Source organism: Streptomyces viridiviolaceus (assembly GCF_014650995.1).
Taxonomy (GTDB): Bacteria; Actinomycetota; Actinomycetes; order Streptomycetales; family Streptomycetaceae; genus Streptomyces; species Streptomyces viridiviolaceus.
In genome coordinates this window covers 1-89,828 of record NZ_BMWA01000034.1, presented here as the reverse complement: position 1 = coordinate 89,828, position 89,828 = coordinate 1, and the positions used below count along the sequence as shown (strand labels likewise).

Sequence of the window (89,828 nt, the reverse complement as noted above, 5' to 3'; positions counted from 1 at the left end):
CGGCCCCGATACCCACGGTGCGGCCCACACCGGTGACCAGGGCGACCGGGCGGGTGGCGGGAGTCGTCCGGCCGGGGTCGGGGTGGTCTTGATCTTGATCGGCGCTCGTCGTCACGGTCTCGGATCTTCCCTGGCCGACGCTGAAGCGTCAAACGCTTTTGCCGTGACCAGCGAGGCCCGGCTCGGACGGTTCCGCCTTCGACGGCCTGCGCCTCATGCGGCCTGCCGGTGGGAGCCGCACGACCGGGCTCCCACCGCGATACCCCAGTGGCCGCGTGCACGAGACGACATCACCGACAGGCGACGTCCACGGCCACCGGCATCACCCGCCCAGGGTTCAGCGCACGGCGAGTACGGTCTTGGCCGGGGCCCTTCGCTGTTCCAGAGCGCGGTGCGCGTCGGCGGCCTGCTCCAGCGGCAGCACGGCCGGTGCCGGCTCCCGCAGGACGTCACGGTGCGTCAGGCCGACCACCGCCGACAGCGCCGCGGCGACGCGGTCGGGCACGAGGTGCGCCACTCCGCCCAAACTGAGGCCGAGCACTTGCCTGCTGCCCAGCCACGCCGAGTCGGTCGACACCGGGTGCTCGTGGCCGCTGGCGTTGCCGAGCACGACCAACCGGCCGAAGGGGGCGAGCAGTTCGTAGGCGCGCCTGCTCAGCTCACCGCCGACGGGGTCGACGACGACGTCCACCTCCCCACTTCCGATGCTGCCGAGGTCGTCGCTGCGGACGGTGTGCGTCCACGGGCCGGTGGCGGACGGCCGGCCCGGGGTGCGGCCGAAGACACCGGTCACGGTGCGTGCCGGGTGGCCGGCGGCGATGCGTCCGGCGATGCTGCCCAGACCGCCGCTGGCGCCGAGCACGAGGACGTTGTCGTGCACGCCGAGCCGGGCCAGGTCGTGCAGGGCGAGCCAGGCGGTGACGCCGTTGACCAGGACGGCGGCCATGCGCGCCAGGTCGGCGTCGTCGGGCAGGCGGGTCGCCATCGCGGCGTGCGCCACGGCGACCTCGGCGTAGCCGCCCGCCCGCATGCCCCGGCCGAAGTCGTTCAGCAGCGCGGCCACCGGCTGCCCGGGCCGGAAGCCGACCACATCGGGTCCGACCTCGCGTACGTGACCGGTGACCTCGATCCCCGGCGTGAACGGCGTCGGCACCCCGAAGGCACCCGAGCGGAACAGGGTGTCCACGAAGCCGACGCCCGCGTACGCGACGTCGATCGCCAACTCGCCCGGTCCCGGTGAGGGCTCCGGCACCTCCGCGAGTTGAAGGGATTCCACCGGTCCAGGGGTCTTGACGACCACAGCGCGCATCATGCTCCTCCCGCGTCGGCCCATCCGACAGCCGCATCAACAGGGGCAGTCCTGCCCGCATTCCGCTGCGGAACCGATACCCGGCATCCATGGCCGCTCCCAGTGGCCGACGGTGGGTCACGGAACGTGTGATGCACCGTGGTCCCGGCCTGGCCCCGACTCGGGCCGCGCTCCCGGGGCGTCCGGAACCGCGGCCCGAGCAAGGTCAGGACCGGTGCGAGCGGGCCCGGTCCGCGAGCACCTTGATGGAGGCCAGGGCGATGAGTGACAGCGCGACGATGTAGCCGGAGACGGCCATCGAGGTCCCCGTCGCCTCCAGGAGCAGCACCATCATGAAGGGCGCGAGCCCTCCGCCGCCGACGGCCGCGATCTGGTAGCCGAGGGAGGCACCGGTGTAGCGCATCTCGGGCGTGAACAGCTCGGCGAACAGGGCGGCCTGGGGCCCATACATGATGCTGAGGAAGCAGCTGGCGACGAAGGTGCCGACGGCCAGCCACAGCAGCGAGCCGGTGTCGATCAGAAGGAACAGCGGTACGGCCCACAGGGCGATGCCGACCGCGCCGAGCGCGTAGATCCGGATGCGGCCGATCCGGTCGGACAGCGCGGCGGAGGCCGGGATCAGCACGAGCTGGGTGAGGCTGACGCAGAGCGAGACGGCGAGCACCGGACCGCGTTCCATGTCCAGTTCGCGGGTGGTGTAGTCGAGTACTCCGGTGATGAGGATGTAGAAGGTCGCGGTGTTCACGGCGAAGGACCCACCGGCCAGCAGCACCGTACCGAGGTGGCCGCGCAGGATCGTGCGCAGCGGGGAGGTGCGCTCGGTGTGCTCCTTCTCGGCCAAGGCGCGTTCGGCCTCGCGGAACTCCGGGGTCTCCTCGACGCGGGTGTGGATGTACCACGCCAGGCCGAGGACGAGGAGGCCGACCAGGAACGGCACCCGCCAGCCCCAGGCTTCGAACGCCGATTCGGAGGTGAGCGCGCCGGCCAGCAGGAAGACGCTGTTGGCGGTCACCACGCCGATGGGGACGCCGAGCTGGACGACACTGCCGTACACACCGCGCTTGCCCTCGGGGGCGTACTCGGTGGCGAGCAGCATCGCCCCGCCCCACTGGGCGCCGACCGCGACGCCCTGGGCGATACGGAGGAGGACCAGCAGGACCGGGGCGGCGACGCCGATCGTGTCGTACGTCGGGAGCAGGCCGATGCCGGTGGTGGCCAGGCCCATCAGGGTGAGGGCGAGGACCAGCATCGGCTTGCGGCCCTTCTTGTCACCGAGCTGGCCGGCGACGATGCCGCCGAGGGGGCGGGCCAGGAAGCCGACGGCGAAGGTGGCGAAGGCCGCCATGACCCCGGCGGCGGGGCTGCCGGCCGGGAAGTACAGGTCGCCGAGGACGAGGGCGGCGGCGATGCCGAAGACGAAGTAGTCGTACCACTCCACGGCCGAGGCGAGGGCGGCGGCCGTGGCCACACGGCGGCGGTTGGGGGCGGAAGGGGCAGTGGTGGGGACGGGCTGAGCGGACGGGGCTGTGTCCATGCGTACACGCTCCGGTGGGTGCGAGGGGGGACGTTCCCCGGGAACGTACTGACCGGACGGTATGTGGTCAATGGTCGTGCACGAGGTTTGCCGGACGGGTGGGGTGCCAGGTGCCAGGACCCTGCCCGGCGCCTCGGAAATTGCCAGGGCCACCCTCTCCCCACCAGGACGGCACCAGCTACGCACGCTGTCGTAGTCCGCCGCGGCAACTGCCCGGCCGAATGCCCGACCTTCGGCGCCACGCTCGGAATGGATCGGTCCGGCTCGGTCGTTGATGTTGCACATGACTTCCGCACGCAAACTGGGCACGTCCGATCTCGAGGTCTTCCCGCTCGCCCTCGGCGGCAACGTCTTCGGCTGGACCGCCGACGAGGAGCAGTCCTTCGCCGTCCTGGACGCGTACACGGCCGCCGGCGGCAACTTCGTCGACACCGCCGACTCCTACTCGGCGTGGGTCGAGGGCAACCGGGGCGGCGAGTCCGAGACCGTCATCGGCAAGTGGATCAAGGAACGCGGCAACCGCTCCGACGTGGTCATCGCCACCAAGGTCAGCCAGCACCCCGAGTTCCAGGGCCTGACAGCCGCCAACATCAAGGCCGCTGCCGACGCATCACTGCGGCGCCTGGGCACCGACCACATCGACCTGTACTACACCCACTACGACAAGCCGGACGTGCCGGTGGAGGAGATCATCGGCGCGTTGGACGAGCTGGTGAAGGCGGGCAAGGTCCGCCACATCGGCGCTTCCAACATCTCCGCAGAGCGCCTGCAGGCCTCCCTGGACTTCTCCGAGCGCGAGGGACTGGCCCGCTACGTGGCGCTCCAGCCCCACTACAACCTGGTCTCCCGCGACACCTACGAGGGTGAGCTGCAGCGCGTCGCCGAGCGGTCCGGCCTCGCCGCGGTCCCGTACTATGCGCTGGCCTCCGGCTTCCTGACCGGCAAGTACCGGCCGGGCACGACGGTGGAGAGCCCGCGGGCGGGGGGCGCCGCCGCGCACCTGAGGTCCGAGCGGGGACAGAAGGTCCTTTCCGCCCTGGACCAGGTCGCGCGGGCGCATGACGCCGAGGTCGCCTCCGTGGCCCTCGCCTGGCTCGCGGCCCGACCGACGGTCGCCGCCCCGATCGCCTCCGCCAGGACGGTCGACCAGCTCCCGGCCCTGCTGAAGATGACGGAGCTGCGCCTCACGGACGACGAGCTCGACAGCCTCACCGAAGCCTCCGCCTGACGGCCGTCGCGTTCTCTCGTACGGCGGTGGCACGCCCACATGGCAAGGCCGGCCACCGCCGTGCCCGTCGGGCCTGCGCCGGCGGAGTTGTGGGGCACGTGTGCTCGGCCCTGGTGTCGCGGCGGTCGAGGAAGGGGTGCGTCCGGCTCGGGGTCTGGCCGCGGAGGGCGGGATCTCGCGCGAGCCCCGCTTGACCTTGACACGGTGACAAGGTCTTCACTGTGGCCGAGGAGGTGGTCCGACGACCATGCCGAAACAGGACACGGACACGGACACGATGCGGGTTCTCCAGGGGCTGGAGGACAGCCGCTCGTCAGTGCGGCTGCGGGCAGCGCTGGTGGTCGGCACGACACCTGACCCGCGGTTCGTCGGCAAGCTCGTGGAACGGTGCGCGATCGAACCCGAGTTCTACGTGCGCGAAATGCTGACGTGGGCACTCACCCGCCACGCACCGTCTTCGACGGTTCCGGAGCTTGTCGACGAAGTCCGCTCCGAGCGTGCGCAGGCACGAAGCCAGGCGTTGCACACGCTGTCCAAGATCGGGGACCGGCAGGCATGGTCGGCGATCACGCGGGCGCTGCTGACCGACTCCGACGACGAGGTGGCGAGAAGCGCCTGGCGAGCTGCGGTCGCACTCGTGCCGGAAGGTGAAGAAGCCGAGTTGGCCGCCGTGTTGGCGACACAGCTCGGGCGCGGCGAACGTGAGACACAGCTGAGCCTCAGCCGGGCGCTCGTCGCTCTCGGCGAGGTGGTCACGCCGACCCTGCGCGCCGCCATGACGGCTCTCGACCCTCGCGTGCGTCAGCACGCGCTCGCCACGGAGCGCCTGCTGCGCGATCCGGATGCCGGATTCGAGTTCGCGATCGAGGAGGCGAAGCGCATCGTAGCCCTCGGCAGGAACAGCGAGGAGGGGTGACCGGCCATGCTGATCGGTGATGTGGCACGACGGTCCGGGGTCAGCGCCCGCATGCTCAGGCATTACGACTCGCTCGGCCTGGTCCGGCCGACGGGTCGTACCGGCGCCGGCTATCGCGAGTACTCGAGCGAGGACATCCGGAGGATCTTCCATATCGAGAGCCTGCGGTCTCTGGGGCTGTCGCTGCGCGAAGTCGGGCGCGCACTCGACGACCCCGACTTCGCGCCCTCGGAGCTCGTCGACGACCTCATCCGCCAGACGCGAGAACGCATCGCAGCGGAAACGGAACTGCTGACGCGTCTGCGTCGGATCGGTGCCGCTGAACCCGCCGGCTGGCAGGAGGTCCTCCAGATCGTGGCGCTCCTCCACGCGTTGGGCTCGAAGAGTGCCGGGACGCGCCAGCGCGCGGCCTTGTCCTCGGTCGAGGAGGTTCCGGTGCCGGCGGAAGCACTGGCCGAGGCGGTGCTGAGCGAGGCGGACCCCAACGTTGCCGGTGCCCTTCGATGGGCTTTGGCGCAATCGGGCGGTGGCGGACTGGCACTGCTGGCGGAGGGCCTCGGCGCACCGGTGGCCGAGGTGCGGAGACGTGCCGTCCAGGCCATCGCCGAGATTCCTGAAGATGAGGCGACCGCAGTGCTGCATGACGCCCTGAGGAACCCCGACATCGTCGTCCGCAGGTATGCGGCTCTCGCGCTCGGACCGCGTGGGGCGGCCGACGCGATCCCCACCCTCATCGACATGATCGTCGAGGAGGCCAATGACGTCGATGCAGCCGATGCACTGAGCACGCTGGCAAGTCGTCCCGCGTTGGCCGATCAGATCGCCACCGGGCTCATCGACTGCCTCACCCACGGCGCCGTCGAACCGTCCGCACGGCGACGGCTGACACAGGCGCTCGCGGACATCCCGGGGACCACCCCGACCCGTGCGCTCGAAGATCTGTCGCGTGACGAGGACCGTGCCGTTGCGCTGACCGCCACGTACATTCTCGAACTGCGCAACGGGCGATGACGGATCTGTCCTGGGTGCTGTGTGCGTGAACGAGGAGATGCCTGATGGCAGAGACACGCCAACGCAGCACCGCCGGGTCCCCCCGGGAAGCACGGCGGCAGGTGGCCGACTCTGCGCTCGGCCACCTGCCGCTCGTCGTCCTCGTCTGCGCTGCCCGCGCCGACCGGGTTCGCCGGTGACCCGAGTGAACAGCCGCGCGGACCGAGGCGACAGGGGCTTCAGCAGCCGCCGCAGTTGTAGTACAGGACGTCCCAGTGGTTGCCCTCGTCGGCGTAGATGTTGCCGGAGCCGGACCGGTACTGGGCGGCGCCGTCCCCGCGCAGACCGATGTAGGTGAAGTTGTTCTTGATGTAGTTGCCGATGCAGGTGGTCTTGCTGTAGTCGAGCTTGTAGCCGTTCCAGTGCGAGTACGTTCCCGAGGCGTGCCCGGTCTCGGTCCCGCCGGTGATGTTCAGCGCGCAGCCGCTGGCCCGCTTGAGGGTCTGGGCGCCCTGTGCGGTGGCGAGGTTCAGCTGCTCGAACGACGTACAGGTGGCGTTGTTGCGGTCGGAGCAGCCGCCGGACGACGACCAGGTGATGCCGACCGAGCTGAACATCGAGGTGGCGGTGGCGTGGCTGATCTTGGTCACGGTGACGGCGGCGGACGCGGCACCGGAGCCACCCACGACGACGGCGCCGGGGGCCACGATCAGGGCGAGCGTGGCGAGGACCGAGCGGACCCTCGGTGCTCTTCGGGAAGAAGTGGAGGCACGGCGCCGGGACTTCAGGGCGTTCATGCAGACCCTCCATGGGGGGAAGTCACGATGAAGGTGGGGCGACTGTTCAGGAGGTGCCCACAGATAGTGCCCGAGTTCTACGCGTGTCCGCCAGAGGGCCCGCCATACGACGGCGCCTCCCTGCGGCCGGCCCGTTCTCAGCGGCATGTTCACAGTGGCATCACACGCCCTGGCCCGCTCATGCCGATCTTGTGCAGCTTTGCAGTCGACGGCATGGAACCCGGACGAGCCCACCCATCTCGCTGCGCAGCATCCTTCGGCTCCGTGATAACACGGAGTGACCAGACAGAGAGGGGCTACGACTTCATGGGTATCTTCAGCCGCCGCCAGACCGCCGTCATCGAGCCGACGTCGGCTGCCGGTACCCGCACCCCCGCCGCGGACGGCACGACCGCCGGGGCCGCGTTGGACCCGGCACTTCGAGCGCTGACCGGGCGATGGACTGTCGACCGCCCGCACAGCCGCATCGGATTCTCCGTCCGGCACGCGATGGTGACGACGGTTCGGGGTGCTTTCACCGACTACGACAGCACACTGTACTTCGACGGGGCGCGGCCCTCGGAGTCGCGGGCTGAACTCGTCATCAGGGTCGCCAGCGTCGACACGGGCGTGGAACAGCGGGACGCGCACCTCATCGGCGCCGACTTCTTCGACGTACGGCGCTACCCGGAGATGGTGTTCCGCAGCACATCCACCATCCATGAGGGCGGGGAGACCTTCCGCATGACGGGAGATCTGACCATCCGTGACGTCACCCGGCCCGTCGACCTGCAACTCGACTACCTCGGCTCGGTCATGGATCCGTTCGGCTACGAGCGAGCCGGCTTCGACGGCACCACCACCATCGACCGCACCGAGTGGGGCCTGGTCTACAACCAGCGCCTCAAGGCGGGCGGCACCATGGTGAGCGAAAAGGTCCGGCTGCAGTTCGACATCTCCGCGATCCGAGCCACGTCATAGCCGCCCCGGTCACTCCGCCACATGCCTCACGCCCCTGCCTGTCGCCGCGGGGGGCCACATCGTTCACCTGCTGTGCACGATGAATCACCCAGTGGGATCACGCGGCTTGCGGGATCGCGGCGCGCGAGCACCGGTCACTTCGCGCAGGCGCCATCTCATGATCTGCGGAACAATGGGGGTTTCTCCGCTGCTGCACGCCAAGCTTCCCCGGCAAGTGGCCAGACCGGAAGGAGCAGCATGAGGAAGAGCAGATGGGCCACCGTGGTCGCAGCGCTGTGCACCACCGCAACACTCGGCCTGGTGGTGCCGCATCCAGCCGTGGCCGCCCCCGATCCCTGTTCCTACGTGTCACCGACTCATCGGCCCCTCCTCACGTACGGTGACAACGGTGCGGCAGTCCAGCAGGCCCAGTGCCTGAGCAACGTCTGGGGAGGCGAGCCGCCCAAGCTGGCCGTCGACGGAGACTTCGACTCCGCCACCTTGGAGAAGATCCAGTGGATCCAGATCTGCCACGGCCTGCCGCCGAACGGCGTCATCGAGGGCCGCACATGGCAGGTGCTCGAGCACCCGGCACTGGATTGCTACCACCCCTATCCGCCCTGAGCACCCCTCGCCCGTTCGAGCGGCCGGGTCGGGACGGATCACCCAGGGGCGAGTGGGGACGGTGGCGGATCAAGCCACTGAGGCGGTGGTTCCGCCATGCCGACGACGTGCCCGTCCACGACCTGTATGTGTGCCGCCCACCCCAGCGCTGCGAGGGCGCCGGTGAGCGTCGGGGCGTCGTGGAACACTTTGACGATGCGGTACTGACTGCCGTCGTCGAGTCGGCGCAGCACCGTGGGAACGGGCTCCGCGGCGATGCCTTCCTCGCCTGCGGCCGCGGCGGGGCCGTCGTCGACGAAGACCGCCTTGCCGCCCGGTGCGAGCATGGCGGAGACGGCGTCCCAGAAGGCGGGCAACCGCGTCGGCGGGACATGGGAGAGCCAGAAAGCGAAGAACACCGTGTCGTAGCGCTGCGTCGGCCGCCAGTCGAACACGTCGGCCAGGAGGAACTGCACGTTGGAGGATGCGGTACGTGCACGCGCGATGGTCAGCGCCTCCAGGGACGCGTCGACAGCCGTCACCGCATGCGCTCGGGCGGCCAGCAGCGAGGTCCACTGGCCCGTTCCGCAGGCCAGTTCCAGTACGTCCCCGCCGACCGGGAGGTCATCGACCATGGCCAGCAACCGCTGCAGGTCGTCGCGTTGTGCGTAGGGCCGGTCGTACTCAGCCGCTCCTGCGCGGTAGTAGGCGATCTGTTGCGCCAACAGGGCATCGTCGTCACTGTTCATGACCAGAAGGGTCAGGTCTGCCCGTAGGGCAGGGTCAACCTCCGAAGCACTGAACGGGCTCGTCGTCCGATCCTCCGGGCACACCGGGTCGACGGCCAGCTCGGCACCTCCCCGTAACGCATCAGAGGCAGGGACTTGAACCCCCCGAAAGCCTCGCCGATCGCGTCGTACTGCTGCACGCTCATGTGCCGCCCCGGCAGGGAGTTCAAGCGGCGCGGCGCCGCGGATGTCCTCGGAGTCGACATCTCCGTCGAGATGATCGCCGCCGCACGGGAGAGCGAGCGGCGCGAGTCGCTGGGGGTGCTCTACGAGGTCGGTGACGTGGCCGAGCTGGGGCCTCTCGGCCGGCGCTTCGACATCGCGCTGGCAGTGCAGTGCCTCACTACGCGGAGGACATCGCGTCGATGGAGCGGATGTGCCGCAACGTGCACCGGAGCCTGGTGCCGGGCGGCGAGTTCTTCGTGCTCGCCCAGAGGCCCGACTACCGGTTCGACAACCGGTCCCTGGACACGTACGGGTTCCGCTGCGAGCCGACCGGCGAGGAGGTCGAGACGGGTCCCCGGGTGCGGGTCACGGCCCTGCTCGACCCGCAGCCGATCAGCATCGTCACCACGGCCCCGCGCCGCGAGGTCTACGAGAGGTGTCTGCGGGCGAGCGGGTTCAGCGAGGTGGAGTGGGTGCCGCTGCACGTGTCCGAGGCCGGCGTCCGTGAGTTCGGCGAGGACTTCTGGGCGGACCTCCTCGCGAACCCGCCGCTGGAGATGCTGCGCTGCCGCGCCTGACCGGCCGATCGGCCGGCCTCGAAGCAGGCTGGGGAGCGACCAAGTGCGCCGGCGCCGGGACGCCGGGGTGCTCCTCAGCCTGCCGGGCGGGGGCCCGTGTCTCGGGGAGGCGACTCACCCGGCGGTGCAGGCCGTACCCCGGAGCCGGCACCCCCTCGGTGGCCCGCCGGTCCGCCCGGACGCCCCAACTGGCGCACGACGACCACCGCGACCTCGGTCGGCGGCGTCGGCTGCGGTCGCTCTGGCCGGCGTCACCTCCGCTGGGCCCGGTCCGCTGCCTCGTGGTCCGCGGCACCGACCGCCATCACGATCCGGGACCGGCTGTGCAGGCGCAATGAGACGGTGACGAGGGCGATCGCGGCCAGGGTCATCGCCGCGCCCGCCCAGGCCGTGGCAGCGAAGCCCAGGCCCGCGTCGATCACCGTGCCGCCGAGCCAAGGACCGCCGGTGTTCCCCAGATTGAACGCGGCGGTCGTCGTCGCGCCCGCGAGCGTGGGAGCGGCGCCAGCCACGTTGAACATGCGCGCGTTGAGTGCCGGGGCCGTGTAGAACGCGGATACGCCGAGCAGGAACGACAGAGCGATCACGACGGCCGGGCTCGACGCGAAGACCGCCAGGGCCACCAGGAGCACGGTCGAGGCGGTGATGCCGGAGAGCAGCACGCCGAAGAGGTGCGCGTCGGCGATCCGGCCGCCGATGGTCGTACCGACCAGCGCTCCGATGCCGAACAGCGCAAGCACCATGGGCACCCAGCCGTCCTGGAGTCCCGCCACGTCCGTGAGGAGCGGCGCCAGGTACGAAAAGGCACAGAACACGCCGCCCGCCGCGAGTGCGGTCACCGTGATGGACAGCCACACCTGGCGGTCACGGTAGATCGACAGCTCGCTCTTCAACCTGGGCTGCCGCTCGGGCAGCGGGATGCGCGGGATCAGTGCCACCACCCCGACGAGCGCGATCGCGGACGCCGCACCCACGGCCCAGAACGCGGACCGCCAACCCAGGTGCTCGCCGAGGAACGCTCCCGCCGGGACACCGAGGACGTTGGCGATCGACAGTCCACCGATCATCACCGCCATCGCGCGGGCCCGCGCGTTCGTCGGCACCATGGCGATGGCGACCGCCGCACCGACCGCCCAGAACCCGGCGCACGCCAGCGCGCTGACGACGCGTGAGGCGAAGAGGATCTCGTACGTCGGTGCCAGTGCGCCCGCCACCTGACCCAGGCCGAACACCGAGATCAGCGTGACCAGCGTGGTCTTCCGCGGCAGCCGCAGCGTCGCGACCGCGAGCAGGGGCGCACCGACCACCATGCCGACCGCGAACGCCGAAATAAGCAACCCGGCCTGCGGGATCGACACCCCCACGTCCTCCGCGATGGGCGGAAGCAGCCCGGAGAGCATGAACTCACTGGTGCCGAGGGCGAACACGGACAGGCCGAGTATGTAGACGGCGACCGGCATACGGGGTGCCGACTGCACGGAAGGATTGGGCATGAACGGTGTCAACGACCCCCCTCTTCCTGCCATTCCCTCACCGGCCGACATCTCACGATGCGGGCGCCGGTCATCTGGCGGTGTCGGCTCTCCACGCCCGAGCGCTCACCGCCGGTGCCGATCTGTGGCCGCCCCCTAGCGGGCCGCGACGGGGGCCTGCGCGGAGCGGTGGTGCAGCCGGGCCGCCAGTACCGCGACGTCGTCCTCCGCGTGCCGGGCGTCGAGGCGGGTGAGCACCATGTCGAGGAGGTCCTCGACAGCCGAGGCGGCGCCGAGGTCGAGGTGGGCGAGTCGGTCCAGGGACTGGTCGATGTCCTCGCCGCGGCGCTCGACGAGCCCGTCGGTGAAGAGGAGCAGTGTCTGGTCGGAGTCGAGCCGGTAGGTGGCCCGCTCGTAGCCGCCCAGGCCGGTCCCCAGAGGTGGACCGACCGGCACCGGCAGCAATGAGGTACGGCCGTGCCTCTCGACCACTGCCGGCGGCAGGTGGCCGGCGCTGGCGCAGGTCACCTGGCCGCGATTGGGATCGATCTGCGCTATGAGGCAGGTGGCCGGCCTGCGCTCCGGCTCATTGGAGGCGAGGTCGTCGAGCTGACGCAGAATGCGGTGCGGTGGCAGGTCGGAGGAGGCGGTGTAGCGAAGGGAGGAGCGGTAGGCGTTCATGTCGACGGCGGCCTCCAGACCGTGTCCCATGACGTCGCCGACGACGAGCAGCGTACGGCCGAAGTGGAGCCGCACCGTCTCGCACCAGTCTCCGCCGATCAGGGTGTTCTGCCCGACGGGGAGATAGCGGATGGCCACGTCCAGATTGGGATGGGGCCGACCCGGCTCCGACAGCAGAGCACGCTGCAGCTTGCCCACCATGCCGCTCACCGCGTCGTACTCGCGGGCGTGCCGTACATGGGAGGCGGCCGTGGCGGCGAGAAGGGCCACGGCTTCGACCTCCGCCTGGGTGAAGGTCGCCTCCTCCCGGCCGCTCACCAGCACGCCGTAGCGCTGGCCGCTGGCGGTGATCAGCGGCACGCACAGTACGCGCCGGCCGTTCCCGAGCACCGGACGGGATCCGCCCTCGCCTCGGCCCGGGGCCTGGGCGGCGGCCCACCCGGGGGCGGGCAACTCCGCGGGGTTGCCGACGACGGCCTCGTACCGCGGGCCGGCTTCGCCGCCGATGTCCAGCACGGCCGCCGCACCCCCGACCAGCCTGGCGACCTCCCGGGTGAGCTCCGCGCACGTGGCGTCCTCGTCGAGCGTGGTGCCGATCCGCACCGCCGCGCGCAACGCGCTCAGCCGGGACGGTGCGTCGGCGTCCGCCGCAGCGTCGCCGCCGGGCTCAGCCGCACCTGCCAGCGCCGGTCCGGGATGCGACTCGTGCCATCTCGCCACACCCACCACCCTATGCATGCGGCAACGGGCATGGGTAACACAAACGTTTCACAGGGCCGAACAAGCAGGTCTGTACCCGCACCGAGGCACGGCACGGCCGACGGGCAGGGCCCCGGCGCTGCCGGACTGCTCCGGTCGGCGGCGGATGCGTCACCGAAGGCTTCGGCGCAGCAGTCTGCGCATCCGGCGGAGCGGACGCGCGGGCCCGCGGAGCCGGGTGCGGTCCGCTCCGCCCAGAGGGGAGTCCGGCATCGGATACCGGCGTCCGGCGATCTCCAGCACGCACGTGGCGGTGTGGCCGGCGGCATCGCCGATGCGGAGAGTCACGTCGAACGGCTGGGGCGGGTCACCGGGCAGCTCGGCGGCGAGCGCGACCGTGTGCCTGCGGTGTCCCGCCGGTGTGCGCTGGTAGCCGACCGTCTTGCCGTCCACGAGCAGCTCGGTCTCGCGCGTCGCATGGCGTGTCTGCACGGTCACTGAGTGACCGGCCACATCCAGGTGGAAGCGGTGGGCACGGGTCACGGCACACCTCCCAGGCGTGCGAGGGCGGCACTGTTATCAGCGTAAGCGGGACAGGGCACCGGAACGGCAGGTGCGAGGACGGCGCACTGCGTCCCATGCCGTCCGACCACTGGCCCTTCCCGGGCGTGCGGCCGACCGGTGACCCGTGTCGGCTGTCATGCCGTCAGGACGGGCGCGGCCGCTCGCCCACCCCGGCGTGTCGGATCTGCTCCGGCTCGCTGCCGCGCAGGGGCAGGGCAGAGCCGTCACATGGCTTCGTCGCTCCATTGCTCGAGCAGGGCCTCACCCAGGTCCCCGCCGGTATCCGCCGCCCTCTCGTGGAGTGCCTGTTCCGTCCAGATGACCTTGCCGCGGGCGGTGTAGCGAGTGCCCCAACGCTGTGCGGACCGGGCGATGAGGAACAGGCCCCGGCCGCCCTCGTCCGTCGTGGCCGCCCGCCGCAGGTGGGGTGAGGTACTGGAGCCGTCGGCGACCTCGCAGATCAGGGCCCGGTCGTACAGCAGACGGACGGTGATGGGCGGGGCACCGTAGCGGATGGCGTTGGTGATCAATTCGCTCAGGATCAGCTCGGTCGTGAAGGCGATCCCCTCCAGCCCCCAGGCATGGAGTCGCCGTCCGCACGCGGCGCGCACCGGTGCCACCGCCGCCGGGTCCGAGGGCACCTCCCAGTGGGCGATCCGAGCCGGGTCCAGCAGGCGGGTGCGGGCCACGAGCAGGGCGATGTCGTCCCTGGGCCGGGCGGGCACCAGGGCGTCGAAGACGGCCCGGCAGGTCTGATCCGGGCTGCGGTCCGGGTGGCCGGCCAGCGTGTCCCGGAGGAGACCGAGGCCGAGGTCGATGTCGCGGCCCCGGTCCTCGATGAGCCCGTCGGTGTGCAGGACCAGCAGGCTTCCCTCGGCCAGCCGCAGCTCGGCGGTCTCGAAGGGCTCCGCGCCGCCCAGGCCCAGGGGCGGGGAGGCGGGCACGTCCGGGAAGTCCACGGTGCCGTCGGGGCGGACCAGCGCGGGCCCGAGGTGACCGGCCCGCGCGAGGACTGCTCGGCCGGAGGCGGGATCGTAGATGGCATACAGGCAGGTGGCGCCGGTGACGCCCTGGCCGCCCTCCTCGCCCGCTTCGTCGGCGTCGATGTGGGTGACCAGCTCGTCGAGGCGGCTCAGCAGCTCGTCCGGCGCCAGGTCGAGCGAGGACAGATTGTGCACGGCGGTGCGCAGGCGGCCCATGGTGGCCGCCGCGTGCAGACCGTGGCCGACCACATCGCCCACGACCATGGCCACGCGGGTGCCGGGCAGCGGGATGACGTCGAACCAGTCGCCGCCCACTCCGCCCGCCTCGGCGGGCAGGTAGCGGTAGGCGGCGTCCACCGCGGACTGCTCCGGCAGGCCGCGGGGCAGCAGGCTGCGCTGCAGGGTGACGGCCGTGGCGTGCTCGCGGGTGAACCGGCGTGCGTTGTCGATGCACACCGCCGCCCGGGCCGCCAGCTCCTCGGCGAACGACAGATCTTCGTCCGTGAAGGGCTCGGGGGTCTCCGCCCGCCAGAAGTTCGCGATGCCGAGCACCACGCCCCGGGCCCGCAGCGGCACCGTGATCAGCGAATGGGCGCCGTGGTCCAGGATCCTCGCCGCGCGTTCGGGGCCGTGGGTCCACCGGCGCTGCTCGGCTGCCAGATCCGCGACGAGCACACCGCGGCCGGTGTCCATGGCCGAGCCCTGCAGCGTCATGGGCACGGACGTGGGCAACTCCCCCACCGGGTGGAGCGGCATGTCGCCCTTGGTCCCGCGACCGGCGACACGGCGCATCCGCGTGCTCGCCCCGGCCGGCTCCTCGCCGCGCAGAACGGGGTCCAGCAGGTCGACGGTGACGGCGTCGGCGAATCGTGGGACGGCCACCTCGGCCAGCTCCTGCGCGGTGCGCATCAGATCGAGGGTGGTGCCGATCCGCATTCCGGCCTGGTACAGCAGCCGCAGCCGGGTGCGCGCCCCCTCCGCCCGGCCGGCCAGCGCCCGCAACTCGGTGGTGTCCCGCAGCGTCACCACGCTGCCCCCGGGCCCGCCCTCGCGGTCCGTGTGCCGGACGTTGACCGCCAGCAGCCGGTCCCGGGCCAGGTGCACCTCATCGGTGGCCACCCGCCCCGAGGACAGCAGCTCGGCCAGGCTCGCGTCCAGGCCGAGGTCGCCGACGTGGCGTTCCTCCGCGTCCACCGGCAGCCGCAGCAGCCGCCGTGCCTCGTCGTTGACCAGCAGCAGCCGCCCGTCACCCGCGAGGACCAGCACGCCTTCCCGCACCACGTGCAGCACCGCGTCATGGTGCTCGTACATGCGCGTCATCTCCGCCGGCCCGAGGCCGCGGGTCTGCCGCAGCAGGCGCCGGCCCACCAGGGCAGAGCCGCCTGTGGCCAGGGCCAGCGCCCCGACGGCGGCGCCCAGCAGCAGCGAGAGCTGCCGGTTCACCACGTCGTGCACCTGCTCGACCGTGATCCCGACGCCCACCTGACCGACGTCCTTCCCGTCAGCCGCGATGACGGGGACCGTCGAGACCACGGAGAGCCCCTGGCTCGTCCTGAGGGTCCGCGTGTAGGTTGCACCGGGTTGTACCGGGCCGATGACGCGTTCGCCGATCAGCTCGGGGTCGGGGTGCGTGTAGCGGATCCCTTGCCGGTTGAACACCACGACGGCGTCGACGCCGGTTCCCTTCCGGATCGCTTCGGCACGCGGCTGCAGCACCGCGGCCGGGTCGGCACCGGTCATCGCCTCCGCCGTCCCAGGGGCGTGCGCGAAGGCCTCGGCCACGGCGAGCGCCCGGCGGCCGGCGTCGGTCGTGCTGTCCCGCTGAGCCTGCAGCACCAGCGTCACCACCGCCGCGGCGATCAGCAGCACCACGACCACGAACTGCAGGACGAACACCTGACCGGCAACGCTGCGCACGCTCAGCATCGAGCGCACACGTCTCCCCGGGTGCTGGTGCTGGATCTCGTGCTCGTGCTCGGACCTGGTGCGCTGATCGCCTCCCGAGTCCGAGGACCCGCGCCGGCGCCTGCCGGAGAGCGTACGGACGACCGGAGCCCGGAATCGACTGAAAAGCCCGGCCATGAGTCCATTCCTAGCATTCGTGCCCCATGGCGGCGACCGGTCGTCACCAGGCCGGGCGACCGCCCGGGGGTCACCGGGGCGGTCAGCGGCGTGGGCCGGGACGGCGTTCCTCGGCGAGGCGAAGCCGGCCGCCCACCCGGTCGGAGGGGTGCCTGACCCTGGTGTGCGTTCCGTGGCGCGGGGCGTCGTTCATCGGTGGTGGTCCCAGCGTCCGGGGTCGTCCTCGAGCGCGGCCCGGTCCCAGTCACCGTGCACGGCTGCCGCCTCGTAGGTGCACTGGAGGAATCCCATCAACACGCCGTCGGGGTCGTCGGCGGCGCGTACCGCCTCGTACGGCAGGAGGTACTGGCCGTTCTCACGGCTGTAGTAGGCGTCGGCCGGGCTGATGTCGTGTGCCGCGAAGCCGTCGGGCTCGGGGTAGGCGTACGCGTAGAAGGCTCCCTCGTCGCCGCCTCCGGGCCAGAAGCCGCAGCTGCTCAGTTCCTGGGAGTAGCCCTCGACCATGACCCAGTCGCCGCAGTTGGGCGCGCCGCCGGGGTGGGGCGGGGCGGGCCGGCCGGAGAAGCGGGTGCAGGCGAGGTCCATGGCGCCCCAGAAGAAGTGGACGGGGCTGACTTTGCCGACGAAGCGGGAGCGGAAGTCACCCATGACACGGTTGGCCTGCAGGAGCTGGCGCCAGAACAGGTGCACCGCGTCGGGATCGTAGGAGGCGTGCTGGTCGTCCTCCGCGAACGGGATCGCGGGCTCGACCTCGTTGGGGCGGGGCTTGATCGGCGCCTCGATGCCGAGCTCGCCCAGTGCGCGCATCGTCTCGTCGTGGAACCGTGCCACCGACTTGGGCTCCAGCTTCACGTGGCGGGTGGCGCCGTCACTGCTGCGGATGCCCAACCGGTGGTCGATGAAGTCGAATTCGATGTCGAACGCCCTGGTCCCGCAGGGGATGGCGGAGGTGGTCAGACCGCGAGGGCTGACGTAGAGGGTGACCTGCCACCAGTGGTTGACCATGGGAGCGTGGGCGAGCCGCACCTTGCCGACGATCTGGGTCCACATGTGCAACGTTTCCCGTGTGTCGGCCCAGTCGGCGACCCTCAGTCGCGGCCATGCTTCAGTGGTGAGTGCCATGTGTCACCGGTGTTCGGGGTTGGGGAAGTCGGGGCGGCAACCGGCGTCCCACTCGGTGCGTTGGTTGCCGTATGCAGGGATTCCTCCCGCGCGCCGCAGCATGGCGGCCACGTGCAGGAGGTTGTAGGTCATGAACGTGGTGTTGCGGTTGGTGAAGTCGTTGTCCGGGCCCCCGGAGCCGGGGTCGAGGTAGGAGGGGCCGGGCCCGGCTTCGCCGATCCACCCTGCGTCGGCCTGGGGGGGAATGGTGTAGCCGAGGTGCTGCAGGCTGTACAGGACGTTCATGGCGCAGTGCTTGATGCCGTCCTCGTTGCCGGTGATCAGGCAGCCCCCGACGCGTCCGTAGTAGGCGTACTGCCCTGCCTCGTTGAGCAGACTGGAGCAGCCGTAGAGCCGTTCGATGACCCGTTTCATCACCGAGCTGTTGTCCCCCAGCCAGATGGGGCCGCACAGCACCAGGATGTGCGCGGCCAGGACCCGTTCGAACAGCTTCGGCCACTCGTCGCTCGCCCAGCCGTGTTCGGTCATGTCGGGCCACACACCGGTCGCGATGTCGTGGTCGACCGCACGGACCACGTCCACCTCGACACCGTGCCCGCGCATGATGCCTGCGCTGAGGTCGATGAGTCCTTCCGTGTTACTGACCTCCGGTGACCGCTTCAGCGTCGCGTTGACGAACATCGCGCGGAGTCCCTCGAACCGCGGATCCGGCGTCGCGGGGCCGCTCATTCGGGCATCCACCCGTCCGGCCCGAAGGCTGCTGGTACCGCCATGTGGTCCTCCTGGCCTGGGTGTCCGGTGATTCTCGGTGCGCCGAGCGGGACGGTGTCTGCCAGCAGGTTCACCCCTGTACTCCGCGCGGGCAACCCGGCGCGCGTCCGGTCAGGTGCCGCCGGGGAACTGCCCCCACCGCGCCCACCGGGTGGCTGACGGTGACGTCTTCCCGCTGAGCGGGAGCAAGTCGTCCGACCCTTCCCACACCAGGGCATGCCTGATAGGAATATTTCGATCAGAAATACCTAGGAGGCATCCCGTGAAGTTCTCCATGATCTTCGAGGCACAGCTGACCGACCCGACGCCCGAGCGCGAGCGGCAGGTCATCCGTGACTGTGTCGAACAGGCCGTCTACGCCGAGGAGATGGGGTTCGACCGCATCTGGGCGGTCGAGCACCACTCGCTGACCCAGTACGCGCACATGAGCGCCTCCGAGGTCTTCCTCACCTGGGTCGCCGCCCGGACCTCCCGCATCCGCATCGGCCACGGCGTGGTCACCATGCCGTTCGGCTACCAGCACCCGGTGCGGGTGGCCGAGCGCGCCGCCATGCTGGACGTGCTGTCGGGCGGCCGCGTCGACATCGGTGCGGGGCGCGGCGCCACGAAGCAGGAGATGTCCATGTACGGCGTCCGGCCGGAGGACACCTACCCGCAGATGGAAGAGGCGCTGCAGATCTTCAGCAACGCATGGCGCAAGGAGCAGTTCGAGTGGCACGGGTCGATCGACATCGGCCCGGGCGCGATCCTGCCCCGTCCGGTACAGGACCCGCACCCACCGCTGTTCATGGCCTGCAGCAAGCACGACACCCTGAAGCTCGCCGCCGAACTGGGCATCGGCGCCCTGGTGCTGGGCTTCGCCGGCGCCGACGACGTACGCCGGATGCGCAGGGTCTACGACGAGGCCATCGCCGACCGCAGCGGCGACCGCTTCGTCTCCAGCGAGGTCAACGACCACTTCTCCGCGCTGTGCCCGACGATCGTGCTGGACGACGCCGAGGCGGCGTACCGGATCGGTACCCGCGGGCAGCGGTTCTTCGCCGAGTCCATCGCCCACTGGTACGGCAACGGGCCCGCGCCCACCGGTTACGACGAGAACGAGGACCACGTGGCCGCCATGGAGCGGGACCGCGAGATGCTGGTGGCCAAGCTGCACGAGGCGAAGATCCCCGTCCGGCCGAGCGACACCGGACAGTTCAACGCCGAGCACGCCTACGGAACCGCCGAGACCGCCATCGACTACGTCGAACAGCTGCGCCGGATCGGTGTCGACGAGGTCATGTGCCTGATCCAGATGGGCACCGTGCCGCAGGAAGCCTGCATGGAGACCATCCGCCAGTGGGGCGAGAAGGTGATCCCCCACTTCCGCACCCTGGCGGGGGAGGCCGAGTGATGGCACAGCGCCTGGACGGCAAGGTCGTCGTCATCACGGGAGCAGGGCGCGGCCAGGGGGCCGCGGAAGCACGGCTGTTCGCGGAGCACGGGGCGCGTGTCGTGCTCACGGACGTACGCAAGGACGAGGGCCGGGAGATCGCCAAGGGCCTCGGCGACCAAGGGCTGTTCGTCGTCCACGACGTGACCGACCCGGTCGGCTGGCGGCAGGTCGTCAGCGCGGGGCTCGACGCCTTCGGCCGGATCGACGCCCTCGTCAACAACGCGGCGCTGTGGCGTACCGCCCCCGTCGAGGAGGACACCGAGGAGAACCTCCAGCGGCTCCTCCAGGTGAATCTCGTCGGTCCGTTCCTCGGCATCCAGGCCGTCGTCCCGGCCCTGCGCGCGACGGGTGACGGCGGGTCGATCGTCAACATCTCCTCCACCGCCGGGCTGGTCGGCATCGTGGGCCACGCCTCCTACGGGGCGACGAAGTTCGGTCTGCGCGGGCTGACCAAGTCGGCCGCCCTGGACCTGGCCCGGCACCGCATCCGGGTCAACTCCGTCCACCCGGGCATGGTCGACACCCCGATGGTGGCCGGGGCCCTCGGCGCGGACGCGGGAGAGCGCGAGTGGCCGAACGTGCCGCTGCGCCGGATGGGCCGTCCGGAGGAGGTCGCGGAGATGGTGCTGTACCTGGTCTCGGACGCCTCCGCGTACGTCACCGGAGCCGAGTTCGCCGTCGACGGCGGGCTGACGGCCCAGTGAGCGACCCCCTCACCCCAGGTGCCCGGAGACTCGCCGACGCCATGTCGGCGGGATTCCCCGATCCCGCCCTCGGTCCGATCGAGCCGGCCGCGATCCGGCAGGCCGCACGGTCCGGCGCCCGGTCGCGCCCCGCACGGCCGCTCCCCCGCGTCACCGACCGGTACGTACCCGGGCCGGCGGGCGCGCCCGAGGTACGGGTTCGGATCTACGAGCCGGTCGCAGCCTCCGCTTCCCCGCTGCCCGCTGTGGTCTTCTTCCACGGCGGCGGCTGGGTGCTGTGCGATCTCGACACCCATGACGGCATCTGCCGGGAACTGGCCTACCGCGCCGGCGCGGTGGTGGTCTCGGTGGACTACCGCCGCGCGCCGGAGCACCGCTTCCCCTCGGCGGCCGAGGACGCCTACGCCGTCACCGCGTGGGTGTCCGGACAGGCGGCCGCGCTGGGCTGCGACCCCACCCGGCTGGCCGTCGCGGGTGACAGCAGCGGGGGGAACCTCGCGGCGGCCGTGACCCTGATGGCACGGGACCGCGGCGGCCCGGTCATCGCGGCGCAGCTGCTCGCCTACCCGGTCCTCGACCACCGTATGGAGACCCGCTCGTACGCGACGTACGGCACGGGCTTCTTCCATACGACGGCACACATGCGCTGGTACTGGGAGCAGTATCTGGGCGCGGACGGGGACGGCTCGGACCCGTACGCCTCCCCCGGGCTGGCCGCCGACCTGACCGGCCTGCCACCGGCGGTCGTGCTGCTGCCCGAGTGCGATCCGCTGCGCGACGACGGACTGCGCTACGCGCGGCGCCTCGAATCGGCCGGCGTCGCGACGGAGTTGTGCCTGTGGCCGGGTGTGTTCCATGGCTTCCTCGGCCTCGGCGGGCTGCTGCCGCAGGCCGACCAGGCGCTCACCGGAGCGGCGCGCGCGTTGTGCGCCGCACTGGCGTCAGCTGAGCGGGAGCAGTAACCGGCCCTTCGCCGAAGCCGGCGATGCTGTCGGCTCCTTGCCGTGAACAGGCGCACACCGCGGTACCGGAACCGGGCGTGCACGAGGTGCCGCCCGGCGTCCACCGCCTCCCGCTTGTCCCTGTCCGAACGACGGTCTGGTTGCGGTGGGCCTCGGTGCTGATGCGGTTCGGCGGTTCTTGCCGGTTCAGCGGGCCCCGGCTTCCGGGGGCACCTCACGGCGCCGGCCGGCGGTGAGCCGGGCGTCGGTGAGGACCGGCGCGTCGTCGCGGTCCGCGGCCGTGGCCGTCAGCCGGTAGCCGTCGCCGGTCTCCCAGATGCGCAGCCGCAGGGTCTCACCCGGGAAGAACACCCCGGCGAAGCGCGTACGGCACTCCGCGATGCGACTGGTGTCCCCGCCCAGCAGGCGGTCGGTGACGGCCTTGACCGCCATCCCGAAGGAGCACAGCCCGTGCAGGATGGGGCGGTCGTAGCCCGCTCGGCGGGCGGTGGCCGGGTCGGCGTGCAACGGGTTCCAGTCCCCGGTGAGCCGGTACAGCAGGGCCTGCTGACGGAGCGTCGGGATCTCCAGCACCAGGTCGGGCTCCCGGTCCGGCGCGGGGAGACGCTCGGAGGGTCCGCGGTCGCCGCCGAAGCCGCCCTCTCCGTGGACGAAGATCTGGTTGCGCTGGGTGATGAGCGGTTCGTCGTCCTCGCCGAGAAGGGTGGACTCCTGGACGATGACGGCGGCCTTGCCCTTGTCGTACACGGCCGGCACCCGGGTGACCGTGGTCGCCCGGGCGGCGGCGGGCAGCGGACGGTGCACGGTGATCTCCTGGCCGCCGTGCAGCACGGCGGCCAGGTCGATGTCCACTCCGGGCAGGTCGAAGACCTGGAACCCCACTCCTCCGCCGCCGCCGGCCACCACTCCGAAGGTGGGCAGCACCTGCATGCCCTGCTCATGTCCCTCGAAGAGGTAACGCAGTTCACCGGGGTCGGTCTCGGGGACGCCCGCGCCGAGCGCCAGGTGGTACAGCCGCACATCGCGGTCGTCCCAGACCGCCGCGGCGCGCACGGGCGGGGCGGAGGTCAGCTTCTCGACATCGATCGGCATGGGGGTGGGTTCCTTCGTGTCCGGTTCGGGGCTGTGCCGGGTTCGGGGCTCTGCTCAGTCGGAGAACGTGCCGGTGGCGAAACGGCTGCGGAAGTAGAGCAGCGGCCGTCCGTTCTCCCGGGCCGCGAGGTCGACCACCTCGCCCGTGACGATGTAGTGGTCACCGGCCTCGTGTACCGCCGCCAGGCGGCAGTCGACGGTGGCCAGGGCGCCGTCGATCACCACGGTGCCGTACGGCGAGGGACGCCACGGCACGGTGGCGAACTTCTGCCCGCCGCGGGCACCGAGCGCCGCGCAGACCTCCCTCTGGTCCTCTGCGAGGATGTTGACGCAGAAGCGGCCCGCCCGCTCGATCCTCGGCCAGCTGGTGGACGCCTTGCCGACGCTCAGCATGACCAGCGGTGGGTCGAGGGAGAGGGACGCGAAGGACTGGCAGGCGAACCCGACGGGCTCCGCGCCGTCGAGTGCCGCCACCACGGTGATGCCGCTGGCGAATCGGCCGAGAACGTCCCGGAAGACGACGGGATCCATCTGATGCATCGTCAGCCGTTCCACTGGTGGCCCCAGAAGCTGTCCGCGGTGATCTCCTTGGCGACCCAGGTGGCAGGGTCGACGACCAGGCCGTCCCAGCCGTACTCGACCTGGAAGCCGCCGGGCGCCTGGGCGTAGAAGGAGACCATGTGGTCGTTGGAGTGGCGGCCGAGGGAGGAGGCTATGGGAATGCCCGCGGCGTTCATCCGGTCCAGACAGAAACCGACGTCGTCCAGGGTCTCCAGCTCGACCATGAAGTGCACGATGCCGGGCGGCAGCGCGCCGGGGTACAAACCCAGGCTGTGGTGGCGGGCGTTGGGGCTGAGGAAGTGCATCCAGTGGAAGTCCCGCTGCTCGGCGGCCGTGGGGACGGCCTGCGGCGGCAGCTTCATCGAGTCGCGGAGCTGGAAGCCGAGCAGGTTCTCGTAGAAGTCCAGCGCGGCCTCGATGTCCGGCACCGGCAGCACGACGTGGCCCAGGCCCAGGTCGCCGGTGACGAAGCGGTTGCCGTACGGGGTGCCGAGCGCCGAGTGGTCCTGTGCCTGCCCCCAGTAGATCTCCAGCGGGTTGCCGCAGGGGTCCGTCACGTGGATCAGGCCCTGGACGCGGCGCTCGGAGAGTTCGGCGGCGTCCGCGGTCTTCACGGCGAAGCCGGCGGCCTCCAGCTCCTGGGCGGCCTGCGCGAGGGCGGCACGGTTCGCCACCTCCCAGCCGGCCGCCAGCAGCCGGTCGCTCTCGCCCGCCTGGATGGCGATGCGGTAGGACCGGTCGTCCATGCGCAGGTACAGGGTTTCCTCGGTGGTGCCGGAGGCCTCCACCATGCCGAGGACGTCGAGCGCGTACGTGCGCCACTCAGCCGGCTTGGTGGTCTCCAGGCGCAGGTAGCCGAGAGCACGGATGTCCATGGTGTGAGTACCTCTCCGTCAGGGGGCGACAGCGGTCGGGGCGGGGAGTCGGTCAGTGGGAGAAGAAGCCGATGGCGAGGCGGTTGAACTCGTCGGCCTGTTCGGTCTGGGCCCAGTGGCCGCAGTGCGGGAAGACGTGCAGCCGGGCGTCCGGAATGGTCTTGAGGGCGACCAGCGCGCCGTCGAGCGGGTTGACGCGGTCCTCGCGGCCCCAGGTGAGGAGCACCGGCTGGGTGATGCGGTGGGCTTCGCGCCACAGCATCCAGTCCTCGGCCCAGGCGGGGTTGGCGAAGGCGGCCGCCATCCGGGCGTTGCCGCGCCTGTTGTCGGGGTCGGTTGCCGAGGCCCAGCGTTCCTCGACCAGTTCGTCGGTGACGATGGACTGGTCGTACGCCATGACGCCGAGGAAGGCGCGCAGTTGCCCCTTCGTCGGTTCCGGGGCGGCGCTGAACTCGAACAGCCGCTTGATGCCCTCGGTCGGATCCGGGGCGAAGAGGTTGACCGAGACCCCGCCGGGGCCCATCAGCAGCAGCTTGGCGACCTTGTCCGGGTGGTTCAGGGCCATGCGCACGGAGGTTCCGCCGCCGAGTGAGTTGCCGCTGAAGTGAGCCTGGACAATGCCCAGTTCGTCCATCAGCGCGGCGACGGCGTCGGCGCTGTAGCTGAAGTAGTCCTTGTCGAGCTCGGGTTTGTCCGAGCGGCCGAAGCAGGGCTGGTCGACGAGCAGGGTGCGGAAGGACCCCGCGAAGACCGGGAGGTTGCGGCCGAAGTTGCTCCAGGCGGAGGCTCCGGGTCCGCCGCCGTGCAGCATGATCACCACGGGTGCGTCGGCCGGCCCGGCCTCGTGGTAGTGCAGGGTGAGGCCGCCCGCCTTGGCCGTGCGGGACGTCGATGCGTACGTGAGCTGTGCCATCCGGGTTCCTCTCAGAGCATGACGTCTTGGATCTCGAGGCCGAGCGCGCCCTGGCCGAACATGACCAGCGCCCGCTCCGGGTCGTTCGCGGCGTGACCGCGGCCGGTGTGGGCGTCTCGCCAGGCGCGCTGGACCGGGTTGGGGCCGGTGCGCATGGCGTTGCCGCCGGCGTTCTCCATCAGCAGGTCGAGCGCCGCGACCGCGCGTTCGGTGGCGATCACCTGGTCCCGGCGGGTGCGGGTGCGTATGTCGGTCGTGATCTCCTCGCCCCGCCGGGCGAGGGCGTACATCTCGCCGATGTTGCGGGTCAGCTGCAGCCAGCTCGCGTCGATGTCGCTCGCGGCGCGGGCGATGCGCACCTGTGCGAAGGGGTCCTCGGCGACCTTCTGGCCGTAGGAGACCCGGATCCGCTGCTTGGTGGCCTCGACGTAGGAGTCGAACGCGCCCTCGGCGATGCCGACGATGGGGGTGGAGATGGTGGTCGTGAACACGCCGGCGTACGGCAGTCGGTACAGCGGCTCCTGGTTGATCTCGTGACCGGGCACCTGCAGCGCGGTGACCGGGCCGAAGCTCAGGGTGCGGTGCTCGGGGACGAACACGTCCTCCACCACGACGTCGTTGCTGCCGGTGCCGCGCAGGCCGACGGTGTCCCACACGTCGTCGATGCGGTACTCGGTACGGGGGATCAGGAAGGTCCGCATGTCCACCGGGGCGCCCTCGGCGTCCGGGACGAGGCAGCCGAGCAGGGCCCACCGGGCGTGATCGCACCCGGAGGAGAAGTGCCAGCGGCCGGACAGCCGGAAGCCGCCGTCGGCCGGGGTCGCCCTGCCGGTGGGGGCGTACGAGGAGGCGATGCGGGTCTTGGGGTCCTGGCCCCACACCTCCTGCTGGGCCCGGGGGTCGTACAGGGCGACGTGCCAGGGGTGGACGCCGACCACCGAGGCGACCCAGCCCGTGGAGCCGCACGCCTTGGCGATCTCCTTGACGGCGGAGTAGAAGACCAGCGGGTCGGCCGCCCGGCCGCCGAAGGCAGTGGGCTGCAGCAGTTGGAAGAAGCCGGTGTCCTCCAGCTCCTTGATGGAGGTGTCGGGCACGCGGCGCAGCGTCTCGGCCTCGGCCGCGCGCTCGCGCAGCGCCGGGGCGAGGGCGCGGATCGCTGCCAGCACGTCTTCGGCCATGGAGCATCCCCTCTCGGGTCGTGGTGGCGAAGTGGCAGGACCGTACGCTGCAGCTGTTCCGGAACGAAATACGGTGCTCCCACTGAGCGGGAAGGAGCGGCGGCTTCGGCGCGGCGGGCCGGCCGGGAGGTGCACCACCGCCGTGCTGTCTCCGGGGGGATCCCGGGGCTGGCCGGTGTGTGGCCCGGCGTCAGCTCCGGTCCGTCCCCGTGACCAGCACTGCGTCGGACGTGGTGTCCTCTCGTGGCCTCTGCTCGGTACGCCGTGCCCGCGACATGGCGACGGTCGCGATGTGCGGGGCGAGAACGGCGAACGCGAGGACCGGAATGGATGGCGGGAGCCCAGCGGGCGGGAGCCGGACGCGCTCGACGGACCGAGCATTCGCTCGATGAGGGACCGTGGCTCGGCCACGGGCCGTCAATCCGTCTGGGAGCCCGTGCGGCACGTACCGCCGCACGGGCTCCCCGGCGGGGTCGGGCCGCACGGCGCCCAGGAGTCCGTGTTTCGCTCCGCGAGGGGCCTTTCCCGGCCACCGGGAACTCCGGCGTGTGTCGCGCGACACGGCCGCCCTACGCTCCTGCCCTCATTCCGCGAGGCGAGGGGACGACGACATGAGACCGTGTGCAGCGGCGGACATCGGCACCTGGGACGTCACCGCGGACGTGGTGGTCGCCGGATACGGAGTGGCCGGAGCCTCGGCCGCCGTCGAGGCCGCGCGGGCCGGGGCCGAGGTGCTGGTGCTGGAGCGGGCCGGCGGCTGGGGCGGGGCCGCCGCCCTGGCCGGCGGCTTCGTCTACCTGGGTGGGGGCACTGCCCTGCAGCGCACCTGCGGGTTCCACGACTCGCCGGAGGCGATGGCCACGTTCCTGATGGCCGCGATGGGGCCGGGAGCCGACGCGGCGAAGATCTCCGCCTACTGCGAGGGCAGCGTCGCGCACTTCGACTGGCTCGTCGGCTGCGGCGTGCCGTTCAAGCCGGTCTTCTACGGCGAGCCCGCATGGGAACCCGCCGCCGACGAAGGTCTGATGTACTCCGGCGGCGAGAACGCCCACCCGTTCGACGAGATCGTCGAGCCCGCGCCGCGCGGCCACCTGCCGCAGATGCACGACAAGCGCACCGGCGAGCGCGGCGGCGGATACATGCTCATGAAGCCCCTGGTGGAGACCGCCGAACAACTCGGCGTCAAGGCCCACTTCGGCGTGCGGATCGAGCGGTTGGTGGTCGAGCGGGACGGCAGGGTGTGCGGCGTGGTCGCCCGCAGCCACGGGGAGCGGGTCACCGTACGGGCCCGATGCGGCGTGGTGCTCGCCACCGGCAGCTTCACCTACGACGAGGCGATGCTGGCGGCGCACGCCCCGCTGCTGATGGGGCGTCCGGGCTCGGCGGTCGAGGAGCACGACGGCATCGCGGTGAAGCTGGCCCAGGCGCTGGGGGCGGGGGTCGCGCACATGGACGCCTGCGAGGTCGCCATCCACATGGACCCGCAGTACCTGATCCGCGGGATCGTGGTCAACGGCAGCGGCCAGCGGTTCATCAACGAGGACACCTACCCCGGACGGTTGGGTCAGGCCGCCCTCTTCCAGCAGGGCAACCAGACGTTCCTCGTCCTCGACGAGGAGGGGTTCGAGGAAGCCCGCCGAGTCTCCGCCGCGCCGGACGTCCTGCAGTTGCCGCCGACGTGGGTGTGCGAGTCCGCGACCGAGCTCGCCGAGGAGATGGGACTGCCGCCCGGAGCGCTGGAGGCGACGCTGGAGGTCTACAACCGACATGCCGAGGACGGCCGGGACCCGTTGCTGCGCAAGGCGGCGCGCTGGCTGCGGCCGCTGCGCGGCCCGCTGGGCGCCGTGGACCTCCGGGGCATGACCTCGGGCTTCGCCCTCGGTGGGCTGACCACCGGCACGGACTCCGAGGTGCTGCACGTGGACGGGGAGCCGATCCCCGGACTGTATGCGGCGGGCCGGGCCACGGCGGGCATCGCCGCCTGGGGATACGCGAGCGGCGCCTCGCTCGGCGACGGCAGCTTCTTCGGCCGCAGGGCGGGCCGCAGTGCTGCGCTGAACCGGTAGCGCAGCCGTGGGCGGGTCGCACGATGCGGCTCGCCCGCGTGGCCGGCGCAGCGGAGGGGCTGATCGGTGCAGCGGTGTTCGCCGGGCCGGGACCGCCCGGCGCCGCGAGGGTCCCGCCGTACACCCGCGAAGTCGTCCCGGCGATGAACCGGCGCTGCTCCGACAGCAGGAACACCACCGCGCCGCCGTGGTCGGCAGGGCGGCCGGGGACGCGCCGTCGAGGGTCACAGCATGGGGTCGTGGACCTCGATGCCGAGCGCGTCCTGGCCGAAGAGGACGAGCGCCCGCTCCACGTCGTTGGCCGCCTGCCCGCGGCCGGTGTGCAGATCCCGCCAGGCGCGCTGCAAGACGCTGCCGCCCTCGCGCATGGGGCTGCAGCCGGCGTTCTCCACCAGCAGGCCCACGGCGGTGACCGCGCGTTCGGTGGCGAGCACCTGGTCCCGGCGGGCCCGTGCGCGCAAGGACGTCGACGGCTTCTCGCCGCTCCGGGCGACCGCGTACAGGTCGGCCATGTTGCGGCTCAGCTGCAGCCTGGCCGCGTCGATGCCGCTGGCGGCGCGAGCGATGCGCACCTGCGCGAAGGGGTCCTCGGCGGCCCTCTGTCCGCGGGAGACGCGCAAGCGCTCCCGGGCCGCCGCGACGTAGTCCTCGTACGCGCCCTCGGCGATGCCGACGATCGAGGTCGAGATGGCGGTGGTGAAGACGGCGGCGTACGGCAGCCGGTACAGCAGCTCGGCGTTGACCTCGTGTCCCGGGCATGCCAGTGCGGCCACGGGGCCGTAGCCGAGGGTGCGGTGCTCGGGAACGAAGGCGTCGTCGACGAGGAGGTCGTTGCTGCCGGTGCCGCGCAGGCCGACGGTGTCCCACACGTCGTCCACGCGGTAGTCGGTGCACGGCACCAGGAAGGTCCGCATGTCCACCGGCCGGCCCTCGCCGTCCGTGACGAGACCGCCGAGCAGGGCCCACCGGGCGTGGTCGCAGGCGGTGGAGAAGTGCCACCGGCCGGACAACCGGTAGCCGCCGTCCACCGGGGTGACCGCGCCGGTGGGCGCGTAGGAGGAGCAGATCCGGGTGGAGTCGTCCTCTCCCCACACCTCTTCCTGCGCCCGCGGGTCGTAGAGGGCCACGTGCCAGGGGTGCACACCGATGACGGAGGCGGCCCAGCCGGTCGAGCCGCACGCTTTGGCGATCTCTTCCACCGCGGCGTAGAAGACGGCCGGGTCGGCGGCGAGTCCACCGTGGGCGCGGGGCTGGAGCAGCCGGAAGAAGCCGGTCTCCTCCAGTTCCTTCACGGAGCTGACGGGCACACGGCGCTGCGCCTCGGCCTCGACGGCACGCTCGCGCAGCGCGGGGGCGATTTCGCGGACCGCCGCGAGCACGTCGTCTTCGCGCATGCGCTTCCCTCTCGGCTCCTCGGTTCGTCCTGGGCGTCGGAAGGGAACCTATGCGTGTCGATCCCGAACGGAACACCTTCTGTCCGACAGGTGAGATCACCGGCGATCTCCACGCATACCGGAGATTACGGTCGCCCTGGGGTGCGGGCGGTCGGAGAAGCACTGTCGGACCGGTCTCAGGCGAAGCGCGCCCGCAGCGCGTCGAGGCCGGTGCCGTAGGTGCTGTCGCCGAAGAGCGACTCCACCTGCGGCACCACCTCGTCCGGGCCCTGGTACACGGCGGACCACCGGACCTCGGCACCGTCGGCGTGCGGGTGTACGGCGATCGTCGCCACATAGTCGCCGACCGGCAGTACCAACGGGTCGAGGAGGGTGTAGCGGTACCAGTGGGCTTCGGGGTCGCGGTCCAGCAGGCGTTCCCGGGCGACGACCTTGCCGTCGATCGCGAAGGCCCGTACGGCACCGGGGTCTTCGGGATCGGCGTCGTCCTCGATGGTGGACGGCGGCACGTGCGGGTGCCAGCGGGCGAGACCGCCGAAGTCGCCGATGGCCGCCCACACCTGGCCGGGGGTGGCCGCGAGCACGGTGGAACGCACGAGCGTCCGGGTGTTCATGGGCGTCTCCTCGATGTGTGTGGTCACCAGGTGCGGTCGCCGCGCAGGACCGCGTCGGCACCGCCGTCGACGAAGACGACCTGTCCGGTCACATGGGTGTTCTCGGGGGAGGTCAGCCAGACGATCAGCGGGGCGATCCGCTCGGGGCGGGCGTGGCCGTGCAGCGGCATCGGCACGCTCTGTTCGACGAGCTTCAGCATGTCCGGGTCGTCCAGCATGGGCCGGGTCATGGGTGTGACGACCACACCAGGGCCCACGGCGTTGAGCGGGATGCCCGCCCCGGCCCAGTCCTCGGTGACGGCGGAGCGGCGGATCCAGCGGGAGATCGCGGCCTTGGAGGAGGAGTAGACGAGGTGACCCTCACCGCGGTCGACGGCTGCCCGGGAAGCCGCCACCGCCGCCTCCTCGTCCCCGGCGAGCGCGGCGTCGACGATCGCGGGGTCGGTCGGGTGCACGGAGTCGATCGAGCTGACGACCAGGGCCCGGGGGTCGGTGCCGGCGGCCAGCAGGGTGCGCAGTCCCTCCAGGGTGGCGACGGCGCCGAAGTGGTTGACCTTGATGGTGAGCGGGTCGAACTGTGCGGTTCCCGCGCAGGAGATGACGGCGTCGAGGCGGCCGCCGGACAGCTCGCGGGCGCGGCTGACGAGTTCGGCCCGGCCTTCGGCGGTGGACAGGTCGGCGGAGATGTCGCTGTCCTTGAGGTCGGCCCCGATGACGGCGTGCCCCTGTGCGCGCAGGAGGTCCACGGTGGCCCTGCCTATGCCGGAGGCCGCTCCGGTGACCAGATGAGTACGGGTCATGGTCTGTTCCTTCGGGGGACAGGGGGTGTTACGCCCCTTGCGTGTCAGGAGTAGGTGATCTGGACCTGGTCGGTGAGGGGCACGGCCTGGCAGGCCAGGACGTATCCTTCGGCGATGTCCTGGTCGTCCAGGACGTCGTTGCGGAGCATCTTGACCTCGCCGGCCACCACCCTGCAGGTGCAGGCGCTGCAGGCGCCCTCACGGCAGGAGTAGGGGGCGTCCATCCCCGCGGCGAGGAGGACGTCGAGCAGGGGTGTCCCCGACGGCCAGGCGACCGTGCGGGTCTCGCCGTCGAGCTCCACGTCCGCCGTGCTGCCGCCCTCGGCCGGCGCACACTCCCCGACGGCCGGTGCTTCGAAGACGTCCGAGCCGAGGGAGAAGAACCGCTCCCGGTGGATCCGGTCGCCCGGCGCGCCGAGCGCGCGCAAGCACTGCTCGGCGGCGTCCATCATCGGCCCCGGGCCGCAGACGAACGCCTCACGGCCGGCGTACGGCGCGAGCACGGCGGCCAGCCGTTCCGCGGCAGGGAGCCCTTGGAGCGACTCCAGCCAGTGGATCACCAACAGCCGTTCCTGGTGGTCCTCGCTCAGTTTCCGCAGCTCGTCGCGGAAGACGACCGAGGACTCGTCGCGGTTGGCGTAGAGGAGCGCGACTCGGCCCTGCCCCGTCGCCAGAGCCGACTTGGCGATCGACAGCACCGGGGTGATGCCGCTTCCCCCGGCGACGAGCAGCAGATCCGCGTCGAGGGAGTCCGGCGTGAAGGTGCCGGCGGGCGGCAGCGACTCCAGTTCGTCCCCCGGCGCCACGTGGTCGCAGACCCAGTTGGAGCCGTACCCGCCGACCACCCGCTTGACGGTGACCTTCATGGGCTCGCCGGTGTGCGGTGAGCTGGCCAGGGAGTAGCAGCGGGCCACCGCCCCGCCGTCCGCCCCGGGCAGCTTGAGGGTGAGGAACTGGCCGGGGCGGTAGGCGAAGCGGTCCGCGCTCCCCGCCGGCGCCTGGAGCACCAGGGAGTACGCGTCGGCCGTCTCGGCGATCACCCCGGTGACACGCAGCCGGTGCGTGCGCGACCCGGTCGTCGGCTCAGACATCGGCGACCTCCAGGGTGCCGTCCTCGACCGCGCGGTCGATGCTCCTCCGCAGCGCCCGGCAGGTCCGGATCCGGGCGGTGGTCCCGCCCTCGGTCACCCGGCTGCTGAACTCCGCGCAGACGACGGCCGCGTCGGCGGTCCACTGCACCGAGGTGTGGGCCGGGCTGAACTTCTCGCACAGGACCTGGTTGCCGCAGGTCACGCACTCCACCGGCTGCATATCAGGCTCCGGACTCCGTGTTCTTCTCCGCCTCGGCGCGGGCGAGGTTCTCCTCGACCTCCGCACGCCAGGCCTTGTTGGCCCGCTCGGTGTCGACCTCGAACTCGAACCGCTGCACCATCTCGGCCTTGACGTCGGCGACGTCGACGTAGAACTGCTCGTACCAGCGCCGCATCTGGTAGACCGGACCGTCCTCCTCGGTCAGCAGCGGGTTGTCGATCCGGGTCTTGTTCTTCCAGATCTCCACGTCCTGCTCGAAGCCCACGGTCGCTCCCTGAGCGGTGAGCCGTGCGGCCTCGGCGGCCTGCTCGTCCGTCATCCCGGGGAGCCTTCTGACGATGGCCCCGTACTGGAGCATGAAGCTGTTCTCGTCGATCGGGTAGTGGCAGTTGATCAGGACGATCTCCATCTCCAGGCCGCCGCCGACGTCGCTGTAGAGGTAGTCGATCATGTACGAGGGGCCGTAGTACGAGGCGTCGGACCGCAGGCGGCCGGCGCTCAGCGTGCCCAGTTCCATGTCTCCGCGCGGGCTGCTCTCCATGTACTGGGTGGCCACGTGCCCCTCGAAGACGTTCTTGAAGTACTCCGGGAAGGCGTAGTGGACGTAGTAGAAGTGCGCCATGTCCACGATGTTGTCCACGATCTCGCGGCAGTTGGAGCCCTCGACCCGGAGGGTGTTCCAGGTCCAGTCGCTCCACTCGTCCGCGTCGGGGCCGTGGATGCCGGCGATCTCGGGGATGGTGACCTCGGGCGGCGGGGGGTTGCCCTGGGGGTCGTGCCAGACGAACAGCTGCTTGTTGCGCTCCAGGGTCGTCCATGCGCGGGTGCGGGCGCGCGGCGGTACCCGGCGCGCGTAGGGGATGCCGGCGCAGCGGCCGTTGCCCGACCAGCGCCAGTCGTGGAACGGACAGGCCACCGCATCGCCCTTGACGCTGCCGTGGGCGAGGTTGCCGCCCATGTGCGGGCAGTAGGCGTTCAGGACGTGCAGCTCACCGTCGTCCTGGCCCTGGAAGACCACCAGTTTGGTGCCGAATGCCTCGATCTCGTGCGGCTTGCCGTCCTTGAAGCCGTCGGCGAGGCCGAGGCAGTGCCAGCCCCGGGCGAAGCGGGCGGGCGGCTTGCCGGCGTCGATGACCCGGACCTCGTCGTTGAGAGCAGTCATCTTTGTCCCTCCAGTGTCGGCTGCCTTCGACAGGCGGCCTCAGTTCTGTGCCGCGAGTTCCACAGCGATGTCGATGAGCTGGTCCTCCTGGCCGCCGACGAGACGTCGCTCGCCCGCGCGCAGGAGGATTTCGGCGCCCGGGACGCCGTAGCGCTCGGCCTGCCGGTAGGCGTGCTTGAGGAAGCTGGAGTAGACCCCGGCGTGGCCCATCAGCAGGGCGAGCCGATCGAGTCGGCACTCGTCGTCCATCACCGGCCGGACCACGTCCTCGGCCGCGTCGATGATCTTCAGTACGTCGATGCCGGTGCGGATGCCCATCTTGGCGCAGACCGCGACCAGCGCCTCGACGGCGGTGTTGCCTGCGCCCGCGCCGAGGCGGCGGGTGGAGCCGTCGATCTGCAGCGCGCCGGCCTTGATGGCCGCGATGGAGTTGCCGGTGCCCAGGGCCAGGTTCTCGTGTCCGTGGAAGCCGACCTGGGCGTCGTCGCCGAGCTCGGCGACCAGGGCTTCGACCCGCGCGGTGACGTCGTCCATGACCATGGCGCCGGCCGAGTCGACGACGTACACGCACTGGCAGCCCGCGTCGGCCATGATGCGGCCCTGCCGCGCCAGGTTCTCCGGCGTGGTGGAGTGGGCCATCATCAGGAAGCCGACGGTCTCCAGGCCCATCTCACGGGCGAGCCCGAAGTGCTGGATCGCGATGTCGGCCTCGGTGCAGTGGGTGGCGATGCGGCAGATGCTCGCGCCGTTGCCGTGGGCGGCGCGGATGTCGTCCTTGACGCCGAGGCCGGGGAGCATCAGGAAGGCGATCCGCGCCTGCCGCGCGGTGTCCACCGCGATCTTGATGAGTTCCTGCTCGGGGGTTCTGGAGAAGCCGTAGTTGAAGGACGAGCCGCCGAGCCCGTCGCCGTGCGTCACCTCGATCACCGGCACTCCGGCGTCGTCGAGGGCGGCGACGACGGACCGTACGTCCTCGCCCGTGAACTGATGCCGCTTGGCGTGCGAGCCGTCGCGCAGCGAGGAGTCGGTGATCCGGATGTCGAGGGTTTCCGAGTAGGGCATGCGGGTGCTCCTTACGCGCCCGGGGCGAGGAGCGCCTTGGCGAGCTCCTCGCCGACCTTGGTGGCGGCGGCGGTCATGATGTCGAGGTTTCCGGCGTACGGCGGCAGGTAGTCGCCCGCGCCCTCGACCTCCAGGAAGATCGCGACGCGTGCCATCCCGCCGTTCTCGGGGCGCGGGTCGTCGAACTGCGGCTCTGTGCGCAGCCGGTAGCCGGGAACGTAGGCGGCGACCTGTTCGGCGATCTCCTTGACGGACTGGGTGATGGCGGCCCGGTCGGCGTCCTCGGGGATCGCGCAGAAGACGGTGTCGCGCATGATGACGGGTGGCTCGGCCGGGTTGAGGATGATGATCGCCTTGCCGCGCTCGGCACCGCCGATGGTCTCGATGCCGCGGGAGGTGGTGCGGGTGAACTCGTCGATGTTGGCGCGGGTTCCGGGTCCGGCGGAGACCGAGGCGACCGAGGCGACGATCTCCGCGTACGACACGGGGACCACCCGCGAGACCGCGTACACCATGGGGATGGTGGCCTGTCCGCCGCAGGTGATCATGTTGACGTTGGGCTTGTCGAGGTGTTCGCGCAGGTTGGCGGGGGGCACGACGGCGGGGCCGACGGCCGCCGGCGTCAGGTCGACCGCCTTGATGCCCAGCTCGGCGTAGCGCGGGGCGTTGGCCCGGTGGACGTAGGCGGAGGTCGCCTCGAAGACGATGTCGGGCAGCTCGCTCTGGGCGAGCAGCCAGTCGACGCCCTCGGGGCTGGCCTCCAGGCCGGCGTCGCGGGCGCGGGCGAGGCCCTCGCTGCCGGGGTCGACACCGATCATCCAGCGCGGTTCGACGAACTCGGAGCGGAGCAGCTTGTGGAGCAGATCGGTGCCGATGTTGCCGGATCCGACGATCGCGGCACTCGCCTTGGTCTTGGTGGTCATCATCACCTCAGGTGAACGAGAGGGACACCGGGCCCAGCCCGGTGAACTCGGCGGTGAAGGTCTGTCCCGCCGTCACGTCGACGGCCCGGGTGCACGAGCCGGGCAGCACCACGTGCCCCTTCCTCAGGGGCACGCCGAAGCGGGCCACGGTGCGGGCGAGCCAGGCGACGGAGACGGCCGGGTCGCCGAGCACGGCGTCGCTGCGGCCCTCGGCCAGCAGCTCACCGCCGCATGTGAGCCGCGCGTCGATCGACTTGAGGTCCAGCTCGCGGGGGTCGCGGCCCTCGCCGATGACGTATCCGGCGGAGGAGGCGTTGTCCGCGATGGTGTCGGCGATGGAGATTCTCCAGTCGCGGATCCTGCTGTCGATCAACTCCAGGGCGGGGACGACGCGTTCCGTCGCGGCGAGCACATCCGCCGTGGTGCACCCCTCGCCCGGCAGGTCGTCGCCGAGGACGAAGCCGACCTCGACCTCGATGCGGGGGCAGCAGTAGCGGGAGACGGGAACGGGGCGGTCCGCTCTCAGCTCCATGTCGTCGAGCAGGTGGCCGTAGTCCGGCTCGTCCACGCCCATCATCCGCTGCATGACCGGGGACGACAGGCCGACCTTGTGACCGCGCACCTCGGCCCCGGCTTCGACGCGGCGCCGGATGTTGATGAGCTGGATCTCGTACGCGTCCTCGGTGCCGATCTCCGGGAAAACCTCGGTCAGCGGGGCTACCGGCGTACGGCTGTGCTCGGCGGAGCGCAGGGTCTGAGCCGCGCGCTGCCTCTGGGGGTCCGTGAGCATGGGGTCCTCTGCGGGGCGTCGGGGTGTTCCGGGAGGCTAAGCGGGGTGCCCTCCGCGCCGGGAGCGTGAATTCCCGCTGACCGGGAAAGGTGCGGCGTGAAGACGCTCGACGGCCCCCAGGGGGTGTCCGCGAAGCCGCGCCTGCCGCGGGACGTCCGGCACGCTCCCTCACCGCCGCACCGGCGAACACCCGAGTACGACCGGTACGCGGGCGTCCGGCCGGCACTCCCCGGCTTCCGGCCGGGGTGAGGACCCCCAGAGGGACGCACGGGACACCGCGGGGCCAGCCCTCCGGGCGGACGACGCGACTCCGCGGACACCCCCCGGGGCCGCGGTCGGTGACTCCCGGGCCGTCGCAGGCGGCACCGCTGCAGCGGTGGTCGGCGGTTCGGTGGCTGCTACCGCGTCCCGTACACCGGCTGGGGTGTCTCGGCCGCGGCCAGCAGCTTGAGGGCGCTCTCGCCCGCCTCCGCCGGGGTCCAGCGGGCACCCTTGTCCGCGGAGGGACCCGGCCGCCAGCCCTCCATGACGGTGATCCGTCCGGCCTCGGCCTCGAAGACCCGGCCCGTCACCCCCGCGGAGGCGGAGGAGCCCAGCCAGACGACGAGGGGGGAGACGTTCTCCGGGGCCATGGCGTCGAAGGCGCCGTCCTCGGGGGCGGCCATGGTGTCGGCGAAGGTCTGCTCGGTCATCCGGGTGCGGGCGGCCGGCGCGATGGCGTTGACCTGGACGCCGTAGCGCGCCAACTCCGCCGAGGCGACGAGCGTCAGCCCGACGATCCCGGCCTTGGCGGCGGAGTAGTTGCCCTGGCCGACGCTGCCGAGCAGGCCGGCCCCGGAACTGGTGTTGACCACCCGCGCCTCGGGCGTGCGCCCGGCCTTCGCCTCGGCGCGCCAGTGCGCCGCGGCGTGCTTGAGCGGCAGGAAGTGGCCCTTGAGGTGGACGCGCATGACGGCGTCCCAGTCCTCCTCGTCGAGGTTGACGAGCATGCGGTCGCGCAGGAATCCGGCGTTGTTGACGAGGGTGTCGAGGCGGCCGAACGCCTCCAGGGCGGTGGCGACGAGCGAGGCGGCGCCCTCGGCGGTGGCGATGTCGCCGCCGTGGGCGACCGCTTCCCCGCCGAAGGCTCGGATCTCGTCGACGACCCGCTGGGCGGGCCCGGCGGCGCCTCCCGTGCCGTCGAGGCCGACGCCGAGGTCGTTGACGACGACTTGCGCGCCCTCGGCGGCGAAGGCGAGGGCGTGCGCGCGGCCGAGCCCGCGGCCCGCGCCGGTGACGACGGCGACGCGTCCGGTGCACAGTCCGGTCATGGGGTGTGGGTCCTTTCGGTGAGCGGATCGAGGTCTCCGGCAGGGACCGCGGCTTGGAACCGGGCCCTGCCCCTGGCGGAGGCGGTCAGTGGTTGGCGGTGGCGGCGTCGAGGAAGGCGGGGCGCTCGCCTCCGCCGTGGACGTGCAGGGCGGCGCCGCTGATGTACGCGGCCCGGTCGGAGGCGAGGAAGACACAGGCGTCACCGATGTCGGCGGGCTCGGCGAGCCGGCCGAGCGGCACGGTGCGGCCGACGGCGGCGATGCCGTCCTCGTCCCCGTAGTGCAGATGGGACAGCTCGGTGCGGACCATGCCGAGGACGAGCGTGTTGACCCGTACCCGGGGCGCCCATTCCACGGCCATGGACCGGGCGAGGTTCTCCAGGCCCGCCTTGGCGGCTCCGTAGGCCGCGGTGCCCGGTGACGGGCGGGTGCCGCTGACGCTGCCGATCATCACGATCGACCCGCCCCCGCGCTGCCGGCGCATCCCCTCGTACGCGGCGAGCGAGGCGGTCAGCGGCGCGACGAGGTTCAACTCGACCACCCGGGCGTGCTGTCCGGCTCCGCCCTCGCCGAGCATCCGGAAGGGCGTCCCCCCGGCGTTGTTGACCAGGGTGTCCAGCCGCCCGTACTCGCTCCGCACCTGCTCGAAGAATCCGCCGACCGCTTCCGGATCGCGCAGGTCGGCGGGGAGGAAGCGGGCCGTGCGCCCGGCCGCCTCGACGGGCTTGTCCGGGGGCCGGCGCGCACAGGTCACGACCTGTGCACCGGCCTCCAGCAGGGCACGGGTGATCCCCGCGCCGACACCCCGGGTTCCGCCGGTGACGACGGCGACTTTCCCGGACAGATCGATGATCGCTGCCAATTGACACCTCCCGCAGCGCGCGGACCGCTGCTATCTTCCGCCTAACAAATGTTTGGTCGAAAGGTAGCTGATCTGCTCATGGGTGTCTCCACCTCCGCCCCCGAAGAGGGCATCGCCGTCGTCACCGTGGACTTCCCCCCGGTCAACGCCCTCCCCGTGCGGGGCTGGTACGAGCTGGCCGCCGCGGTGCGCGCCGCCGGGGCCGACCCCAAGGTGCGCTGCGTGGTGCTCACCGCCGCGGGCCGCGGTTTCAACGCCGGCGTCGACATCAAGGAGATGCAGCGCTCGACCGGGCACGACGCTCTGATCGGCGCCAACCGCGGCTGCTACGAGGCGTTCGCCGCGGTCTACGACTGCGAGGTCCCGGTGGTCGCGGCCGTGCACGGCTTCTGCCTGGGCGGCGGGATCGGCCTGGTCGGCAACGCCGACGCCATCGTCGCCGCCAACGACGCGACCTTCGGCCTGCCCGAACTGGACCGGGGCGCGCTCGGCGCGGCCACCCACCTCGCCCGGCTGGTCCCCCAGCACCTGATGCGGGCGCTGTACTACACCTCGCGCACCGTCACCGCGCAGGAGCTGCGGCAGTACGGCTCCGTGTGGCGGGTCGTCCCGCGCGAGCGGCTGACGGACGCCGCGCTGGAACTGGCCCGGGAGATCGCCGCCAAGGACGGGTATCTGATCCGCCTCGCCAAGGCCGCGATCAACGGCATCGACCCGGTGGACGTCCGCCGCAGCTACCGCTTCGAGCAGGGCTTCACCTTCGAGGCGGGCCTCAGCGGCGTCGCCGACCGCGTACGCGACACCTTCGGAACCGTGCGGGAGCAGCAGTCATGAGCAGGGACAAGACAATGACCGCCGAGGAGGTGGTCGGCCGCCTCGAGAGCGGGATGACGATCGGCATCGGCGGCTGGGGCTCGCGGCGCAAGCCGATGGCGCTGGTGCGCGCGCTGCTGCGCTCGGACGTCACCGACCTGACCGTCGTCAGCTACGGCGGCCCGGACGTCGGGCTGCTCGCCGCCGCGGGGAAGATCCGCAAGCTGGTGGCGGCGTTCGCCACCCTCGACTCCATCCCCCTCGAACCGAACTTCGCGGCGGCACGGCAGCGCGGCGCGTTCGAGATGACGGAGCTGGACGAGGCCATGTTCATGTGGGGCCTGACCGCGGCCGCGCACCGGCTGCCCTTCATGCCGGTCCGGGCCGGTCTCGCCTCGGACGTGATGAGCGTCAACCCCTCGCTGCGGACGGTCACCTCCCCCTACGGCGACGGCGAGGAACTCGTGGCCGTCCCCGCCCTGCGCCTGGACGCCGCTCTCGTCCACCTCAACCGCGCCGACGCGCACGGCAACGCCCAGTACCTCGGCCCCGACCCGTACTTCGACGACCTGTTCTGCGAGGCCGCCGACCAGGCGTACGTCTCCTGCGAGCGGATCGTGGACACCGCGGATCTGCTCAAGGACTCCGGCCCGCAGACCCTGCTGGTCAAGCGGGCGTTCGTGAACGGCGTCGTCGAGACCCCGAACGGCGCGCACTTCACCTCCTGCGTCCCGGACCACGACCGCGACGAGACGTTCCAGCGCGCCTACGCCCGGGCCGCCCGCGACCCCGAGGCCTGGCGGGCCTTCACCGAGCGGTTCCTGTCCGGGGACGAGGACGCCTACCAGGCCGCGGTGGCGGCGTTCCACGAGGAGGAAGCATGAGCGGCAGCGGCACGACGACGGCGACGCGGGCCGAGTACTGCGTGGTCGCCTGCGCCGAGGTCTGGCGGGACGGGGGCGAGGTGCTGGCCACCCCGATGGGCACCGTCCCCACGATCGGAGCCCGGCTGGCGAAGCTGACCTTCTCCCCCGACCTGCTGCTCACCGACGGCGAGGCGCTGCTCATCGGCGACGTGCCGGCGGTCGGCGCCCGGGCTCAGGTGGTGGAGGGCTGGCTGCCGTACCGCGGGCACCTGGCCCTGGTCGCCACCGGGCGGCGACACGTGATGATGGGGGCCGCCCAGCTCGACCGGCACGGCAACCAGAACATCTCCTGCATCGGCGACTGGGCCCGGCCCGAGCGACAACTGCTGGGAGTGCGCGGCGCGCCGGTCAACACCCTGAACAACCCGACGAGTTACTGGGTGCCGCGGCACTCCACGCGGGTGTTCGTCGAGCGGGTCGACATGGTCTCCGGCGTCGGCTACGACCGCGCCGCCGCGGCCGGCCCCTCCGCGACCCGCTACCACCGCATCCCGGACGTCGTCAGCGATCTGGGCGTCTTCGACTTCGAGACCCCGGACCGCACGATGCGGCTGCGCTCGCTGCACCCCGGCGTCACGGTCGAGCAGGTCACGCAGGCCACCGGCTTCGCGCTCACCGTCCCCGACGAGGTCCCGTGCACCCGCGAGCCCAGCGCCGAGGAGCTGCGGCTGATCCGCGAGGTCATCGACCCGAAGGGGCTGCGCGAGCGCGAGGTGCCGACCGCATGACGGACGTCAGGATCGCCACTGCGCTGACGAAGCTCGTGGGCGTGCGGCACCCCGTCGTCCAGACCGGCATGGGCTGGGTGGCGGGCCCCCGTCTGGTCTCGGCCGCCGCCGAGGCGGGCGCGCTCGGGATCCTCGCCTCGGCCACCATGACGGTGGACCAGCTCCGCTCCGCCGTCCGTGAGGTCAAGTCCCGTACGGACGCGCCCTTCGGGGTCAACCTGCGGGCGGACGCGGGTGACGCGGCCGAGCGTGTACGGATCATCGTCGACGAGGGCGTGAAGGTCGCCTCGTTCGCCCTGGCGCCGTCCCGCGAGCTGATCGCACGGCTCAAGGACGCGGGCGTCGTCGTCATCCCGTCCATCGGCGCCAGGCGGCACGCGGAGAAGGTCGCCGCGTGGGGCGCCGACGCGGTCGTGGTGCAGGGCGGCGAGGGCGGCGGGCACACCGGCAACGTCGCCACCAGCGTCCTGCTCCCCCAGGTCGTGGACGCCGTCGACATCCCGGTCGTCGCGGCGGGCGGCTTCCACGACGGCCGCGGCCTGGTCGCCGCCCTGGCCTACGGCGCCGCCGGCATCGCCATGGGCACCCGCTTTCTGCTCACCTCCGACAGCACCGTCCCCGACCAGGTCAAGGCCAGGTACCTGGCCGCGACGGTCAAGGACGTCACGCTCACCACGAAGGTGGACGGCCTCCCGCACCGGATGCTGCGCACCGAACTGGTCGACGCGCTGGAGCGCTCGGGCCGGGCCGCCTCACTGCTGCGGGCGGTCCGCCACGCCGCGGCCTTCCGGCGTGACTCCGGCATGAGCTGGGCGCGGATGATCCGCGACGGTCTGGCGATGAAGCACGGCAAGGAGCTGACCTGGAGTCAGGTCCTGCTGGCCGCCAACACCCCCATGCTGCTGAAGGCCTCGATGGTCGAGGGCCGCGCCGATCTCGGAGTGATGGCCTCCGGCCAGGTCGCGGGGCTGATCGACGATCTGCCGTCCTGCGCCGAACTCGTCGACCGCGTCATGGCCGAAGCCCACGCCACCCTCCGCGGCCTGCCCGTCGCGGCCTGAAGGGCCGTGCTCCGCTCCACCCCGGGAAAGTTCCCTCCCAGTACTTGGAGTTGATCCCATGCGTGCCACCCACATCCGCCGTACGGCCGGCGCGGTGATCTCCGCCGTCGCGCTCGGCACCCTCCCCTCCGTCGCCGTGGCCGAGGCCACGGCACAGACCGCCGCCACGGCCCAGCGCGACGCCGCCACCGCCGCGGCCGACCGCCGTCCCGGCACCGGCACCGTCCGCCACATCGCGCTCCAGGGCGCGGTGAACGTCCGCGACCTGGGCGGCTACCGCACCGACCAGGGCCGTCAGATGCGCTACGGCCAGGTGTACCGGGCCGACTCGCTCAGCGAGCTCACCGACTCGGACGTCGCGACACTCGCCGCACTCGACCTGCGCACGGTGGTGGACTTCCGCGTCCCGCTGGAGGTCGAGCACGACGGCGCGGACCGCCTCCCCGCAGGTGTCACGGCGACCTCCCGGTCCGTGAACGACCTCGGGCTGTACGCACGGACCACGGAGGCTATCGGCTCCAAGGACCCCGTCAGGCAGCAGGAGATGCTGGGAGACGGGCGGGCGGAGGAGCTGATGCGCTCCATCTACCGCAGCTTCGTCACCAGTCCCGAGAGCCGGAGCCGGTTCGCCGCCGTCCTGCGGGACATCGCGCACCGCGAGCAGTCGCCGCTGCTCTACCACTGCACGTCGGGCAAGGACCGCACCGGCTGGATGAGTTACCTGCTGCTGCGTGCGGTCGGTGTCCCTTCCGACACCGCGGCCCGCGACTTCCTGCTCTCCAACGACTTCCGCCGGGAAGCCGACCGCAGGACCCGTGACGGGCTGCGGCGGGCCGGTCTGATGGAGAACCCGGACCTGCTGGTCCCCCTCCAGGAGGTCCGCATGGACTACCTCGACGCGGCGCTCGACCAGATGGACGACGACTACGGCAGTCTCCACGGCTACCTCCGCGAGGGCCTCGGCCTGGACACCGCGACGCTGGCGAAGCTCCGCGCCCGGCTGCTGAGGGGAGGGCGGGCCTGACATGCTCCGACTGGGAATGATGGCGCCGTTCAGCGACGGTCTGATCACCTCGGGCGGCTTCCTGCGCGACCTCGCCGGCACGCTGGAGGAGTGCGGCGTCGAATCGCTGTGGACGGTCGAGCACGTGGCCGTCGCGGACCGGTACGAACCGCTCTATCCGTACTCCGACGACGGCCGGATCCCGGGGAGTTCCGGGGTCGTTCCCATGCCCGACCCGCTGGAGAGCATCGCCTTCCTCGCCGGGGCGTCGGACACGCTGCGCTTCGGCACCGCGATGATCGTCGCCCCGCTGCACAGCCCGGTGGTCCTGGCCAAGCGCGCCGCGACGATCGACCGGCACTCCGGTGGCCGGCTGATGCTGGGCCTCGGCATCGGCTGGCAGAAGGAGGAGTACGCCGCCGTCGGCGTGCCCTACCGGGACCGGGGGCGGCGGCTGGAGGAGTGCGTGGGCGCCATGCGCGCGCTGTGGGCCGGCGGCCCCGCCTCGTACCGTGGGCGGCACGTCTCCTTCGACGGCCTGCACTCCCTGCCGCGGCCCGAGAGCGGGGCGGTGCCCGTCGTCCTCGGCGGGAACAGCGACCCGGCCGTCCGCCGCGCGGGCCGCATCGGCGACGGCTGGTTCCCGTACACGATCGGCCCGGAGGACTTCGCCCGGCAGGCCGGTCTGATGCGCCAGGCCGCACGTGAGGCGGGGCGGGACGAGGACGCCGTGGAGATCACGGTGTGGCCCGGCTCCCTCGACCGCGACCGCGAGTTCGATCCCTCGTGGGTACGCGGATTCACCGACGCGGGCGCGACCCGCCTCGTCGTCGCGCCCCGCATCCGGGGCGCGGACGGGCTCCTGGGGCCGCGCGGCCTGGGCGCAGTACGCGACCGGATCGACCGCTACCGCGCCCATGTCCTGGAGAAGCTGTGATGAGCGGGGTCCACATCATCGACACCGTCGTCCTCTCCGGCGACCAGGTCGCGGGATGGCTGCGGCGCTGGCGCGCCGACTACCTGCCGGGCGCCCGCGACCGCGGCATGCGCGCCGAGCGCGTCTGGCGCACCTGGACCGCTCCGGACACGGTGGCCGTCCGCGTCCTGTGGGCGCTGCCGGACAGCGGCTCGTTCTTCGCCGCACGCGCCGCGTCCGGCCGTGATCCGCGGGTCGCCGAGTTCTGGGCGCGCACGGACGAGATCGCGCTGGACCGTGACCGCCAGGTGCTGGAGCCGGTCGACTTCGATGCGGAAGGCGGGGCGGCATGACCCGCTGGGTCGCGCTGCTCCCGGCCGGCGAGAGCGCGGTGTACGACGCGGCGGTCGACATCGCCGGCGTGTCGGCGTCCTCGGCGGGGCCCGACCTGCCCGGCAGCTTCGGCGGTACCGGCATCACCTGGGACGTGACGGCGGATCGGTCGCCCGTCGGCATCGCTGCCGGGCTGGGCGTGCCGCAGCCGCTCGACACCGTTGCTCTCGCCCCCGTACGGAGCCGGGCCGTACCGCTGCCCGGCGCGCGCGTGAAGCGGACGCTGCTGCTCGCGGTCCGGCCAGGGACGCCGGACGGTCTCGTCGCCCGGCTGGAGGCGGATCTCCTCGCCATACCGGATCACGTCTCCACCATCCGGTCCTGGGCGCTGAGCCGCGTGGACCAGGCCCTCACGCCCTCCCGGTGGACGCACGTGTGGGAGCAGGAGTACCGGGACGTCGAGGGCCTGACCGGGGAGTACCTGAGCCATCCCTACCACTGGACCTGCGTGGACCGCTGGTTCGACGGCGAGGTGCCGGGCGCCGGGATCGTGGAGCCGCGGCTCGCCCACGTCTTCCGCTGGAGCGAGGACGCGGTGCTGGTGCCGCGCTGAGCGCGGGCTGCACGACCCGGCACGCAGGTGGCCGCCACCGAGCGTGTCCCCTTCCGAACCGATCACGAACGGAGTCTCGCCATGCCGATCCACCGGCTGAACCACGCCGTGCTCTTCGTCTCGGACCTGGAGCGCAGCACCGCCTTCTACCGTGACGTCCTCGGGTTCCGGCCGCTGCCACGGGCGTTTCCCTCAGCCGTCTTCCTCCAGGCGGCCGGCTCCGCCAACGACCACGACCTCGGCCTGTTCCAGTGCCCGCGGCCGGGCCCCGGGCCCCGCGCCGGCCAGGTCGGCCTGTACCACCTGGCCTGGGAGGTGGAGACCCTGGCCGATCTCCGTCGGATGCGGACCCGTCTGGCCGAGGCCGGTGCCCTGACCGGGGCGAGCGACCACGCCTCCACCAAGGCTGTGTACGCCCGCGATCCGGACGGCCTCGAATTCGAGGTGTGCTGGCTGGTTCCCGACCACGCCGTGGCCGGGGAACTCGCCGCCATGGCCTCGCCCACCCGGCCCCTCGACATCGACGCCGAGATCGCCACGTACGGTGCGGACACCCCGGGCGGCCCCCGCACCGATCACGGCGTCTGGCAAGAGGTCTTCGCCGGGGCACGGTCCGACGGGCCCCCACCCCGCTGACTGCCGCGTGCGGTCGGGGACGTCCCAGGAGCCGGAGCGCCACGACGCCGTCGTGGCGCTCCGGCTCCCCGTGCGTCAGAGGCGTTCGACGATGGTGACGTTGGCCTGGCCGCCGCCCTCGCACATGGTCTGCAGGCCGTAACGTCCGCCCGTGCGCTCCAGTTCGTGCAGCAGGGTGGTCATGAGCTTGGTGCCGGTGGCGCCCAGTGGGTGCCCGAGGGCGATCGCGCCGCCGTTGACGTTGACCTTCTCGGGGTCGGCACCGGTCTCCTTCAGCCACGCCAGCACCACGGGGGCGAATGCCTCGTTGATCTCCACCAGATCGATGTCGTCGAGCGTCATCCCGGACTTCTTCAGTGCGTACGCCGTCGCCGGGATCGGCGCGGACAGCATCCGGATCGGGTCCTCGCCCCGTACGGACAGGTGGTGGATGCGGGCCCGCGGGGTCAGCCCGTGTTCCCGGACGGCGCGTTCACTCGCGAGCAGCACGGCGGAGGCACCGTCGGACACCTGCGAGGAGACGGCGGCCGTCAGCCGGCCGCCCTCCACCAGCGGCCGCAGGCCCGCCATCTTCTCCAGGCCTGTGTCCCGTCGCGGGCCCTCGTCTGTGGTCACGTCCCCGTACGCGACGAGTTCGCGGTCGAAGCGGCCCTCGTCGATGGCGCGGATCGCCCGCTGGTGCGAGCGCAGCGCGAACTCCTCCATGTCGCGGCGGGAGATGTCCCACCTCTCGGCGATGAGTTCGGCGCCGTGGAACTGGTTGACCGGCTGGTCGCCGTAGCGGGCCCGCCAGCCCTCGGACCCGGCGTACGGGCCCTCGGTGAGCCCGAGCGGTTCGGCTGCCTGACGGCTGGCGAAGGCGATCGGCACCTGCGACATGTTCTGGGTGCCGCCCGCGACCACCAGGTCGCTGGTGCCGGACAGCACCGCCTGGGCGGCGAAGTGCACGGCCTGCTGGGAGGAGCCGCACTGGCGGTCCACCGTCACTCCCGGCACCTCCTCCGGCAGGCCCGCGGCCAGCCAGGAGGTGCGGGCTATGTCGCCGGCCTGCGGTCCGACAGTGTCCAGGCAGCCGAAGACGACGTCCTCGACGGCCGCCGGGTCGGCACCCGAGCGCTCCATGAGCGCCTTCAGCACGTGGGCGCCGAGGTCGGCCGGGTGGACGGCGGAGAGCCCGCCGTTCCGCCTGCCGACCGGGGTCCGTACCGCTTCGACGATGTATGCCTCGGCCATGGCCGCTCCTTTTCGATGTCTGCAGTGTCATTCGCGCAGAGCGATTCCCTCCAGCACCATCGACAGGTACTGGCGGGCGATCTCCTCCGGGCTGTGCTGTCCGCCCGGCCGGTACCAGGACGCGGCGACCCACACGGTGTCGCGCACGAAGCGGTAGGTGAGCCGGACGTCGAGATCGGCGCGGAAGACCTGGTCGGCCACTCCGCGCTCCAGCGTTCCCAGCCACGCCTTCTCGAACTGCTGCTGCGAGCCGGCGAGATGGGCGAAGCGCGGCTGGGTCTGGAGGTGTCTGGACTCCTTCTGGTAGATGGCGACCGCGGCACGGTGCCGGTCGATCTCCCGGAAGGACTCGGTGACGAGGGCCTCGATGGTCTCTCTGGGGCCGAGCCCGGCGGCGAGCACGGCGTCGTACCGGGCCCAGAGCTCGTCCAGGAAGGCGGAGAGGATCTCGTCGAGCATCGACTCCTTGGAGTCGAAGTGGTAGTAGAGGCTGCCCGCGAGCATGCCCGCCGCGTCGGCGATCTTGCGGACGGTGGTGGCGTTGTAGCCCTGTGCGGCGAACACCTCGGCGGCGGTGGCCAGGAGTTCCTCGCGCCGCTCGGGCGACGCGCTCATCGCGGTCTTCTCGCGGTCACTGCTGCTCGTGGACACCTGGCCGTTCTTGCTTCACGCATGCTGGCTGCTGACCGACAGGACCTCTCCGGTCATGTACGAGGAGTAGCCGCTGGCCAGGAAGACGATGGCGTTGGCGACCTCCCACGGCTCGGCGTGGCGGCCGAACGCCTCGCGTGAGGTCAGCTCCTGTAGCAGCTCGGGTGTGGTGACCTTGACCAGGTGCGGGTGCATGGCCAGGCTCGGTGAGACGGCGTTGACGCGCACGCCGTACTCGGCGGCCTCCAGCGCGGCGCAGCGGGTGAGCGCCATGACCCCGGCCTTGGCGGCGGCGTAGTGCGACTGGCCCTTTTGGGCGCGCCAGCCGATCACCGAGGCGTTGTTGACGACGACGCCCCCGCTGCCTGCCGCCTTCATCCGGCGCAGTGCGGCGCGCGTGCAGCGGAAGGTGCCGTTCAGGGTGACGTCGAGGACTTTGTCCCACTGCTCGTCGGCCATGTCGACGAGGTCGGTCGTGCCGCCGAGCCCGGCGTTGTTGACGACGATGTCGAGTCGGCCGTGCCGCTCCTCGGCGAGGTCGAAGAGCGCCGTGACCTGTGCCTCGTCGGTCACGTCGCAGGGCAGTGACGTCACGCGGTCGGCGCCGAACTCCGCGGCCAGTTCCGCCTCGGACTCCTTCAGCCTGCGGGCGTGTGCGTCGGAGACCACCACGCGCGCGCCTTCCTCGAGCAGCCGTCTGGCGGTCGCGCCGCCGATGCCGGCGCCCGCGGCGGCGGTGACGACCGCGGTGCGGCCGGCGAGCAGGCGGTGGCCGGGCACGTACGGCGGCGGGGCCGAGGTCATGGGCGAACCTCCTTGGGGAGACCGAGCACTCGCTCGGCGATGACGGTCCGCTGGATCTCGTTCGATCCGGCGTAGATGGTGTCGGAGCGGGAGAACAGGAACAGCCGCTGCCAGTCGGTGAGGTCGTACGGCTCACCGGCGGCCAGCATTCCGCCGGCGCCGCAGACGTCCATGGCGAGCTCGCCCAGCTCGCGGTGCCAGGTCGCCCAGAAGATCTTGCCGATGGACGCCTCGGGGCCGGGCGCCCCCGCCGCGACACCGTCGAGCATGCGCAGCGCGTTGCCGCGGATGATCTCCAGGCCGATCCAGGCCTGGGCGATCCGGTCGCGGATCAGCGGGTCCTCGGCCGCGCCGTTGCGCTTCGCCAGCTCGATGACGGACTCCAGCTCGCGCCGGAAACCGACCTGTTGGCCGAGGGTGGACACGCCGCGCTCGAAGCCGAGCGTGGCCATGGCGACCTTCCATCCCTCGCCCGGCGCTCCGACGATGTCCGACGCCTGTGTGCGGGCGCCGTCGAAGAAGACCTCGTTGAACTCGGAGGTGCCGGTCAGCTGGGTGATCGGCCGGACCTCCACACCGGGCTGGTCCAGCGGGACCAGCAGATAGGACAGGCCGCGGTGCCGGGTGGAACCGGGCTCGGTGCGGGCGACGACGAAACACCAGTCGGACTCGTGCGCGAGTGAGGTCCAGATCTTCTGCCCGGTGACCACCCACTCGTCGCCGTGGAGCTCGGCCCGGGTCCGCACGTTCGCCAGGTCCGATCCGGCGTCCGGCTCGCTGTAGCCCTGGCACCACAGTTCCTCCACGGCGACGATCCGGGGCAGGAAGCGGTCGCGCTGCTCGGGGGTGCCGAAGGCGATCAGGGTGGGGCCGAGCAGTTGCTCGCCGATGTGGCCCACGCGGGCGGGGGCGTCCGCGAGGGCGTACTCCTCGTGGAAGGCGACCTGCTGTTCGAGGGTGGCGCCGCGGCCGCCGTACTCCGCGGGCCAGCCGACGCAGGTCCAGCCGGCGGCGGCCATGTGCCGTTCCCAGGCCAGGCGTTCGGCGAAGGCTTCGTGCTCCCGGCCGGGGCCGCCTCGTCCGCGCAGGGCGGCGAACTCACCCGTGAGGTTGTCGTGCAGCCAGCTGCGGACCTCGGTGCGGAACTCCTCGACGCTGCTCATGGGCGGCTCCGGACGGCTCTCGGCGAATGGACGGCTCGACTTCTCGACGGTCGAGGACCCGTAAGCTAACCTACCAAACACTTGTTAGGGAAGGAGGGGCGCATGTCAGCTGCCCACACCGCGCCCACATCGCCTGTCCGCTACGAACGCCGCGGCCCCGTCGCCGTGGTCACCATGGACCGGCCCGACTACCGCAACGCCCAGAACTCCGCGATGACGTACGCCCTGGACCGGGCCTTCTACCGCGCGGCCGACGACGACGAGGTCAAGGTCGTCGTCCTCGCCGGAGCGGGGAAGCACTTCTCCGCCGGCCACGACATCGGCACCCCGGAGCGGGACGCCCACCTGCCGTTCGACCGCAAGGCAGGGCTCTGGTGGGACCACTCGGACAAGGAGGGGGCGGAGAGCCGCTTCGCCCGCGAGTCCGAGGTCTACCTGGGCATGTGCCGCCGCTGGCGCGGGCTGCCGAAGCCGGTGATCGCCTCGGTGCAGGGCGCCTGCGTCGCGGGCGGCCTGATGCTCGCCTGGGTCTGCGATCTGATCGTTGCCTCCGAGGACGCGTTCTTCGCGGACCCCGTGGTGCGCATGGGGATCCCGGGCGTGGAGTACTTCGCCCACCCGTGGGTGATGCCGCCTCGCGTGGCGAAGGAGTTCCTGTTCACCGGCGACCGGATGAGCGCCCAGCGCGCGTACGAGGTCGGCATGGTCAACCGGGTGGTGCCGCGAGCGGAACTGTCCGACCGGACGATGGAACTGGCCGCCCGGGTGGCCGAGATGCCCCGCCTGGGGCTGGCGCTGACCAAGCGTGCCGTCAACCAGGCCGAGGATCTGCAGGGCCTGCACACCGGGATGGACTCCGTCTTCGGACTGCACCACCTGGCGCACGCGCACAACGCGGAGACGGCGCGGGACTCGCTCGGCGGGATGGACATCCGCGCGATGAAGGAGGCGGGTGCCTGATGGATCTCGACTTCACGGCGGCGGAGGACGCGTTCCGCGCCGAGGCCCGCGAGTGGCTCGCCGCCCACGTCCCCGCCGCCCCCTTGCCCTCCCTGGAGACCGCCCGGGGCTTCGCCGCCCACCGCGACTGGGAGCGCACGCTGTTCGCGGACCGCTGGTCGGTGGTCTCCTGGCCCGAGGAGTACGGCGGCCGAGGGGTCTCGATCCTCCAGTGGCTGATCTTCGAGGAGGAGTACTACGCGGCCGGCGCGCCCGGCCGGGTCAGCCAGAACGGCATCAATCTCCTCGCCCCCACCCTCTTCGAGCACGGTACGCCGGAGCAACGCGCCCGCGTCCTCCCCCCCATGGCGAGCGGCGAGGTGATCTGGGCCCAGGCGTGGTCGGAGCCGGAGTCGGGCTCCGACCTGGCGTCGCTGCGCTCCACGGCCGTACGGACCGACGGCGGCTGGCGGTTGAGCGGCCAGAAGACCTGGTCGTCCCGGGCGGCCTTCGCCGACCGCGCGTTCGGCCTCTTCCGCAGCGACCCCGACGCCGACAGACCGCACCACGGCCTCACCTACCTCATGTTCCCGCTGCGCGCGGACGGTGTGACCGTACGGCCGATCGGCCGCCTCGACGGCAAGCCCGCGTTCGCGGAACTGTTCCTCGACGACGTCTTCGTACCCGACGAGGACGTGATCGGCGAGCCGGGCCAGGGCTGGCGGGTCGCGATGAGCACGGCGGGGAACGAGCGCGGGCTGACACTGCGCAGCCCGGGGCGCTTCACGGCGGCCGCCGACCGTCTGACCACGCTGTGGCGGTCCGGCGCGGATCCTGACGACACCGCCCTGCGCGACCGGGTCGCCGACGCGGTCATCGGCGCCCGCGCGTACCGGCTCTTCACCTACGCGGGCGCCTCGCGCATCGCCGCGGGAGGATCGATCGGCGCCGAGTCGAGCCTCAACAAGGTCTTCTGGTCCGAGCTGGACATCGCCCTCCACGAGACGGCCCTAGACCTGCTCGGCCCGTACGGCGAACTGTCCGACGAGGCCGAGGAGGCTCCCGCCCACGGGAGTTGGGCCGAGGGATACACCTTCTCGCTCGCCGGGCCCGTCTACGCCGGCACCAACGAGATCCAGCGCGACATCATCGCCGAGCGCCTGCTCGGTCTGCCGAAGGGACGTCGGTGATGCGGTTCCTCCTCGACGACGAACAGCGGGAGTTCGCCCGCTCGCTGGACGCAATGCTGGCGGCGGCCGACACCCCCGCGGTCGTCCGGGCGTGGGCCGCCGGGGACACCGCGCCCGGCCGCGCGCTCTGGTCCCGGCTCGCCGAGGCCGGGGTCTTCGCCCTCGCCGTACCGGAACGGCACGACGGGCTGGGTCCGCTGCCGGTCGAACTCGCCGTCGCCTTCACGGAACTGGGGCGCCACGCCGTACCGGGTCCGCTCGTGGAGACGGTGGCCGCGGCGGCCTTCCTCGACCGCGTGGGCGACGAGGCGGCCGCCGCCTGGTTGCCCGGCATCGCCTCCGGCAAGACCGTCGCCACCCTCTGCCCGCTCTCCCCCGACAGCCCCTACGCCCTGGACGCCGACGCCGCCGACGCGGTCTTCGTCGTGGACGACGACACCGTACGCCTGGCGGCGACGGCCGGTCCCCTCCAGCAGTCCGCCGACCCGGCACGCCGGCTGGCCCGGCCGCTCGGCGGAACCGTCCTGGCGCACGGGGCCGGTGTGACGGCCGCGGCCGCGCACGCCGCCGACGTCGCGGCGCTGGCCACAGCCGCCCAGGCCCTCGGGCTGGGCCGTACGCTGCTGGCGCGGACGGTCGAATACGTCGGACAACGCACCCAGTTCGGGGTGGCCATCGGATCGTTCCAGGCCGTCAAGCACCGCCTGGCCGACGTGTTGATCGCCCTGGAGTTCGCCCAGCCCCTGGTTCATGCCGCGGCCCTTGCGCTGGCGTCGGCGGATCCGGGCGCCGGCCGGGAGATCGCGGCCGCGAAGGTGTCCGCGTGCGAAGCCACGTACACCGCGGCCCGAACGGCCCTGCACCTCCACGGTGCCCTCGGCTACACCGACGAGTTCGACCTCTCCCTGTGGATCCGCAAGGCCCGCGCGCTGCGGTCCGCCTGGGGCACGCCGGCCGCCTGCCGCGCGCGCGTCCTCGCCGTCTGATCCCACCCCTCCCCACCGCCGCCCTCCCCGGGACCACCCCGCCCGGGAGAGCTGCCGTCGGGCACCCGCACGGCACATCACCGCTCGTTCCTCCCCAACGTCCCTACCGCTCGAGGGAGTCAGCCATGTCCGCCGCACCGTCCCCGCAGAAGCCCGGGAGACCGAAGAAGCCGGAGACGCCCCGGAGCGCCTCCACGGCCGCGAGCCCGGCCCTGCTGCGCAAGGTGGCACTGTCGAGCCTGCTCGGCACCGTCATCGAGTACTACGACTTCCTGCTCTACGGCACGATGGCCGCGCTCGTCTTCGGCCCCTTGTTCTTCCCCGAGTCGAATCCCACGGTCGGCACGATCGCCGCGTTCGGAACGCTGGCCGCCGGCTATGTCGCGCGGCCCGTCGGCGGGGCCGTCTTCGGCCACTTCGGAGACCGGCTCGGCCGTAAGAGGATGCTCGTCCTCACCATGGTCCTCATGGGGGCGGCGAGCTTCCTGATCGGGTTGCTGCCCACGTACGACACGATCGGCATCGCGGCCCCCGCCCTCCTGGTCCTCTTCCGCGTCGTCCAGGGCATCGCCATCGGCGGTGAGTGGGGCGGCGCGACGCTGATGGTCGTCGAGCACGCCGACGCGCGGCGCCGCGGCCTGTGGAACGGTGTCATGCAGATGGGATCGCCGATCGGTTTCCTCCTGTCCACGGTCGCGGTCACCGCGACCACGCTCCTGCCCCGGGAGCAGTTCATGGACTGGGGCTGGCGCATCCCGTTCCTGTTCAGCGCGCTGCTGCTGGGCATCGGCCTGTACGTGCGGATCAGCATCAGTGAGAGCCCGCTGTTCCAGCGGGCTCTCGCGGCACAGAAGGAGCGGGAGGCGGGCGGTCCGTCCCGCATTCCGCTCGCGCAGGTGCTGCGCAGGCCCCGGGCCCTGGTCCTCGCGTGCGCCGTCGGTATCGGGCCCTTCGCCCTGACCGGGATGATCAGCATCTTCATCCTCACCTACGCCACGGGCATCGGGTACGCCACCTCGGAAGTGATGAACGGCCTCATCGCCGCCTCGGTCCTGGGCCTGGTGACGATTCCGCTCTTCTCGGCGCTGTCCGACCGCGTCGGACGCCGGACGGTCGTGCTGAGCGGAGCCGTGGGCATCGTGCTGCTCGCCTTCCCCATGTTCGCCCTCATCGACGCGAAGTCGCCCACCCTGCTCATCCTCGGCATACTCCTCGGCCAGCTGCTGCAGTCCGCCATGTACGCGCCGCTGGGGCCGCTGCTGTCCGAGATGTTCGGCACCGAGGTCCGCTACACCGGGGCGTCCATGGGCTACCAGTTGGCCGCGCTGATCGGCAGCGGGTTCACCCCGCTGATCGCCAGCAGTCTGCTCTCCGCCTCGGGCGGCATGCGCAGCGCCCCCCTCTCGGGTCTGGTCATCGTCTGCGGGCTCGTGACCGCGCTGGCCATCTGGCGCATCACCGAAACACGCGGCCGGGATCTGACGGACGAAGGCTCCGCCGCACTCCCCGGCCGGTCGTCCCCGCTGAGCGGCGCCGCCTCCGACAGCGCCTGACGCATGGCAGAAGGAGCCTGACCCCCCAAGGGCGCACTGCGGCGCGCCGGACAGAAAGGAGCAGACGAGTGAGGCTGACGGAGGAACAGGAAGAACTGCGATCTGCCGTACGGTCGCTGCTCGGACGCCACGAGGGCGCGGGAGCCTGGCGGCCCCTGACCGAACAGATCGGCGTCGCGGGACTCGCCGTACCCGAGGAGTACGGCGGCGCGGGCTGCGGAGCCCGGGAAGTCCACGTCGTGATGGAGGAGTTGGGGCGGGAGCTGAGCCCGGTGCCCTGTCTCGGCTCCGCGGTGCTCACGGTGCAGGCGCTGCTCGCCTCGGGCGACAGGGCGGCGTGCGCGCGCCTGCTCCCGCAACTGGCCGAGGGCAGTGCGGTGGGGACCCTGGCGTGGGCCGAGCAGGGTTCCTGGGACCCGGCGGCGATCCGGGCCGAAGCCGCCCTGGGCCCGGGCGGGACCTGGCGGATCACCGGGACGAAGGAACACGTGCTGAACGGGGCCGAGGCCGACGTGCTGCTGGTGGCGGCCCGCACGGGAACCGGGGTCTCCCTCTTCCACGTGGCCGTGGAGGACTCGGGAGCGCGCCGCGAAGCGGCGGTCACGATGGACGTCACGCGGGCGCAGGCGCGGGTGGTGCTCTCGGGCGCCGAGGGCCGGCTCATCGGCGTGGAGGGCGACGGCGGCCGGGTACTGCGGCACGTGCTGGACCTGGCCTGCGCGGCGCTCGCCGCCGAGCAGGTCGGCGCGGCGGAGCGCTGCCTGGAGCTCACGGTCGCCTACGCCAAGGACCGCGTCCAGTTCGGCCGGGCCATCGGCTCCTTCCAGGCGGTGAAACACCGGCTCGCGGACGCGTACGTGCTGGTGGAGGCCGCGCGCTCGGCCGCGCTGGGCGCGGCCTTCGCCGCCGACGAGGGCTCACCGGAGCTGAGCCGCTCGGCGGCCGTCGCCAAGTCCGCCTGCTCGGAGGCCTTTTCGACGGTGGCGGGCGAGATGATCCAGCTGCACGGCGGCATCGGCATCACCTGGGAGCACGATGCCCACCGCTACTTCAAGCGCGCGCACGGCTCGGGCCGGCTCTTCGGCCCGCCGGCGTGGCACCGAAGCCGACTGGCCGCCGGCCTGGGCCTGATCGCGGCCTGATCGGGCGCAGCCCGGGGAGGAGCAGCAGCCCCTCCCGGGGCTGCCGCCGGCGGGGTGGGGCCCTTGACGTACGGGCCCGGCCGATCAGAGTATTCCTATTAGAAATATTCCTATCAGAAATATGGAGAGAGCATGTCCACCCTCACTCCCCGGACCGCTCCCCTGCGAGCCGCGCAGGTCGACGACGCGACCATGCGGGAGGTGCTCGGCAGCTTCTGCACCGGCGTCGCGGTCATCACCGCCATCCAGCCCGACGGACGGCCGGCGGGGATGGCCGTCCAGTCGTTCTCCTCGGTGTCCCTGGACCCGCCCCTGGTGTGCTTCTGCCCCGCGCACACCTCGACCACCTGGCCGAAGATCCGTGCGGCCGGACGCTTCGCCGTCAACCTCCTCGCGGCCGACCAGCAGCGGTTGTGCCGGCAGTTCGCCGTGACCGGCGGGGACAAGTTCGCCGGAGTCGACTGGCACCCCGGGACGAACGGCGCGCCCCTGCTCGACGGCGCGCTCGCGACGATCGAGTGCGACCCGGCGGGCACACTGCCCGGCGGCGACCACCTGATCGCCCTGGGCCGGGTCACCGCGCTCGCCGCGGCGGACCGCCCCCGCACGGCCGACCCGCTGCTCTACTTCCGCCGCACCTACGGCCGCCTGCGCTCCGGCTCGTCCAGGTCGGCCGGCATCGCGTCGGCCGGGTCCCGCTCCGAGGCGTAGTACCGCTCCGCCCACTTGACAGACGCCCACGCCTCCTCGGCAGGGGCACCCTCGGCGTCCACCGCCGCATCGCCGGCCGGCCCGGCATCTCGCGCCCCCGCTCCGGGCCCGGCGAACGCCCCAGCCACGGCCGCAGCATCACCCCGTACTTGAGAACCGGTGGCTCCACCGGCGCCTCACATCGGTGATCCGGTGGGCCCGCTCGTCGCGGCTGCCCGTCTCCTGCGCGACACGGGGCCGGTGCCGGCCGCCCCGCTCGGCAGCCCGGGCGGCCGGGTCTCCCACTGGGTGGGACATCCCCATGGTCACAGCGGGCGGCGGCGATGTGTCATACCGCCCACGGCAGCGCCGGTGCCGCGCCACACCGCAGAGTTCAGGAGGCTCGTGATCAGCATGAACAGCCACCAGTGGGGAGAGCCCGAACAGGCAGGTCCCGTCACCGTCGCCGAGTTGGTGGATTTCGCCGCCGACGCGTTCGGGGATGCGGAAGCTCTCGTCGACGGTGAGGTGCGGTGGAGCTTCGAGCGCATGCGGGACGAGGTGCACGCGTCCGCGCGGGCTGCCGTCGCCCACGGCTTGGGGCCCGGCGACCGAGTGGCCGTCTGGGCGCCGAACAGCCGGCAGTGGATCACCGCTGCGCTGGGCGCGGTCTCGGTGGGGGCGGTCCTGGTGCCGCTGAACACGCGCTACAAGGCGGCCGAAGCCGCGGACATCGTCCGACGCAGCGGTGCCCAGGTGCTGTTCACCGAACGGGGCTTCCTGGGCACCGACTACGTGGCGATGCTGACGGCTTCCGGTGAAGACCTCGGACAGTTGCGCAGCATCGTCGTCCTGCGCGGGGACGCGACCGAGGACGCCGTCTCGTGGGACGCCTACCTGGCGGCCGGCGAGGCCGTGCCCGACCGCCGGCGGTCCGCCCGCAGCGCCTCCGTGCGTCCGCAGGACCTGTCCGACATCCTCTACACCTCCGGCACCACGGGTCGGCCCAAGGGCGTGATGATCACGCACGGACAGACCCTGCGCGTGTTCGGCACCTGGTCGCGCACCGTCACCCTGCGGCCCGGAGACCGCTACCTGCTGGTCAACCCCTTCTTCCACACCTTCGGCTACAAGGCCGGCGTTCTCGCCTGCCTGTTGAGCGGCGCGACCATGCTCCCCGAGCCGGTCTACGACACCGACCGGGTCCTGAGCCGAGTGGCCGAGGAGAAGGTGAGCGTGCTCATGGGCCCGCCGACCGTCTTCCACGGCCTCATCCGCCATCCCCGGCGCGCCGAGTACGACCTGACGACACTGCGCCTGGCCGGCACGGGAGCGGCCATGATCCCCACCGAGCTGATCGAGGAGATCCGCCGAGCCCTCGGCGCGCAGGACGTCTTCACCGCCTACGGGCTGAGTGAGTCCTCAGGTGTGGTCTCCGTCTGCCCCGTCGACGCCGACGCCGGCACTCTCGCCCGCACCGTCGGCCCGGCACTGCCCGGCACCGAACTGCGGATCGTCGACGCGGACGGCCGCGCCCTCCCACCCGGGCAGCCCGGCGAGGTCGTCGTGCGCGGCTACCACGTCATGCTCGGCTACCTCGACGACCCCGAGGCCACCGCCCAGGCCATCGACGCCGACGGCTGGCTGCACACCGGCGACGTCGGCGTGCTCGACGAACGCGGCCATCTGTCGATCACGGACCGTCTCAAGGACATGTACGTCGTCGGAGGCTTCAACGCGTACCCGGCGGAGGTGGAGAACACGCTGCGCGGCCATCCGGACATCGCCGAGGCTGCCGTCGTGGGTGCCCCGGACGAACGGCTCGGTGAGGTCGGCGTGGCCTTCGTGGTCCCCGAGAAGGGCGCCCGCCCCACGCAGGCCGACCTCACCGCATGGACCAGGGAACGCCTGGCGAATTTCAAGGTGCCGCGGCACTTCCGCCTCGTACCGGAGCTGCCGCGCAACGCCGGGGGCAAGGTCCTCAAGGGTGAACTGCGGCGCGCGGCGCGGGAGAAGGACGGGCGGTGACGTCCGAGGCGGAGGGACGCCGAAGCGGTGCCGACGCTCGAGTCGCCCCTCTCCTTCCGGCTGCGGCCATGCCCACGGGCACAGCACCGATCCCCCACGAGGACACCCACGCGCGCAACGCCACCCTCCCGGCACACGACCCTCAGCGCATCCGCCCAGCCAACCGACCGCATCGGAGAGACGACATGGCGAACACCGATCAGACATGGGACCAGGAGTGCGACGTCCTGGTCGTGGGATCCGGCGGAGGCGCGCTCACCGGCGCGTACGGCACGGCGGCCCGTGGCCTGGACACCCTGGTCATCGAGAAGACCGGGCACTTCGGCGGCACCACCGCCTACGCCGGTGCCTGCCTGTGGCTGCCCGGCAACCAGGCCCAGGAACGTGACGGTGTGCCGGACTCCGCCGACCTCGGCCGTACCTACTTCCGTGCGGTGGTCGGGGACGCCACCCCGCACGAACTGCAGGACGCCTACATCGACGGCGCCTCGGCGACCGTCACCTTCCTCGAGGACAACCCGCACGTCCGTTTCGAGCACCGGCCGTTCCCCGACTACTACGCGGCGCCGGGCCGCTTCGAGGCCGGCCGCGGCGTCTTCCCCGTCGAGCTGCCCGCACCCGGCGGCCCGCACCCGCTGCTCGACGCGGTGCGCCCCCCGGCCTGGGCCGACCGGCTCGGCCTGCCGGCCCCCGACGGCCCGCTCACCGACGGCCGGGCCCTGATCGGACGCCTGCTGCTGGCGCTCGAGTCCACCGGCAACGGCCGCACCCTCCTGCACACCGCCCTCACCGGCCTGATCACCGAGGCCGGCCGTGTCGTCGGCGCCGAGGCCGCACACGACGGCGGCACCCTGCGGATCCGCGCCCGCCGCGGAGTGCTCCTCGCCGCCGGCGGCTTCGAGGCCAACGCCGAGTTGCGACGCGAGTGGCAGGACCTGCCCGGCGCCGACTGGACGATGGGCGCACCCGGCGGCAACACCGGGGACGCGCTGATCGCCGCCGCCCGGGCCGGAGCCGCCACCGGCCTGCTCGACCAGGCCTGGTGGTGCCCGTCCCTGCGCTTCCCCGACGGTTCGGCCGCCTTCACCCTCGGCCTGCGCGGCGGCATCTTCGTCGACGGCTCGGGGCGCCGCTTCGCCAACGAGTCGCTGCCGTACGACCGGATGGGCCGCCGGATGCTCGCGGCCAAGGCCGGGACCACCCCCGACAACCCGGTGTGGTGGGTCTTCGACGACCGGTTCGGCGGTGAACTGCCCGGCATCACCGTCGTCCCCGCGGACCGGCATGCCTTCACGGCGGCCGGGTTGTGGCGCACCGCCGAGACGCTGGACGGCCTCGCCCGGCAGATCGGCGTCGACGCCGAGGCGCTGGGGAGCACCGTGCGGACCTTCAACGGTTACGCGGCCGAGGGCGTGGACGCGGACTTCCACCGCGGCGAGGACCCGTACGACCGCTTCTTCGTCGCCGACGCCGCGACACGGGCGCCGGGCGCCGCGGACGCCAACCCCTGCCTGGTACCGATCGAGAGCGGCCCCTTCCACGCCGTGCAGATCGTCCTCGGCGACCTCGGCACCAAGGGCGGCGTACGGACCGACACCCGCGCCCGGGTGCTGCGGGAGGACGGCTTGCCGATCCCCGGCCTGTACGCGGCCGGCAACACCGCCGCCTCGGTGTCCGGCCCCCACTACCCGGGCCCGGGCGCACCGATCGGTTCCGCCATGGTCTTCGGCCACATAGCCGCCGCCGACATGGCGGGGCAGGAAGCCGACCGTTGATTCCGGACCTTCCGGATGACCGGTGGGACGGCGGTCGTCACCGGCGCCGCTCGCCGAACGGCGAGAGCGCGTACACCTTGCCGCTTCCCAGGACGGGGAGGCGGTGATGGCTCCGGAAGGAGTGACTCCGTGCCCGCGTCCTGGGACGTACGGACCGACCCGCGGCACACCGGCACGCGTTCCGGGGTCGGTCCGCCGTACCAGCAGCATCGACATGCTGCGGCCGGACGGCGTGCTCGGTGACCTCGTGCTGCGCGGCCGCGCCCGCGACCTGCGCACGGCTCACGACGGGTCGGGACACGTGCTGGGTGAGGCTTCCTTCGACATGCGCGTGGCGTTCCTCGACGGGCGCAGGATCACCCAGGTCACCACCGTCCCCGTGATCCCGGCCCTCGAAGCGCTGGTGGGCGCGACCGCCGGTCCCGGCTTCCGGGCTCGGCTGGACCAACTGGTCCCGCACGAGCGTGACGCGCGCTCGCTGCTGTACGCCCTGCTCGACGACGTGCCCGGCGCGACGCTGGTCTCCAACCACGTCCTCCAAGCGGCGGGGGCACGCGGCGCCGGGGGACGCCCGGACTACCGGCCCGTCCCGGACGTGTGCGCCGGCTTCCGGCGGGGCGGGACGGTCCTGTTCCAGATGGAGCACGGGGGACGCTTCCCTCTCGCCGCCGGCCCCGCCGCTCCCCTGCTGGAATCCGGGGACGACCCCCTGGCCTGGCATCGGCTCGATGCGCTGCCGCCGCACAGCATGCGGCGGCAGCGGCGCCTCGACGTGCTGCCGGGAGAGGTGATCACGGTGAAGTCGCTGTTCCGTGACAGCCATCTCGCCCCGGACGGGCGCGGGACCGTCATCCACGAGTACGAGATACGCGCCGGGGTCGCACCGGGAACGTGGCGCGTACTCGACGCCGTCGCCGTGCCACGCGTGCTGCCCTGGCCGGAGTGCCCCGTTGCCGCCGGCAGCGCGGGCCGGCTGGTGGGACGCGACCTGCGCGAGGCGTGCCGGAGGGTGCGGAGCGACTTCCGGGGGGCATCGACGTGCACCCACCTCAACGACCAGTTGCGGTCGCTCGGCGACGTCGTGGCACTCTGATCCTCTACGGTCCTGCCCGCGCCGGCACGCCGAGGGCGCGGACGCGACCGCGGCGAGCAGGTCGCGGACGAGGTCACGGGCAGGCGGAGGTCCGTGTGGTGCCGGTCCGTTCGGGGGCGGTCCCGCCGCCGCGGCGATTAGCAGACGGTACGAGGCGGCGCAACCCTTCCGTGTGCCCGTCGTGCCGGGCCGGCTGTGGCGCCCCCGACCATGACGTTGAGCCTTGAACCAGCTCTACGGTGCCGGGCACCGGACCTCTCCCCCACTTTTCCACGCCGACGGAGCGGTCCGGTCCCCCCAACAGCCGAGGGAGCCGCCGTGCAGTCGTCGCCGTCGCCAGGAGCCGTCAACCCGCCGCCCCACATCTCGTCCGCGCCGCCACCCGCCGTCCCGTCGCCGCGCCCGGCGGCACTCGCGTGGCGCGCTGTGCTGTCCCGTCTGGTGACCGTCGTGGCCCTCGTGCTCGGCGCGGCCCTGCTCGCCCCGGCGCCGGCCGCGCACGCCGCGGTCGGCCTGACCCCGGTCGGCGACTTCGGCGCCAATCCCGGCCGGCTGAACATGTACGTCTACCGGCCCGCTTCCCTGCCCCCGGCCCCGGCGGTGGTGTTCGCGCTGCACGGGTGCACGCAGAACGCCCAGGGCTACGCCGACAACTCCGGGCTGCCCGAACTCGCCGACCGGTACGGGTTCCTGGTGGTGTTCGCGGAGACGACGACCTCGAACAACCTCAACAAGTGCTTCAACTGGTTCCAGAGCAGTGACAACCGCAGAGGCCAGGGCGAGGCCGCCTCCATCCGGCAGATGGCCGCGCACACCGTCTCCGCCCTGGGCGCGGACCCCCGGCGGACCTACGTCACGGGACTGTCCGCCGGAGGCGCCATGACGTCGGTGATGCTCGCCGCCTACCCGGACGTCTTCCAGGCGGGCGCGGTGGTCGCCGGGCTGCCCTACGGCTGTGCCAATGACGTCGCCAGTGCGTACTCGTGCATGAGCCCCGGTACCGACCTCACCCCGGCGCAGTGGGCCGACCGGGTCCGCGGCGCCCACCCCTCATGGTCCGGCCCGTGGCCGCGCGTGGCCGTCTGGCACGGCGACAGGGACACCACCGTCGTCCCCCGTAACGCCGACGAACTCCGGGACCAGTGGACCGCGCTGCACGGGCTCCCCCAGACACCGTCGCGCACCTCGGCCATCGGCCCGAACTCCACCCGGCACGAGGAGTACCTCGCCGGGAACGGCTCGGTCGCCGTCGAGGTGAACCGCGTCCCGGGCATCGGGCACGGCACACCGGTCGATCCGGGCAGCGGCACCCAGCAGTGCGGCAGCACCGGCGCCGCCTACTTCCTGGACTCGATCTGCTCCAGCTACTGGATCACCCGGTTCTTCGGCCTGGCGGAATCCGACCCCCAGCCCGGCCCGCTGCCCGCCCCGGCGGGCCTGGCCGCGACCGGCACCACCGACACCACCGTCAGCCTGAGCTGGAACCCGGTCGACGGCGCCACCGGCTACGCCGTCCACCGCGACGGCACCCGGATCGCGACGCCCGACTCGGCCTCGTACACCGACACCGGGCTGACCCCGGGCTCCACCCACACCTACGCCGTGGCCGCCCGCGACGCCGACGGCAGGACGGGCCCGCTCTCCGCCACGGTCACCGCACGGACCACCGGTGCCACGGCCACCTGCTGGACCGCCACCAACTACGCCCACGTCCAGGCGGGACGCGCCACGACCAGCGGCGGCTACACCTACGCCGTGGGCTCCGGGCAGAACATGGGTCTGTACAACACCTTCGTCACCCACACACTGAAGGAATCGCCCGCCGGCCACTTCACCGTCGCGGACGGAAGCTGCCCCTGAGACGGGAACCCACGCGACCGGCCGGGCCGCAGGAGCCGCGCACAGCGCCTGCGGCCCGGCGCGCATCGCGGCGGAAGCCCGACGGACCGGATCGCGTGAATGCCGCACCTATGGACGGCCGGCCGGCTGGGAACGCAGCTCCACGGTGATGTGCGGGGACAGCGCACGGAGGAAGTCGGACGCGTCGAAGATCTCTCCCGCGGAGACGACACCGACCGCCTTGGTCCGTCCCGTGAGGATGCGGTCGACCGCTTCCACCACGAGTGGCGCCGTGACGGCGTAGATGTCCTGACCACGGGCCACGGCCCGCCGTTCGGCGCCGCCCGAGCGCACGACGACGTCGACGAGGAAGGTCTGCGCGGACCGCCCGCGCTCGTCGACCGCGGCCGGCGTCGGCGTGTCGGGGGCCACGACGTCCCGGGCCGCCTCGAGCGTCATGTAGGTACGCACTTCGGGAATGGACAGGTGGCTGGGCACGGTCACGACGTCGGCCATCGTGAACTCCCCGATGACGGGCCGCGGGCCCATCGGTTCGGGGAAGTGCCAGTTGAGGGTCGGCGGGGCGTCGTCACGGTGCTCCAGCCGACCGTTGGTGTAGCGGATGCGCCGGCCGCCCCGCCGCTCCCGGGAGACCACGCCGGACGTGCGCGTCCCGGCGGTGGGGTGCCAGTTGCTCAGTGCGTACGCGATGTGCGCCTCGTCGGCCGCCGTCCAGTCGCCCATCGCCGCGGTGGCCAGCAGGTCCCCGAAGCCGCCGAAGAAGGCCATCGCCGGGACGATCACCGCTCCCGCGTCGCGTGCCCGGTCGGCGAAGCGCGCGAAGGTGTCGACGTTGGCCTCGATCTCGGCTGCCACGTCCAGATACGGGATCCCGGCCCGCAGGGCCGCCTCGACGAGGGGTGCGGCCGTCGCGGCGAAGGGCCCGGCGCAGTTGATCACGGCCGCCGCGCCTGCCAGCGCGCGGTCGAGCGAGTCCGGGTCGTCGACCGAGGCCGGGCGGGCCTCCAACCCGGTCTCGTACGCCAGCGCCTTCAGCTTGTCGGCGTCGCGACCAGAGAGGGCCGGGAGGAACCCACGCTCCCTCAGCTCCGCCACCACGAACCGCCCGGTGTGCCCGTACGCGCCGAACACCACCACGGTCTGGCCCGATTCCATGGTTTCTCCCTGCACTCGAATGATCCGCTGCGATCCGTCACGGACATCCTGGCCGAGGCCGGCACAGCACCGCGACTGTCCGGAACGCCATGCCCCATACAATTCCGGACATGACCACTGTCGCCCTGGCCGTCACCGACGGCATGCTGCACTTCGAACTCGCCCTGGCGTGCGAGGTCTTCGGAGCCGACATGACCGGCGTGGCGGATTCCTGGTACCGCCTCTCGGTCTGCGGACCGAGCACCGTCCGGGCCGGCCTCTTCCGGCTGGAGCCCGACCACGGACTCGACGGCCTGCAGCGCGCCGACACCGTGATCGTCCCGGGCTGGGCCGACATCGACCAGGACCCGCCGGCCGAGCTCGTCGACGCGGTGCGCGCGGCCCACGAGGCGGGCGCACGCGTGGCCTCCCTCTGCACGGGCGCCTTCGTGCTGGCCGCCGCAGGCCTGCTGGAAGGCAAGCGCGCGACCACCCACTGGGCGCACACCCGGGAACTGGCCGAGCGTCACCCCCGGGTGCAGGTGGACCCGGACGTCCTCTACGTGGACAACGGCAGCGTGCTCACCTCCGCCGGCAAGGCCGCCGCCATGGACCTGTGCCTGCATCTCGTCCGTCTCGACCACGGCTCGTCGATCACCAACGCACTCGCCCGCCGTCTGGTCGTGCCGCCGCACCGGGACGGCGGCCAGGCCCAGTTCGTCACCACCCCCGTCCCCGCCCCGCACAACCACCCGCTCGCCGAACTCTTCCCGTGGGTGATCCAGCGGCTCGACCAGCCGCTCACCGTGGAGGACATGGCGCGGCGGGCGCGGATGAGCGCGCGCAACCTGGGCCGCCACTTCAGGTCCGTGACCGGCACCACCCCCTTGCAGTGGCTGCTCACCCAACGGATCCGCCACGCGCAGGAGTTGCTGGAGACCACCGACGACACGGTCGACAGCATCGCGGAGGCGACCGGCATGGGAACCGCCACGACGCTTCGCCGTCACTTCCACCGGACGGTCGGTGTGCCGCCGGACACCTACCGCCGCACCTTCCGCTCACGCACCCCACTCGGCTCGCCGGACCGGTGACGCGGCCGCCGACCCGGCGGCCCGGTCGGAAGCAGGTCAGTCCCGGGTGACGGCGGTGGGATCCGGCGCGGGACGCCCGTCCTCGGTGCGCTCGGTCGCGTCCTCCAGGACGATCCGGCCGATGATCTCGTACCGTTCGGGCCGCCTGGCCCTGAGGTAGAGACCGAGGCCGATTCCGCCGAAGAAGACGGCGCCGACGATCCACGGGATCGCCGCGAAGAAGACCGAGTCGGCGGCGAGTCCGGCCGCGGTCTCCATGTTGAGCACCAGCAGCACCACGACGGCGGTCATGCCGACACCGCCGAGCAGCGGTGCGGTGAAGGTCCGGAACCAGTGCCGGTCTTCGGGGTGGTGCCGCCGGAAGTAGCCGATCACGGCGAACGAGCACAGTGTCTGGACGATCAGGATCGCCATCGTGCCGAGGATCGCGAGCAGTGTGTAGAGGTGGATGTACGGGTCCTGGCCGGTGAGCCAGAAGGCGCAGACCAGCGCGACGGCGATGGCGCTCTGGACGTAGGAGGCGATGTACGGGGAGCCGTGCGAGCGGTGCGTACGGCCGAGGGCCGGATGCAGGAATCCTTCGCGTCCGATCGCGTACAGGTACCGCGAGGCGCACTGGTGGAAGGCCATGCCGCAGGCGAACGAGCCGGTGAGCAGCAGCCATTGGAAGGCGTCGACGGCCCAGGCGCCGATGAAGGCGGTGGTGGGGTCGAAGAAGAGGTCGAGCGGGGCGGCGGAGGAGGAGACCTCGACGACTCCGCGCAGGCCGTTTCCGGCGATGGTCATCCAGGAGACGTAGATGTAGAAGAGGCCGACGCCGATGACGGACACCAGCGTGGCGCGGGGGATGACGCGCTTGGGGTCGCGGGACTCCTCGCCGTACATGGCGGTCGACTCGAAACCGACCCACGACCAGAAGGCGAAGAAGAGACCGAGGCCGGCCGAGGCGCCGGTGAAGGCGTTCCTCGGGTCGACCGGTTCCAGCGGGATGCCGTCGGGGCCGCCGCCGGAGAGGAGTACGGCGGTGGCCACGGCGAACAGGACCGCGATCTCGGCGACGAGCATGACGCCGAGCGCCTTGGCGGTCAGGTTGATGTCGAAGTGGGCGAGGACGGCGGTCACGGCGAGCATCGCCGCCGCGTACACGATCCACGGCAGATCCACCCCGAGCTGGTCGGCGACGGTCGTCCGCGCGAAGTAGGCGAACACGCCGACGATCGACGCCTCGAAGACGATGTACGCGAGTACGGCGAGCATCCCCGAGGCCATGCCGGCGATCCGGCCCAGACCGTGGGAGATGTAGCCGTAGAAGGCCCCGGCCGCGGTGATCCGTTTCGCCATGGCCACGTAGCCGACGGAGAAGACGGTGAGGACGAGCGTCGCGAAGAGATAGCCGGCGGGCGCGCCGGTGCCGTTGCCGAAGCCGACGGCGATGGGAAGGTTCCCGGTCATCGCCGTGATGGGTGCGGCTGTCGCGACCGCCATGAAGACGACGCCGACGAGACCGACCGAGTTCGCTTTGAGCCGCTGCACCTCAGGGGTGCGGTTCTCTGCCATGGCGAGAGAGCTTCGTCCGGGGTGACCCACGCCACAATCGACAAGTGGTCGAACAATGGCCCGGCGTGGCAGACGAGTTGTCGTCCCTGACGGCGCCTCGAGTTGGGCGGCGAGGACCTGCGCGCCCGCGACGTCGGCGCCTGCGCCCGTCGGCTACGATCACCACCGTCGGCTGTGTCCGATATGTGTCACGTCCACGACCGTGTTCCGCCGGATTTCACCCCGCCGGAGTGCTTCCCGGCCGGCGGTGCGATCCGCTTTGTGGCACCGTCCGCCCGCCGGGCGGCACAGCAGACGGCCCGACTGCGCGCAGAGAACCATGAGGGAGACCGATGATCTTCATCACCGCCAAGTTCCGTATCCGTCCCGAGTACGCCGACCGGTGGCCGGAGATCGCCGCCGACTTCACCGCGGCCACGCGCGCGGAACCGGGCTGCCTGTGGTTCGACTGGTCGCGCAGCGTCGAGGACACCTCGGAGTACGTGCTGGTCGAGGCCTTCCGCGACGACGAGGCGGGGGCGGCGCACGTGCAGTCCGAGCACTTCAAGGCGGCGCAGCGGACCCTGCCGCCCCACCTGGCCGAGACACCCCGGATCGTCAACGCGACGGTACCCCAGGACGACTGGTCGCTGCTCGGCGAGATGAGCGTCTCCGAACAGGAGTGACGCACCGCCTCGCGAGGGACGCCCGTCGGGGCGCGGCGAGCTCCGAGGCGGGTGCCCACCGCCGGGGACGGCTCCTGCGGGGTGCCGTCCCCGGCGGCGAGCGATTCAGCGGCCGCGTCTGTGGAGCATCACGTCCGTGACCACGGGACGGTGGTCCGACGCGTCCGTCGCCACCGTTCGGGCACCGGCCACGGTGACATCGGGCGAGACGGTCACGAAGTCGATGCGCTTGACGGGGTCGATCGCCGGGTACGTGCCACCGCCGTCAGGGGCGGCGTCCCGCAGTTGCTGCCACAGCGGCGCCAGCTCGGGGGCCGTCGCCTCGGCGTTGAAGTCGCCGACCAGGATCTTCGGTCCCCGGTCGGCGGCCAGCACATCGAGCATGTCCGCCACCTGGGCCTCGCGAACCGACGGATCGGCCCGGTAGTCGAGGTGCGTGGCATAGACGTGCACGTGTGAGCCCTTGACGTTGACCACCACCTCGGCGAAGCCGGGCGCCGGCGCCGGTACCGGATCGGATGTCTGGGTGGAGAGCCTGGTGATCTCGTGGTTCTCGGCCTCCAGCACCGGGTAGCGGCTCAGCACCGCGACGCCGTACTGCCGGCGTTCACCGCCCTCGGCGGCCGGGTCCAGGTCGTAGATGGGGGCGAAGAACACCCGCATGTCCAACTCCTCGGCCAGCGCCCGGGCTTCGTCCACGAAAGCGCTGCGGGCACCCCAGTGGACATCGACCTCCTGGAGGCCGATCACGTCGGCACGCAGACCGCGTACGGCCTCGGCTGTGCGGTCGAGGTCGAAGATCCCGTCCTGGCCGGCCCCGGCGTGGATGTTGTAGGTCGCCACCCGCAGCGGCACCGGCGGGGCCTGTTCGCCGGGGACGCCGGTGTCCGCGGCTTGCGCCGGTACGGCCGTGGCGAGCACTGCTGCGGCGAGGACGGCGGCCGCATGGCCGCCGCTGAGGGGACGTCGGAAACTGGGCATCATGCCTTCTCCAGATCAGGTGGAAGCGAGACCTGCACCGAACGGGAACAGCGGCGCGACCGGGTGGACGGCATCGGGGTGACCGTCATGGAAAGGCCCACAGCGGGAGGAACACCGCGCGGCCACCGCCTCCCTGACTCCGACTCACGCACCCCTGCATTCTGCTCCGGCGGTGGCCCACCCACTCGCGATCCGCGCCGGAACGCGCCGCCGGCGCCCGGCCTGTCGTCTGCGCCGGCGGTTCTCGGTTCACGCCCGTCATCATGGAGAAGGACCGCGGTGCGGACGCCCCTCACACCCCCGAGGGTTCGCCGGCCCTCCGCTCGGGCACGTCCGGCGGCGACGCCGGGATCGCGTCGTCGTACGGGGCGTCGCTGCGCCCGTACGCCGGGTGGACCGCCATGTACAGCAGGCCCAGGGCGACCACGACGACGCCGGAGAGGAGCACGATGTAGTTGTCGTACCAGGGGGCGTCGATCGCCAACCGCACCGACTACGGCCTCGCGGCGGCGGTGTGGACCCGCGACCTGTCCACCGCGCCGGCGACGCTGACGCTCATCGTCTTCACGGCAGGACCGGGAACAGCTCGCTCCGGACGAGCTACATCGCACCGACGTCCCTGCCCAGAGCGGTGAGCAGCCGGTCCGCAGGGAGGGCCGGCATGGTGCGGCCGCCGAAGCCGGTGGTCGTCGTCGCGGCCAGGAGGGAGTTGAGCACTGCCTCCTCCACCGCGTCGAGGACGGCTTCGAACAGCGGACTCAGCTCGGCATCCGCCACGGGGACGCCGGCCGGCGGGCGGGTGCCGAAGGCCACGGCGTAGTCGCCGCTCCCGTGGCTGTAGGCGGCGCCCGTGCGGGCGAGGGCGAACACGGCACGCCGCGCCACACGGGTCAGCTGCCGGGCGTCGAGAGGGGCGTCCGTGGCCACGACGACCATGCAGGAGCCGGTCTCGGCGGCCGGCCCCGGAGCGCCGGTCAGGCCCAGCGACCGGGGGGTGACGGCGCGGCCGAGCACCCGCAGCGTGCCACCGAAGTTCGCCTGCACCAGGACGCCGACCGTGACGCGTCGGCCGCCCAGGTCCGGCGTTCGGGACGCGGTCCCGATGCCGGCCTTGAACCCCAGAGCGGTCGTGCCGGTCCCGGCGCCGACGCAGCCTTCGGCCACCGGGCCGCCGGACGCCCCGTCGAGTGCGGCCCGGACGTGTTCCTCGTGCACCGGCCGTGCGCGGATGTCGGACAGGAGACCGTCGTTGCACTCGCCCACCACCGGGTTGAGGCTCTGCACCTCTTCGCACCCGGGCCGTTCCAGCATCCAGCCGACCAGGGCATCGGCGACGCGGAAGGCCGACAGGGTGGAGGTGAGCAGCACCGGGGTCTCCAGCACGCCCAGTTCGCAGAGCTGGGTCGTGCCGATGATCTTGCCGTAGCCATTGCCGGCAAAGACACCGGCGGGCAGCGGTGTGCGGGGGCCGACGGCTTCGGGCACGATGGCGGTCACTCCGGTGCGTACCTCGGGATCCCGCCGGACGGTCGTGTGGCCGACGCGCACTCCCGGGACGTCGGTGATCGCGTCGAGCGGTCCGGTACCGAAGTGTCCGATGACGAGGCCGAGGTCGCGGGCGCGGGGCCGGCCGGTGGCCGCGGGCTGTACGCGAGGCATGGGTTCCATGTGACCGGAGGCTACGCGTGGCACCGTGACGGAGCGGCAGGGGTCCAGGTGGGCACCGACACGGCGCCGGACTCGGCGGCCCGCTCGGCCTGTTCCCGGCCGTACCGCAGCAGTGACCGAGCCCGGCCCGTGCAGTCGTGCGGGACGTGCACGGGCTCCGGCGCGGGGCGGTTCGTCAGTCCTTGTAGTCGGGGCAGGTCCGGTCGAGCATGCGGAGCAGCGCCGCCCAGGCGAGGTCGTAGGCGTCGAGGTCCTCGAAGTCGGCCTCCGCCTCGCCTGCGAGCTGCTGGGCGGTGTACTCGCAGACGTCGGCGGGCGGGACGATCAGCGGGCCACCGCCCGACTGGGCGGTCACCTGGATCTCGCAGGCCTTCTCCAGGTAGTACATGCGCAGGAAGGCGCGCGCGGCGCTCTCGCCGACCGTCAGCAGACCGTGGTTGCGCAGGATGAGGGCCGGGTGGTCGCCGATGTCGGCGACCAGCCGCTGCTGTTCGTCGAGGTTGAGCGCCACGCCCTCGTAGTCGTGGTAGCCGACCCGGTTGTGGAACTCCATCGACATCTGGTTGAGCGGCAGCAGCCCGTCGCGCTGCGCGGCGACGGCACAGCCGGCCTTGGTGTGGGTGTGCAGCACGCAGTGGGCGTCCGGGCGGGCGGCGTGGATGGCGCTGTGGATGACGAAGCCGGCGGGGTTGACCTGGTACGGGGTCGGGTCGACCGGGTTGCCGTCGAGGTCGATCTTGACCAGGTTCGATGCGGTGATCTCCTCGAAGAGCAGCCCGTAGGGGTTGATGAGGAAGTGATGGTCCGGGCCGGGAAGGCGCAGCGAGATGTGGGTGAAGATCAGATCGGTCATCCGGAAGTGCGCGACGAGCCGGTAGACGGCGGCGAGTTCGCGCCGGAGGCGGAGTTCCTGCTCGGCGAGGGGCTGCTCGGCGGTGGTGGGGACGCTCGTGGTCATGCGGTGTTCCTCAGGCGGTGGGATCGACGGCTGGGGTCAGGGGGCGGCCGGTGCGGTGCCAGGCGATGACGTTCTCGGCGGGCTTGCACACGTAGGCGCGGCGCGAGGCGTCGGTGAGGTAGGCGCTGTGCGGGGAGAGCCTGATGCGCGGGTGGTGGCGCAGCGGATCGTCCGCGGGCGGTGGTTCGACGGGGAACACGTCGAGGGCCGCTCCCGCGAGCCGGCCCGTGTCCACGGCGTCCACGAGGGCGTCGGGGGCGACGAGTTCGCCGCGCGCGACGTTGACGAGGAAGCTGCCGGGACGCATCCGGTCCAGCACCTTCGCGTCGACGAGGCCGTGCGTCGAGGGGGTCAGCGGGAGGTGGAGGGAGAGCACGTCGGTCGCCGCGGCGAGCGCGTCGAGGCTCTCGTACCGCTCCACGCCCTCGGGCCACAGGGCCGGGTCGGCGTACGGGTCGCAAGCGGCGACGCGGCCGAAGACCGGAGCGGCGAGGGTCGCGAGCTTCCGGGCGATGCGGCCGAGGCCGACCAGGCCCAGGGTGAGTTCGCTCGCACGGCGCGGCAACGGGGCGCCGTCTGCGGGGACGGCGAAGTCGGCGTTCCAGCCGCCGGTCCTGACCACGGAGTCGGCCCTCGGCAGGTCGCGGACCAGGGAGAGCGCGGAGGCCAGCGCGTGCACGGCGACGTCCTCGGTCGCGGCGTCCGGGAGGTTGGTGACCCAGAGCCCGCGTCGGCGGGCCGCCGCCGTGTCGATCATGTCGTGGCCCGCGGACATCGTGGCGAGGATGCGCAGGTGGGGCAGGCGGTCCAGGAGCGCGTCGTCGACGCGGGCGTACCCGACGATCAGGGCGACCGCATCCTCGGCGGTGGCCGCGAGGACGTCCGGGTCGCGGCTCCCGGCGACCCGGACCGCGAAACCGGCGTCGGCGAGCAGCCGTGCGCCGGGTTCCGGGTCGAGATCCTCGGTGTCGGTGAAAACGGCGACGGGCTGGTGCACCCGATCCCCTCTCGATCAGAACGACTGATTCGTTCGCGGCAGTCGAATGGAACTTACGATTCATCTGTCGTTTCGTCCAGGGGAAGTCGCGACGGAGGTCGGTGACCCACGTCACGGACCGACGGGAGGGAGTCGCCCCTTGGCCCACAATGAATCGGTCCCGAGGAGACGACTTCGGGGCCGCCGAACCGAGGGGATCACCAGGTGGACCTGGACCACATCGACCTTGCCGTCGTCCGTGAACTGCAGGCGGACGGCCGACTCACGTACGAGACGCTGGCCCAGCGGGTCGGCCTGTCCCGTCCGGCCACCCGGGCGCGGGTCCAGCGACTGCTCGATTCGGGAGCCGTCCGGGTCGTCGCCGTGGTCCACCCCGCCGTACGGGGCCTCACCGCGTCCGCCCACCTCTCCATCGACGTCGGCGGCGCCGCGGAGGCCGTGGCACGCGAGATCGCCGCGATGCCGCAGGCACCGTTCGTCACCCTCACCGCCGGACAGCGCGCCGTCATGGCCGAACTGCGCACCGACGGCTTCGACGAGCTGGACCGGGCGATAGAGCAGGTCCGGTCGGTCACCGGCGTCACCGGCGTCGATCCGCTCATCAGCACCCGGCACCTCAAGGACCCGTACTTGCTCGCCGGCGAGCCGACGGTCGCCGACCTCGACGAGACCGACCGGCAGCTCCTGGACGCACTCGAGCAGGACGGCAGGCTGCCGTTCGCCGACCTCGCGGCCCGCGTCGGCCTGTCCCCCGGCGCCACCCGCGCGCGCACGCTGCGCCTCCTGGACGGCGGGGTCGTGAAGGTGCTGGCCCTGGTCCGCCCCGAGCTGCTGGGACTCGGCTTCCTGTGCGGCTTCGCCCTGCGCGTCGACGGGGCGCGCGAGCCGGTCGCGCGCGAGCTGGCCGCGTGGGAGCAGGTGTCGTTCCTGTCCGCCTGCGTCGGCCGGGCGGAGCTCGTCGGCACCATCACCGCCGACTCACTGAGCTCGGTGCGGGCCACACTCGACGCCATGCGGTCCTGCGCCGGCGTGCGCGGCGTGGAGAGCTGGGTCCATCTGGAGCTGATCAAGGAGCGCTACGACCTCGGAGCCAGCCCGCACTGACACCACCACAGACGATCCGTAAGCCAGAAGCTCGGAAACTTCCGAAGAATCATTCGATCGAACCTATGGCCAATCTCTCGTTCGTTCTCTATGGTCCTCACGAACGAATCAGCCGTTCTGGCTGTCTGCTGGCCGAAAGTAGGTTCCCCTCATGCACCACCCGCTCGTCGAGTCCCGTACCGAACGCACCCTCCTGGTGACCGGCGCCGCCGTCGCCGTCCCGGGCACGTCGGTACGGGCCGAGGCCCTCGCCGTCCGCGGCGACCGCGTCGTCCACGTCGGCACCGCGGAGGACGCCCGCGCCGTGCTCGGCGGCCGCGCCGACGAGATCCTCGAACTCGACGGCGGCCTCGTCCACCCCGGCTTCGTCGACGCCCACTGCCACCCGGTGATGTACGGCCAGGCCCTCGCCTGGGTGGACTGCCGCCCCGAGCGCGTCCCCGACATCGACACCCTCGTCACCGTCCTCACCGAGGCGGCCCGCGACCTCCCCGCCGGCGTGCCGGTGCGCGGCTTCGGCTACGAGCACCGCCGGCTCGCCGAGCGCCGCCACCCCACCTGCCACGATCTCGACCGGATCGCCACCGACCGCGAGGTGTACGTCATGAACGCCTCCGGCCACGGCGGCGTCGTCAACACCCACACCCTGCGCGCCTGCGGCATCACGGCCGGCACGCCGGACCCCGAGGGCGGCTCCATCGGCCACTTCGCCTCCGGCGAGCCGGACGGCCAGCTGTGGGACGCGGCATGCGACCTGCTCACCGGCCCGGGCGGCGTGAAGATCGGCAACCACGGGCCGAACTTCCACCTCTCCGAGCCCGACGCGATCATGGCCGACCACCTGATGCGCGCCCAGGAAACCTTCCTCGCCGCCGGCGTCACGACGGTCGGCGACGCGCAGGCCTCGCGCCGGGAGATGGAGACGTACCTGCGCGCCCGCACCGACGGCTCGCTGCGGATGCGGGTCTCCGCCTACCTCACCTCCGCGCTGCTCGACACCGCCCTCGAGCTCGGAGTGGTACGCGGCTTCGGCGACGACCTGTTCCGCGTCCAGGGCGTGAAGCTCTACGCCGACGGCACGCTCGGCGGCTGGACCGCGTACTTCCCCGACGGCTACGCCGCGGACTGCTGCCACCACGGGCAGCTGTACCACTCCGCCGAGGAGTACGCGGGGATCATCGCCAAGGCCCACCGCGCCGGACTCCAGACCGCCACGCACGCGCAGTCCCCGTTCGCCATCGGCATGGTGCTCGACGCGGTCGAGAAGGCGCAGGCGGACGTCCGGCGCGCCGACATGCGCCACCGCGTCGAGCACTGCGGTCTGCCGACCGACGCCCAGATCACCAGGATGGGCGCACTCGGCATCGTCCCGGTGATGCAGCCGCAGCACCACCTCCGCACCGGAGACGGCACTCTGACCGCGATCGGCGACCTCGGTCACCGGTACAACCCCGCCGGCCTCTGCCTCCCGGCCGGCGTCCCCGTCGTGTTCAGTTCGGACGCCCCGGTCGCGCCGCCCGCGCCACTGGAGGCGATCTCCGCGGCCGCGACCCGCACGACCGTCCTCGGCACGGTCCTCGGCGACGAGTCGCTGCGCCTGCCCGTCCCCGACGGCCTGCACGCCCACACCGGCGCCGCGGCCTCCGCGCTGCACCGCGAGCACATGGTCGGCGCCCTCGCCCCGGGCATGCTCGCCGACTTCGTCGTCCTGGACGCCGACCCGCTCGTCACCTCATCCGAAGCGCTCGCCTCGATCGCCGTCCGCGAGACCTGGATCGGCGGCGCCCGGGCCTGGGCGGCCCCCGGCCGCTGACCAGCCGCGACGCCCGGCCATGGCTCCCGACCGTGGCCGTCGCCGCACCCCCGTCCCCTCCCCCCTCCCCGCTCCTGCCGGAGGCCCCCGTGTCCCAGCCCCGACCGACCACCTCACAGAGCCCGATGAGAGCCGCGCTCGCCGCACTCGTCGGCACCTCCATCGAGTGGTACGACTTCTACGCCTTCGCCACCGCCGCGGCGATCGTCTTCGACGACGTCTTCTTCCCCGCCGACATGCCTCCGCTCGTGCGGACGCTCTCCGCCTTCGGCACCTTCGCCGTGGGTTTCCTGCTGCGGCCTCTCGGCGGCATCGTCTTCGGTCACATAGGCGACCGGGTCGGCCGCAAGAAGACCCTCGTCATCACGCTGATGATGATGGGCGTGGCATCCTTCGCGATCGGCCTGCTCCCGACGTATGCCCAGGTCGGCGTACTCGCACCGATCCTCCTGATCGTGCTCCGGCTCATCCAGGGCATCGCCATCGGCGGCGAGTGGGGCGGTGCCGTCCTGGTCGCCGTCGAGAACGCCCCGCGCGGCAGGGCCACCTTCTTCGGCTCGTTCGCCCAGCTCGGCTCGTCCGTCGGCGCGCTGCTGTCCACCGGTGCGTTCTCCCTGATGAACCTGTGGGGCGACGAGGCCTTCGACAGCTGGGGCTGGCGCGTGCCCTTCCTCGCCTCCGCGGTCCTCGTCGTCATCGGCCTCGTCATCCGGCTCAAGCTGGAGGAGGCCCCGGTCATGGACGAGATCAGGGCCCAGCGCACGGAGCGGGACAAGCTGCCGGTCGTCGAGGTGTTCCAGTCCTCGTGGCGCACCGTGCTGACCGGGGTCTTCGCCCTGGCGACCGCGACCGGCGGCTACTACGTGGTGACCAGCTTCCTCCTCGCGTACGGCACGGGCGAGCTGAAGCTGTCGGAGTCGATGCTGCTCAACGGCCTCACCTTGGCGGCCTTCCTCGAACTCGTCGTCACTCCGGGGCTGTCCTGGCTCGGCGACCGCGTCGGCGCGCACAGGGTGGTCGTCGCCGGCCTGGCGGGCGTGATCGTGCTCTCCGTACCGCAGTTCCTCGCCATGGAGACCGGCAGCGTCGTGCTGATCTACGCGGCGATGCTGGGGATGCGGCTCGTGATGTCGGCACTGTACGGACCGATCGCGGCGATCCTCGCCGAGGGCTTCGCACCCCGCGTCCGGTACACGGGCATCTCGCTCTCCTACCAGGTCTGCAACATGATCTTCGGCGGCTTCGCGCCGCTCGCCGCGGTCTCGCTGTCGGCCGCGGCCGGCGGACACTACTGGCCGGCCGCGGCCCTGCTCATGGCCATCTCCGCCATCGGCATCCGGTGCACCCTCCGCCTCCGGCGGCTGGGAGCCCCGCAGCTCACCGCCCCGGGCACGGAACGGATCACGGACAGCGCGGTCACGTCCGCCTGACGCACCCACCCTCATCCGGCGGCCGAGGCTCCGATCGCACAGCGGTCGGAGCCTCGGCCGCTCGCCGGAGGAGCGCGGAACGAAGACAGTGGTCACTCGCTCACAGTGGGTGGAAAATGCAGGTATGGACCGTTTTCTCGGTCGGATGCGCGGTCTTCGCGCTCGGCTGTCCCGATCAGCCGGGAAGCGGTCCCTTCCCGCTGAGGCTCGTCCGGGCGGCGGGCACCTTCTGTGGCGGAGACGGGCGGGCCGCTCACTGGCACGGCGGAGCATCGCCGGTCAGGTGTTCCTCCTGCAGTTCGTCACCTCCATCGTGATCATCCTCACCGCGCTGTCGCTCCTGGTCGTGCAGGCACGGCAGAACAGCATGGACGACGCCCGTCGCAGGGCACTGGCCGTCGCCGAGTCGTTCGCCGGCGCCCCGGGCACGGCAGCGGCGATGACGGGCACGGACCCGACCGCGGCGCTCCAGCCGCGTACGGAGACTGTCAGGAAGGCGTCCGGCGTCGACTACGTCGTCGTGTTCGACGAGGACGGCATCCGTCACACGCATCCCGACCCCGCACTGATCGGGAAGCCCGTCATCGGCCCACCCGGACTGCTGCAGGAGGTGCTGGACGGCAGGTCGGTCACCAGTACCTTCACCGGGAGCCTGGGCCCGACGGTGAATGCCAGCGCCCCCGTCCGCGCGGGCGACGGAAGCGTACGGGGAGGCGTGGCCGTCGGTGTCACCGTCACCAATGTCAACGAATCGGCCGCCCGCCAGCTGCCCGCCCTCATCGGGGCGGCCGCCGGCGCCCTCGCTCTCGCCCTGGTCAGCTCGGCGCTGGTGAGCAGGCGGCTGCGACGCCTGACCCGCGGTCAGGGACCGGTCGAGATCACCCGCATGTACGAGCATCACGACGCCGTCCTGCACACCATCCGGGAAGGTGTGCTGATCGTCGACAGTGCCGGCCGCCTGGTGCTCGTCAACGACGAGGCGCGGCGCCTTCTGGACCTCCCTCCCGCCCCCGAAGGGCGGCGGGTCACCGAGCTCGGCCTGAACCCGGGAATCGCCGAGCTGCTCGCTTCGCACGACACGTGCACCGATGAGGTGCACATCGCCGGCGGCCGGCTCCTGGCGATCAGTCTTCGCCATGTGGACAGGGCGGCAACGGCCGGGGAGACGGTGGCCACGCTGCGGGACACCACCGAACTGCGCAGGGAGCAGGGCAGGGCGGAAACCGCCCGGATGCGGCTGGAGCTGCTCTACGACGCGGGCGCCCGGATCGGTACCACGCTCGATGTCGTGCGTACGGCCGAAGAGCTGGCCGAGGCGGCCGTGCCGCGGTTCGCCGACTTCGTCACGGTCGAGCTGCTGGACGCGGTGCGGCGCGGGGAAGAGCCGGCTCCGGGAGACCTGGTGATGCATCGCGTGGCCGGGCGCGGCATCCGGGACGACGCTCCCTTGATCCCGGTCGGCGGACGGATCACCTTCCTGCCTGCCACACCAGTCCTGGCCGGTCTCGACACCGGTCGCGCAATCCTCACCGCCGACCTGCACGCCGAAACGGGCTGGCGTGCGCAGGCCCCCGAACGGGCACACAGGGTGCTCGACTACGGGATCCGTTCCCTGATCACCGCTCCCCTGCGTGCCCGGGGCATCGCACTCGGAACGGCGCACTTCTGGCGCTGCTCCTCCTCCGGGCCGTTCAGCCGGGAGGATCTCGACATCACCGAGGAGCTGGCCTCCCGGGCCGCGGTCGCGATCGACAACGGCCGACGCTATGCACGCGAACGCACCGTCGCCGTGGCGCTGCAGCGCAGCCTGCTGCCGCGCGGCCTGCCCAACCAGAGCGCCCTCGACGTCGCCTGGCGCTACCTGCCGGCCCAGGGAGGCGCGAGCGGCGACTGGTTCGACGTCCTGCCCCTGTCCGGTGCCCGGGTGGCCCTCGTGGTGGGCGATGTCGTCGGCCATGGCCTGCACGCCGCGGCCACCATGGGGCGGCTGCGGACCGCCGTCCACAACTTCTCCGCCCTCGACATGGCGCCCGACGAGCTCCTCGGGCACCTCGACGAGCTGGTCGCGCGGATCGACCGCGACAACGCCGGTGCGGAAACCGGTGCGGACATCGCCGGCGCGACGTGTCTGTACGCCGTCTACGATCCCGTCTCCTGCCGCTGCAGCATGGCCCGCGCCGGTCACCTGCCTCCGGCCCTCGTCCGTCCGGACGGCAGCGTGGACTTCCCCGAGCTGCCGCCCGGCCCTCCCCTGGGGCTGGGAGGGCTGCCCTTCACCTCGGTCGAGTTCCGGCTGCCCGAGGGCAGCCAGATCGTGCTGTTCACCGATGGACTGCTGGAGAACCGCAAGCGGGACCTCGACACCGGCCTCGACCTGCTGCGCAGCCACCTGAGGCATCCGGACCGGACGCCGGACGAGACCTGCCGGGCGTTGCTCGACGCCCTACGGCCCAGTCGAGCCACCGACGACGTCGCCCTGCTGGTTGCCCGGACCCGGGCCTTCCCGTCCGACCGGATCGCCGAGTGGGACGTACCGCGGGACCCGTCGGCCGTCGCCGCCGTCCGTGCCGACGCGACCCGGCGACTGGCCGCATGGGGCCTGGAGGAGACGGCGTTCACCACCGAACTCGTCCTCAGCGAACTGGTCACCAATGCCATCCGCCACGGCGCCGCACCGATCAACGTCCGCCTGCTGCGCGACCGCAATCTGATCTGCGAGGTCTCCGACGGCAGCAGCACGGCGCCGCACCTGCGCCTGGCCGCCACCACCGACGAGGGCGGCCGCGGCCTGTTCCTCGTCGCGCAGTGCACGGAGCGCTGGGGCACGCGGTACGACCAGCACGGAAAGGTCATCTGGACGGAACAGCATCTGTACCGTCCCTGAGAACTGCTCGTCCAACCGTGATCACCCTCGGCTATTGTCCTTCCTCGTGGCTTCGGGGGAAGGGCCGTCTCGTCGGCCCACAGGGCGTCACAGGCGGGGAGCTGAGTACTGAGTATGGACGCACGGGACGCGCAGGGGACGGCCGGGAGGCTGCGGGCGATCACCGAGGAGCTGTCGGACCGTTTCTACGAGCGGGCCGACGTGGTGCGGACGCTGGTGGTGACACTGCTGGCAGGGCAGCACTCGTTGGTGCTCGGCCCGCCCGGAACGGCGAAGTCCGAGATGGCCCGGGAACTCACCGGCCGGATCGAGGGGGCGGCCTACTGGGAGATCCTCCTGTCGAAGTTCACCGCGCCGACGAGGATGTTCGGGCCCATCGACGTCGCCGCGCTGGCCCGGGGCGAGTACCGCCAGGTCTACGACGGTCGCGCCACGACCGCGCATGTCGCGTTCATCGACGAGATCTTCAAGTGCTCCACGGCGGCGCTGAACGAGACGTTGGGCTACCTCAACGAGCGGATCTACCACCCCGAGAACGGCGGCGAGCCGATCCGCTGCCCCCTGATCGGGGCCATCACGGCGAGCAACGAACTGCCCGGCGGAGAGGATTCGGCGGCGATCTACGACCGGCTGCTGGTGCGGATCGAGGTCGGGTACCTGGAAGACCCCTCGAACTTCGCCGCGCTGGTCCGCTCCGCCGTCAGCCGCCCGGTGACGCCCACACGGACGACGGTGGAGCTGGCAGCCTTGCAGCACGCCGTGACCGAAGCCGTCCCGGCCACGGGCGTCCCCGACGCGATCGTGGACGCGGTGTGTACGCTCCGTGCCGCCCTGCGCCGCAAGGAACTCGTCGCCTCCGACCGCCGCTGGCGGCAGGCGGTACGGCTGCTGCAGGCGTCCGCGTACCTCGACGGCCGCCCCGCGGTCGCCGAGACCGACCTGTCGGTGCTGACGCACGTACTGTGGGACTCCCCCGCCCAACGCCCGACCGTCGAGCGCGAGGTGCTCCACCTGGTCAATCCCGACGCCAGGGAGGCACTCGACCTGGCCGACACCATCGACGAGCTGGAGGCCCAGCTCGACGCCATGGCCGGGCAGTCCCGCGAGGCGCTGAGCGAGTGGGTCATCAAGAAGGCGCACAACCAGCTCGCCGTGGCGGGGAGGCGGCTGGAAGCACTGCGCAAGGAGGCGGCTGTCGCCGGCCGCTCCACCGCCGCCATCGACCGGGTCAACGGCCGTCTGCGCGCCGTCCGCGCCCGCGTGCTCACCGAGGCCCTCGGCATGGACGCGAGCATGGTGCAGGCCGAGCTCTGAACAACTGGAGGGATCAGGGCCGTGGGTGAGACGCCGAGCAGGCTCGACGAGCCGGTGAGCCGGGCCGGGAAGTGGCCGGGCCCGTCCGCCGCCGCTCCCGGGCTGCACACCGCCGCCGTGGTCGCGGACAGGTTCGACCGGATGGCATGGCGCGACACCTACGACCAGTCGGCCGGACTGCGCGAGCTGGCCGCGGAACTGAACGAGCGCTACGACTGCAGCACCGACCTCCTGACCGACACCTTCGTGGCCGCCTACAAGGTCGGCCCCCGACTGCGCGAGCGCGCGGAGATGGACCCCTCTCGGCTGGTCAACCACCAGGTCGTCACCTCACTGCTGGAGTCACCTCAGTTCACGGAGCTGCGCCGGGAGACGGCCGGCGACCCCTACGCCGCCGCCATGGCCGTGCTCGCCCAGGCCGCCGCGCTGCGCCGGATGCTGGAGCACTCCCGAGGCGCGCAGGAACAGGCCGAGCGGGCGAAGCGGGCACGGCAGGAAGCCGACGGCGCGGCGACCGCCGTGAGCGAGGCTCTCCAGCAGGCCGCCGACGGGGCGGACGGGGACGGCGCCGTCCAGCAGGCGATCGAGGCCGCCGGGGCCGCCGAGGCCACCGCGCGGCAGGCAGCCCGGGACGCCGCGCGGGCGCTCGCGGCGGTGGCCCCCGCCATCGGCGCGGCCGCGCGGACGGCGGCGGCGAAGGCCGCCGGGGCCGCGCGGGAGGAGGCGGCGCTGATGCGGGCATGGGGTGTCGGTCCCGGCGAGCTGGAACGGATGCCGTTCGACCAGCGCGCCCGGCTCGCCGAGCGGCTGCGCACCGGCCGCCTCGCACAGTGGGCCGAGCTCATCGGCCGTTTCCGGCAGATGGCCGGTGGTGAGCGGGCCCGCAAGGTGGAGAACGCCACCGGGGAACTGGTCGGCGTCACGCTCGGCGACGACCTCTCCCGTGTCATCCCCTCCGAGCTGGCGGGCCTCGGCGTGCCCGAGCTGCGTGCGGTGTTCGCCGCGCGCTACGCCGCCGGGGAGCTGATGCTCTACGACAGCCAGGGGGAGCAGTCCACCGGCCAGGGCGCCGTCATCGCGTGCGTGGACACCTCGCACTCCATGTACGAGGCGGGGCCCGGCGGGGTGACCCGGGAGGCGTGGGCCAAGGCGTGCGCCTTGGCCCTGCTGGATCAGGCCCGCCACGCGGGGCGCGACTTCGTCGGCATCCTGTTCTCCGCCGCCGACAAGCTCCAGGTCTTCCGCTTCCCGGCCGGCGGACCCGCCGGCATCGACCGGGTCCTCGAATTCGCGGAGACCTTCCTCGGCGGCGGCACCAGCTACCAGAGGCCGCTGAGCGCGGCCTGCGAGCTGCTGGAGGAGGAGTTCAACGACGCCGCCCGCAGGCGCGGCGACATCGTGATGCTCACCGACGACGACTGCGGCGTCACCGAGGAATGGATGCGGGGCTGGATGGACGCCAAGCACCGGCTGGGCTTCCGCGTCTTCGGGGTGGCCATCGGCGCCCCGCGCGTCGCCGATCCCGACTCGGTCCTGGACGCCCTGTGCGACAACCTCCGCTCCATCGAGGACCTCACCGACGTCCACGCCGCCGCTGATCTCTTCCGCGTGATCTGATCCCGGCCTCGTAGGATCGGCGCACGGACGGCACGGTGGGCGATCCCCAGGGGCTGGACGGTCAGTGGTGCGTGGAGTCGCCGGTCATGACCGGCGCATGACGCGAGGACCGGATCGGCAGTGCGCTTCGGGGCGGGAATCCCACGGTGCTCCGGCGACTGGAGGCCGGGTTCGCGGTGATCGGGGACGTCCAGTTCCTCCCGGGATACTCCGTGCTCCTCGTGGACGACCCTGCGGTGCAGCGGCTGTCGGAACTGCCCCGGCGCAAGCGGCTCGCGTTCCTGTCCGGCATGGACCAGCTGGGCGAGGCCGTGGAACGCGCCTGCAAGCGGCTGGACCCGGCCTTCCGGCGGGTCAACCTGGAAATCCTGGGGAACACCGACCCGTTCCTGCACGCGCATGTATGGCCTCGGTACGACTGGGAGCCGGCCGACCTGGTGAGCAGGCCCGTGTGGCTGTACCCGCCGGAGCGGTGGCGCGACGAGCGGTATGCGCTCGGCCCTCGACACGCCGCCCTGCGCGAGGCGATCAACGAGGAACTGGACGGCGTCCAACGCGGTTGACAATGCGCAGACGCGCGGGGGTTCCGTGAGAAATGCGTGTCACCCGCGACGCGGGAATGTCACGGACGCGCCGTCCGCACCGGCCGGACGTGGGGCGCGATTCTCGCACTTGCGGCGAACATCTCGCACCCGCGGCGAACACGGTGACCCAGGTCACATGTCGGCGGCGTCCTCCGACCGGACGTCGGCGAATTCCCACCAGGCGAGCGGCAGCCAGTCTCCGCCGACGAAGCCGTCGACGGATCCTCCGGTTCCGCGAATGGCCACGCGAGTCCCCTCCGGATAGGTGGTCCCGGACAGGCCCACTACCGGGACGAGCAGCGTACCGAGGCGTCGCGACAAGGTTCTGGATCCTTTCTGCATGCATGGACAGGACCCCTGTGGCCCTGGTGCAAATCATCTCATCATGCACCAGTCTGGAGTATGAGGGACAACACAGGAGACCGGTCGATCTGCGGACCGGGCCCTCGCCCGTCGGATGCCGCGGGTCCCCCGGCGCTGCTGTTCCCCAGCGCGATCGATCAATCACACCTAGTGGAGGTGCTCGAGCATGAGGGCCGTCGTGTACAAGGGACCGTTCGACGTGGCGATCGAGCAAGTGGAGGATCCGCGCATCCAGCACCCGAACGACGTGATCGTCCGCGTCACGTCCACCGCCATATGCGGCTCCGACCTGCACATGTACGAGGGTCGCACCGCCGCGGAGCCCGGCATCGTGTTCGGCCACGAGAACCTCGGGGTCGTGGAGGAAGCCGGTGACGGTGTGACTTCGGTCAGCCGCGGAGACCGGGTCGTGATGCCTTTCAACGTCGCCTGCGGCTTCTGCAAGAACTGCACGGCAGGCTTCACGGGCTTCTGTCTGACGGTGAACCCCGGCTTCGCCGGTGGTGCCTACGGCTATGTGGCGATGGGGCCCTTCGTGGGCGGCCAGGCCGAATACGTCCGGGTGCCCTACGCGGACTTCAACTGCCTGAAGCTCCCCGAGGGCACCGAGAAGGAGACCGACTTCGTCCTCCTCGCCGACATCTTCCCGACCGGCTATCACGGCAACGAGCTGGCCGATGTGCGCCCCGGTGAGAGCGTCGCCGTGTACGGCGGTGGCCCGGTCGGTCTGATGGCTGCCTACTCGGCGATGCTGCGCGGCGCGAGCAAGGTGTTCGTGGTGGACCGGGTGGCGGAGCGGCTGCAGAAGGCCGAGGAGATAGGCGCCGTCCCGATCAACTTCACCGAGGGCAACGCGGCACAGCAGATCAAGGAGCAGACCGGAGGCGAGGGGACGGACAAGGGCATCGACGCCGTCGGCTACCAGGCTCAGGCCCAGGCGCACGGTGAGGATCGCGAGGAGCCGGCGACCGTCCTCAACTCCCTGGTCGAGACGGTCCGGCCGACGGGCGCACTCGGCGTGCCGGGGCTGTACGTCCCGCGCGATCCCGGCGGACCGGACGAGCAGGCCAAGCACGGCATGCTGATGGTCGCCATCGGGCGTCTCTTCGAGAAGGGACTGCGCATGGGCACCGGGCAGTGCAACGTCAAGCGCTACAACCGTCAGCTGCGGGATCTGATCATCGAGGGCCGTGCGACGCCCAGCTTCGTCGTGTCGCACGAGCTGCCCCTCGACCAGGCTCCGACGGCGTACGAGAAGTTCGACAAGCGGGTCGAGGGTTACACCAAGGTCGTGCTCCACCCGCACGCCTAGCGGAAGGTCTCCCCGGAAGGCCGAGGGGCCCGCCACCGGCCACGCAGATTCCCGGCGTGGCGGGGCCCTCAGCCCCGGTAACTCCGTAGCTTCCGGTAGAGCGTCGCGCGCCCGATCCCGAGGGCCGCAGCCGTGCGGGCCTTGTTGCCGCCGTGCCGGCGCAGGGCCTCCAGGATGGCGGTGCGTTCGGCCTGTTCCATGGGACTCAGCGGACGTTCGGCGGGGCCCTGGCGCACGGGGTCCGGGAGTTCGGCGCGCCGGACGGGCCCCGTCGCCCTGCGGTGGACCGCCAGGGACCGCACGACATGGGCGAGTTCGGTGACGTTGCCGTGCCACGGATACCGCTCCAGGGCGCGCAGCGCGTCCAGCGTCCAGGTGAGCGGAGGGTGCCCCGCGGCGGGCCGTGGTGTGACGGCGGGGAGCAGTGCCTCGATGTCCTCCGGCCGTTCGCGCAGCGCGGGGAGGGTGACCGAGCGGGCGGACACCGAGTCCAGCAGCCGTTGCAGGCAGGGCCCTGGAGGAGTGCCGGGGGTGTAGGTGACCGCGAGCGGTGCGTCCGGGTGCTCGTCGAGCAGGCGGTTGAGGACGGCCACGTCCGGCTGTGCCAGTCGTTCGGCGTGGCGCACGACGAGTGGGCGGTTCCGGGGCGGCAGTGCCAGCGCCTCACCCAGTGCGCCCTCGGCGGCGTCCAGGATCAGGGGGTCGCCGAGCAGTTCGCGGGCCAGCGCGGCCTTCCCGGTGCCGCGTTCGCCGGCCAGCAGCAAGGGCGCGCGGTGCGCGGCCAGTTCCGCGGCACGCTCCGTGGCCCGCCGCCACGGCACCGAGCGTCCGGCCAGCGTGACCGGCGTGCGCCCGGCGGTGCGCGAGGAGGCGTGCGTCAGGGGTTCCAGCACGGCCACGGCGCCGACGGTGGACCCCAGGTGACGCACAGGCGTGATGCCGGCGGTGCAGGACACGCCGGACGGGAAGTGGACGGTGTTCGTCCCGGACGGGTCCGATGCCGTCTCCATCGCCTTCCCGGTAGCCGCGTGCCCAGAGTTCCGCGACTCCGCCGGCGTGCCCCTCTCCAGGTCCTGGAGGTCCGCCGGTGACAGCAGTCGCGCCGCCGCCGGGCTCACGAGCCGACTGTGCCCGCCGAACGCGACCACCGCGCGGTCCTCGCCCCGTGCCGCCGCGAGGTAGGCGTCCAGCAGGACCCGTTCCGCCGGGCGCGACCGGGCCGCCAGCCCGGCCTCCGCCAACGCGGCGACCGCTTCAGCGAGGGCCGCCCCCGGATGCGGAGCGTCGCCGGCGCACAACGGGGCCGCCACCGTCACCGTGCCCCTGGCGCGCCCGGCGGGATCCCGGACGGGCACACTGACCGCGGACACGTCCTGCCACACGTCGAGGAAGTGCTCGGGCCCGTGCACCTCCGCACGGCGACCGGTGCGCAGAGCGAGGGCCGCGCTGTTGTGGCCGACCCGCTGTTCGTCGAGGTCCCCGCCCCTTGTGCCGTCGGCTCCGCCCCCGGCCGACCACAGCACGCGCAGCCGCTCGTCCGTGAGGACGAGTGCCGACCGACCCCCGCCGAGGCCGGGCGCGATCCGTTCCAGCGCGGGGCGGGCCGCCACCAGCAGGGGTGCCGGCTCGGACGGCCGTACGGGGTCGTCAGTGTCGTCGGGGTCGTCGAGAGCGGTGTCCGTACCCGTGGCCGCCGGAACCGGCCAAGCCGCGTCGTGCCGCACCCCGAAGAACCGGGCCCGCCGCCACGCGGAGGTCACCTCGTCCGGAACGCCGTCGGGCAGGGGACGCCCCGTCAGGAACCGCTCGCGGGCCCGGCGCAGGCGGGCGACGGAGGACTCGACGGGGAACAGATGTGCGACTGGGAAGGAGTGCTCTGTGGTGGTCATGACGCGCCTCACCGTAGCGGCACGGTTGAACCGCCAACTACCGCGGTCCCACTCAGTGCCGCGCCGCCTGTGCGGGTGTCTCGTATTGAGACACCCGCGACCGCCGGGAGCGCTTCATGATCTTGAACGGTCGGTTCCCGTCCTTCCCGGAGCGTTGCCCGTGCACACCGTTGAGTCCCATGTGGTGACCGACGTGCTGATCGTGGGCAGGGGACCCGCGGGCACCTGGGCCGCGCCGGCCCTCGGCCCCCGCGGCGTGCCCGACATGGTCGTCACCGGCCACGCACGCCTCGCCGGCACGCCCCGGGCCCGCATCACCGACCAGCGCCTCGGAAATGCCTGAGAACTTCCCTGCTCTCCCCCCACTCCCCCACTGCCCCCACGAAAGGTGAACGCCATGCCCCTCGGGCTGCTCCGACGACGCCGGCACAAGGAAGCCGCCGCCCGCACGGATCTCATGCTGCCCCTTCCGGCCGGCGCGGGCGCTGTCGCACGTACGGTGCTCGACCCCGTCGACCAGCCCCTGTCCGGTGCCGACGTCACGGTCACGGCGCTCGACACCCACCGGGTCGTCGCGCGCGGCACGACCGACCCGTACGGCTTCTTCTTGGCGGTCCTGCCGCCCGGGCGCTACAGCGTGCTGATCGTCGCCGAGGGCTTGGAGCCGCACCGCGAGACCGTCGAGGTCGCAGGCGGCGGCAGCACGCCGACCGGGCAGATCCGGCTGCAGCCGGCCCGGCAGCTCACCCTTCCGCCCACCGGCGGTTGGATCTTCGACCCGCCCCACACCGCCATCCGTTTCATCGCCAAGCACGTCGGCATGGCCCATGTCCACGGCCGCTTCGAACGCTTCGACGGTGCCATCCAGGTGGGCCCGGAGATGTCCGGCTCCCGCGTCCAGGTCCGCATCGACGCCTCCAGCATCACCACCGGCAACACCACCCGGGACAGCCACCTCCGCTCGGCCGACTTCCTGGACGTGGAGCGCTACCCGTACATCGACTTCGTCAGCTCGCGCTTCGTCTACCGCGGGGGCAGCAAGTGGACCCTGAACGGCACGCTCACCATGCACGGCGTGAGCCGCTCGGTCGCCCTGGACACCACCTATCTGGGCACGGTCAACGGCGGTTACGGCGAAGAGTTGCGGTGTGCGGCCCTGGCGACGGCGGAACTGCACCGCGAGGACTACACCTTGAACTGGCGATCCATGCTCGCGCGCGGCATCGCGGTGGTCGGCCCGACCGTGCAGTTGGAACTGGACGTCCAGGCGATGTACCGCACGCCCGACACGCCCACGCCCCCGGAGTAGGAGCCGCCCTTGTATCGTGAGTCACATAGGAGCGCCTTACTTCAGTCGAGTCGGTTCCCCTGGCGGGCCAGGGGGGCAGGCGATGCCGGCGGTTTCCCTTCGAGGAGAGCGTCGTGGAGTGGTTCACGGATGCCGACTACTGGCTGGGCAGGCTTCTGTTCCAGCGAGGACTGGCCGCGCTCTACCTCGTGGCGTTCCTGAGCGTGGCCGACCAGTTCCGCGGGCTGATCGGCGAGGACGGCCTGCTCCCGGTGCCGCGGTTCCTGGCCTCGGTCCGCTTCCGCCGGGCCCCGAGCATCTTCCGTCTCCACTACTCCGACCGGTTCTTCGCCGCCGTTGTCTGGACGGGGGCGGCGCTGTCCGCGGCCATGGCGGCGGGAGCGGGCGACCTGGTGCCGCTCTGGGCGTCGATGCTGATGTGGGCGCTGCTGTGGGCGCTGTACCTGTCGATCGTCAACGTCGGTCAGACCTGGTTCGCCTTCATGTGGGAGTCGCTGCTGCTGGAGGCGGGGTTCCTCGCGATCTTCCTCGGCAACGGCGACACGGCCCCGCCGGTGCTGGTGCTGTGGCTGCTGCGCTGGCTGCTGTTCCGGCTGGAGTTCGGGGCCGGGCTGATCAAACTTCGCGGTGACCCGTGCTGGCGTGATCTGACCTGCCTGCGCTATCACCACGAGACCCAGCCGATGCCGGGTCCGCTGAGCTGGTTCTTCCACCACCTGCCGGGGCCGGTGCACCGGGCGGAGGCCGCGGCCAACCACGTCGCCCAGCTCGCCTTGCCGTTCGCGCTGTTAGCCCCGCAGCCGGTGGCGAGCGCGGCGGCGGGGTTCGTCATCCTCACCCAGCTCTGGCTCATCACCTCGGGCAACTTCGCCTGGCTCAACTGGCTGACGATCGTGCTGGCCGTGCCCGTCATCGGCGGACCCGCCACGGCCGGCGCCCTCGGCCTGCCCGAACCGCCGCACTTCGGTGCCGCGCCGGCGTGGTACGAGGGCATGGTGCTGGCCGTCACCGCGACCGTGGCGGTGCTGAGCTACTGGCCGATCCGCAACCTGCTCTCCCGCCACCAGGTGATGAACGCCTCCTTCACACCGCTGCACCTGGTCAACACCTACGGAGCGTTCGGCAGCGTCGGCCGCGTCCGCGACGAACTGGTCATCGAGGGCACCGACGAGCCGGAGGTCACGGACGCCACCGTGTGGAAGGAGTACGGCTTCAAGGGCAAGCCGGGCGACGTGCGGCGCCTGCCGCGGCAGGTGGCCCCGTACCACCTGCGTCTTGACTGGCTGATGTGGTTCGCCGCCCTCTCCCCCGCCTACGCCGGCCCCTGGCTGCCGGCCCTGCTCCTCGCGCTCCTCGACGGCAACCCGGCCGTCCTGCGTCTGCTGCGCCACAACCCCTTCCCCCACGCGCCGCCCACCTTCGTACGGGCCCGCCTCTACCGCTACCGGTTCACCACGTGGCACCAGCTGCGCTCGACGGGTGCCTGGTGGGACCGCACGCTCCTGGGCGACTACGTTCCAGCCGTCACAAAAGCACCCATGGAGAGGGAAACCGGGATTTCTTGACAACCTGGAGCGGGGACCTTATCCAGACTCTTAGGTGTACTCCGAATCCGCAGGTGAGCGGACGCAGACGGAGGAGAGGACCCATGACACGTGCAGTGGGAATCGACCTGGGCACGACGAACTCGGTGGTCTGCGTGCTGGAGGGCGGGGAGCCCACGGTCATCACCAACACGGAGGGGGCACGGACGACCCCGTCGGTGGTCGCCTTCGCCAAGAACGGCGAGGTGCTGGTCGGCGAGGTGGCCAAGCGCCAGGCCGTCACGAACGTGGAGCGCACGGTGCGGTCCGTCAAGCGCCACATGGGTGACGCGCAGTGGCGGTTCCCGGACAGCGGGAGCGTCGACGGCAAGCGGTACACCGCGCAGGAGATCTCCGCACGGGTGCTGCAGAAGCTCAAGCGGGACGCGGAGGCCTACCTCGGTGAGGACGTCACGGATGCCGTCATCACCGTTCCGGCCTACTTCAACGACTCCCAGCGCACCGCCACCAAGGAGGCCGGGGAGATCGCGGGCCTGAAGGTCCTGCGCATCATCAACGAGCCCACGGCCGCGGCCCTCGCCTACGGACTCGACAAGGAGAACGACCAGACCGTCCTGGTCTTCGACCTCGGCGGCGGCACGTTCGACGTGTCGCTGCTGGAGATCGGGGAGGGTGTGGTCGAGGTCAAGGCCACCAACGGCGACACCCACCTGGGCGGCGACGACTGGGACCAGCGGATCGTCGACCACCTGGCCAGGCAGTTCAAGAACGCCTACGGCGTCGACCTGACCAAGGACAAGATGGCCGTCCAGCGGCTGCGCGAGGCCGCCGAGCGGGCGAAGATCGAACTGTCGTCGTCCTCCGAGACCACGGTCAACCTGCCCTACGTCACCGCGTCCGCCGAAGGGCCGCTGCACCTGGACGAGAAGCTCACCCGAGCCCAGTTCCAGCAGCTGACGGCCGACCTGCTCGAACGCTGCAAGGGCCCCTTCCACAACGCGGTCAAGGACGCCGGAATCAAGGTCTCCGGCATCGATCACGTGATCCTCGTCGGCGGCTCGACCCGCATGCCCGCCGTGACCGATCTGGTGCGGGAGCTGACCGGCAAGGATCCGCACAAGGGCGTCAACCCCGACGAGGTCGTGGCCGTGGGCGCCGCCCTGCAGGCCGGTGTCCTCAAGGGTGAGGTCAAGGACGTCCTGCTCCTCGACGTGACCCCGCTGTCCCTCGGCATCGAGAC

General features: G+C 71.9%; 83 protein-coding genes and 1 pseudogene. 45 read left to right on the top strand and 39 right to left on the bottom strand.

Going from position 1 to position 89,828, the window contains the following annotated elements:
* Positions 1–337: 337 nt before the first annotated feature.
* Positions 338–1,312 (bottom strand): quinone oxidoreductase family protein, encoded by a 975-nt coding sequence (locus IE260_RS35670; RefSeq protein WP_189879612.1) that lies wholly within the window; start codon positions 1,310–1,312, stop codon positions 338–340.
* A 202-nt stretch (positions 1,313–1,514) separates the two neighbouring features.
* Entirely contained in the window at positions 1,515–2,843 is a 1,329-nt protein-coding gene (locus tag IE260_RS35665) for an MFS transporter (protein WP_189879611.1), read from the bottom strand.
* A gap of 283 nt (positions 2,844–3,126) precedes the next feature.
* Between IE260_RS35665 and IE260_RS35660 the strand changes: the two genes are divergently transcribed.
* The 4 genes from IE260_RS35660 (at position 3,127) to IE260_RS42710 (ending at position 6,177) form a co-directional block, all read left to right on the top strand.
* Positions 3,127–4,071, top strand: a complete 945-nt coding sequence (locus IE260_RS35660; protein WP_189879608.1) for an aldo/keto reductase — start codon at positions 3,127–3,129, stop codon at positions 4,069–4,071.
* Positions 4,072–4,318: 247 nt separating this feature from the next.
* Positions 4,319–4,987 carry a HEAT repeat domain-containing protein gene (locus tag IE260_RS35655; RefSeq protein ID WP_189879606.1) on the top strand — a complete coding sequence of 223 codons (669 nt, stop codon included), beginning with the start codon at positions 4,319–4,321 and terminating at the stop codon, positions 4,985–4,987.
* 6 nt (positions 4,988–4,993) lie between these two features.
* Positions 4,994–5,998 carry a HEAT repeat domain-containing protein gene (locus tag IE260_RS35650; RefSeq protein WP_189879604.1) on the top strand — a complete coding sequence of 335 codons (1,005 nt, stop codon included), beginning with the start codon at positions 4,994–4,996 and terminating at the stop codon, positions 5,996–5,998.
* 44 nt (positions 5,999–6,042) lie between these two features.
* A complete protein-coding gene (locus IE260_RS42710) occupies positions 6,043–6,177 on the top strand; it encodes a hypothetical protein (protein WP_268254978.1) in 135 nt (44 codons plus the stop codon).
* A gap of 39 nt (positions 6,178–6,216) precedes the next feature.
* On the opposite strand, the gene IE260_RS35645 is transcribed toward IE260_RS42710, so the two are convergent.
* The gene (locus IE260_RS35645) at positions 6,217–6,774 is read right to left on the bottom strand and encodes a hypothetical protein (protein WP_189879602.1); all 558 of its coding nucleotides are present in this window, start codon (positions 6,772–6,774) and stop codon (positions 6,217–6,219) included.
* Positions 6,775–7,080: 306 nt separating this feature from the next.
* On the opposite strand from IE260_RS35645, the gene IE260_RS35640 reads away from it, so the two are divergent.
* Entirely contained in the window at positions 7,081–7,734 is a 654-nt protein-coding gene (locus tag IE260_RS35640; protein ID WP_189879600.1) for a YceI family protein, read from the top strand.
* A gap of 237 nt (positions 7,735–7,971) precedes the next feature.
* Positions 7,972–8,337, top strand: a complete 366-nt coding sequence (locus IE260_RS35635; RefSeq protein WP_189879598.1) for a peptidoglycan-binding domain-containing protein — start codon at positions 7,972–7,974, stop codon at positions 8,335–8,337.
* Between the two features lie 38 nt (positions 8,338–8,375).
* Here IE260_RS35635 and IE260_RS35630 read toward each other — a convergent pair whose 3' ends face one another.
* Positions 8,376–9,065, bottom strand: coding sequence for a class I SAM-dependent methyltransferase (locus tag IE260_RS35630; RefSeq protein WP_189879595.1), 690 nt, complete (start codon positions 9,063–9,065; stop codon positions 8,376–8,378).
* 183 nt (positions 9,066–9,248) lie between these two features.
* Here IE260_RS35630 and IE260_RS42880 point away from each other — a divergent pair.
* Both IE260_RS42880 and IE260_RS35625 read left to right on the top strand, forming a co-directional pair.
* Positions 9,249–9,392: pseudogene (locus IE260_RS42880) on the top strand (class I SAM-dependent methyltransferase); the annotation flags it as partial.
* Between the two features lie 47 nt (positions 9,393–9,439).
* Positions 9,440–9,847 (top strand): hypothetical protein, encoded by a 408-nt coding sequence (locus tag IE260_RS35625; RefSeq protein WP_229881633.1) that lies wholly within the window; start codon positions 9,440–9,442, stop codon positions 9,845–9,847.
* 251 nt (positions 9,848–10,098) lie between these two features.
* On the opposite strand, the gene IE260_RS35620 is transcribed toward IE260_RS35625, so the two are convergent.
* The 6 genes from IE260_RS35620 to IE260_RS35595 all read right to left on the bottom strand — a co-directional run bounded on the left by IE260_RS35620 (position 10,099) and on the right by IE260_RS35595 (position 18,179).
* Positions 10,099–11,307, bottom strand: a complete 1,209-nt coding sequence (locus tag IE260_RS35620) for a Cmx/CmrA family chloramphenicol efflux MFS transporter (RefSeq protein WP_189879626.1) — start codon at positions 11,305–11,307, stop codon at positions 10,099–10,101.
* 168 nt (positions 11,308–11,475) lie between these two features.
* Positions 11,476–12,720, bottom strand: coding sequence for a PP2C family protein-serine/threonine phosphatase (locus IE260_RS35615; RefSeq protein WP_229881632.1), 1,245 nt, complete (start codon positions 12,718–12,720; stop codon positions 11,476–11,478).
* Between the two features lie 150 nt (positions 12,721–12,870).
* Positions 12,871–13,242: a hypothetical protein gene (locus IE260_RS35610; RefSeq protein ID WP_189879591.1), complete on the bottom strand. Its 372-nt coding sequence runs from the start codon at positions 13,240–13,242 to the stop codon at positions 12,871–12,873.
* A 245-nt stretch (positions 13,243–13,487) separates the two neighbouring features.
* Positions 13,488–16,172, bottom strand: a complete 2,685-nt coding sequence (locus IE260_RS35605; RefSeq protein WP_189879624.1) for a SpoIIE family protein phosphatase/ATP-binding protein — start codon at positions 16,170–16,172, stop codon at positions 13,488–13,490.
* Between the two features lie 345 nt (positions 16,173–16,517).
* Positions 16,518–17,450: a DUF5996 family protein gene (locus tag IE260_RS35600; RefSeq protein ID WP_189879590.1), complete on the bottom strand. Its 933-nt coding sequence runs from the start codon at positions 17,448–17,450 to the stop codon at positions 16,518–16,520.
* A 3-nt stretch (positions 17,451–17,453) separates the two neighbouring features.
* Positions 17,454–18,179 carry a flavodoxin family protein gene (locus IE260_RS35595; RefSeq protein WP_189879569.1) on the bottom strand — a complete coding sequence of 242 codons (726 nt, stop codon included), beginning with the start codon at positions 18,177–18,179 and terminating at the stop codon, positions 17,454–17,456.
* 304 nt (positions 18,180–18,483) lie between these two features.
* Between IE260_RS35595 and IE260_RS35590 the strand changes: the two genes are divergently transcribed.
* Genes IE260_RS35590 through lipP1 form a run of 3 tightly spaced genes read left to right on the top strand, consistent with a single transcriptional unit; the run spans position 18,484 to position 21,322 of the window.
* Positions 18,484–19,614, top strand: coding sequence for an LLM class flavin-dependent oxidoreductase (locus IE260_RS35590; protein WP_189879567.1), 1,131 nt, complete (start codon positions 18,484–18,486; stop codon positions 19,612–19,614).
* Positions 19,614–20,360 carry a glucose 1-dehydrogenase gene (locus tag IE260_RS35585; protein WP_189879565.1) on the top strand — a complete coding sequence of 249 codons (747 nt, stop codon included), beginning with the start codon at positions 19,614–19,616 and terminating at the stop codon, positions 20,358–20,360. The genes IE260_RS35590 and IE260_RS35585 overlap by 1 nt, the downstream gene beginning before the upstream one ends.
* A gap of 41 nt (positions 20,361–20,401) precedes the next feature.
* On the top strand, positions 20,402–21,322 hold the full coding sequence (lipP1, locus tag IE260_RS35580) for a LipP1 family hormone-sensitive lipase (protein WP_189879562.1): 921 nt from the start codon (positions 20,402–20,404) through the stop codon (positions 21,320–21,322).
* Between the two features lie 186 nt (positions 21,323–21,508).
* Here lipP1 and IE260_RS35575 read toward each other — a convergent pair whose 3' ends face one another.
* The 5 genes from IE260_RS35575 to hsaA (IE260_RS35555) are packed head-to-tail and all read right to left on the bottom strand — an operon-like array spanning position 21,509 to position 25,941.
* Positions 21,509–22,414, bottom strand: coding sequence for a MaoC family dehydratase (locus IE260_RS35575; RefSeq protein WP_189879560.1), 906 nt, complete (start codon positions 22,412–22,414; stop codon positions 21,509–21,511).
* 54 nt (positions 22,415–22,468) lie between these two features.
* Entirely contained in the window at positions 22,469–22,945 is a 477-nt protein-coding gene (locus IE260_RS35570; RefSeq protein WP_229881631.1) for a flavin reductase family protein, read from the bottom strand.
* Positions 22,946–22,956: 11 nt separating this feature from the next.
* Positions 22,957–23,850: a VOC family protein gene (locus tag IE260_RS35565; RefSeq protein WP_189879557.1), complete on the bottom strand. Its 894-nt coding sequence runs from the start codon at positions 23,848–23,850 to the stop codon at positions 22,957–22,959.
* Between the two features lie 52 nt (positions 23,851–23,902).
* On the bottom strand, positions 23,903–24,763 hold the full coding sequence (gene hsaD / locus IE260_RS35560; RefSeq protein ID WP_189879555.1) for a 4,5:9,10-diseco-3-hydroxy-5,9,17-trioxoandrosta-1(10),2-diene-4-oate hydrolase: 861 nt from the start codon (positions 24,761–24,763) through the stop codon (positions 23,903–23,905).
* A gap of 11 nt (positions 24,764–24,774) precedes the next feature.
* The gene (gene hsaA / locus IE260_RS35555; RefSeq protein ID WP_189879553.1) at positions 24,775–25,941 is read right to left on the bottom strand and encodes a 3-hydroxy-9,10-secoandrosta-1,3,5(10)-triene-9,17-dione monooxygenase oxygenase subunit; all 1,167 of its coding nucleotides are present in this window, start codon (positions 25,939–25,941) and stop codon (positions 24,775–24,777) included.
* 611 nt (positions 25,942–26,552) lie between these two features.
* Here hsaA (IE260_RS35555) and IE260_RS35550 point away from each other — a divergent pair.
* Positions 26,553–28,007: an FAD-dependent oxidoreductase gene (locus IE260_RS35550; RefSeq protein WP_189879550.1), complete on the top strand. Its 1,455-nt coding sequence runs from the start codon at positions 26,553–26,555 to the stop codon at positions 28,005–28,007.
* 224 nt (positions 28,008–28,231) lie between these two features.
* Here the strand turns inward: IE260_RS35550 and hsaA (IE260_RS35545) are convergent, their stop codons facing one another.
* From hsaA (IE260_RS35545) to IE260_RS35495, 11 genes are all read right to left on the bottom strand, one after another.
* Positions 28,232–29,401, bottom strand: coding sequence for a 3-hydroxy-9,10-secoandrosta-1,3,5(10)-triene-9,17-dione monooxygenase oxygenase subunit (gene hsaA / locus IE260_RS35545; RefSeq protein ID WP_189879548.1), 1,170 nt, complete (start codon positions 29,399–29,401; stop codon positions 28,232–28,234).
* Positions 29,402–29,577: 176 nt separating this feature from the next.
* Positions 29,578–30,015, bottom strand: a complete 438-nt coding sequence (locus tag IE260_RS35540; RefSeq protein WP_189879546.1) for an SRPBCC family protein — start codon at positions 30,013–30,015, stop codon at positions 29,578–29,580.
* Positions 30,016–30,038: 23 nt separating this feature from the next.
* Positions 30,039–30,815, bottom strand: a complete 777-nt coding sequence (locus tag IE260_RS35535; protein ID WP_189879544.1) for an SDR family oxidoreductase — start codon at positions 30,813–30,815, stop codon at positions 30,039–30,041.
* Positions 30,816–30,859: 44 nt separating this feature from the next.
* On the bottom strand, positions 30,860–31,906 hold the full coding sequence (locus IE260_RS35530) for a ferredoxin--NADP reductase (RefSeq protein WP_189879542.1): 1,047 nt from the start codon (positions 31,904–31,906) through the stop codon (positions 30,860–30,862).
* Entirely contained in the window at positions 31,899–32,126 is a 228-nt protein-coding gene (locus tag IE260_RS35525; RefSeq protein ID WP_189879540.1) for a hypothetical protein, read from the bottom strand. Before IE260_RS35525 ends, IE260_RS35530 begins: the two co-directional genes overlap by 8 nt.
* A 1-nt stretch (position 32,127) precedes the next feature.
* Complete coding sequence (locus IE260_RS35520) at positions 32,128–33,288, bottom strand: 3-ketosteroid-9-alpha-monooxygenase, oxygenase component (protein ID WP_189879538.1); 1,161 nt, start codon at positions 33,286–33,288, stop codon at positions 32,128–32,130.
* 39 nt (positions 33,289–33,327) lie between these two features.
* Entirely contained in the window at positions 33,328–34,350 is a 1,023-nt protein-coding gene (gene dmpG, locus IE260_RS35515) for a 4-hydroxy-2-oxovalerate aldolase (protein ID WP_189879536.1), read from the bottom strand.
* A gap of 11 nt (positions 34,351–34,361) precedes the next feature.
* Positions 34,362–35,273 carry an acetaldehyde dehydrogenase (acetylating) gene (locus IE260_RS35510; protein ID WP_189879622.1) on the bottom strand — a complete coding sequence of 304 codons (912 nt, stop codon included), beginning with the start codon at positions 35,271–35,273 and terminating at the stop codon, positions 34,362–34,364.
* Positions 35,274–35,280: 7 nt separating this feature from the next.
* Complete coding sequence (locus IE260_RS35505) at positions 35,281–36,063, bottom strand: 2-keto-4-pentenoate hydratase (RefSeq protein ID WP_189879534.1); 783 nt, start codon at positions 36,061–36,063, stop codon at positions 35,281–35,283.
* 398 nt (positions 36,064–36,461) lie between these two features.
* Complete coding sequence (locus IE260_RS35500; RefSeq protein WP_189879532.1) at positions 36,462–37,373, bottom strand: SDR family oxidoreductase; 912 nt, start codon at positions 37,371–37,373, stop codon at positions 36,462–36,464.
* An 85-nt stretch (positions 37,374–37,458) separates the two neighbouring features.
* Complete coding sequence (locus tag IE260_RS35495; protein ID WP_189879530.1) at positions 37,459–38,235, bottom strand: SDR family oxidoreductase; 777 nt, start codon at positions 38,233–38,235, stop codon at positions 37,459–37,461.
* A gap of 78 nt (positions 38,236–38,313) precedes the next feature.
* Between IE260_RS35495 and IE260_RS35490 the strand changes: the two genes are divergently transcribed.
* From IE260_RS35490 to IE260_RS35450, 9 genes are all read left to right on the top strand, one after another.
* Positions 38,314–39,069: an enoyl-CoA hydratase family protein gene (locus tag IE260_RS35490; protein WP_189879528.1), complete on the top strand. Its 756-nt coding sequence runs from the start codon at positions 38,314–38,316 to the stop codon at positions 39,067–39,069.
* Positions 39,066–39,932: a CoA transferase subunit A gene (locus IE260_RS35485; RefSeq protein ID WP_189879526.1), complete on the top strand. Its 867-nt coding sequence runs from the start codon at positions 39,066–39,068 to the stop codon at positions 39,930–39,932. The genes IE260_RS35490 and IE260_RS35485 overlap by 4 nt, the downstream gene beginning before the upstream one ends.
* Positions 39,929–40,702, top strand: a complete 774-nt coding sequence (locus tag IE260_RS35480; RefSeq protein WP_189879524.1) for a CoA-transferase subunit beta — start codon at positions 39,929–39,931, stop codon at positions 40,700–40,702. Before IE260_RS35485 ends, IE260_RS35480 begins: the two co-directional genes overlap by 4 nt.
* Complete coding sequence (locus IE260_RS35475) at positions 40,699–41,763, top strand: NAD(P)H-dependent flavin oxidoreductase (protein WP_189879522.1); 1,065 nt, start codon at positions 40,699–40,701, stop codon at positions 41,761–41,763. The genes IE260_RS35480 and IE260_RS35475 overlap by 4 nt, the downstream gene beginning before the upstream one ends.
* A gap of 58 nt (positions 41,764–41,821) precedes the next feature.
* Positions 41,822–42,787 (top strand): tyrosine-protein phosphatase, encoded by a 966-nt coding sequence (locus IE260_RS35470; protein ID WP_189879520.1) that lies wholly within the window; start codon positions 41,822–41,824, stop codon positions 42,785–42,787.
* Between the two features lies 1 nt (position 42,788).
* On the top strand, positions 42,789–43,703 hold the full coding sequence (locus IE260_RS35465) for an LLM class F420-dependent oxidoreductase (protein WP_189879518.1): 915 nt from the start codon (positions 42,789–42,791) through the stop codon (positions 43,701–43,703).
* On the top strand, positions 43,703–44,035 hold the full coding sequence (locus IE260_RS35460; RefSeq protein ID WP_189879516.1) for a hypothetical protein: 333 nt from the start codon (positions 43,703–43,705) through the stop codon (positions 44,033–44,035). Before IE260_RS35465 ends, IE260_RS35460 begins: the two co-directional genes overlap by 1 nt.
* The gene (locus tag IE260_RS35455) at positions 44,032–44,628 is read left to right on the top strand and encodes a Dabb family protein (RefSeq protein ID WP_189879514.1); all 597 of its coding nucleotides are present in this window, start codon (positions 44,032–44,034) and stop codon (positions 44,626–44,628) included. Before IE260_RS35460 ends, IE260_RS35455 begins: the two co-directional genes overlap by 4 nt.
* An 81-nt stretch (positions 44,629–44,709) precedes the next feature.
* Positions 44,710–45,264: a VOC family protein gene (locus IE260_RS35450; RefSeq protein WP_189879512.1), complete on the top strand. Its 555-nt coding sequence runs from the start codon at positions 44,710–44,712 to the stop codon at positions 45,262–45,264.
* A gap of 75 nt (positions 45,265–45,339) precedes the next feature.
* On the opposite strand, the gene IE260_RS35445 is transcribed toward IE260_RS35450, so the two are convergent.
* Genes IE260_RS35445 through IE260_RS35430 form a run of 4 tightly spaced genes read right to left on the bottom strand, consistent with a single transcriptional unit; the run spans position 45,340 to position 49,115 of the window.
* The gene (locus IE260_RS35445; RefSeq protein WP_189879510.1) at positions 45,340–46,497 is read right to left on the bottom strand and encodes an acetyl-CoA C-acetyltransferase; all 1,158 of its coding nucleotides are present in this window, start codon (positions 46,495–46,497) and stop codon (positions 45,340–45,342) included.
* Between the two features lie 27 nt (positions 46,498–46,524).
* Complete coding sequence (locus IE260_RS35440) at positions 46,525–47,112, bottom strand: TetR/AcrR family transcriptional regulator (RefSeq protein ID WP_189879620.1); 588 nt, start codon at positions 47,110–47,112, stop codon at positions 46,525–46,527.
* 51 nt (positions 47,113–47,163) lie between these two features.
* Positions 47,164–47,952: an SDR family oxidoreductase gene (locus IE260_RS35435; RefSeq protein ID WP_189879508.1), complete on the bottom strand. Its 789-nt coding sequence runs from the start codon at positions 47,950–47,952 to the stop codon at positions 47,164–47,166.
* Positions 47,949–49,115 carry an acyl-CoA dehydrogenase family protein gene (locus IE260_RS35430; protein WP_189879506.1) on the bottom strand — a complete coding sequence of 389 codons (1,167 nt, stop codon included), beginning with the start codon at positions 49,113–49,115 and terminating at the stop codon, positions 47,949–47,951. The genes IE260_RS35435 and IE260_RS35430 overlap by 4 nt, the downstream gene beginning before the upstream one ends.
* Positions 49,116–49,217: 102 nt before the next feature.
* On the opposite strand from IE260_RS35430, the gene IE260_RS35425 reads away from it, so the two are divergent.
* The 10 genes from IE260_RS35425 to IE260_RS35380 all read left to right on the top strand — a co-directional run bounded on the left by IE260_RS35425 (position 49,218) and on the right by IE260_RS35380 (position 62,371).
* Positions 49,218–50,075 carry an enoyl-CoA hydratase gene (locus tag IE260_RS35425; protein ID WP_189879504.1) on the top strand — a complete coding sequence of 286 codons (858 nt, stop codon included), beginning with the start codon at positions 49,218–49,220 and terminating at the stop codon, positions 50,073–50,075.
* Positions 50,075–51,244, top strand: coding sequence for an acyl-CoA dehydrogenase family protein (locus IE260_RS35420; protein ID WP_189879502.1), 1,170 nt, complete (start codon positions 50,075–50,077; stop codon positions 51,242–51,244). The genes IE260_RS35425 and IE260_RS35420 overlap by 1 nt, the downstream gene beginning before the upstream one ends.
* Positions 51,244–52,230 (top strand): acyl-CoA dehydrogenase family protein, encoded by a 987-nt coding sequence (locus tag IE260_RS35415; RefSeq protein WP_189879500.1) that lies wholly within the window; start codon positions 51,244–51,246, stop codon positions 52,228–52,230. The genes IE260_RS35420 and IE260_RS35415 overlap by 1 nt, the downstream gene beginning before the upstream one ends.
* 125 nt (positions 52,231–52,355) lie before the next feature.
* Entirely contained in the window at positions 52,356–53,783 is a 1,428-nt protein-coding gene (locus tag IE260_RS35410; RefSeq protein WP_189879499.1) for an MFS transporter, read from the top strand.
* 68 nt (positions 53,784–53,851) lie between these two features.
* Positions 53,852–54,925: an acyl-CoA dehydrogenase family protein gene (locus IE260_RS35405; RefSeq protein ID WP_189879497.1), complete on the top strand. Its 1,074-nt coding sequence runs from the start codon at positions 53,852–53,854 to the stop codon at positions 54,923–54,925.
* A 132-nt stretch (positions 54,926–55,057) separates the two neighbouring features.
* Positions 55,058–55,636 (top strand): flavin reductase family protein, encoded by a 579-nt coding sequence (locus tag IE260_RS35400; protein WP_189879495.1) that lies wholly within the window; start codon positions 55,058–55,060, stop codon positions 55,634–55,636.
* Positions 55,637–56,029: 393 nt separating this feature from the next.
* On the top strand, positions 56,030–57,643 hold the full coding sequence (locus IE260_RS35395) for a FadD3 family acyl-CoA ligase (protein ID WP_189879493.1): 1,614 nt from the start codon (positions 56,030–56,032) through the stop codon (positions 57,641–57,643).
* A 185-nt stretch (positions 57,644–57,828) separates the two neighbouring features.
* Positions 57,829–59,418: an FAD-binding protein gene (locus tag IE260_RS35390; protein WP_189879491.1), complete on the top strand. Its 1,590-nt coding sequence runs from the start codon at positions 57,829–57,831 to the stop codon at positions 59,416–59,418.
* Between the two features lie 214 nt (positions 59,419–59,632).
* Positions 59,633–60,511: a DUF2889 domain-containing protein gene (locus IE260_RS35385; protein WP_229881630.1), complete on the top strand. Its 879-nt coding sequence runs from the start codon at positions 59,633–59,635 to the stop codon at positions 60,509–60,511.
* 558 nt (positions 60,512–61,069) lie between these two features.
* Positions 61,070–62,371 carry an extracellular catalytic domain type 1 short-chain-length polyhydroxyalkanoate depolymerase gene (locus IE260_RS35380; protein ID WP_417847135.1) on the top strand — a complete coding sequence of 434 codons (1,302 nt, stop codon included), beginning with the start codon at positions 61,070–61,072 and terminating at the stop codon, positions 62,369–62,371.
* Between the two features lie 108 nt (positions 62,372–62,479).
* On the opposite strand, the gene IE260_RS35375 is transcribed toward IE260_RS35380, so the two are convergent.
* Positions 62,480–63,526 carry a saccharopine dehydrogenase family protein gene (locus tag IE260_RS35375; protein WP_189879487.1) on the bottom strand — a complete coding sequence of 349 codons (1,047 nt, stop codon included), beginning with the start codon at positions 63,524–63,526 and terminating at the stop codon, positions 62,480–62,482.
* A 110-nt stretch (positions 63,527–63,636) separates the two neighbouring features.
* On the opposite strand from IE260_RS35375, the gene IE260_RS35370 reads away from it, so the two are divergent.
* On the top strand, positions 63,637–64,599 hold the full coding sequence (locus IE260_RS35370; RefSeq protein ID WP_189879485.1) for a helix-turn-helix domain-containing protein: 963 nt from the start codon (positions 63,637–63,639) through the stop codon (positions 64,597–64,599).
* A gap of 36 nt (positions 64,600–64,635) precedes the next feature.
* Here IE260_RS35370 and IE260_RS35365 read toward each other — a convergent pair whose 3' ends face one another.
* Positions 64,636–66,156 carry an APC family permease gene (locus IE260_RS35365; protein WP_189879483.1) on the bottom strand — a complete coding sequence of 507 codons (1,521 nt, stop codon included), beginning with the start codon at positions 66,154–66,156 and terminating at the stop codon, positions 64,636–64,638.
* Positions 66,157–66,488: 332 nt separating this feature from the next.
* Between IE260_RS35365 and IE260_RS35360 the strand changes: the two genes are divergently transcribed.
* Positions 66,489–66,821, top strand: a complete 333-nt coding sequence (locus IE260_RS35360; RefSeq protein WP_189879481.1) for a putative quinol monooxygenase — start codon at positions 66,489–66,491, stop codon at positions 66,819–66,821.
* Between the two features lie 105 nt (positions 66,822–66,926).
* Here IE260_RS35360 and IE260_RS35355 read toward each other — a convergent pair whose 3' ends face one another.
* The 5 genes from IE260_RS35355 to IE260_RS35335 all read right to left on the bottom strand — a co-directional run bounded on the left by IE260_RS35355 (position 66,927) and on the right by IE260_RS35335 (position 71,425).
* Entirely contained in the window at positions 66,927–67,805 is an 879-nt protein-coding gene (locus IE260_RS35355; protein WP_189879479.1) for an endonuclease/exonuclease/phosphatase family protein, read from the bottom strand.
* Between the two features lie 289 nt (positions 67,806–68,094).
* Positions 68,095–68,286 carry a hypothetical protein gene (locus IE260_RS35350; protein WP_229881629.1) on the bottom strand — a complete coding sequence of 64 codons (192 nt, stop codon included), beginning with the start codon at positions 68,284–68,286 and terminating at the stop codon, positions 68,095–68,097.
* A gap of 116 nt (positions 68,287–68,402) precedes the next feature.
* A complete protein-coding gene (locus IE260_RS35345; RefSeq protein ID WP_189879477.1) occupies positions 68,403–69,470 on the bottom strand; it encodes a P1 family peptidase in 1,068 nt (355 codons plus the stop codon).
* A gap of 175 nt (positions 69,471–69,645) precedes the next feature.
* The gene (locus IE260_RS35340; RefSeq protein ID WP_189879475.1) at positions 69,646–70,428 is read right to left on the bottom strand and encodes a class II aldolase/adducin family protein; all 783 of its coding nucleotides are present in this window, start codon (positions 70,426–70,428) and stop codon (positions 69,646–69,648) included.
* Between the two features lie 10 nt (positions 70,429–70,438).
* A complete protein-coding gene (locus IE260_RS35335) occupies positions 70,439–71,425 on the bottom strand; it encodes a C-terminal binding protein (protein ID WP_189879473.1) in 987 nt (328 codons plus the stop codon).
* A gap of 204 nt (positions 71,426–71,629) precedes the next feature.
* Between IE260_RS35335 and IE260_RS35330 the strand changes: the two genes are divergently transcribed.
* The 7 genes from IE260_RS35330 (at position 71,630) to IE260_RS35300 (ending at position 82,150) form a co-directional block, all read left to right on the top strand.
* On the top strand, positions 71,630–72,529 hold the full coding sequence (locus IE260_RS35330) for an Lrp/AsnC family transcriptional regulator (protein WP_189879471.1): 900 nt from the start codon (positions 71,630–71,632) through the stop codon (positions 72,527–72,529).
* 151 nt (positions 72,530–72,680) lie between these two features.
* Entirely contained in the window at positions 72,681–74,342 is a 1,662-nt protein-coding gene (locus tag IE260_RS35325) for an amidohydrolase (protein WP_189879469.1), read from the top strand.
* A gap of 89 nt (positions 74,343–74,431) precedes the next feature.
* Entirely contained in the window at positions 74,432–75,772 is a 1,341-nt protein-coding gene (locus IE260_RS35320; RefSeq protein WP_189879467.1) for an MFS transporter, read from the top strand.
* Positions 75,773–75,896: 124 nt separating this feature from the next.
* On the top strand, positions 75,897–78,656 hold the full coding sequence (locus tag IE260_RS35315) for a SpoIIE family protein phosphatase (RefSeq protein ID WP_229881628.1): 2,760 nt from the start codon (positions 75,897–75,899) through the stop codon (positions 78,654–78,656).
* Between the two features lie 114 nt (positions 78,657–78,770).
* Entirely contained in the window at positions 78,771–79,970 is a 1,200-nt protein-coding gene (locus IE260_RS35310) for an AAA family ATPase (RefSeq protein WP_189879462.1), read from the top strand.
* 21 nt (positions 79,971–79,991) lie between these two features.
* Entirely contained in the window at positions 79,992–81,587 is a 1,596-nt protein-coding gene (locus IE260_RS35305) for a VWA domain-containing protein (protein ID WP_189879460.1), read from the top strand.
* A 146-nt stretch (positions 81,588–81,733) separates the two neighbouring features.
* On the top strand, positions 81,734–82,150 hold the full coding sequence (locus IE260_RS35300; RefSeq protein WP_229881627.1) for an HIT family protein: 417 nt from the start codon (positions 81,734–81,736) through the stop codon (positions 82,148–82,150).
* Between the two features lie 153 nt (positions 82,151–82,303).
* Here the strand turns inward: IE260_RS35300 and IE260_RS35295 are convergent, their stop codons facing one another.
* The gene (locus IE260_RS35295; protein WP_189879459.1) at positions 82,304–82,513 is read right to left on the bottom strand and encodes a hypothetical protein; all 210 of its coding nucleotides are present in this window, start codon (positions 82,511–82,513) and stop codon (positions 82,304–82,306) included.
* Between the two features lie 187 nt (positions 82,514–82,700).
* On the opposite strand from IE260_RS35295, the gene IE260_RS35290 reads away from it, so the two are divergent.
* Positions 82,701–83,846: a glutathione-independent formaldehyde dehydrogenase gene (locus IE260_RS35290; RefSeq protein WP_189879457.1), complete on the top strand. Its 1,146-nt coding sequence runs from the start codon at positions 82,701–82,703 to the stop codon at positions 83,844–83,846.
* A gap of 68 nt (positions 83,847–83,914) precedes the next feature.
* On the opposite strand, the gene IE260_RS35285 is transcribed toward IE260_RS35290, so the two are convergent.
* On the bottom strand, positions 83,915–85,735 hold the full coding sequence (locus tag IE260_RS35285) for a helix-turn-helix domain-containing protein (RefSeq protein WP_189879455.1): 1,821 nt from the start codon (positions 85,733–85,735) through the stop codon (positions 83,915–83,917).
* Between the two features lie 160 nt (positions 85,736–85,895).
* Between IE260_RS35285 and IE260_RS42185 the strand changes: the two genes are divergently transcribed.
* The 4 genes from IE260_RS42185 to dnaK all read left to right on the top strand — a co-directional run.
* Entirely contained in the window at positions 85,896–86,078 is a 183-nt protein-coding gene (locus IE260_RS42185) for an FAD-dependent monooxygenase (protein ID WP_373303452.1), read from the top strand.
* A gap of 54 nt (positions 86,079–86,132) precedes the next feature.
* On the top strand, positions 86,133–87,044 hold the full coding sequence (locus tag IE260_RS35275) for a YceI family protein (RefSeq protein ID WP_189879453.1): 912 nt from the start codon (positions 86,133–86,135) through the stop codon (positions 87,042–87,044).
* Between the two features lie 113 nt (positions 87,045–87,157).
* Complete coding sequence (locus IE260_RS35270) at positions 87,158–88,609, top strand: lipase maturation factor family protein (protein ID WP_189879451.1); 1,452 nt, start codon at positions 87,158–87,160, stop codon at positions 88,607–88,609.
* 83 nt (positions 88,610–88,692) lie between these two features.
* Positions 88,693–89,828, top strand: a 1,136-nt coding sequence (dnaK, locus tag IE260_RS35265) for a molecular chaperone DnaK (protein WP_189879449.1), incomplete at its 3' end; no start/stop codon positions are given.

Coding starts and splice junctions, on each gene's coding strand:
- IE260_RS35670 (WP_189879612.1), bottom strand. CDS start 1,312: ATGATGCGCGCTGTGGTCGTCAAGACCCCTGGACCGGTGGAATCCCTT.
- IE260_RS35665 (WP_189879611.1), bottom strand. CDS start 2,843: ATGGACACAGCCCCGTCCGCTCAGCCCGTCCCCACCACTGCCCCTTCC.
- IE260_RS35660 (WP_189879608.1), top strand. CDS start 3,127: ATGACTTCCGCACGCAAACTGGGCACGTCCGATCTCGAGGTCTTCCCG.
- IE260_RS35655 (WP_189879606.1), top strand. CDS start 4,319: ATGCCGAAACAGGACACGGACACGGACACGATGCGGGTTCTCCAGGGG.
- IE260_RS35650 (WP_189879604.1), top strand. CDS start 4,994: ATGCTGATCGGTGATGTGGCACGACGGTCCGGGGTCAGCGCCCGCATG.
- IE260_RS42710 (WP_268254978.1), top strand. CDS start 6,043: ATGGCAGAGACACGCCAACGCAGCACCGCCGGGTCCCCCCGGGAAGCA.
- IE260_RS35645 (WP_189879602.1), bottom strand. CDS start 6,774: ATGAACGCCCTGAAGTCCCGGCGCCGTGCCTCCACTTCTTCCCGAAGA.
- IE260_RS35640 (WP_189879600.1), top strand. CDS start 7,081: ATGGGTATCTTCAGCCGCCGCCAGACCGCCGTCATCGAGCCGACGTCG.
- IE260_RS35635 (WP_189879598.1), top strand. CDS start 7,972: ATGAGGAAGAGCAGATGGGCCACCGTGGTCGCAGCGCTGTGCACCACC.
- IE260_RS35630 (WP_189879595.1), bottom strand. CDS start 9,065: ATGAACAGTGACGACGATGCCCTGTTGGCGCAACAGATCGCCTACTAC.
- IE260_RS35620 (WP_189879626.1), bottom strand. CDS start 11,307: ATGCCGGTCGCCGTCTACATACTCGGCCTGTCCGTGTTCGCCCTCGGC.
- IE260_RS35605 (WP_189879624.1), bottom strand. CDS start 16,172: ATGCTGAGCGTGCGCAGCGTTGCCGGTCAGGTGTTCGTCCTGCAGTTC.
- IE260_RS35600 (WP_189879590.1), bottom strand. CDS start 17,450: ATGGCACTCACCACTGAAGCATGGCCGCGACTGAGGGTCGCCGACTGG.
- IE260_RS35595 (WP_189879569.1), bottom strand. CDS start 18,179: ATGAGCGGCCCCGCGACGCCGGATCCGCGGTTCGAGGGACTCCGCGCG.
- IE260_RS35585 (WP_189879565.1), top strand. CDS start 19,614: ATGGCACAGCGCCTGGACGGCAAGGTCGTCGTCATCACGGGAGCAGGG.
- lipP1 (WP_189879562.1), top strand. CDS start 20,402: ATGTCGGCGGGATTCCCCGATCCCGCCCTCGGTCCGATCGAGCCGGCC.
- IE260_RS35575 (WP_189879560.1), bottom strand. CDS start 22,414: ATGCCGATCGATGTCGAGAAGCTGACCTCCGCCCCGCCCGTGCGCGCC.
- IE260_RS35570 (WP_229881631.1), bottom strand. CDS start 22,945: ATGGATCCCGTCGTCTTCCGGGACGTTCTCGGCCGATTCGCCAGCGGC.
- IE260_RS35565 (WP_189879557.1), bottom strand. CDS start 23,850: ATGGACATCCGTGCTCTCGGCTACCTGCGCCTGGAGACCACCAAGCCG.
- hsaD (WP_189879555.1), bottom strand. CDS start 24,763: ATGGCACAGCTCACGTACGCATCGACGTCCCGCACGGCCAAGGCGGGC.
- hsaA (WP_189879553.1), bottom strand. CDS start 25,941: ATGGCCGAAGACGTGCTGGCAGCGATCCGCGCCCTCGCCCCGGCGCTG.
- IE260_RS35550 (WP_189879550.1), top strand. CDS start 26,553: ATGAGACCGTGTGCAGCGGCGGACATCGGCACCTGGGACGTCACCGCG.
- hsaA (WP_189879548.1), bottom strand. CDS start 29,401: ATGCGCGAAGACGACGTGCTCGCGGCGGTCCGCGAAATCGCCCCCGCG.
- IE260_RS35540 (WP_189879546.1), bottom strand. CDS start 30,015: ATGAACACCCGGACGCTCGTGCGTTCCACCGTGCTCGCGGCCACCCCC.
- IE260_RS35535 (WP_189879544.1), bottom strand. CDS start 30,815: ATGACCCGTACTCATCTGGTCACCGGAGCGGCCTCCGGCATAGGCAGG.
- IE260_RS35530 (WP_189879542.1), bottom strand. CDS start 31,906: ATGTCTGAGCCGACGACCGGGTCGCGCACGCACCGGCTGCGTGTCACC.
- IE260_RS35525 (WP_189879540.1), bottom strand. CDS start 32,126: ATGCAGCCGGTGGAGTGCGTGACCTGCGGCAACCAGGTCCTGTGCGAG.
- IE260_RS35520 (WP_189879538.1), bottom strand. CDS start 33,288: ATGACTGCTCTCAACGACGAGGTCCGGGTCATCGACGCCGGCAAGCCG.
- dmpG (WP_189879536.1), bottom strand. CDS start 34,350: ATGCCCTACTCGGAAACCCTCGACATCCGGATCACCGACTCCTCGCTG.
- IE260_RS35510 (WP_189879622.1), bottom strand. CDS start 35,273: ATGACCACCAAGACCAAGGCGAGTGCCGCGATCGTCGGATCCGGCAAC.
- IE260_RS35505 (WP_189879534.1), bottom strand. CDS start 36,063: ATGCTCACGGACCCCCAGAGGCAGCGCGCGGCTCAGACCCTGCGCTCC.
- IE260_RS35500 (WP_189879532.1), bottom strand. CDS start 37,373: ATGACCGGACTGTGCACCGGACGCGTCGCCGTCGTCACCGGCGCGGGC.
- IE260_RS35490 (WP_189879528.1), top strand. CDS start 38,314: ATGGGTGTCTCCACCTCCGCCCCCGAAGAGGGCATCGCCGTCGTCACC.
- IE260_RS35485 (WP_189879526.1), top strand. CDS start 39,066: ATGAGCAGGGACAAGACAATGACCGCCGAGGAGGTGGTCGGCCGCCTC.
- IE260_RS35480 (WP_189879524.1), top strand. CDS start 39,929: ATGAGCGGCAGCGGCACGACGACGGCGACGCGGGCCGAGTACTGCGTG.
- IE260_RS35475 (WP_189879522.1), top strand. CDS start 40,699: ATGACGGACGTCAGGATCGCCACTGCGCTGACGAAGCTCGTGGGCGTG.
- IE260_RS35470 (WP_189879520.1), top strand. CDS start 41,822: ATGCGTGCCACCCACATCCGCCGTACGGCCGGCGCGGTGATCTCCGCC.
- IE260_RS35465 (WP_189879518.1), top strand. CDS start 42,789: ATGCTCCGACTGGGAATGATGGCGCCGTTCAGCGACGGTCTGATCACC.
- IE260_RS35460 (WP_189879516.1), top strand. CDS start 43,703: ATGAGCGGGGTCCACATCATCGACACCGTCGTCCTCTCCGGCGACCAG.
- IE260_RS35455 (WP_189879514.1), top strand. CDS start 44,032: ATGACCCGCTGGGTCGCGCTGCTCCCGGCCGGCGAGAGCGCGGTGTAC.
- IE260_RS35450 (WP_189879512.1), top strand. CDS start 44,710: ATGCCGATCCACCGGCTGAACCACGCCGTGCTCTTCGTCTCGGACCTG.
- IE260_RS35445 (WP_189879510.1), bottom strand. CDS start 46,497: ATGGCCGAGGCATACATCGTCGAAGCGGTACGGACCCCGGTCGGCAGG.
- IE260_RS35440 (WP_189879620.1), bottom strand. CDS start 47,112: ATGAGCGCGTCGCCCGAGCGGCGCGAGGAACTCCTGGCCACCGCCGCC.
- IE260_RS35435 (WP_189879508.1), bottom strand. CDS start 47,952: ATGACCTCGGCCCCGCCGCCGTACGTGCCCGGCCACCGCCTGCTCGCC.
- IE260_RS35430 (WP_189879506.1), bottom strand. CDS start 49,115: ATGAGCAGCGTCGAGGAGTTCCGCACCGAGGTCCGCAGCTGGCTGCAC.
- IE260_RS35425 (WP_189879504.1), top strand. CDS start 49,218: ATGTCAGCTGCCCACACCGCGCCCACATCGCCTGTCCGCTACGAACGC.
- IE260_RS35420 (WP_189879502.1), top strand. CDS start 50,075: ATGGATCTCGACTTCACGGCGGCGGAGGACGCGTTCCGCGCCGAGGCC.
- IE260_RS35415 (WP_189879500.1), top strand. CDS start 51,244: ATGCGGTTCCTCCTCGACGACGAACAGCGGGAGTTCGCCCGCTCGCTG.
- IE260_RS35410 (WP_189879499.1), top strand. CDS start 52,356: ATGTCCGCCGCACCGTCCCCGCAGAAGCCCGGGAGACCGAAGAAGCCG.
- IE260_RS35400 (WP_189879495.1), top strand. CDS start 55,058: ATGTCCACCCTCACTCCCCGGACCGCTCCCCTGCGAGCCGCGCAGGTC.
- IE260_RS35395 (WP_189879493.1), top strand. CDS start 56,030: ATGAACAGCCACCAGTGGGGAGAGCCCGAACAGGCAGGTCCCGTCACC.
- IE260_RS35390 (WP_189879491.1), top strand. CDS start 57,829: ATGGCGAACACCGATCAGACATGGGACCAGGAGTGCGACGTCCTGGTC.
- IE260_RS35385 (WP_229881630.1), top strand. CDS start 59,633: ATGCTGCGGCCGGACGGCGTGCTCGGTGACCTCGTGCTGCGCGGCCGC.
- IE260_RS35380 (WP_417847135.1), top strand. CDS start 61,070: ATGTACGTCTACCGGCCCGCTTCCCTGCCCCCGGCCCCGGCGGTGGTG.
- IE260_RS35375 (WP_189879487.1), bottom strand. CDS start 63,526: ATGGAATCGGGCCAGACCGTGGTGGTGTTCGGCGCGTACGGGCACACC.
- IE260_RS35370 (WP_189879485.1), top strand. CDS start 63,637: ATGACCACTGTCGCCCTGGCCGTCACCGACGGCATGCTGCACTTCGAA.
- IE260_RS35365 (WP_189879483.1), bottom strand. CDS start 66,156: ATGGCAGAGAACCGCACCCCTGAGGTGCAGCGGCTCAAAGCGAACTCG.
- IE260_RS35360 (WP_189879481.1), top strand. CDS start 66,489: ATGATCTTCATCACCGCCAAGTTCCGTATCCGTCCCGAGTACGCCGAC.
- IE260_RS35355 (WP_189879479.1), bottom strand. CDS start 67,805: ATGATGCCCAGTTTCCGACGTCCCCTCAGCGGCGGCCATGCGGCCGCC.
- IE260_RS35345 (WP_189879477.1), bottom strand. CDS start 69,470: ATGGAACCCATGCCTCGCGTACAGCCCGCGGCCACCGGCCGGCCCCGC.
- IE260_RS35340 (WP_189879475.1), bottom strand. CDS start 70,428: ATGACCACGAGCGTCCCCACCACCGCCGAGCAGCCCCTCGCCGAGCAG.
- IE260_RS35325 (WP_189879469.1), top strand. CDS start 72,681: ATGCACCACCCGCTCGTCGAGTCCCGTACCGAACGCACCCTCCTGGTG.
- IE260_RS35315 (WP_229881628.1), top strand. CDS start 75,897: ATGGACCGTTTTCTCGGTCGGATGCGCGGTCTTCGCGCTCGGCTGTCC.
- IE260_RS35310 (WP_189879462.1), top strand. CDS start 78,771: ATGGACGCACGGGACGCGCAGGGGACGGCCGGGAGGCTGCGGGCGATC.
- IE260_RS35295 (WP_189879459.1), bottom strand. CDS start 82,513: ATGCAGAAAGGATCCAGAACCTTGTCGCGACGCCTCGGTACGCTGCTC.
- IE260_RS35290 (WP_189879457.1), top strand. CDS start 82,701: ATGAGGGCCGTCGTGTACAAGGGACCGTTCGACGTGGCGATCGAGCAA.
- IE260_RS35285 (WP_189879455.1), bottom strand. CDS start 85,735: ATGACCACCACAGAGCACTCCTTCCCAGTCGCACATCTGTTCCCCGTC.
- IE260_RS35275 (WP_189879453.1), top strand. CDS start 86,133: ATGCCCCTCGGGCTGCTCCGACGACGCCGGCACAAGGAAGCCGCCGCC.